Origin of the sequence: Enterovirga rhinocerotis (genome assembly GCF_004363955.1) — a bacterium.
GTDB lineage: Bacteria > Pseudomonadota > Alphaproteobacteria > Rhizobiales > Beijerinckiaceae > Enterovirga > Enterovirga rhinocerotis.
Window position 1 is genome coordinate 1,297,361 of sequence record NZ_SNZR01000011.1, and the last position, 108,525, is coordinate 1,405,885.

Consider the following 108,525-nt stretch of genomic DNA (forward strand, 5'->3'; position numbering starts at 1 on the left):
TGGCGGCGAGGTAGAAGATGGAATTGTCGAGCGGGAAGCTCTCGGGCGTGACGACGCGGAAGAAATAGGCCCAGAGCCCGCCGGCAAGGCCGGCATAGAAGGACGAGATGGCAAAGCTCGTGAGCTTCGTGCGCAGCAGCGGGATGCCGAGCACCTCCGCCGAGATGTCGCGGTCGCGGACGGCGATGAAGGCGCGGCCGATCCGGGTGCGGAGGAGGTTCGCGGCGCCGAGCACCATCAGCATCGTGACCGGCATGATGAGCCAGTAGAGGCTGAAGGGCTGGTCGATCGCGATGCCGAAGAGGCGGGCGGGCGGCATCGAGAGGCCCCGTGCCTCGCCCGTCAGCGTCCAGTGCGAGAACAGGAAATGCAGGATCACGGAGGCGGCGATCGTCGCGATGGCGAGGTAGAGCCCCTTCACCCGCAGGCTCGGGATGCCGACGAGGATGCCGATCGCTGCGGCGAGCCCCGCGCCGATCAGGAGGTTCAGGGCGAAGGGCGTGCCGAGCCTGATCTCGAGCACGGCGACCGTGTAGGCGCCGACGCTCATGAAGGCCGCCTGGCCGAGGCTCACGAGGCCGGTATAGCCCGTGAGGAGGTTGAGACCCGTCGCGCTCGCGACGTTGATGGCGCAGAGGCAGGCGAGGAACAGCCAGTAGGGGCTCGCGACGAAGGGGAAGACGACCGCCGCGACGAGGAGGGCGACGAGGAGCCCGCGCTGGAGCGCGGTATCGAAGAGCGCCTCGTCGGCGGCATAGCTCGTCTTGAGCGTCCCGATCCGCATGGGTCAGAGCCTCTCGATCTCGTGCGTGCCGAAGAGCCCGTAGGGCCGCACCATCAGGAGGAGGAGCAGGAGCGTGAAGGTCACGACCAGCTTGTACTCCCCGCCGAGGAAGGCGCCGGCGAGCGCCTCGACGAGGCCGATGAGGAGGCCGCCCACCAGCGCCCCGGCGATGGAATCGAGCCCGCCGATGATGACGACCACGAGGACCGAGAGGCCGAACACGCCCATGGTCGGCGAGATGCCGCCGATGGCGCCGACGAGGACGCCGGCTCCGGCGGCCGTGGCGCAGGCGAGGATCCAGGCCGCTGAGAAGACGCGCGGCACGTCGATGCCGACCGAATAGGCCGCGCCCTGGTCCCCGGCCGTCGCCTTCAGCGCGACGCCACTCCGCGAGAAGCGGAACAGCGCGAGGAAGGCCGCGATGACGACAGCGGCGGCGACGAAGCCGACCGCGACCTTCGGCGCGAGATAGGCATCGCCGATGAAGACGGGCGTCGCGGGCATGAATTCGGGCAGGCGGAGGGGATCGGCGCCCCAGCCGAGCTGCACGAGCCCGACGAGGATCGAGCCGAGCCCGATCGTGACCATGAACACCGAGATCGGGCTCTCGCCGAGCATCGGGCGGATGAGGCTCCGCTCGACCAGCCAGCCGAGCAGCCCTCCCGTGACGACGGCGAGGACGAGGGCGGCGATGGCCGGAAGGCCGAGCCCCGCCGCGAAGCCGAGGAAGGCATAGCCGCCGAGCATCAGGATCTCGCCGATGGCGAGGTTCACCACCCGCGTCGCCTTGTAGATCAGGACGAAGGCCACGCCCGTCAGGGCGTAGAGCGCGCCCGATCCGATCCCGGCGAGCATCACCTCGGCCAGGAAGAGGGCGTCCATCAGGCGGCATCCGCGCGGATGCGCCGGGCGATCTCGCCGACGTCGCCCGCGCCGAGATAGGCCGCGATCACGGCCTCGTCCGACTGCACGGCCCGGGGCTCGCCCGAGGCGATGACCTGGCCGAAATTCAGCACGACGACATGGTCCGAGATGTCCATCACCATGCCCATGTCGTGCTCGACCATCAGGATCGTCGTGCCCCATTCCTCCTTCACGTCGAGGATGAAGCGGGCCATGTCCTCCGTCTCCTCGCGGTTCATCCCCGCGACGGGCTCGTCGAGCATGAGAATGCGCGGCCGCATCGCGAGGGCGCGCGCGAGTTCGACCCGCTTCTGGAGCCCGTAGGCGAGCGTGCCGACCGCCGCGTGCCGGATGTGCTGGATCTCGAGGAAGTCGATGATGCGCTCCTCGACCTCCGCCCGCAGCTCCATCTCCTCGCGCCGGGCGCGGCCCCAATAGACGAGCGCGTCGAGGAGGTTGGTCCGCATATGGGCGTGGCGGCCGAGCTTGATGTTGTCGAGCACCGTCATGCCGCGGAACAGGGCGATGTTCTGGAAGGTGCGCGCGAGGCCGCGGGCGGCGCGTTCCGGGGCGGCGACACCGTCGAGGGTCTCGCCCGCGAAGCGAATGGTGCCGGCCTGCGGGCGGTAGAAGCCCGAGATGGTGTTGAAGAGGGAGGTCTTGCCGGCGCCGTTCGGCCCGATCACGGCCGTGATCGATCCCTCGGGAACCGAGAACGAGACCTGGGAGAGCGCCTTGACGCCACCGAAGCGCAGCTCGACACGCTCGACCTCGAGGATCGGATCGCGGCCGGCGAGCCGCATCTCAGCGCCTCCCGACGAGCTGCTGGCGCTTCGCCGGGAACGTCTCCCGTTGCCGGCCGGGCCGGGTCGGGAGATCGTTCGCAAGCGAAGCCGGCATCGCGGCTTCGGCCAAAGCGTCATCCTCCGTCGGACGACCGTTGATCGGCCGTCTCAACCCGCCATTCGCAAGGTTACTTCAAAGTAGACGTGGTTCTCCGCCCGAAGGCAAGGGACCGTCTTCTTCGACCAAAGGCTAAGCTCGGCCGGAATGGCGGGGACGATTGCCCCGGCCGGCCTGCCCTCACGCGCCGGAGAACAGCGTGCGGTTCCGGCCGCCCGCCTTCGCTTCGTAGAGCGCCCGGTCGGCGGCCGACATCAGATCCTCGAGCGGGGCCGCGCCGAGGGGCGCGCAGGTCGCGCCGATGCTGAGGGTGATGGGGATGCGTCGGCCGTCCTCCAGCGCGACGGGGTGTTCCTCGACCGTCCGGCGGATACGTTCGGCGATCCGCGATGCTTGTGCCCGCGCGCAATGCGGCAGGAAGACCGCGAATTCCTCGCCTCCGAGGCGGCCGATGAAATCCTGGTTCCTGACGGCCTTGCCGATCCGCCCCGCGATCGCCGCCAGGACCTTGTCGCCGACCGGATGTCCGTAGCCGTCGTTGATCGACTTGAAGTGATCGATGTCGAGCATCAGGAGGCCGAAGCTTCCCTTCGTCCGAGCGCCCGGCGCCAGGCTCCGGTTCGCCCGTTCCAGGAAGGCGCGCCGGGTCAGCGCTCCCGTCAGCTGGTCCTCGGTCGCGATCCGCTCGAACTCCTGCGCCAGCGCCTCGCGCTCCTCCGCGAGGAGGTAGGCGTCGTGGACGTCGGTGCTCGTGCCGAACCAGCGCGTGATCGTTCCGTCTTCATCGCGGATGGGGAGCGCCATGACGCGCAGCCAGCGATATTCCCCCGAGGAATGGCGGAAGCGATAGTCGATGTCGTAGGACTCGCCGGTTTCGAGCGCATTGGACCAGACTGCGGACACCACCTCCCAGTGGTCCGGATCGACGAGCTCCTTCCAGGTCTCCTCGACGATGTCCGCGGGCTCGATGCCGGTGAACTCGCTCCAGCGCGCCGAGAAATAATCGTGCCGGCCTTCGGCGTCGCAGCTCCAGACGATCTGCGGGAGGGCCTCGGTCAGCGTCTGGAACTGGAACCGGCTTTCGGCGAGGGCCGAGGCGGTCTCCATCTGGCCCGTCACCTCGACCACGACGCCGAGGAGGCGGCCGACAGTCCCGTCCTCGGCAAGGACCGGCTTGGCGGACGTGATGACCCAGCGAAGTTCGCCGCTGTCGTCGAGAAGCCGGTACCGGCTGCGATAGGGCACGCCCGACGCGATGGCCTCGGCGAGGGCCGCCCTGACCCGTCCCTGGTCGTCGGGATGGATGGCGCCGAGGAACCGGCCGACATCGACCCCCTCCGCGCAGGCCTCGACCGGCAGGCCGTACATGCGTGCGACCTGGGCATCCGCCGTGCTGGTCCGGGTGGGGACGTCGAGCGTCCAGATGCCGACCATGCCCGAGCCCTCGAGTGCGAGCTGGAGGCGCTGCTCGGATTCGGACAATTCGCGGATGCGACCGACGAGCGTGGTGACGTTGCTCGCCGTGCCGAGGACCGCCGCAACCCCGCCGTCTCGGTCGCAGACCGGCGTGAAGTCGAGGTTGAACCAATGCGTGCGCTCCTGCCCCCGCCTCGCGAGCCTGATCGGCCGCTTCTGGAAGCTGAGCGACGTGCCGCGCCGCGCCTGTTCCAGGACGGCGGCGTAGAAGGGCGCGATATCCGGCAGCAGGTCGAGGACCGAGCGGCCGTTCACCGGTCCGGCATTCTCGGCGAACAGGTTCTGGGCGGCCTCGTTCGCGAACAGGACGCCGCGCGGCCCCATCATCAAGGCCATCGGGGCGGAGGAGCACGAGACCAGCCGCGCCACGACGGCGATGGCCTGGTCCCAATCGTCGAAATCCGGCAGCCCGGACGAGCGCCAATCCACACTCGCCTGCCGCCCGAGCCAAAGCTCGCCGGCCCGGATCGTCGACGTTGAATCAGGCGCGGCGTCGAACTCGCTCATGATCCGCCTTTCGGTGGCCGAGCCGAGACCCCGCCACGTCCCCTACGCCCCGGAGACTCCTTCCGACGACCTACGGCGCGCGCAGAACCTGACACGGCACGCCGGCGAGGCGGCAGCATGGCTGCCACGCCGGCAAAGCGTGTTCCCGAAAGCGTTAAAACTTAGCTCCGCCGATCCGGGGCACAGCCGCCACGCGGAGCGCCGCGGTGCCGCATCGCCGACCGAGCTGCCACCGGCGCCCATCGGCCGTGCGGTCGCCTCCGCCGCGAAGGGGCGTCCTCAGTAGTGGAGGGACATGCCGAGCTGGGCCGATTTCGGCGGGGCGAACTTCGTCAGGTCGATCCCGTCGACGGCGGCCCGGTATTCCTCGACGCTCGGCGTGCGCCCGAGGATCGCGGAGAGCACGACGACGGGGGTCGAGGCCAGCAGCGACTCGCCCTTCTTCTCGGCGGTGTCCTCGACGACGCGTCCCTGGAACAGGCGGGTCGAGGTCGCGAGGACGGTGTCGCCCTTCTCGGCCTTCTCCTGGTTGCCCATGCACAGGTTGCAGCCGGGCCGCTCGAGATAGAGGATGTTCTCGTATTCGGTCCGCGCCGCGCTCTTCGGCTTCAGGTCGTCGAACTCGAAGCCCGAATAGCGCTGGAGGATCTCCCAGTCGCCCTCGGCCTTGAGCTCGTCGATGATGTTGTAGGTCGGCGCGGCGACCACCAGCGGCGCCTTGAACTCGACCTTGCCCTCGGTCTTCTCGATGTTCTTGAGCATCTGGGCGACGATCTTCATGTCGCCCTTGTGCACCATGCAGGAGCCGACGAAGCCGAGATCGACCTTCTTCTCGCCGCGGTAGTAGGAGACCGGGCGGATCGTGTCGTGGGTGTAGCGCTTCGAGACGTCCGCGTTGTTGACGTCGGGATCGGCGATCATCGGCTCGTCGATCACGTCGAGATCGACCTCGACCTCGGCGAAGTACTTCGCGTTGGCGTCGGGCGCGAGCGCGGGCTTCTCGCCCGAGCGGATCTCGGCGATGCGCTGGTCGGCCTTGGCGATCAGGCCGCGCAGCGTGCCGGCGGCATTCTCCATGCCCTTGTCGATCATGATCTGGATGCGCGACTTCGCGATCTCGAGCGACGAGATCAGCGTGTCGTCCTGCGAGATGCAGATCGACGCCTTGGCCTTCATCTCGGCCGTCCAGTCGGTGAAGGTGAAGGCCTGGTCGGCGAGCAGGGTGCCGAGATGCACCTCGATGATGCGGCCCTGGAAGACGTTGTCGCCGCATTGCTTGAGCATCTGCGCCTGCGTGGCGTGCACGACGTCGCGGAAGTCCATGTAGGGCTTCATCGCGCCCTTGAACGTCACCTTGACCGATTGCGGGATCGGCATCGTCGCCTCGCCCGTCGCCAGCGCCAGGGCTACCGTGCCGGAATCCGCGCCGAAGGCGACGCCCTTCGACATGCGGGTGTGGCTGTCGCCGCCGATGATGATGGCCCAATCGTCCACGGTGATGTCGTTCAGCACCTTGTGGATGACGTCCGTCATCGCGTGATAGACGCCCTTCGGGTCGCGCGCCGTGATCAGGCCGAACGTGTTCATGAAGCTCATCAGCTTCGGGATGTTCGCCTGGGCCTTCTTGTCCCAGACCGAGGCCGTGTGGCAGCCCGACTGGTAGGCGCCGTCGACCAGCGGCGAGATGACGGTCGCCGCCATCGCCTCGAGCTCCTGCGCGGTCATGAGGCCGGTCGTGTCCTGCGAGCCGACGATATTGACCTTCACGCGGACGTCCGAGCCCGCATGCAGCACCTTGCCGGGCGTCACGCCTACCGCGTTGCGGTTGAAGATCTTCTCGACCGCCGTGAGGCCCTGGCCCTCGATCGCGATCTCCTTGTTCGGCGCGAAGACGGGGGTCGGCTCGACGCCGAGCGTCTGCGCGGCGAAGGTCTGGAGCTTCTTGCCGAAGACGATGGCGTAGGAGGAGCCCGCCTTCATGAACTCCATCTTCTGGGGCGTGAAGGCGGCTGCGATGTCGACCAGCTCCTCGCCGGTCTCGCTGCGGAGCTTCTTCGCCTTGGCGTCGATCCTGAGGACCGTCCCGGTCTCGACCGAGTATTTCTGTTCGAGGACGGCGTTGCCGTCGTTGTTGAGGATCGGCTTGCCGTCCTCGTCGAGCTTCTTCACCCAGTTCTTGAGGTTCAGCCCGATGCCGCCGGTCACGTCGACCGTGGTCGCGAAGATCGGCGAGATGCCGTTCGTGCCCGCGACGATCGGCGCGTAATTGACGAAGGGCACGTAGGGGCTCGCCGGCTTGCCGGTCCAGAGCGCGACGTTGTTGACGCCCGACATGCGCGAGGAGCCGACGCCCATCGTGCCCTTCTCGGCGATCATCATGACGCGCTTGTCGGGATGCTGCTGCTGCAGCGCGACGATCTCCTGCTGGGCCTGCGGCGAGATCATGCACTGGCCGTGCAGCTCGCGGTCCGAGCGCGAATGCGCCTGGTTGCCGGGCGAGAGGAGGTCCGTCGAGATGTCGCCTTCGGCGGCGACGAAGGTCACGACCTTGATCTCGTCCTCGACGTCGGGAAGCTTGGTGAAGAACTCGGCCTTGGCGTAGCTCTCGAGCACGTCCTTCGCGACCGCGTTGCCGGCCGCGAAGGCGTCGCGCAGCCGGAACATGTCGGCGTCGTAGAGGAAGACCTGCGTCTTGAGGACGTCGCCGGCCTGCGCCGCGAGCGCGGCATCGGCGCCGAGGGCGATGTCGAGCAGCACGCGGACCGAGGGGCCGCCCTTCATGTGCGACAGAAGCTCGAGCGCGAAGGCCGGGGTGATCTCCGGAACGACGCTCTCGCCGAGGACGATCTGCTTCAGGAAGGCCGCCTTGATGCCCGCGGCGCTCGTCGTGCCCGGAAGCGTGTTGTAGATGAAGAACTTGAGGGCGTCGGGCCGGTATTCGCTCCCGGCATCCCGGATCAGCTCGATGATCTCGCCGACGAGCGCGCCGTCGTCGATTGGCTTGGGAGCGAGCCCTTGCGTCTTCCGGCTTTCGATCTCGGTCAGATAGTCCTGGTAGAGGCTCATCACGGTTCCGACGTAAACATGAGGCGGCTCAGACAGATGCGTTGAAGCACCCTCGAGGCCATTGCGGTCGGAGTAGGGCAATGGAAGCCTACATTCAAGCGGCTCCGATGTAGCGCGGAGAGAGGGCCGAGGCACGGCGCGGGCGCGCCTATCCCCCGCTGCCCTTCAGCATCCCGAAAAGGCCGCGGAGCTGCTTCCTTCCGGCCCGCCCAGGCGGCCGCTCCCAGCCTTCCTCCTTGGCCCAGCGGGCCACCGTCACGCGATGCGCGCCGACCCGCGCCCCGATCAGCGAGGTCGGCAGCCGCGTCAGTTCCCAGAGCTGCCGCGCCTCGCGCCGCGCCTCGGGCGCATAGGGCCGCCCGCGCCGGTCGCCCTCCGTCTGGAGCGCGCCGCCACGCCGCGCCGCGGCGAAGCGCGTCGAGCCCGGCCGTTCCGGCGGCCGCGACCAGCCGTGGCGGTGCATCCAGACCGAGACCTGGGCCTGCGAGACGCCGACCTGCCGCGCGATCGCCGCCTGCGGCAGGAGCGTCGTCGTCACGAGCCGGCGCACGGCGCCGACCGCATCCGCCGCGTAGGGCAATCCGCGCCCGCGCCGATACCGCGCGGGCCGCGCGCCCTCCGGCTGACGTCCGGCCTCCGGCCGCTGCCACCGGTGCCGCTTGCGCCACCGGCACAGCGTCGCGGTCGACACCCCCGTCCGCGCCGCGATCTCCTTGAACGTCAACTGCTTGCCGTCCGGCCCCGTCCCCTCCAGCAGCGCCCGTGCCTCGGCCACCACGTCCGGCACGATCGGATGCCCTCCGCCACGCCGCCCTTCGAGCGTCATCCGAGCGGGGAGGGGACGCCGCCACCCGTGCCGCGTCTTGAGTTTCGAGAGGGTGGAGCGGGGAATGCCGACCCGCGCCGCGATCACGCGCAGGGGGAGGGTGGTCTCTTCGACGAGGGTGCGGGCCTGAGCCTCGGCGAAAGGTCGCCTAGGATCCGCGGGATGAACAAGCGAAAGGGATGGCGCATCGTCCGTCATGACGATAGGAATAAATACCGAGACCGCTGAAATCAAGCCCCACGTCGTCATGGCGAGCGCATCGAAGCAGCCCGAAGGCGCACCGAGGCTGGCGCCTTCGGTGCCCGTTCCAGCCGTGCCCGGTCGGTCGACCAGCGTCCGGATCCGGCGAGGTCAGCATCCGCGTCCGTTGCCGGCGCTGCCGCGCGCCGGCCAGTCGTCCGACGTGTCGCCGGAGCCTCCTCGTGGAACCCGCCTGAGGTTCCGGATCGTCATCGCAGGCGCATCACTGCTGCACGGTGATGTCGGCTTCCTTGATGATGGTCGCATACGTCGCGATGTAGCGATCGATCACCTTCTCGAATTCCGCCCCCGGCCTGGCGAGGATGGTGTAGCCGAGATCCCCAAGAAGCTTGCGCACGTCGGGGCGCGCGAGAGCGTCGAGCCAAGCCTTTTCGAGCGTGTCCCGCACGGGCTGCGGCACGTCTCTCCGGACGACGATCCCGAACCAGCTATCCGAGAGCACCTCGGGGACGCCGACTTCCGCGAAGGTCTGCACATTGGGCAGTTCCGGCGCCCGTTGAGCAGCGGAGACGGCGATCGCGTTCAGCCGCTTCTCGGCGACGAACTGGATGATGTCCGGCAGGTTGCTGAGCGCGAAATCGATCCGCCCGGACGTCAGATCGAGCAGCAGCTGGGAGGTGCCGTTATAGGGTGCGTGAACGGCCGCCCCGCCGACCAGCCGGACGAGATGCTCGCTTCCAAGGTGAGGCGAGGTTCCGATGCCCGGGCTGCCAAAGGTCATCTGGCGCCCCTTGTCCTTCAGCCGCTGGACGAACTCCTCCCAGGTCTTCGGACCGTCGGGCGGCGTGACCAGGACGTGGGGCACGATGGCGATCTGGACCAGCGGCGCAAAGGCGCGTGGCCATGTGCCGGTCCGTCCGGGCCGCAGCGTGACGTTGGCCGCGAAGCTGTTGGCGATCATGAACATCGTCTGGCCGTCGGCCGGCGACTTCAGGACCTCGTTACCGGCGATCACCGTCGCGGCGCCGGCGATGTTCTCGACGATCAAGGGTTGGCCGAGGGAACTCTCCAGGCTCGCCTGAACCGCCCGCGCGATCGGGTCCATGGACGTTCCGGCGGCGAAGGGGATGATCTGCCTGACGGGTCTGCTCGGCTTCCAGCCCGGTTGTGCGAGCACAGCCGTGGGGGCTGCCAAAGCCCCAAGGAGCAGACTCCGTCGATCTAGCATCCTACCGATCCTTCAATGCTGTTTGCTGGACATTGTCGAGCGTGTTCGCAACTCATCCACCTCCGCCGGGCAGGCATTGCCCTGCGGGCAACGCTGCTCCGTCGAGGCTTGGTCTCTGGTTCAGGCGGCGGGATCGATCACGATCTCCCGCGCGAGACCCCTCATATCCATCTCGTAGTCGAGCACGGCGAGGGGCGGGCGAGCGAACTCCCACGTCACGTCGGCCGGGCCGGTGACGAGGTCCGCCAGAACGTCCGACAGGAGCGGATGGATATCGTGGACGGTGTAGACGTGGGCGCCCGTGACATCGCCCCATCCGTGGCCGAGGGCCGAGAGACGGCGGTGCATCTCGCCCATCACCCACTCCGCCTTCTCCCGCATTCCCGAGGGAGAGACGTCGCCCGGCCGAACCGCGCCCGCGGCATAGCCGGCGCCGCCCTCGGGGGCCTCACCGCTTCCCGCGACGACGAAGCCCGGACGCGTGGCCGTGTCCGGCACGGTGTATGTGAACGCGTGGAGCGAGACGCCCTCGGGCTTGCCGATCTCGGGGCAGACATTGGTTCGAGCGACCGGGTTCGTCTCGTCCTGGAAGACGCCCCATTTCTGAAGCTGCGCCGCATAGACGCGATTGAAGGCCTCGAAACCGGCCTCCGTGAAGGCTTCCGGAGAGCGCAACTCGCAGGCACAGAAGGCGGTGGCCTCCCGGCCTTGCGCCGCGAGATGGCGTTCGATCACCCCGAAGCCCTGTTCGAGCGCGACCGGGCGAAGCAGTCGGGCTCTCTCGAGCCGGAAACCCGGTTCGGCCGCGACACCTCCGGAGTACTGGAAAACCGCCGGGATGAAGCGGAAGCTGCGATCCTGGCTCACGCGTGTCGAATACATCTGCCCTCGCTGAGGAAGCCCTAAGCTGAACGTCTGTCGACACCGTAAGCGGGTCGATCCGGCACGAGCCATATCTTCGGACACAAAGGATCGTTGCCAAATCGGCAACGGAATGTGACTTGCTTGTCGTCCGGATGGCCTCGATGTCCTTGACGCGCTATCGATACTTCGCTGCCGTGGCCGATCTCGGGTCGATCCGGGAAGCCGCCGACGCTCTGCGCGTCGCGCCCTCCGTCGTCAGTCGGCAGATCGCTGCCTTGGAGGTTGAGTACGGAGCCGAGCTGTTCGAGCGTCAGGCGCGCGGGATGAGGATCACGCCGTCCGGCGGCGCCGTTCTCGAGGCGGCACGGGCGATCCTGGCCTCGGTTCAGGGCGCCCAGCTTGCCATCGAGGACTTGAACGGCATCCGGCGCGGCCATGTGAGGGCCTGGGCCGTCGAGGGGATGATCGATGATTTCCTCTACCCGGCTCTGGCGGAGTTCTCGGCCGCCTACCCGGAAGTGACCCTCGAAGTGATGATCGCGAGCTCCGATCAACTCGTGCAGCGCCTGCTGGACGACGAGGCGGACGTGGCGGTCGCGTTCAATCCGCCGGATCACCGCAATCTCGTATCGATGGCGGAGATCGCCGATCCGATCGTCGTCGCGGCCCATCCGGAGGATCGTTTCGCCGGGCGGCTATCGGCCAGTCTCGCCGAGCTCTCTCAGGCTCGGTTCGCGCTTCCGGATCGGATGTTCGGCATCCGTCATCTGATCGACGATGTCGCCGACGAAAGCGGCATCAAGCTCCGCCCGGCATTCGTCACGAATTCGATCGCGTCCCTGCGGGCCTTCGCGCGCGCCGGGCTCGGCATCAGCGTCCTGACGAAGTTCGCAACCCAGCAGGACGTCGCCGACGGCCGGCTCGTCGCCATCCCGATGGCCGAAAGACAGTTGCGGATGGCGTGCAACAAGGTCTGCGTGCGCGGCAATCGACGCCTGCCCCCGGCGGTGCGAGCCCTGGCGACGCATCTGGCTCGAACGGCTCGCTCCCTTCCGCGACCCGCGAAACGGCGACGCTAGAGCCGATCCCGACGCCCTACCCACCGCTCCACCCCCATGCTAAAGCGCCGCGCATTCGCAGATCGCCGGTCGTCGTGAAGCAGCTCCGCTGTTGCGTGGCCGGTTCGATGGGGTCGTCATGAGCGCCGCCGAAAGCTATCGCCTGTCCAATTCCTTCTTCGCCGCCTCGCTGGCGGAGGCCGATCCCGAGATCGCCGCGTCGATCGAGGCCGAGCTCGGTCGCCAGCGCGACGAGATCGAGCTGATCGCGTCCGAGAACATCGTCTCCCGCGCCGTGCTCGAGGCGCAGGGCTCGGTGATGACCAACAAATATGCCGAGGGCTATCCGGGCCGGCGCTATTACGGCGGCTGCCAGTTCGTCGACATCGCCGAGAGCCTCGCCATCGAGCGCGCCTGCCGCCTGTTCGATTGCGGCTTCGCGAACGTCCAGCCGAATTCGGGCTCCCAGGCCAACCAGGCCGTGTTCATGGCCCTCATGCAGCCGGGCGACACCTTCATGGGGCTCGACCTCGCCTGCGGCGGGCACCTGACGCACGGCGCCCGCGCCAACATGTCGGGCAAGTGGTTCAACGTCGTCTCCTACATGGTCGACCGCGAGACGGGTCTCGTCGACATGGACGAGGTCGAGCGCCTCGCGAAGGAGCACAAGCCGAAGGTGATCGTCGCCGGCGGCTCGGCCTATTCACGGCACTGGGATTTCGAGCGCTTCCGGGCGATCTGCGACGAGGTCGGCGCCTATTTCATGGTCGACATCGCCCATTTCGCGGGCCTCGTGGCCGGCGGGGCGCATCCCTCGCCGTTCCCGCACGCCCATGTCGCCACGACGACGACGCACAAGACGCTGCGCGGGCCGCGCGGCGGCATGATCCTCACGAACGACGAGGCGCTCGCGAAGAAGTTCAACTCGGCCGTCTTCCCGGGGCTGCAGGGCGGGCCGCTCATGCACGTCATCGCCGCGAAGGCCGTGTCCTTCGGCGAGGCCCTGCGGCCGGATTTCAAGCTCTACGCCCAGGCCGTGGTCGAGAACGCGAAGGCGCTCGCCGAGACGCTGCGCGCCGGCGGCCTCGCCATCGTGGCGGGCGGCACCGACAACCACCTCATGCTCGTCGACCTCCGCCCGAAGGGCCTGACAGGCAAAGCCGCCGAAGCAACTCTAGGTTGTGCGCACCTCACCTGCAATAAGAACGGAATCCCCTATGATCCTGAAAAGCCCATGGTAACGTCGGGTATCAGGCTGGGGACGCCGGCCGCAACCTCACGTGGGTTCGGCGTCGCGGAATTCAAGGCGGTCGGCGAACTGATCGTCGAGGTGCTCGACGGACTGAAGGCGAACGGGGAGGGCGGCAACGGCGCCGTCGAGGCCGCGGTCGCGCAGAAGGTCGGCGAGATGACGCGGCGCTTTCCCATCTATCGGTGACAGGCGGCGGGCGAGCGTCCCGCCGCATGCGACACGGACCCGGCCATGCGCTGCCCCTTCTGCGGCAACCCTGACACCCAAGTGCGTGAGACGAGAACCTCCGAGGACGGCGTGGCCGTCCGCCGGCGGCGCTCATGCCCGGATTGCAGCGGGCGGTTCACCACCTTCGAGCGGGTCCAGCTGCGCGAACTGACCGTCGTCAAGCGATCCGGCCGCAAGGTGCTGTTCGACCGCGACAAGCTCGGCCGCTCGATCGAGGTGGCGCTGAGGAAGCGCGCGGTCGAACCCGAGCGGGTCGAGCGGCTCATCAACGGCCTCGTCCGACAGCTCGAAAGCTCCGGCGAGGCCGAGATCGCGAGCGAGACCATCGGCGACCTGGTCATGGAGGCCCTGAAGGGGCTCGACCACGTCGCCTATGTGCGCTTCGCGAGCGTCTACAAGGACTTCCGGACCCCGCGCGATTTCGCGGAGCTTCTCCATTCGCTCGTGGAGCCCGGGACGTGAGCCGGGACGAGGTCAGCCCAGCCGACCGGCGGCTCATGGGGCTCGCGATCGCCCTCGGTCGCCGCAACAACGGGCGCACCTGGCCGAATCCATCCGTCGGCGCGGTCCTGGTCGATCCGGCGACGAACCGCATCCTCGCCGAGGCCGCGACGCAGCCGGGCGGGCGCCCCCACGCCGAGGCCGTCGCCATCGGTCAGGCAGGGGACCTCGCGCGAGGCGCGACCCTGTACGTCTCGCTGGAGCCCTGCGCCCATCACGGCCGCACACCGCCCTGTGCCGATGCGATCGTCGCAGCCGGGATCGGCCGGGTCGTGGTCTCGATGGACGATCCCGACCCCCGCGTGGCGGGGCGTGGCCATGCGCGGATCGCGGCGGCCGGAATCGCGCTGACGAGGGGGGTCATGGTGGACGAGGCCCTGCGGGCTCATCGCGGCCACTTCACCCGAATCCGCGAGGGCCGCCCGGCTGTCACGTTGAAACTCGCCCGCACCTCCGACGGCTATGCTGCTCGGCTTCCCGGCGAGGACCGCCTGATGATCTCTGGCGAAGGGGCCGGGCATGCCGTGCATCTGGTGCGCGCCCATGCGGATGCGATCCTCGTCGGCGTCGATACGATCCTGGCCGACGACCCACGACTCGACGTCCGGCTGCCGGGTCTCGCGGATCGGTCGCCGCTTCGGGTCGTGTTCGACACCCAGTTGCGGCTGCCGCTCTCATCCCGTCTCGTCGCGACCGCCGGAACCCTTCGGACATGGGTCGTGTGTGGGGAGGACGCTGATCAAGCGGCGGAGCGTGTTCTCGTCGCGGAAGGGCTCGACGTCATCCGGAGCCCTCTCGATTCGGGGGGGCGGCTCGATCTTCGCGCCGCGATGGCGCTGCTCGGCGCGCGGGGCCTCACGCGGGTCTTCAGTGAGGGCGGACCGACCCTCGCGGACGCGATGGCAAGGGACGGACTGATCGACGACCTCTATATCGGCACCGCGTCCGTTCCCCTCGGGCAGCCCGGCCGCCCGGCGATCGGCCCGAACCTGCGCTCATCGCTCGACCGCGACTTCCGCTTCGTGGAAAGCTGGCGCATCGAGCAGGATCTGGTCGAGCATTTCGAAAGGCGTCCATGTTCACCGGCCTTGTGAGCGATATCGGAACGGTCTCTCTCCTGGAGGGTGAGGAGCGTCTGCGTCGGTTTCGCATCGTGTCCGGGTATGATCCCGCGACCATTGCGCTTGGCGCGTCCATCGCATGCGGCGGACCGTGTCTGACCGTGACGGCGTCCGGCCCCAGCGAAAGCGGGGCATGGTTCGAGGTCGATGTCGGGGCCGAGACGATCGCGCGGACGACGGCGGGCAGGTGGAGTGAAGGCACCCGGCTCAATCTCGAGCGCTCGCTGAAGATGGGTGACGAACTCGGCGGCCACCTCGTGACCGGCCATGTCGACGGCGTCGCCACGATCAGGGCACGCGAAGAGGTGACGGGCAGCGAATGGGGCAGGACGGTTCGGTACCGCCTGGAGGCACCCGCTTCTCTTGCGCGGTTCATCGCCGAGAAGGGATCGGTCGCGCTCGATGGGACCTCGCTGACGGTAAACGAGGTCGCGGGCGCCGAGTTCTCGGTCCTCATCATCCCGCACACCTTGTCCGTGACGACCTGGGCCGAGCGGGATGTGGGCGACGCGGTCAATCTGGAGGTCGATCTGATGGCGCGCTACGCCGCGCGCCTCGCCGAAGCGCCGCGCGGGTGAGGTCCGTTTCGCCCGAAGGGACGTGATCGCTCGGACCGGTCGATGCCGAGCCATGGCTGGCCTGCGTGGCCGCCGCCTTGCGAAGCCCTGCTCCGCTCGGTACTGACCCGCTCTCTCGGAGTTGTTGCGTCGACAAGAACAGGTCGATGCCTCTTCGTGGCAGCAGCACGGCCGCAGGGCCGCAAGATGGGCGTTCGGGCTTAAACCTCACGATGGTCGCAATACTCAAAACAGCGCGCCCGCGGGCGGGACTTCCGACGGGGACGCGCGCACTCATCGTCGAGGCTCGTTACTACGAGGAGATCGCCGATGAGCTGCTCTCGGGCGCCAAGGGGGCGTTGAGCGCGGCCGACGTCCCGTTCGATGTTCTCACCGTCGATGGCGCTCTTGAGATTCCGACCACGATCGCGATGGGCATCGATGCCGCCGAAGCGGCCGGCCGGCCCTACGCGCTCGCTGTCGCGCTCGGCTGCGTGATCCGCGGCGAGACCGGCCATTATGACATCGTTGCGGGCGAAAGCTCCCGGGGCCTGATGGATCTGTCGATCGCCAAGCGCTTCCCGATCGGCAACGGCATCCTCACGGTCGAGAACGAAGCCCAGGCCTGGGCGCGTGCGCGCGTGGCCGATATGAACAAGGGCGGGGGCGCTGCCGAGGCTGCCCTGTCGATCCTGCACGCCGTCCGACTCATCGGGGAGGCGGGCCGTGGCTAAGCCGGCCGAGCGGAGCGCGGCGCGTCTCGCCGCCGTCCAGGCGCTCTACCAGATGGACGTCTCGGGGAAGGGGGTCATGGATGCCATGGCCGAGTTCGAGGCGTTCTGGATCGGCCGTGAGGTCGAAGGCGTCGAGTTCAAGCAAGCGGAGAATTCGTTCTTCCGCGCCCTCCTCGCCGGCGTCGTCGAGCAGCAGCGCGCGATCGACCCGCTCGTAGATCGTGCCCTGTCCGCCGGCTGGCCGCTGACGCGCGTCGAGGCGGTCCTGCGGGCGATCCTCCGCGCGGGAGCCTACGAACTCGCCTTCCTCAAGGATGTGCCGGCCAAGGTCGTCATATCGGAATACGTTGATGTGGCGCACGGGTTCTACGGTGAGGACGAGCCGGGTCTGGTGAACGGCGTTCTCGATGCGATCGCGCGCGAGGTTCGCCCGGGCGAGTTGGGCGATCGGCCGGGTCGTTCGCGGCCGAGCAGAACGCGCGGCTAGCGGCGATGGCGCGCGCGTCCGAGGACGATCTGATCGCGCGCCATTTCGCGCCGCTCGCCGGGAAGGGCGGGCTGGGTCTTCGCGACGACGCTGCCGAATACGCGCCGACACCCGGTCACGACCTCGTCCTGACCGCGGATGCTCTGGTCGCCGGTGTTCACTTCCTGCCGGACGACCCGCCCCGGAGCATCGGCGTCAAGGCGCTCGGCGTGAATCTGTCCGATCTCGCCGCCAAGGGAGCGACGCCGGTCGGCTTTCTCCTCGCGCTCGCCCTGCCGGATAGCTGGACGGAAGAGTGGCTGGCGGCCTTCTGCGAGGGGCTCGGAGCGATCTCGTCATCCGCGGGCTGTGCGCTCCTCGGGGGGGATACGGTCCGTGCGGCGGGGCCGCTGACGCTGTCGATCACGGCGCTCGGGGAGGTTCCCGCCGGTCGGATGGTGAGAAGGACGACGGCCCGTCCCGGCGATCTCATCTGCGTGACCGGGAGCATCGGCGACGCGGTGCTGGGGCTCGCCCTTCTCGGAAGCGAGCAGCCTGTATGGCGGAGCGGCCTCGCGACACGCGATGCCGGGTTCCTCATCGATCGTTATCGCGAGCCGCAGCCGCGCGGCGGCCTGGCTGAAGCACTCCGCGATCTCGCAAACGCAGCGATGGACGTGTCGGACGGCCTTGCGGGCGATGTCTCGAAGATGCTTCGGGCCAGCGGCGTCGGGGGCGTGATCGATCTCGATCGCGTGCCTTGGTCGGGAGCCGCGGCGGCCGTCCTCGCACAGGCGCCGGAATTCCGCGACCGCCTCGTTGCCGGCGGCGACGATTACGAGATTCTCTTCACGCTGCCCGAGACGGGACTCCCGGCGATGCGGCAGCGCTCGGCTGAGGCCGGTATTCCGATCACGGTGATCGGGCGCGTGATGGACGGTGATAGCGCGATCACGTTTCGGGACGGCGGCCTCGAGCATCGACTCGGCCAGACGTCCTACCAGCACTTCCGGTAGGTTCGAGATGGCCACGACCACGCCTCCGTCCGCGACAGGAGGACCTTCGAGCTGGCGTCATCAGGCCGCCGTCCTCGCGGTGGCCCAGGCGCTCGGTGGGGCGAATCCCTCGATCGTCGTCGCGCTCGGCGGCCTGGTGGGCGCGCGCCTCGCGCCCGATCAGACCTATGCGACCCTTCCCGTCAGCATGCTCCAGTTCGGGATCGCTCTGGGGACGCTGCCCGCGGCATATCTGATGAACCGTCTCGGGCGCCGGGGCGGATACCTGATCGGCGGTGCCGTCGGGGTGCTCGCGGGTGCAGTGGCTGCGACCGGGATCTCGGTCGGTTCGTTCCTAATCTTCTGCCTCGGCACGCTCATGGCCGGCCTCTATTCGTCCTATGTGCAGAGCTACCGGTTCGCGGCTGCCGACGATGCCTCCCCGGCCGATCGGCCCCGCGCCATCTCGTGGGTGATGACGGGAGGCATCCTGGCCGGAATCATCGGGCCGCAAACAGTCATCTGGACAAGCGACCTCATCCCCGAAGCCCCTTTCGCCGGCGGATTTCTCGGCCAGGCGGCCCTGGCGCTCATCTCGATCCTCGTGATCTCGCAGCTTCGCTCCCGCCGGCCTGCACCGGTGCAAGCGACCGCCACGCGGCGGGGCCGCCCTCTGATGCAGATCGTGCGGCAGCGTCGTTTCGTGCTGTCGGTCATCGCCGGGCTCGTGAGCTACGGTCTGATGAGCTTCGTGATGACCGCCGCCCCTCTGGCGATGGTGATGGAATGCGGGCTGTCTGTGAGTTCGGCGACGCTCGGCATCCAGTGGCACATCCTGGCGATGTTCGGGCCGAGCCTCCTGACCGGCAGGCTGATCGCCCGTTTCGGCAAGGTGCAGATCACCGTCGTCGGGCTGCTCCTGATCGCTGCCTCCGCGGTGGTCGGTTTGATGGGCCGTGACGTGGCGCATTTCTGGGCTGCGCTCATCCTCGTCGGCCTGGGCTGGAATCTCGGCTTCATCGGCGCGACGTCGCTCGTGACCGATTGCTACGAGCCGGAGGAGCGCGCCAAGGTCCAGGCCGCAAACGACTTTCTCGTCTTCGGCACGGTCGCCATCGCGTCCTTCGCCTCAGGCACCCTGCAGATGACCGGGGGCTGGGCGATGGTGAACTGGCTGGTTTTCCCGTTCGTCGCCGTCGCACTCGTGGCCCTGATGCTGCCCGACCGGTCCGGACGCCTTCGTCCTAGCTGAGCATAGCTGCGCGAACGCGCGACGGCGCAATTGCGAAACGAGCAAAAGTTTGGCAGGTTTTCCGGACATCCCGCGAGCACCGTGAAACGGGCCGCGACCGTGTGTGGCAATGCACACGGCCCGAGGTTCGACGCGTCCACGCTCATCCCGCCAGCCAAGGGTATGTGATGACCGCACTCCTCCTCATTATTTTCGGGGGCGCTCTGTCGATCGCCTACGGTCTTTGGGCCATCAACGACGTCATGAAGCGCGACGCCGGGACGGCCCGGATGCGCGAGATCGCAAGTGCGGTGGCGGAAGGGGCGCAGGCCTATCTGAAGCGCCAGTACCTGACGATCGGCGTGGTCGGGGTGGTGCTGTTCGCCCTGTTATGGTGGCTCCTCGGCATGCTCGTGGCACTCGGCTTCGCCGTCGGTGCCATCCTCTCGGGCGTCGCCGGCTTCATCGGCATGAACGTGTCGGTGAGGGCGAACGTGCGGACGGCCCAGGCCGCTGCCAAGTCGCTCGCCGATGGTCTCGACGTCGCCTTCAAATCGGGCGCCGTGACCGGGATGCTCGTCGCAGGCCTCGCCCTCCTCGGTGTGACGATCTACTACGCGGTCCTGACCCGTGGCCTCGGCCACGCGCCGTCGAGCCGGGTCGTCATCGACTCGCTCGTGGCTCTCGGTTTCGGCGCCTCGCTGATCTCGATCTTCGCCCGCCTCGGCGGCGGCATCTTCACGAAGGGCGCCGATGTCGGCGCGGACCTCGTGGGCAAGGTCGAAGCCGGCATCCCCGAGGATGATCCGCGCAACCCCGCGACCATCGCCGACAATGTGGGCGACAATGTCGGCGACTGCGCCGGCATGGCCGCCGACCTCTTCGAGACCTACGCGGTGACGATCGTCGCGACGATGGTGCTCGCGGCGATCTTCTTCGCCGGCTCGCCCTGGCTCGAGACGATGATGATCTATCCGCTCGCCATCGGCGCGGCCTGTATCGTCACCTCGATCATCGGCACCTTCGCCGTGAAGCTCGGCCAGAACGGCTCGATCATGGGCGCCCTCTACAAGGGCTTCATCGCTGCGGGCGTGCTGTCCATCGCCGCGATCGCCATCGTGAACCTCCTCGTGTTCGGCGGGTTCAGTCAGAGCTTCACGACCGTCCAGGGCGTGACCTTCACCTCGGGCCAGCTCTTCGGCTGCGCCCTCGCGGGCCTCGCGGTGACCGCCCTCATCGTGGTCATCACCGAGTACTACACAGGCACGGGCAAGCGGCCCGTGGTGTCGATCGCCCAGGCTTCCGTGACGGGCCACGGAACCAACGTCATCCAGGGCCTCGCGGTCTCCTTGGAATCGACGGCGCTGCCGACGATCGTGATCGTCGCCGGCATCATCGTCTCCTACGGCCTCGCCGGCCTGTTCGGCATCGCCATCGCGACGACCGCCATGCTCGCGCTCGCCGGCGTCGTCGTTGCACTCGACGCCTTCGGACCCGTCACCGACAACGCGGGCGGGATCGCGGAAATGGCCGGCATGCCTGCGGACGTGCGCAAGTCGACCGACGCGCTGGACGCGGTCGGCAACACCACGAAGGCGGTGACGAAGGGTTACGCGATCGGCTCGGCCGGTCTCGGCGCGCTCGTCCTGTTCGCGGCCTATACCTCGGACCTGAACTTCTTCATCGCCGAGGCCAACAAGGCCGGATCGACCTCCTTCCAGTACTTCAAGGGTGTGACGGTCGATTTCTCGCTCTCGAACCCCTACGTCGTCGTCGGCCTTCTCCTGGGCGGCCTCATCCCCTTCCTGTTCGGCGGCATGAGCATGACCGCGGTCGGGAAGGCGGCGGGCTCGGTCGTCGAGGAGGTCCGCCGGCAGTTCCGCGAGAAGCCGGGCATCATGGAGGGCACCGATCGTCCCGATTACGGGCGTGCCGTCGACATGCTGACGCGGTCCGCGATCAAGCAGATGGTGATCCCCTCGCTCCTGCCCGTCCTCGCGCCGGTCGTGATCTTCTTCGTGATCAACGCCATCGCCGGCCGGAACCAGGCCTTCGCGGCGGTGGGCGCGATGCTGCTGGGCGTCATCGTCACGGGCATCTTCGTCGCGATCTCGATGACCTCGGGCGGCGGCGCCTGGGACAACGCCAAGAAGTCCTTCGAGGACGGCTTCGTCGACAAGGACGGCGTGCGGCATCTGAAGGGCTCGGAAGCCCACAAGGCGTCCGTCACGGGCGATACCGTCGGCGATCCCTATAAGGACACGGCTGGTCCGGCGGTGAACCCCGCCATCAAGATCACGAACATCATCGCCTTGCTGCTCCTGGCCATCCTGGCCCACAGCTGAGGCGGTCGGCGCCGAAACCAAAAAAGCCCGCCGGGTCCGACCCGGCGGGCTTTTTCGTTGGTGACGGCGGCGGCGTTGCCGCCCCACCCGAGCCGCGGGCGGCCCGACCGGCCTATTCGGCAATCGGGCCGCAATCCGCGAAAGTCAGTTCCACTTTCCGAGGCCTCGGAAGAGCTGAGCGACGAAGTTCGCCTCCTGGCCGCCCGATTCGGTCTTGCGCGAGATGAAGTCGAACACGACGCCGTCCTGCAGGCCGTAGAGAGCGACGCGCTCTACGCGCATGCCCTGATTGAAATACACCGCCATGACGCGCTGGTCGGTGACGCTCTCGCCCATGAATTGCAGCCGACGGGTTGCGGTCTGGCTGATGTAGTACCAGCTCCTGTTGCCGACCGTGGACACCGTGGAGGGAGTGCCGAGAATCCGCAGGACGTCCTCGGCGCTCGTTCCAGGCTTGACCTGGGCGACGGCGCGCTCGTCGATGACGTAGCCTCTGTGGAGATCCTCGCCGATCATGCACCCGCTGACGGATAGGCCGATGAGCGCCGCAGCGGCCAGTCGGGCGAACGAAGGGAAGCCTTGCGACATCGAGATCCTCTTGAAGTCGGCCTAGAGCCTTGTTCGGACGAGCGAGGTGCCGTAGCGGCGCCTTATGGCTTTGACAAGGCGGCCGGCCTCGGTCGCCGGAGGGCATTGCGGATGTTGAGTTTCCTGCGGCGGTCATCCCGGGAGAGGGTGGTCGATCGCTTTCATGCCGCCGTGGTCGACGCGTCGCGCGATCCGCGGCTCTTCGGCGATGGCGGCTTTCCGGACACCATCGAAGGCCGGTTCGAATCGTTGGTGCTGCACGTGATGCTGGTCCTGCGGCGGCTGCGGAACCTCCCCGCGCCGGCCGGCGACATGGCCCAGGACCTCGTCGATACGGTGTTCGCCCATCTCGAGATCGCCCTTCGCGAATCGGGCGTCGGAGACATGGGCGTCCCGAAGCGGATGAAGAAGCTCGGCCGCGCCTTCTACGATCGGACGGCAAAGTACGAGGCTGCGCTCGAGGCCCGCGATCCGGCGTCGTTGGCCGCCGAACTGGCGAAGCGCCTCGGCGGCGAGGCGGCGACGTATGCCGGGCTCGCGGAATATTGCCTCGCGTCGGAGACCACGCTCGCGAGCCGCGATCTCGATGGGCTGCTGAAGAGCGTCGACTTTTCCGTTCCGTCCTTGTCCGGGGGTATGTCGTGACCGACAACGCGTTCGGGCCGCTGTCGCGGCCCTTCCCGCTCCATCGCGTCACGCCGGGTGGGGTCGAGGCGCCCGTCGAGGCGACGGCGGCGGAGAATCAGGCGCTGGCCGTCGACCTCGATCTTCCGGCCATTCACCGGCTCGAGGCCCGCTATCGGCTCACGGGGCGTTCCGATCGCGTTGAGGTGACGGGTCGCCTGCGGGCGTCGATCGAGCAGATCTGCGTCGTGACGCTCGAACCGTTTCCCGTGGAGATCGACGAAGAGGTCGAGATCGCTTTCGCGACGCCGGACCCGCGCCGGAAGCGCGAGGATGCGGCCGAGGTCGAATTGTCGGCCGACGAGGACCTTCCCGACGAACTCGTCGGAGAGCATATCGATCTGGGGCGAATCACGGCCGAATTCCTGGCACTGGGGCTCGATCCCTATCCACGTCGGCCGGGAGCGGCTTTCGACACGCCGGACGAGCCCGTCGCCGAGGGTCCCTTCTCGCGCTTGGCCGAGCTTCGCCCGAAGCAGGATGACCGTTGAGAGCCATTCCATTAAAGAGGCTCGCGTGAAGGATCCGGCTCCTTCGGCTCACCAGAACAGGGTTCCGTTTTCCGCATGACCAATCAGGTCCGCATCTCGCTCGACGCCATGGGCGGCGATGCCGGTCCGAGTGTCACAGTCCCCGGTGCGGCGCTTGCACTCGAACGGCATCCCGGGTTGCGCTTCCTGATGGTCGGCAACGAGTCGGTTCTGAAACCGCTCGTGGCGCAGCATCCGGCGCTCGCAGCGGCCACGGACATCCGCCACGCCGAGCTCACCGTCGCGATGGACGAGAAGCCCAGCCAGGCCCTGCGGAGCGGCCGTTGGAAGTCCTCGATGTGGATGGCGATCCAGGCCGTCCGCGACGGCGAGGCCGATGCCTGCGTCTCGGCCGGCAACACGGGCGCGCTGATGGCGATGTCCAAGGTTTGCCTCAAGACGATGACGGGGATCGAGCGGCCAGCCATCGCCGCGATCTGGCCGACGACGCGCGGGGAATCCGTGGTGCTCGACGTCGGCGCGACGATCGGGGCGGACGCCGCCCACCTCGTCGACATGGCGGTGATGGGCGCCGCGATGGCCAGGATCGTCTTCGATCTCGACAAGGCGTCGGTCGGGCTTCTCAACGTCGGCACCGAGGAGGTGAAGGGCGTCGAGATCGTGCGGGAGGCCAGCCGGATCCTGCGCGAGCAGGAGATTCCCGGCCTCGCCTATCACGGCTTCGTCGAGGGCGACGATCTCGGTCGCGGGACGGTCGACGTGGTCGTGACGGAGGGATTCACGGGCAATATCGCCCTCAAGACGGCCGAGGGGACCGCCAGGCAGATCGCCGAGTATCTGCGCGCTGCGATGAACCGGACGCTGATGGCGAAGATCGGCTACCTGTTCGCGCGCCAAGCCTTCAACGCTCTTCGCGACAAGCTCGATCCGCGCAAGGTCAATGGCGGGGTGTTCCTCGGCCTCGAAGGCATCGTCGTGAAAAGCCATGGCGGAACCGATGCCATCGGCTTTGCGAGCGCCGTGGACATGGCGCGGGACATGGCTCAGCACCATCTGATGCAGACGATCCGGGATATGCTCGACGAGACCTCGGTCGTAGTGAATTCGTGAGACCGACCTTGTCAGACCAGGCACACAAGACACGACGCTCCATCGTACGCGGCTGCGGCTCCTATCTGCCCGAACGGATCGTGGCGAACCGGGACCTCGAGGAGATCGTCGAGACGTCCGATCCCTGGATCGTCCAACGCACCGGCATCCGCGAGCGGCGGATCGCCGGCCCTGAGGAGACGACCTCGTTCCTTGGCCTCAAGGCTGCGCAGGCGGCGCTCGCCGATGCGGGGCTCGAGGGCAACGACATCGACCTGATCGTCTGCGCGACCTCGACTCCGGACTTCACCTTCCCCGCGACCGCGACCCAGATCCAGATGGGGATCGGCATGGAGCACGGCGCGGCGTTCGATATCCAGGCCGTCTGCACGGGCTTCGTGTACGGCGTCTCGACGGCCGACAAGTTCCTCCAATCGGGGTCGCACAAGCGTGCCCTAGTCATCGGAGCCGAGACCTTTTCGCGGATCATCGACTGGACCGACCGGGGAACCTGCGTCCTGTTCGGCGACGGTGCCGGCGCGATCGTACTCGAGGCTTCGGACGACGAGGAGCCCGGCCCACGGGGAAGGGGTGTCCTCACGACGAAGCTCCGGTCGGATGGCCGCCATCGCGAGAAGCTGTATGTCGATGGCGGGCCGGGCTCGACGAAGACCACGGGGCACCTGCGCATGCAGGGTCAGGACGTCTTCAAATTCGCGGTCAGCAAGGTGATCGACGTCGTCACCGATGCCTTCGAGGAGGCGGGTGTCGGACCCGACGATCTCGACTGGTTCGTTCCGCATCAGGCGAACCGGCGGATCATCGAGGCCTCCGCCGACAAGCTCGGCATCGCGCGCGAGAAGGTCGTGATCACGGTCGACCGGCACGGCAACACGTCGGCCGCCTCCATCCCGCTCGCGCTTGACGCCGCCAAGCGCGACGGCCGGCTCAAGGAAGGCGATCTCGTCATGCTGGAAGCCATCGGCGGTGGCTTCACCTGGGGCAGCGCGCTCGTCCGCTGGTAGTGGGCGAGGAGCAATCCGACTGAGGTCGCAATCGGTTAGGGTTGACCACCCGGAAGCGACCGAATAGCTCTCCAGGCTTCGCGGGCGTACGATCGCTATCCGATCGAAAAGGGGGGCCGGGCATGGCGGGGCGCACGGTCACGCGGGCCGATTTGAGCGAAGCCGTTTATCAGAAGCTGGGGCTTTCGAGGACGGAATCGGCCGCTCTTGTCGAACGTGTGCTGGACGAGATCTGCGATGGGCTGGCACGCGGCGAATCCGTCAAGCTGTCCTCGTTCGGATCGTTCGTCGTTCGGAACAAGGGTCAGCGCATCGGCCGAAACCCCAAGACGGGTGTTGAGGTGCCGATCGAGCCGCGGCGCGTGCTCGTGTTCAAGCCGTCGAACGTCCTGAAAGCGCGGATCAACGGCGATTCCGAGCCCGATTCCGACAATTGAGGGCGCTTGCGCTTCCGATGAACAAGGCGCCGGATGCCTTCCGCACCATCAGCGAGGTCGCCGAGGACCTCGACATCCCGCAGCACGTGCTGCGCTTTTGGGAAACGCGCTTCTCCTCGATCCGGCCGCTGAAGCGAGGCGGCGGGCGCCGCTATTATCGGCCCGACGACGTGGACCTGCTGCGCGGGATCCGTGAACTACTGTACGGGCACGGCTACACGATCAAGGGCGTGCAGCGCATCCTCAAGGAGGACGGTCCGCGGGCGGTCCAGTCGGTCGGACGGGGCGGGGCACTTCCGGCCGCGCGTCCGGAGCCCGACGATGCCGACGAGTTCGAGCCCGAGGCGCCGGCGCAGCACGGCCTGCCGCTTGGGCCGGCGGATGTCGCGGTCGAGGACGAGATGCCGCCCTATCGCCCCGAGCCGCCTCCGGCCTTCCTCCGCCCGTACCTGGAGCCGGCCCCGGCTCTCTCGGAGGAGCAGACCGGGCGGCTGAGATCCGTCCTCGGCGAGTTGCAGGAGTGCCAGAGGATCCTGGAAGCGATCAAGCGGGGGTAGGGCGCGCTAAACCGGCGCCCGCCCGCTTCCCCGCACCATGCTCTGGCGGGCGCCTCGTCGCTGCCGCGCGTCAGCCTCCGCGGATCTCGGACATCGTCCTGTCGGGGGTGAGTGCTTCCTGATCGGTGAAGCAGTGAAGGATGGCCGGCTTCCCCGAGGCCAGGGCGCGCTCGAAGGCCGGTCCGAATTCCGCGTTCGTCCGCACCGTTTCGCCGTGACCGCCGAAGGCCACCGCATAGGCGGCAAAGTCGGGGTTCCTGAGACGCGTGCCGGAGATGCGGTTGGGATAGTCCCGCTCCTGGTGCATCCGGATCGTGCCGAACATCGAGTTGTCGAGCACGACGATGATGGCCGGGATGTCGTACTGGACCGCGGTCGCGAATTCCTGCCCGTTCATCATGAAATCGCCGTCGCCTGCGAAGCAGACGACCGTCCGGTCCGGATGGACGCGTTTCGCCATGATCGCCGCCGGCGGACCGTATCCCATCGAGCCCGAGGTCGGGGCGAGGTTGCGGCGCGTGCCGTCGAGCGGAATGAAGCGGTGGACCCAGACGGCGAAATTGCCGGCGCCGTTCGTGACGATCGCGTCCTTGGGCAGCTTCTCACGCAGCCAGATCATGGCGGCGCTGGTCTGGAAGTCGCCCGGCATGTCGCGCGCCTTGCCGATGCGATCGAGGTAGTCCGATCGGGCTTCGGCGCTGCGCTGCTTCCAGGCGATCTCGCCCGGCGGTCGAAGGCGCTCGAGAGAGGCCGCAAACGCGGCGGGCGATGCCTCGATGGCGAGCGCCGGCTGGTAGACGCGTCCGAGTTCGGCGGCGTCGGGGAAGACATGGACGACGCGCTGCTTCGGGACCGGGATGTCGAGCAGGGTGTAGGACGAGGACGGCATCTCCGACATCCGCGCCCCGACGAGCAGGAGGAGATCCGCTTCCTTGACCCGTGCCGTCATCTTGGGGCCGGGATTGATGCCGACCTCGCCGGCATAGTTCGGATGATCGGCGGGGAAGAGGTGGGCCCGGCGGAACGAGGTCGCGACCGGCAGGTCGAAACGCTCCGCAAATCGAACCATCGCGGCGCGCGCGTCGTCGCTCCAGCGCGACCCGCCGAGGATGACCAGCGGCCGCTGCGCCTCGCCTAGCAAGGTTTCGAGCCTGTCCATGTCGGACGGAGCCGGCCAGGGCTCGACCGGCTCGACACGCGGCGCGTCGGTCACCTCCGCCGTGTCCGTCAGCATGTCCTCGGGGAGGGCGACCACGACCGGGCCCGGCCGTCCTTGCATCGCGACCCGGAAGGCCCGCGCCACGATCTCCGGGATCCGCTCGACCTGGTCGATCTCCGTCGCCCATTTCGCCAGCGTGCCGAAGACGGCGCGGTAATCGACCTCCTGGAAGGCCTCGCGTTCGCGCATGGATCGGTCGACCTGGCCGACGAACACGATCATCGGGGTCGAATCCTGCTTGGCGATGTGGATGCCCGGGCTCGCATTGGTCGCGCCGGGTCCCCGGGTGACGAAGCAGATGCCGGGACGTCCCGTCAGCTTGCCCTCGGCCTCGGCCATCATCGCCGCGCCGCCCTCGTTTCGGCAGACGAGCACGTCGATGGATGCATCGTGGAGGGCGTCCAGCACCGCGAGATAGCTTTCGCCGGGAACGCAGGTGGCGCGCTCCACGCCTTGCGCGATCAGCGCGTCAACCAGGATTTGTCCGCCCGTTCGCGGCTTGCCCAAGCCCATCGCTTCCTCTCCCACGACACCGTCAACTCGTGGAGGAGCCGATCGGAGCGCGATTTTCCTATCGCCACGCTCCGGGCTTGGCCAGCGCGAACGCCCTCTCGAACGTCGGGATCGACGTCAGGCGCCAGGTCCTGCCCCGCCAGCGCCGGGGCCGCCGAAATTGCCGTCGGCATTGGGGGTGTTCCAGCGGGTGATCGGAACGACCGGGGCCTGGCGTACCGGTGCACGCTCGACATGCCGTGGCGCCGGGCGGGCCGCACGGTGCGCCTCGGACCCGCGCGTGTCGTAGCGGTGGTGCCGGGTGGTCTGGGCTTCCACGGGCACCGCTGCCAAGGCTACGATACCGGCTAGCAGTGCGAGTGACGTCTTGCGCATGGCTCTCTCTCCTTTGATGCAGGATATCGGAACGCCATCGGTCCGCTGCGAGACCTGTCGGCCGAGCGGGCGTGCGGTTTCGCACGACGCCAGGCGATGCCGGTGGCGTAGCACGCAAGCCGATACACGCGGCAGCAATTTTGCTAGCGATCGTGGCTGTTCCAGTCAGGCCTGCATCATCCTTCGGCTGCGGGGCCTAGCGGTCCCGAGGGAGCCCCGATGTCCGATCTCAATGACCGCGCCCTTCGCCTCGCCCAGGACATCGTGCGGCTCGACAGCCGCAGCTTCGTGTCCAACATCGGGGTCGCGGACCGCATCGAGCAGGAGTTGAGCGGCTTCGAGATCGAGCGGCTCGACTACACGGACGATTCCGGTGTCGTGAAGCGCGCCCTCGTGGCCCGGAGGGGAGGGCCGGGCGGCATCGCCTTTTCCGGCCATATGGACACCGTGCCGGAGACCGGCTGGTCCGACGATCCCTGGAGTGGCCGGATCGAAAACGGACATCTGCATGGCCTCGGCGCCGTCGACATGAAGGGCCAGACGGCGGCTGCGGTCGTGGCGGCTGTCGGATTGCCGGAGAGCGTGCCTGTCGCGCTGCTTCTGACGACGGACGAGGAGACGACCAAGGGCGGCGCACGGGCCATCGCCGAACGCTCGGAACTCGCGAAAGGCACGCGCGCCATCCTCGTCGTCGAGCCGACCGACATGGCACCGATGCGGGGCCACCGCGCTCACATCCAGTTCACGGCGATCGCAAGCGGCATCCAGGCTCATTCCGCCACCGGACGCGGTCGCAACGCGAACTGGGACCTCGTGCCGTTCCTGGCGGAGATGCGGGAGATCCATCACCGGCTCCTGTCGGATCCGTCCCTCCAGGATGCCGCCTATGACCCGGTCTTCAGCGACTTCAATCTCATCATCGACAACCACGGAGCGGCGGTGAACGTCACGGTCCCGCGTGCCACCGCGACGATCAAGTTCCGCTACAGCGCCAAGATCGATCCGGATCCGATCGCCAAGGCGGTGCGGGCCGCCGCGGAGACGGCTGGCCTCGCGCTTTCCGAATCGTGGGAAGGGCGACCGCCCGAATTGCCGCAGGGCCACCCCTTCGTCCGCCTCTGCGCGGAGGCGACCGGCGCCTCGCCGAATGTCGCGCCCTACGGAACGGACGCCGCCGAACTCCAGGCCATCGCGCCGTGCGTCCTCCTCGGCCCGGGCGACATCGCCTTCGCCCACAAGCCCCAGGAGAAGGTGTCGATCGCCGCACTTGAGGCCGCCATCCCCGTCTTCCAGCGCATCGCGGCACGCGTGGCCGCCGGCGAGGCTTGATCGATGGCCGCCGACATGACCGAGAAGCAGAAGATGCTCGCCGGCGAACTCTATCGTCCCGGCGATCACGAGATCCAGGCCGATCAGGCGGCGACCAAGGCATGGCTCGTCCGCTACAACGCCGCCCTCGCGGCCAGCGCGGCGGAGCGCCGCGTTCTCCTGCGCGAGCGGTTCGCGGCGGTGGGGGAGGGCGCCGTGATCCGGCCGCCGTTCCATTGCGATTTCGGCTTCAACATCAGCCTCGGCGCAGGGGCCTTCCTGAACTTCGACTGCGTCATCCTCGACGTCGTGACCGTCGAGATCGGTGACGGCGCCCAGATCGGGCCGGCTGTCCAGATCTATACCGCCGACCATCCTCGGGACCTCGAGACCCGCAGATCGGGCGTCGAGTTCGGACGGCCGGTCCGGATCGGCGCGGATGCTTGGATCGGCGGCGGGTCGATCATCCTGCCGGGCGTGACGGTCGGGGAGGGGGCCGTCGTCGGTGCCGGCTCGGTCGTCACGCGCGATGTCCCGCCCGGAGCGACGGTCGCGGGGAATCCTGCCCGGCTGATCCGCAAGGAGTAGGGCGCCCGCATGCGGTCGCTGAGCCGCAACGTCAGGGTTGCCGCCATGTCGCGAGTGTGACAAGAGGCGCGCACCGCGGCGCGGCGCCCGGATGCGTTCGTTCGGGCGCATGCGGATGGCGTCTTCGGCGGGCGTGGCGGAACTGGTAGACGCGCTGGATTTAGGTTCCAGTGACGAGAGTCGTGGGGGTTCGAGCCCCTCCGCCCGCACCAACGCCACGCTCCCGTACCCGCTTCATGGATTTGCCGACAGGCATAGAGAGTTCGACGAGGAAGGTCATGCAGGTCACAGAAACGAGGTCGGAGGGGCTCCGCCGCGAGTTCAAGGTCACGCTGCCGGCGTCCGAACTCGAGGAGCGGCTCACCGGGGAACTCGCGACGCTGAAGGATCGCGTCCGGATCAACGGCTTCCGGCCGGGCAAGGTGCCGCTGGCGCACCTTCGCAAGCTCTATGGCCGCTCGGTCATGGCCGAGGTCGTCCAGAACGCCGTCAACGAGGCCAACCGGAAGATCGTCGACGAGAACGGCCTCAAGCTGGCTCTCGAGCCCAAGATCGACATGGCCGGCGGCCAGGAAGAGGTCGAGAAGGCGCTCGAGGCGAAGGGCGATCTCGATTTCACCGTCGCGCTTGAGGTGCTTCCGGAATTCGAGCTCGCCGATCTCGGCGATGTCAGCATCACGAAGAAGGTCGCCGAGGTCTCGGACGAGGATCTCGAGACGGCGATCACGCGGATGGCGGAGCAGAATCGCAGCTTTGCCGAGAAGGACGGCGAGGCGGCGAACGGCGATCGCGTGACGGTCGACTTCCTCGGACGGATCGACGACGTCGCCTTCGAGGGCGGCACGGCGAGCGACATCGAGGTGGATCTCGGATCGGGAACGTTCATCCCCGGCTTCGAAGAGCAGCTCCTCGGTGCGAAAGCCGGCGAGGAGCGGAAGGTCAATGTGACCTTCCCCGAGAATTACGGGTCCGAGAACCTCGCCGGGAAGGCCGCCGAGTTCGACGTCACCGTGAAGGCCGTGTCGGCTCCGAAGGAGGTCGTCATCGACGACGAGCTCGCCAAGGGCTTCGGCATGGAAGACCTCGGCAAGCTCAAGGAGGCGGTGAAATCGGCGATCGGCCGCGATTTCGAGGCTCAGTCCCGTCGCAAGCTGAAGCGCGAGCTGCTCGACGCGCTCGACACCAAATACGCATTCCCGCTTCCGGAAGGGCTCGTCGAGCAGGAGTTCGGCGCGGTGTGGAATCAGGTCACGGGCGAGCTCGAGGCCAACAAGCGCACCTTCGCCGACGAGGACACGACCGAGGAAGCGGCCCGCGCGGAATACCGCAAGATCGCCGAGCGGCGCGTGCGTCTCGGCCTCGTCCTTGCGCAGGTGGGGGAGAAGGCCGATATCAAGGTCACGGACGAGGAGGTCAATCAGGCCCTCGTCGAGCGGGTGCGTCAGTACCCGGGCCAGGAGAGGCAGGTCTGGGAATTCTACCAGAAGAACCCGAACGCGAAGGCCGAGCTGCGGGCGCCCATCTTCGAGGAGAAGACGGTCGACCACATTCTCGATCAGGTGAAGGTCGTGGAAGAGACGATCTCGCGCGAGGAGCTCTTCCGGGACGACGAGGACGCAAAGGACGAAGCCAAGGCTTCGACCGAAGCGCAGGCACAGTGACGCGGAGGAGGGCCGCAGAAGCCCTCCGTCTCCGCTCGACGGCGAGATGAGGGCAATGCGGGATCCAGTCGACGTTTTCAACAATACGCTCGTGCCGATGGTGGTCGAGCAGTCGAATCGGGGCGAGCGCGCCTTCGATATCTATTCTCGGCTGCTGCGCGAGCGCATCATCTTCCTGACCGGGCCGGTCGAGGACTACTCGGCCTCGCTCATCGTGGCGCAGCTGCTGTTCCTGGAAGCGGAAAACCCGAAGAAGGAGATTTCCTTCTACATCAACTCGCCCGGCGGCGTGGTGACTTCGGGTCTGTCGATCTACGACACGATGCAGTTCATCCGCTGCCCCGTCGCGACGCTCTGCGTCGGGCAGGCGGCGTCGATGGGCTCGCTTCTGCTCTGCGCCGGCGAGAAGGGGCACCGTTTCGCCCTGTCGAACGCCCGGATCATGGTCCACCAGCCGTCCGGCGGCTACCAGGGCCAGGCGACGGACATCCTGATCCATGCGCGCGAGATCGAGGCGCTGAAAAAGCGGCTGAACGAGATCTACGTCCAGCATACGGGTCAGGAATATGAGCGCATCCACACTGCGCTCGAGCGGGACAACTTCATGACCGCTGAAGCCGCGAAGTCCTTCGGGCTCGTGGACGAAGTGCTCGTGAAGCGTCCCGAGGCCGGTGCGGCGGCGACGGCCTGATCGTTGCGCCGAAGGCCGTATACGCGCGTCGAAATGACCAGCGGCGACGGTCTCGGCGCACTATTGATCGCCCGCCCCGGGCGTGTTTGCATCGTGGCGGGCTTGTGCAGCGCGTCGCAAGACCTGCGGGAGGGCGCGACGGCGGGATGGTGATCTTTTGTTTAGATCGCCATCCGTAACCTGAAATGTGATTCGGCGGGGCTGCGTGCTCCCCGCCCCCGGACTGGAGACGGTAATGAGCAAGGCCGGCGGCAACGACTCGAAGAGCACGCTCTATTGCTCCTTCTGCGGCAAGAGCCAGCACGAGGTCCGCAAGTTGATCGCGGGCCCGACGGTGTTCATCTGCGATGAATGCGTCGAGCTCTGCATGGACATCATCCGCGAGGAATCGAAGTCCTCGCTGGTGAAGTCGCGGGACGGGGTCCCGACCCCGAAGGAGATCCGCCACGTCCTGGACGATTACGTCATCGGCCAGGAACACGCGAAGAAGGTGCTCTCCGTCGCGGTCCACAACCATTACAAGCGCCTCGCCCACGCGACGAAGCACACGGATGTCGAGCTGGCGAAGTCCAACATCCTGCTGATCGGCCCTACGGGTTCCGGCAAGACCCTGCTCGCGCAGACGCTCGCCCGCATCCTCGACGTGCCCTTCACGATGGCGGATGCGACGACGCTGACCGAGGCCGGCTATGTCGGCGAGGATGTCGAGAACATCATCCTCAAGCTGCTTCAGGCCTCCGACTACAACGTCGAGCGGGCGCAGCGCGGCATCGTCTATATCGACGAGATCGACAAGATCAGCCGCAAGTCCGACAATCCGTCGATCACCCGTGACGTCTCGGGCGAGGGCGTTCAGCAGGCCCTCCTCAAGATCATGGAAGGCACGGTCGCGTCGGTGCCGCCCCAGGGCGGACGCAAGCACCCGCAGCAGGAGTTCCTGCAGGTCGACACGACCAACATCCTGTTCATCTGCGGTGGCGCCTTCGCGGGGCTCGAGCGGATCATCTCCGGGCGCGGCAAGGGAACCTCGATCGGCTTCGGTGCCAGCGTGTCGTCTCCCGACGACCGCCGGACGGGCGAGATCTTCCGCGAGGTGGAGCCGGAGGATCTGCTGAAGTTCGGCCTGATCCCCGAATTCGTCGGCCGTCTGCCGGTCCTGGCGACGCTCGAAGACCTCGACGAGACCGCGCTCAAGCGGATCCTGCAGGAGCCGAAGAACGCGCTGGTCAAGCAGTATCAGCGCCTGTTCGAGATGGAGGATGTCCAGCTCACCTTCCAGGACGAGGCGCTTGGGCTCGTCGCCAGGAAGGCGATCGAGCGGAAGACCGGCGCGCGCGGCCTTCGGTCCATCCTGGAAGGGATCCTCCTCGACACGATGTACGACCTTCCCGGCCTCGATTCGGTCGAGCAGGTCGTGATCGGGCCCGAGGTGATCGACGGCAAGACGAAGCCGCTCTTCATCCACGGAGACCGTGGCCAGGAGCCGGCGAAGGAAAGCGCCTGACGCGACGAAGCAGTCCTTCTCCCGCTTCGGGAGAAGGACCATGCGCGAGCGCTGGTCCTTGAAGCTGCGAAAGCCGCGGGATAGCTGGCGAGCATGTGCGCGGCGGCTCCCTACCTCCTCCTGATCCTGTTCGTCGTCACGTTCCTCGCCCTGTTGGCGGCGTACGTGACGCGTGCGGTCGACAAGGCTCGCGCGGCCTGCAGCAGGACCTACGACATCTCGGTCTTCATCGGACGCGAAACGAGCCGGGATGCGGTGCTGGCGGACCGCTTCGTCAACCATGCCGGGATCGACGCGCGCGACATCGACCGGATCCTCCGCTGCCGCCGGCAGGTCCGGCGGGTCGGGCTCGGCATCTTCCTTCTGACGGGCCTGGTCTTCCTTGCGGTCGGCGAGGCCCTGCCGGCGGTGTGCTCGTGAGCGGCGCTGGTGCGCGGGAGCACCTATGCGCCACCGACGTGGCCCTGCGGCATCTCCTTTCTTGAAAGCGCCGCGATGGCGGGCCACCTTAACCCGGCGCGAGGATTGCACGCTCATGATCGAGGTGCGTGAGTCGCGCGCCGGACGCGACCGCCCGGGCACCGCCCGAGCGGCCGAGCGCGCCGGCCGTCCATCCGCTCTCCTGCTCGCATGAGGGGCTGGGCGGATGCCGTGATGAGGAACCTTTGATGTCAGAGAACAAGACGCGTCAGCCCGTCCAGCCCGGTTCGGTCGACACCTATCCGGTGCTGCCCCTCCGTGACATCGTCGTCTTCCCGCACATGATCGTGCCGCTCTTCGTGGGCCGCGAGAAGTCGATCCGTGCGCTGGAGGAAGTGGTCAAGGCCGATCGTCACATCCTGCTCGCGACGCAGATCAACGCGACGGACGACGATCCGGCGACGGATGCCATCTATGAGGTGGGCACGCTGGCCTCGGTCCTTCAGCTTCTGAAGCTGCCCGACGGCACCGTGAAGGTGCTGGTCGAGGGCGCAACGCGCGCCAAGGTCCGCCGCTACACCCGCTCGGACGAGTTCTACGAGGCCGAGGTTCAGGCGCTCGAGGACGAGGCCGGCGACAAGGTCGAGGCGGAAGCGCTCGCCCGCTCGGTGGTGTCCGAGTTCGAGAATTACGTGAAGCTCAACAAGAAGGTCTCGCCCGAGGTCGTCGCGGCCGTGACGCAGATCGAGGATTCGGCGAAGCTCGCCGACCAGATCGCCTCGCATCTCGCCGTCAAGATCTCGGACAAGCAGGACGTTCTCGCGACGCCGACCGTCACCGGCCGGCTGGAGAAGGTCCTCGGCCTGATGGAGAGCGAGATCTCCGTGCTTCAGGTGGAGAAGCGCATCCGCACGCGCGTCAAGCGCCAGATGGAGAAGACCCAGCGCGAATACTACCTGAACGAGCAGATGAAGGCCATCCAGAAGGAGCTCGGCGACGGCGAGGAAGGCCGCGACGAGCTGGCCGAGCTCGAGGAGAAGATCGAGAAGACCAAGCTCTCGAAGGAAGCGCGGGACAAGGCGCGGGCCGAGGTCAAGAAGCTTCGGCAGATGTCCCCGATGTCCGCCGAGGCGACGGTCGTCCGCAACTACCTCGATTGGCTGCTCGGTATTCCGTGGGGCAAGCGCTCGAAGATCAAGAAGGATCTTCTCGGTGCCCAGGCCGTGCTCGATGCCGACCATTTCGGCCTCGACAAGGTCAAGGAGCGGATCGTCGAGTACCTGGCCGTGCAGCAGCGCGCGAACAAGCTCACCGGTCCGATCCTGTGCCTCGTCGGCCCTCCGGGCGTCGGCAAGACCTCGCTCGGGAAGTCGATCGCACGGTCGACGGGGCGCGAGTTCGTGCGGATGTCGCTCGGCGGCGTGCGTGACGAGGCCGAGATCCGGGGCCACCGGCGGACCTATATCGGCTCGCTGCCCGGCAAGATCATCCAGTCGATGCGCAAGGCCAAGACGTCGAACCCTCTCATCCTGCTCGACGAGATCGACAAGATGGGCATGGACTTCCGAGGCGATCCCTCGGCGGCCCTGCTGGAGGTGCTCGACCCCGAGCAGAACGCGACCTTCAACGATCACTACCTCGAGGTCGATTACGACCTCTCGGACGTGATGTTCGTGACGACGGCGAATACGCTGAACATCCCGCCGGCCCTTCTGGACCGGATGGAGGTGATCCGCATCGCCGGGTACACGGAGGAGGAGAAGGCCGAGATCGCCCGGCGCCACCTGATCCCGAACGCCCTCAAGAAGCACGGGCTCAAGGTCGGTGAATGGTCGATCACGGATGCGGGCCTGCTCGAGCTGGTTCGGCGCTACACCCGCGAGGCGGGCGTGCGTAACCTCGAGCGCGAGCTCGCGAACCTGATCCGGAAGGCGGTCAAGGAGATCATCATCACCAAGGTCAAGTCGGTCGAGGTGACGGATCAGAACCTCGCCGGCTTCCTTGGGGTGCCGAAGTTCCGCTACGGCGAGATCGAGGCCGAGGATCAGATCGGTGTGGTGACGGGTCTCGCGTGGACCGAGGTCGGCGGCGAGCTGCTGACGATCGAGAGCGTCATGATGCCCGGCAAGGGCAAGATGACGGTCACGGGCAACCTCAAGGACGTGATGAAGGAATCGATCTCGGCGGCGTCGTCCTACGTGCGCTCGCGGTCGATCGATTTCGGCATCGAGCCCCCGCGGTTCGAGAAGCGCGACATCCACGTCCACGTTCCGGAAGGGGCGACCCCGAAGGACGGCCCGTCGGCCGGCATCGCCATGGCGACGTCGATCGTCTCGGTCTTCACCGGCATCCCGGTTCGGCGCGATATCGCCATGACGGGCGAGGTCACGCTCCGGGGGCGGGTGCTGCCGATCGGCGGCCTGAAGGAGAAGCTGCTCGCGGCGCTTCGGGGCGGGATCAAGAAGGTCCTGATCCCCGAGGAGAACGCCAAGGATCTCGCTGAGATTCCGGACAGCGTGAAGAACGGTCTCGAGATCGTCCCCGTGGCCCGGATGGGCCAGGTGCTGCAGCATGCGCTGGTTCGCATGCCCGAGCCGATCACGTGGGAGGAGCCCGTGGCCCCTCTGCCGGCGAAGGGCGAGGACCGCTCAACCGTCGCCGCGCACTGATCCCAGGACCGGCCTGAACGGGCCGCTCCCAAGCGATAGAAGGCCCCGAGGAGAGATCCTCGGGGCCTTCGTCGTGTCGGAGGGTGGCATGGCGAGGCTGGGGCAGGGCTTCGAGAGCCTCAGGCCCCGCGCGTCGTGCGTGGGCGATGGTGGCGGCGCGGGGGGCCGGTTCGGGTTCCCGTGGCGTCCTTAGGCCGCCCCGAGGCGCTCCAGGCCGCCCATATACGGCCGCAGGGCCGCCGGCACGACGACGCTTCCGTCGGGCTGCTGGTAGTTCTCGAGGACCGCGATCAGCGCCCGGCCGACCGCGACGCCCGAGCCGTTCAAAGTGTGGACGTGGCGTGGACCCTTGGCTTCCTTCGGCCGGTAGCGCGCATCCATCCGCCTCGCCTGGAAATCGCCGCAGACCGAGCACGAGGAAATCTCGCGGAACGTGCCTTGTCCCGGCATCCAGACCTCGATGTCGTAGGTCTTCTGAGACGCGAAGCCCATATCGCCGGTGCAAAGGGTCATGACGCGGTAGGGCAGTTCGAGCTTCTGCAGCACCGCCTCCGCGCAGGCGAGCATGCGCTCGTGTTCCTCGGCAGACTTCTCCGGCGCCGTGATCGAGACAAGCTCGCATTTCGTGAACTGGTGCTGCCGCAGCATGCCCCGGGTATCCCGGCCGGCCGCGCCGGCCTCGGCGCGGAAACATGGCGTGAGCGCAGCGAAGCGGAGCGGTAGCTCGTCCTCGGACAGGATGGATTCGCGAACGAGGTTGGTCAGCGGGACCTCGGCGGTGGGGATGAGCCACTTGTGCAGCTCGAGCCCGAGATACTGCAGCGCGCTCCGCTCCTCGCTCGTCTCCGGATAGACGATCGCCCTGAACTGGTCGTCGCGAAACTTCGGCAGCTGCGCCGTGCCGAACATGACGTCGTCCCGCACCAGCAGCGGCGGGCTGGCTTCGATGTAGCCGTGTTCGTTCGTATGCAGGTCGATCATGAACTGGCCGAGCGCACGTTCGAGCCGTGCGAGCTGGCCGCGCAGGACGACGAAGCGCGAACCCGAAAGCTTGGCCGCGATCTCGAAATCCATGGCGGTGCCGTTGCCGACCCTCCAGGCCTCCCCGATCTCGAAATGCTCCTTGGCATCGGCGATCGGGACGGGCTTGCCCCAGTCATGCCGCAGGACGTTTCCCGTTTCGTCCTGGCCGAGCGGGACATCCGCCGCCGGAATGTTCGGGATTTCGGCGAGGGCCGTCCGAAGCGCCTCGTCGGCGGCCTTTTCGGCCTTCTCCAGGTCCGGCGCGTCCTCCTTGAGCCGGGCGACCTCCGCCATCAGCGCCTGGGCGCGCGCCTCGTCCTTCGCCTTCTTGGCGGCGCCGATCTCCTTCGACAGGGCGTTCCGCCGCTCCTGCGCGTCCTGGGCCGCCGAAACGGATGCCTTGCGGCGATCATCCAGGTCCAGAAGATGTGCCGCGAGCGGTTCCAGGCCGCGGGACGCCAATCCGGCATCGAAGGCGGCGGGGTTCTCGCGGATCAGGCGGATGTCATGCATGATGGTCTCGGCCGGATGCGGCTCAGCGAACGAAACCGGCGGACCTCCCCGCCGGGCCGGCCTTCATAGGCCCGCCCGGGCGCCATGGCCACCATCGTCGCACCCGCGACCGCCCGATTGGATGGAAGATCCCGCGATCGGTGCCCATATGAGCGCCTGTCGCCTTATCGCCCGGAGCCCAGCCGTGAGCATCCTCGACTATTTCCGCCCCAACACTCCGCCGGACGCGGAGGCCGGCGAGCGTCCCCTGCGTTCGGAATCGGGCTTCGATCTCACGCCGCCCGACGCCGATGAGCGCCGTCGTCTCGAAGCCGATCTCTCGGCCGAAGAGCGCCGGGTCCTGCTCCAGCACGGCACGGAGGCCCCGTTCTGCGGCGGTCTCCTCGGCAACAAGGAGGATGGCGTCTATTGCTGCCGCGAATGCGGGCTGCCGCTCTTCCGCGCGCAGACGAAGTTCGAAAGCGGCACGGGCTGGCCGAGCTTCTACGCCCCGATCGACGAGGCGCACGTCCTGGCCGTCAAGGACACGAGCTACGGTATGGTTCGTGTCGAAACCCGCTGCGCCCGCTGCGACAGCCATCAGGGCCACGTCTTCCCCGACGGCCCCCCGCCGACGCGGCTGCGCTACTGCATCAATTCCGTCTCGCTGGAATTCGTGGCCGACGGGGAGGCGCTGCGCGACCCTCTCGGTCGAGCGGATCAGACCGCGCTGCTCTCGGGCTCGATCTGAAAGGCAACAAAAAAGCGGCCGAAAGCCGCTTTTTTCACTCCGATGTCCGGCTGACGATCACCGGACGGTCATCGGCTCGAGAGAAGCCTCCTTGCCGGCAGCCGCCGATTCCGGCCCCTCGGCCGTCGTGACCGGAGGCGCCATCTTCTGGATGCGCTCGCGCTCCGACTTCGACACAAGGCGTGACTTGCTGAGGGCCGTGAAGTCCTCGCGGGTCTGAGGCTTGGCGCCGCCGTTATAGACCATCACGCCGGTCTTCAGGACGATGATGTCGCCACGGCGCAAGGTCGGATCTTCGAGATACCAGTTCGGCTGCTTGACCGGGTCGATCGGCTTCTGAGCGACGGGCTTGGCGCGCTCGCGGGGCACCCGAGCCGCCCGTTCCCGCTTCCTCGGATTGACCCGCACGCCCAGCGGCGCACCGTCGCCATAGCCCGGAGCCGGCGCCACATGGCGCGGCTGCATGCCTCCGAAGAGGAAGTCGAACAGGCCGGCCTGCGCCCCACCCGTGAAGGCGAGGCTCGCCGCCGCTGTCGTTGCCGCCAGAAGGATCGGCCGGAGGAAATTGCTGGGTTTCACGTCCTGTCCTGCCCCTCGCTGAACCCGCTCGATAACGCCGGTCGTCACGCCGAGTTCCGCCGCCTTCCTCCGAATCGGAAGCACTGTCACGCGCTCGATTCGGGCACGCTTAATGCGGCTGCTTCGGACGCGTCGAAATGGTCGAGATGGGCGCAAGACAATCGTAGGGAATGCACGCACGGATTCGACAGCCGCACTTGCGGACTTTGTCGACCGACGAGAATGTCCGGCAGGGTAAGATCACCACCTGCCACCGCGACGGCTCGCGTCGAACGGTGTCCAGCGTTGTGATGATGGCGCGGGCGACGGGACTCGAACCCGCGACCTCCGGCGTGACAGGCCGGCACTCTAACCGACTGAGCTACGCCCGCTTTCCTCCCGCCCGAAGGCGAGGGCTGCCGTGTAGGTTTCGCCGGCCGGCCTGTCAAGCGACGTCGTGACGTTGGACGAAACAATTCCCAGCGCCGCCCCCGCCTGTGGATAAAAAAATGAGCCGAAAAACCGGCCACGGAATGCCGATCCCGGCGCTACGCCATCGGCCTCATGGGTCCGCTGTCTCTGCCCGAAGCGGCTCCCGCCGCATCCCTCCGCCTCAGACTCGAAACGAAGTGCGGGCCAACCCGGCCCGGAGGGCGTATTCGTCATCCAGAACGCGGAAAGCGGCCACGTGCGGGCGCGGTGTCGCCCACCACGTGCGGTGGCAGCCCCGCTGGGGCCTTGAGGCGCTTCGTCAGAAGACGCTATTGTGCACGCCGCTTCGTGACAACTCAGGGACGCGCATCGTGCTCATCACACAGCTTCGGCGGAACGAGTTGTTGAAGCTTCTGCCGAACCACGGCGAAGTTGCGGAGATCGGGGTGTTCCAAGGGGTGTTCTCGCGCCTCATCCTAGACGCGGCAAATCCCGCGAAGCTGCACCTGATCGATCCCTGGTCGAGCGCTCAGGGCTGTGTCCGCTCCGACGGCTTTCAGATGCCGGACGCCTACGACCGGGTCACGCGAGACCTCGCAAAAGAGATCGAAAGCGGCCAGGTCGTCCTGCATCGCGAATTTTCGACAAAGGTCGTCGGATCGTTTCTTGATCAGGCATTCGACTGGATCTATGTTGATGCCATGCACGACTATGATAACGTGCTGGCCGATCTCAGGGCCTTCAAGGCGAAGGTCAAGCAAGACGGATTTATTTTAGGCCACGACTTCTCGAATCACGACGCCGCTCGTCGATATAAGTTTGGCGTCGTCAAGGCTGTTCGGCAATTCTGCCAGGAGGAGGGGTTCCAGATCGTTCTGATGACGATGGAGACGCATCCGACCTATCTCCTGGCGAGGTCTGACAACACGACCACGTTGCCGGTCGTCCTGAGCTCTCTGTTCGACAATCCGGTGCATCGGCGCGCGCTCCCGATCGATATCGATCCTGCCCTCCTCGATCGCTACGAGCAGGCGCCCGTGACGCATGGCGACGGGCGCAAGAGCCAGATGATCTGCTTCCGGCCGCAGCCCATCCCTCACGAGACACTTTGAGAGGATCGGCGCACCGGATCGTCGCCAGCGGGATCGAACCGCCGCCTCTCTCGGGCTGAACGACAGCGCGCATTGCGCCGCATGCTGCCAAGCGGGGGCGAGAGGGCTCGTTTCAGTCGGTCAGCCGGCGTGTTCGCGTCGCACGATGGCGCAGGATCGCCATTGTTCATCGACGAGGGGCCGGGATGCCTCCGTCGGGTCAGTGGTCCCCGGCCTTCTCCATCTCTTCTTCCGTCCGTCCTTTGCGCCAATAGGAGAGGACGAAGTGCTGATCCGTCTTCAGGCCTCGGTCTGCGCGCAGATGGGATCGGATCGAGCGGAAGGTATCGAACTCCCCGGCTGCCCACGCGAAGACGGTCGAGCCGTCTTCGGGAAACGCGACCTCTCGCACCGCGTCGGCCAGGAGCGTCGTCGTGCCGGCCGCCGCGTCGCCGCGATGCAGCCAGCGGATCTCGATCGCGGCGTCCGTCGTGAACGATTGCTCTTCGCCGGTATCCGCGACCTCGATCAGCGCCACTCCGCGCGCGGAGGCGGGCAGGCTTTCGACGATCCGCCCGATCGCCGGCAGGGCCGTTTCGTCGCCCGCGAGCAGGTACCAATCGGCGGGCCGCACGCCGAGGCCGCCTGGCCCGATCATGCCGATGACGTCGCCCGGCTTCGCAGCGGCTGCGAAGCGCGAGCCGGGGCCGCCATCCGCGTGCAGATAGAAGTCGATCCAGCAGAGCGACTGGGCGAGATCGACCTTCCGGACGGTGTATTTTCGCAGGATCGGCAGCGTCGCGCCCTCCGGCCAGACGATGCGTCCGTTCCCGTCCACCAGCGGCAGGGGCAAATCTTCCGTGCCGTCAGCCGGGAATGCGAGCCGCATATGCAGATTGGTGTCGTTCGCGAACCGCGCGAGGTTGTCGCCCGAGAAGGTGATGCGGCGCATGTGCGGGGTGATGGTCTCGACCCCGAGGACTGTCAGCACGCAAAGCTTCGGCAGGCGTGTCAGCCCCGCGACGTCGCCTGACCAGCGGATGTCGAGCTCGCGCCCGCAGACATAGGACAGGCTGCCGCTGAGTTCGAGCTTGATTCCGTTGAGGGCGGCCGCGTCGGGGGCCTCGATCTCCATGAGCACGCGATCGGGCGACACCGTCAGCCGCGCCTCGCCGAACGAGAAGCGGCCCCGATAGGTGTCGCCGTCCCGAGTGACCTCCACGTCATGGCGGGCCATCAATTCGACGAGGCCGGAGACGTGGCGGGGCGCGTCGGACAGCGCGATGGTCGTGTCCGATGTCAGAAGGGTCATCCGGGCTTCCCTGAGCGTGTTTCGAGGCGAGGGCGATGCCCGGCGAGAGCATCGGGCATGATCTGAAGACGCCCGCGCGAGCAGCGCTCGATGCGAGCCTCGACGCCGTAGACCTCGGCCAGCATCGTCGGCGTGATCGCGATCTCGGGCGGCGCGTCGGTGTGGAGCCGCCCGTCGCGCAGGACGACGATCCTGTCCGCCCATTGGGCCGCGAGCTGGAGGTCGTGAAGGACGACGATCACGATCCTGCCCTCGTCCGCGAGGCTCCGGATGGTGTCCATCACGTGCAACTGATGGCGAAGGTCGAGGGCGCTTGTCGGCTCGTCGAGCAGGAGCAGCGCCGGCCCTCCGGCGAGGGCCTGGGCGAGGCTCGCCATCTGCCGCTGTCCGCCGGAGAGCCGGTCGAGCGTCTCCAGGGCGAGGTGGGTGATGCCGAGACGCTCCAGCACCGAGGCCGCGCGCAGATGCACCTGTCGCGTCGTTCCCGCGAAGGGCCCGACCCTGAGGGCTCCGACGACGCCCTCGATCACGCTGAGGCCGATGCCGGCCGGCAGGCGCTGCGGCATGAAGCCGATCCGGGCGGCACGGATCTCAGGCAGGGCGTCGAGAAGGTCGTCTTCGCCGAGACGCGCGCGTCCCTGCGCGGACATGAGGCCTGCAAGCACCCGCAGCAGAGTCGATTTGCCGGCCCCGTTCGGTCCGACGATCGCGACGACCGAGCGCGGCTCGATCCCGGCGATGCTCAGCCGGTCGAGAACCGGCCGGCCTCCATAGCCCGCCGACAAGTTCTCGATGGCGAGTGCCCGACCGACCGGCGTCGTCACGGGCGTGCAGCCTGGCGCGAGAGAAGCAGGAAGAAGACCGGCAGCCCGACGAGCGAGGTGACGATGCCGACGGGCAGCAGCAGCCCCGGCACCAGGGATTTGCTGGCGATGGAAGCCGCCGACATCATGACGGCCCCCGTCAGCGCGCTCGCCGGAAGCAGAAAGCGGTGATCCTCGCCGATCAGCATGCGCGCGATATGCGGGCCGACGAGACCCACGAAGCCGATCGTGCCGGTGAAGGCGACCGCCGTCGCGGCCAGGAGACTGACGCGCAGCAGCGAGAAGAAGCGCAGCCTCCCGACATCGATGCCGTAGCTGCGCGCCCGCTCCTCGCCGAGGCGCAAGGCGGTAAGGCGCCATGACGCCGAGAGCGAGAAGGGCAGCACGCAGCCGACGACGGCGGCGAGGATCGCGATCGAGGTCCAATCGGCCCGTGCCAGCGAGCCCATGCCCCAGAAGACGAGCTGCTGGAGCGCGTCGGCGGAGGCGACGAACTGCACGAGGGCGAGCAGCGCCTGGAAGGTGAAGACGAGGGCGATGCCGAACAGGACCAGCATCGCGGGACCGCCCCGGCTGCGGCGTGTCAGAGCCTGAAGCAACAGGACGGATCCGAGGGCGAAGACGAACGCATTCCCCGTCACGAGCAGGCCCGGCGGCAGGAAGGGGAGACCGATGCCGAGGATGATGACGAGCGCAGCGCCGAGCGAAGCGGCGGCGGACACGCCGAGCGTGAACGGGCTCGCCAGGGGGTTGTCGAGGATGGTCTGCATCTCGGCTCCCGCCAGAGAGAGGGCCGTGCCGACGAGCAGCGCCATTACGGCCGCTGGCAGGCGCACCTGCCAGACGATGACCGAACTCGCCTCGTCGATGCCGGCCGCTCCGACGAGGGCGCCCGCGACCTGGCCGAGCGACAGGCGGGCGGGTCCGGTGCTCATGTCGAGCAGCAGCGCGATGCCGGCGAGAGCGGCGAGGGCGACCGTCACGAGAAGCCGGCGCCGGACCAGCCGCTCGTAGGAGGAGAGCATGCGGAGGCTCTCCTCCGAGACCTCCACAGGTGGGGTGGGGCTCATCGGCCGGGCGCCTTCCCCTTGAGGTCGATTGTGAAGGTCCCCGTCATCTGGAAGCCGAGGAAGCGCTCCCCGAGGAGGCGCAGCGTCGCGTCCGGATCGAGATCGGCGAAGAGGTCGGGTGCGATCCATTGGGCGACCGCTTCGATCGCGACGATGTTGAGGCCGGAGGTCGTCAGGGCATGCGCGATGCCGTGCACGCGGCCGGCCTTCACGGCCGGCAATCCGGCCAGGGTCGGCCGAGAGGCGATCCGGGCGAGGCTGTCCCGCGCCTCCGCCGGGCCCACGCCCGTCCCGAGGACGAGACCGCCGCGCGCCGCCATATAGGCGCCCCCCGTCGCGATGAAGACCTCGGGCTTGCGCTGGATGACATATTCCGTGCTCAGCGTCCCGGCCATGCCCGGGATCACCGGCGCCCCGATGTTGTCGCCGCCGGCAAGGCTGACGAAATCGCCGATTCCCTCTCCTCGTCCGGGCGACGTGCAACAGGTTCCGGGGCCTGCATGAGCCTCGAGTAGAACGGGAACGCGGCGCGCATCCCCCCTCGCGGCCACACGGTCCCGGATGCGGGAGACGCGCTCCCGGAAGAAGGTCGAGAAGGCTTCCGCCTCCGCCTCGCGTCCGATCAGCCGGCCGAAGGCGACGAGCCCCAACTCGCCGTCGAGCTGGCGCAGCGTCGGCGCGAGGCCGAGAATGGCGACGGGGATGCGCGCCGCCCGCAACTGCTCGATGGCCGGCTCGGACGCGCGGAACTCCGTTCCGAGGACGACCAGATCGGGCTTGAGGGCGATGATCAGTTCCACGGGCACCGCGCCGGGCTTGATGATGCCGAGCGGTCTGATGTCGGCGAGGCGGCTGTCGTGGCGCTGCATCAGGGCCAAGGTCGCGTCGTCGAGGCGCGATCGGCTCCAGCCTGCGATACGCTCGGCCGGGGCCGGATCGATCAGGCTGAAGGCGATGAGGTCGAGCGCGTCCGACAGGACGATGCGCTTTGCGGGCTGGGCGAGAACGACGGAACGACCGACGGAGTCGGTCGCTCTGATGTCGGCGTGGGCGGCCGAAAGGCCGCCCAGCAGGAACAGGACGGCTCCGAGAGGCCGGATGGCAGGGATCACCAGCGATATCTCATCGTCGCGAGGATGGTGCGGCCCTCGCCGTAGGCGCAGGAACCGAAGCCGTTGCAGGCCGCGACATAGTCCTTGTCGAACAGGTTGCGGGCGTTCACGGCGAGGGACAGGCCCTTCAGCTTCGGGCTGACATAGCCGAAATCGTAGCTGACCATCGCGTCGACGAGGGTGAAGCCAGGGACCTTGGAGGGGGTGTAAACGTACCCGGGCAGGTTCCACATATTGCTGTCCGTGCCGAACGTATCCCCGATGTAACGGACACCTGCGCCGACGGCGAAGCCCGCCAGCGGACCCTGCTTCATCTGATAATGCGCCCAGACCGAGGCCATGTGGCGCGGCACCGCCACTGGCCGCTTGCCTTGATAGTAGAAGTACTCCTTCGGCCGGCCGGTGATCTCAACGCCGTTGTCGCTCTTGGTAAACTCCATGTCGGTGAAGGTGTAGGTCCCGATCAGGTCGAGCCCGTCCACGAGGCTCGCCTTGCCTTCGATCTCGATTCCACGGGAGCGGACCTCGCCGTTCTGGATGCTGAGAAGCGGATTTGCCGGATCGGTAGACAGCACGTTCTGCTTGGTCAGATTGAACGCGGAGACCGTCAGAAGAGCATTCCAGCCAGTAGGTTGATATTTGAACCCGGCTTCGATCTGCTCTCCAGTGGTAGCCTTGAATGCCGTGCCAAAGCGATCCGCCCCCGTAACCGGCTCGAACGAGGTCGAATAGCTGGCATAGGGCGCGAAGCCGTTCTCGAAGAGATAAAGCAAGCCGACGCGGCCGGTGAAGGCTTCGTCCTGGTTGGCGGTCGAGGCCGGGTTGAATGAGCCGTTCGGAAGGAGCCCGACCGGCAGCGTGGTGTTCAGCTGGCTGCTGCTGACCCGCGCGAAGTCCTGGCGTCCGCTCAGCCAGAGGCGGAAATTGCCGAACTCGATCTGATCCTGGACGTAGAGGCCGAGCTGCCGCAACTGATCGCGGCGGCGGATCGTCAGGTTCGGACGCATGAAAGGCTGGCCATAGACGGGCGCATAGAGATCGATCGGCCCGATCTGGCCGAAACCGAACCGCCACAGCGAGTCCATGTACTGGTAGTCGAGCCCGGCCAGCAGCGTATGCTTGAGAGGACCGGTCGAGAACTTCGCCTGCAGCTGGTTGTCGAGAGAGAAGCTGTCGGCGTCGTGCAGATGCTGCCCGGTGTTGCGGTTCAGAAGGCGGTTGTTCCCCTGGAGAGACGCGAAGTCGACGCCCCGGAAGTCGTTCGTCAGGTTGCCGTAACGAAAGCCCTGACGAAAGGTCAGGACATCGTTGAAGCGATGCTCGAACTGGTAGCCGATCGCCTTCTCGGTGCGGTTATAGAGGTTCCATTGCGGATCGCCCTGGAAGCGGTTGGTCGGCAATCGGCCGTAGCCGCTCGGCAGCACCGTTCCGACGACGGGGAGGAAGCCCGAATCCACCGCCTTCGGATCGCGCTGGTAGATGCCCATCACCGTCAGCTTCGTGTCGGGGGAGGGCGCGAATGTGAAGGAGGGCGCGATCAGGAGGCGCTGCTCCTCCTGATAGTCGATCTGGGAATCGGCCATGCGGCCGAGCCCGACGACGCGATAGAGGAAGCGCGGATCGCTCGCGACCGGGCCGGTCACGTCGAAGCCGCTCTCGATGTAGTTGTGCGTGCCGCCGCGCACGAAGATCTCGCCGCTCGGCGTCTCCTGCGGCTTCTTGCTGACGAGGTTGATGAACCCGCCGGGGTTCGCCTGTCCGTACAGGACCGAGGACGGCCCCTTGAACACCTCGACACGCTCGACCATCCAGGGGTCGATCTGCACCGCCGTGCGCGACGGGAAATGCCATTTCAGGCCGTCGAGATAGCTCGCGTAGTTCGCGGCGGCCGAGAAACCGCCGAAGCCGCGGATGAAGACGGGATCGAAGCGGCGGCTTTGGAGTCCGGCCTGCCCCGTCATCACGCCTGCGGTGTATTGCAGGCTCTCCCCGACCGTCGTGGCGGCCTGTTCGTTCATCTGGTCGCGCGTGATGACCGAGATCGATTGCGGCGTCTCGAGGATCGACGCATCCGTCTTCGAGCCGGTCGCCGACCGGGTCGCGACATAACCCTGGACGGGTCCGTACGCGCTTTCAGGCGCCTGTTGCGAGGCAGGCGCCGAGACGGGAGCGGAGGCGGCGGGCAGCGAGCGCACCGGACGTGAGGCCTGCCGTGCGGCGGCGCGCCGGGCAGGGCGCCGGGTTGCCTGCTGGCTGGCGGCGGCCGCGGGGCGCGCCGGTGCCGCGCGCGACGACGGCGGCTCCACATTCACGGGCGGGAGCGCCGACTGCGCGAAGCTCGTGGCCGTGAGGGCCGCGGTCATGGCAGCGACACTGACGGCGCAGAGGCCGAAGCTGCTGATCGAATGTCTCGTCGTACCGCCCATCATGGATCCCCGCACCGGCCTTCGGTCTCCTCCGAAGCCCGCAAGGGATGTATCGCGAGAGCCGCCTTTCGGCCCAGACAGAGATATTTGTTGAAGCGGCGACGATGTTTGTGCAGATCATGTCGGATGACGTTTCTTTGAAACGTTGCCGCTCGACAACAGTTCCTCTTCTTTAGAACAATTATAAGCCATTCGACTGTATGGGTATTGATCTTGGCGCCTGACCAAACGACGATATCGCCGGTCTCGACACAGGGTGGCGACGAGGTGCGCGCCGGAGCCCGCCGCTCGCTATCGGCTTCGGCCGCCAGCGGCCCAGCGAGCGGGAGGATCTTGCCGAGCCGGGCAGGGCAGGGTGTCTCCGGATGCGTTCGTGTGCCTCGCCTGAGGGAGGGCCTGACGCTCCACCTGAGCGACATCGAACATCTGGAGGAGGCAAGGACCGACTCGGTGATGCCTCCGGGCTTCGGCATCTATCTCTTCTTCGACGACAGCGTGGGGCTGGAGGCATCGGTCGGCGGTTTTCCGCTGCCGGTCGGACGCCATCGTCTGTCGGACGAGCGGCCTCTGGGCTTTACGCTTTGCCGGCGGGAGCCCGCAGCCTTCGTTCGGCGAGCGACGCCGGGAACGCGGGTGCGGCACGTGATCATTTCGCTGTCGCTCGAGTGGCTCGACCAGACCTTCGGGCACCACAACGTCGCTCTCCCGCGCGCGAGCCAGGAGCATCTGGCGATTTCGCGCTGGTTTCCGTCGCGGCGGCTCGCCCAGACCGCGCTGGAACTGCTGGATCCCGACTCGGAGGGAAACGCGGCGATCGCGCGCCTGCGGGACGAGACCGTCGCGCTGGAAGCCGTCACCGAGATGCTGGCGACGGTCAGGCCGCCGGCGGCACGGGGCGAAGGCCAGAGGACGGACATGCTGCTGCTCAACAGGGCGCGCGACCTGATCGAGGACCGCCTCGGTGCCGAGTTCTCGTTCCAGGAACTCGCAAGCGAGGCCGGGGTCGGCATCGCGACGCTCCGGCGCCTGTTCCGCGATGCCTATGGCTGCACGATCTACGAATACGTTCGCATCCGGCGGCTCGAAATGGCGCGTCTTCTCCTGGAGGACGGCAAGCCGGTCGCGACCGCGGCCGCCCTGGCCGGCTATACCAGCTCGGCGAATTTCGCGACGGCCTTCCGGCGCCGCTTCGGCATCACGCCAAGCCGTGCACGCGAAAGCGTTTGGTAGCCTTTTTAGGAGCCCTCTTCGGACGCCGGTGGCGTCTGGCCAGCGATCTGCTCACTGCGACCACGGCTCCGTTCTGAGCCGGTCGGCCAGCATCGCGCCCAGTTCCGACGCACGTCTCGGACCGAGCGTGTAGAGAGGTCCGGGGCGCCCGAAGATCAGGAATTCGTGGCCATGCCAGCGAGTGCGTTTGACCTCGTCTTGGTCGAAGCCGGAGCAGCCCGTGGCCTTCTCGAAGAAGCGGATCGGTTCCTTGCTGTGACAGAAAACCAGCCGAGGCCGGATAGCGAGGAACAGGAACTCGATGATGGAGACCTCGCGGTCGGCTCGCGTAAGGTCTTTGGCCTTCTTCGTCGGGTGCGCATAGAGATTGGTTTCAAGGCAGGGCGCAATCTGAGCGCTGATTGCCTCGATCACAGGGCGGTTGCCTCGACGCCTGCGGGTGCGGTCGTAGTCCTGGCGAAATAGCGCGAGCTTGAACCCGCTTTCGTCAGACCAGTACTTCCTGAAGCTACAATCGAGGCGGGTGGCTGCGTTGAGGCCGACGATGAAAGATCGGCACTCAAGCGGCGATCCATCGCAGACGAATGGTCGCGCGCGATCATCCGGGAGGAGCCGCATTAACTGCGCATAAAACTCCGACAATGCGACCGGCTGCATCTGTACGCGCTGGATCGAGGAACAATCACCTGCATCAAACAATGCGGCCAGCGGCCTGTCCATGCGATCGCATGACGATGGCCGAATCGTGCCGAGCCCGCAACCGTGCCCACGGGGTCCGCAAGGGGACCCTCAGGGTCGGGGATAGCGGGCCCAGCCCTCTCGTTCTTCGCGTCGGTCCTTGACGTCATGGTGGGCGGTGACGGGATCGAACCGCCGACCCTCTCGGTGTAAACGAGATGCTCTACCGGCTGAGCTAACCGCCCGTGGCGTCGCCATAGCACCTTCCGCCGGCCGGAGAAATCCGATGTGCGGCAGGTTTGGCGAGGTCCGCCGAGGAGGGCTCTGAATCGCAGGGGACCTGCGACCGACCGAGCGGTCCGGAAGCGACCAAGCGTGATCCGCCCTCGCCACCCGCCGCAATCCGCGCGGGGGATGCTCGGCCGTGGTTCCGGCTCGCATGCGATGGAACGCTGCGACGCGAACGGCTCATCGAGGGCGAGAGATCGACTGACGGCAGACGACCGCAACCGAGCGGGGGGGGCGAGGAAGAGGTAGTTCCCGATCGCGCCGCATCGCTGCACGGCATCTGCCCGTGTGGGACAGCCGGCGTCGTGGGAGGCTGCGCAAATAAAAACGGAAGCGACTTCAGGTGGGGCGGTTCATGCTGGGAGCGGTGCTGTACCGCAGGCTCCGTGCCCCTAGAGTCGCTTCCGCTTCATGTTCGTCGCTGTGCCGCTCGGACCTGAGCCGAAACAATCTCAGGCCTGTCTAGGCGGCCTCATGCTGAGGTGGATCCATGCTAAATCCTCCTTTTCTCGCCATCTATTTTGACGCTCACTCCGTCTGCTCGTGATCGGAGTTCGTCATCTGATGGCCAGTAACGAAAGACTGCGCCTCCTTTTCCGGGTCGTCAACTCTTTTATTCGCTGCAGTCGCGAAGCGCACCTGCGAGGGGTTGCGGTCGCCGCCACGGCGCGCTCTTCTGGCCGCAACGACAGCGCCGGAAGGCGAGCGGGAGGACAGGATGCTATCAGGAGCGGAGGCGGCGTCGGCCGTCGGCGGGATCAAGGTCGCGACATTCGACGGTCCCGGCGCGAAGCCCGTCCTGAGGACCGTCCCCTGGCCGAAGGTGCCGAAGAAGGCCGCGCTCCTGAAGATCGGCGCCTGCGGCGTCTGCGGAACCGATCAGCACATCCTGAAGGGCCATTGGCCAAAACCGCTGCCCTGGCCCTTCACTCTCGGGCATGAGATCGGCGCCGTGATCGTCGAGAAGGGCGATGAGCTGAAAGAGGATTTCATGGGCAAGCCGCTCGAGGTCGGCTCCCGTGTGATGATTCCGCCGCTGATGCCCTGCGGCAGCTGCTATTACTGCGTCCATTATCCGGAGACGGCGAACAAGTGCCTGACTCCGGTCTATTACGGCCGCTATCTCGGGTTCGAGAAGGCGCCGCATCTCTGGGGCGGCTGGGCCGAGCACGTCTATGTCGATCTCGACATGCTGCCGGGCACGAAGATCTACAAGCTGCCCGACGACATGCCGCTGCGGCTCGGCGCGCTGTCCGAGCCGATGACCTCCTGCATCCGTGCCTTCAACCGCGCGACGCGGGCCGGCGGGTTCCGCTGGGGCGACACGGTCGTGATCCAGGGCTCGGGCCCCATCGGGATCCTCGCCGTCGCCGCGGCGCAGGAGATGGGAGCGGGAAGGGTGATCTGCGTCGGCGCGCCGGAGGAGCCGCGCCTCAAGCTCGCCCGAAGGTTCGGTGCCGAGGCGACCGTCAATCTCGACGAGTTCAAGACGCCGGAGGCACGCATCGCGCGGGTCCGCGAGATCGTGGGCGGGTTCGGGGCGGACCTCGTGATGGATTGCTCAGGCCATCCGACCGCCGGCCCGGAGGGGATCGAGTTCCTGCGCGACGGCGGCACCTATGTCGAGATGGGCCAGTTCACCGATGCCGGGTCCATCCAGACCAACTGGCACCGCATCTGCACGAAGGACCTCAACGTCCTCGGCTCCTGGGGCTTCACCGGCAACGACCTGCCGCTCGGCGTCGACATGCTCTACCGGACACGCGACCGGTATCCGTATTACGACATGCAGACGCTCTATCCGCTGACCGAGGCGGGGATCGCCGAAGCGGTCGCCGACGCGATGGCCATGCGGACGGTCAAGTCGACGATCGTGCCGTTTCCGGAACTCGCGGATTAGGCGCGGGAGGCGGCGGCGCGGCCATGGCCGTCCCGTCGCCCGACGCGGCGGCCGGCACCGGCTCCGGCAGGTCGTCCGGAACCGTTTGCGGACGGGGAGCGGGCACTCGGCCGTCCACCGGTGCCGTTGCGACCGGGGGAGGAGGAGCCTGGTTCTCCCGCCGGATGACCGGCCGTTTCTCCTCGACGGCGTAGCCGCGGGCGATCCGCCATTGCCAGAAGCAGAGGATGGGCATCACGACGAGTTCCATCGTCAGCGCGCCCAGCATGTAGAAGGACGGCAGGCCCGCGAGCGTCATCCCGAAGAAGCGTGCGAGGCCGCCGATGAAGACCATGAGCGTCAAGAGCCGGAAGCGCGGCCCGGTCGATTCGATCGAGGGGATGGTCGACCAGCACAGGAGGCCGACCGCGAGGTGCAGCCCGGACAGATAGCGGTAGTGGCTGTCGCCGGAGGTGCCGAGCCGCTCTCCCGTCAGAGCCGGGCCGAACAGGACCCCATATAGGCCCGCCGCGACCGGAATGAGCGCCGCCGCCCCGATGGCCTGCTGGAGCAGCCGCCGTCGTCGCTCGAGCTTCGCAAGGACCCGCGGATCCTCCTCCGCGGGGCCATCCACCATGACTGTCTCGCCCGTCACTCGTCCGTCCCGCTCAGGCCGCGTTGCCCTTCATCCGCGTGTTGCACCTACTCCAGAATTGCGGCCATTTGAGCCCACCCGTCGCATTCTTCGACTTGGCGTCGCGCCACTCGCCCGCGCATTTGCGCATCCGCTCGCGGGCAGCCAGCTGGCCTGCCGTCGGCTCGCGCTTGGGCCGCGCGGCGCGGGGCGCTCGCGGGGCGGGGGCAGAGGTGCCAGGGGACGCGCCAGGCGACGCGCCGGTCTGGGCGGAGGCGGGGAGGGGCGTCGCCAGGATCAATCCGAGCGCCGACGCCGCGGCGAGAAGAACAGAACGCATCGAGAACCTCCGTTCATGCCCGGTCCGCGGGCAGCACAACCTTGCAGGGAGTGCAGCGCGACGCAACGGTTGTACGCTTTCGCAGGCCTCGACATTTGTCTTAAATCCGGACACTGGCTCTGCCGACTTTCAGGAGGACTTCGTGGCTGCCCTGCCCGAGAACCCGATCGAGCTCTATTACTGGCCGACGCCGAACGGCTGGAAGATCTCCATCATGCTCGAGGAATGCGGGCTGCCCTACACCGTCAAAAGCGTGAATATCGGCAAGGGCGATCAGTTCTCTCGCGAGTTCCTCGCCATCTCGCCCAACGCCAAGATGCCGGCGATCGTCGACCCGGCGGGTCCGGACGGCGCCCCGATCTCGGTCTTCGAATCCGGCGCGATCCTGCAATATCTCGGGCGGAAGGCCGGCAAGTTCTACCCGGAGGAGGAGCGCGCGCGGGTCGAGGTCGAGCAATGGCTGTTCTGGCAGATGGCCGGCCTTGGGCCGATCGCTGGCCAGACGCACCATTTCCGGATCTATGCTCCCGAGCCCATCCCCTACGCGGTCGACCGCTTCACCAACGAGACGAACCGGCTCTACGGGGTCCTGGACAAGCGGCTGTCGGACCGCGACTTCCTGGCCGGCGATTATTCGATCGCCGACATGGCGACCTATCCCTGGGCGAAGATGTGGCAGCGGCAGGGGCAGGACATCGCCCAGTTTCCGCATGTGCAGCGCTGGCTGGAGGCGATCTCGGCGCGGCCCGCCGTGCAGCGCGGCGTCGCCGTCAATGCCGCGGATCGGAAGCTCAACGACATGACCGACCCGGCCGTGCGCTCGGTCCTCTTCGGGCAGCGCGCGCGCTGACGCTCAGTCCCGGCCAGAGGGAAGGTGGCCCGCGATGTCGCCGCTCCGGCGCCAGGTCTCCGAGCCGCAGATCAGCCCGCCGAGCACGCAGCCGCCGACCTCGAGTTCACCGCCCTTCGGCGTCAGCGTCGTGCGGTAGGTCCTGCCGTTCTCGGGATTGTACATCGAGGCCTGCCATCCGCCTTTGCCGTCCGGGCGGATGTCGCGCGACAGATCGAGCCCGACGATTGCGCGCTGGCGCAGCTTCGGGTCGGGGTTCTGGTCGTCCACTCCTCCGCCCTTGGCCCACAGGATGGTGGCGCAGAGCGCCCGGCCGCAGGACGCGATCCTGATCTTCGAGTCCCGTTCCTCGGTCATCCAGACCCCTGACGGGCCGTCCGCCGCCGAAGCAGCCGTTCCCGCCATTCCCGCGAATGCGATCGCGATCGCCCCGAACTGGCGCATCGTCCTCTCCCCGCTGAACTCCGATCGGCGCGAGCCTCGCGGGCGAACGTGCAGGAATGATGGCGGCGCCGCGTCCGGTTCGAGACGGAGCCAGGCTGGCGGGAGCCTTGAGGGTGGCGCGGTGCGCCGCTATAGAGCCGCACCTCTCATAGGAACCGGATTTACATGGCCCGCGAACAGACCTTCTCCATCCTCAAGCCCGACGCGACGCGGCGCAACATCACGGGCGAGGTGAACGCCGTCATCGAGAAGGCGGGCCTGCGCATCGTCGCCCAGAAGCGCATCCTGATGAGCCGCAAGGAAGCCGAGACCTTCTACGGCGTCCACAAGGAGCGGCCGTTCTTCGGCGAACTCGTCGAGTTCATGACCTCCGGCCCCGTCGTCGTCCAGGTCCTCGAAGGCGAGAACGCCATCGCGACCTACCGTGAGGTGATGGGCGCGACGAACCCGGCCAACGCCGCCGAGGGCACGATCCGCAAGCTCTTCGCCGAGTCGGTCGGCGAGAACACCGCCCATGGCTCGGATTCGGCCGAGAACGCCAAGATCGAGATCGCGCAGTTCTTCTCGGGCAACGAGATCGTCGGCTGACGCCGTTCGTCACGCTGCACGTTTCGAAAATCGAAGGCCGCCGGCTCGCTCAGCCGGCGGCCTTCGCATGTCGGGACCCGTCTTCCCCGAGCCAGGCGCTCGCCGCCTTGCGTCCGGCTTGGTGCAGGTCCGTGAGGAACGAGCGGTCGAGATCGGCGGCACTGCGGCGGCTGAGGTCCGGATACCAATCCTCCGCGCTGACGTGGTCGATCGTCAGAGCCTGGATCCGCCGGGCGGCCTCCGACCGCACCGTCTCCTCGGCGCTGAGACGCTGAAGCGCTGAAATCGCTTCCAGCTCGTGCTGCAGCGCGGCGTTGAAGGTGATCTGACTGATGCGCTTGACGATGCCGGGCGAGGTCGTGGGGCGGTCGTCGCCGCTGGTCGGCACGATCTGAACGAGGAGAATCCGGCTGGATTTAGCCGCCTCGACCAGAGGCAGCAGCGGCGGATTGGCCGCGTAGCCGCCGTCCCAGTAGCTCTCGCCATCGATCGTCACGGCCTGGTGCAGCATGGGCAGGCAGGCCGAGGCGAGGACGACGTCGACCGAGACCTCGTCCTCGCGGAAGATGCGCGACGAGCCGTCGGCGACGCGGGTCGCCGAGATCAGGAGGCGTGTCGTCGGCTCCGCCCTGAGCGCGTCGAAATCGACGTGGGCGAGGAGCAGCTCCCTCAACGGATTGAGGTTGAAGGGATTGAGCTGATACGGCGACAGGAGGCGGGTCGACAGGTCCAGGGCGAGGCCGCTGCGCGAGGAGGCCCGAAAGAAGCTCGACGCCGCGTCACGCCCGAGCGCCGTCCAGAACCGCTCGAGGGCCTCTCGCGCGCCCTCCCGGCCGCCGACCCGCAGGCCGTGAGCCACCAGGACGCCGTTGACCGCGCCCGCGCTCGCGCCGCTGACGGCGTCGAAATCGATCGCCGGCTCTTCGAGAATCCGGTCGAGCATGCCCCAGGTGAAGGCGCCGAAAGCGCCCCCGCCCTGAAGCGCCAGGGAAAGTCGGGTTGAGGTCGGAAGGGACGTGGCTCGCGCCGCCGTCGCCCGCCTGAGCAGGTTCGAGATCACCGATCGGATTTGTGCACTGCAACAAATGCTTTCAACCCCTCCCGGGAGACGCAACGTCGCACACAGGCAACGCCCCGCGAGGCCTTGACCTCGCGCCGCGTTCGCTGGAAGCGGATGCACCATGCCGAAATCGACGACGACAGCGGACAAGCCTTCCGGCGGCCTCATCGTAGCGCTGGACGTTCCCACCATCCGGGACGCCGAACGATTGGCCGAGAGGCTCGGGGACTTGCGACCCGTCTTCAAGATCGGCCACCAGCTCGCCTATACCGGCGGCCTCGCCCTCGCCGAGAAGCTGATCCGTGCCGGCCAGGAGGTGTTTCTCGACCTCAAGCTGCACGACATCCCGAGGACGGTCGAAGAAGGCGTGCGCTCGCTCGCCGGGTTCGGGGCGACCTTCCTGACCGTCCATGCCTATCCGCAGACCATGCGTGCGGCCATCGCGGGGCGCGGGGAATCCGGGCTGAAGCTTCTCGCCGTCACCGTGCTCACGTCGATGGACGAGGAGGATGCGAAAGCCGCCGGCTACGCCAAGGGTGTCGCCACTCTCGTCGACGAGCGGGCCGCCGATGGCGACGCGGCCGGCATCGACGGCCTCGTCTGCTCGCCGATGGAGGTCGCCTCTCTGCGCAAGCTGGTGGGGCAGCGCCGGAGCCTCGTCGTTCCCGGCACAAGACCGGCCGGAGCCGCGGCGGGGGACCAGAAGCGGGTCCGTACGCCGGCCGAGGCGATGCGCGACGGCGCCGATTATCTCGTGATGGGCCGGCCGATCACCGGGGCCGCCGATCCCGTCGCGGCGGCGCGGGCGATCCTGGCCGAAATGCAAGCGGAGCGGACATGACCCAGGGCCTGAGCTTTCCCGATCCCAAGACCATGGCCGAGATGACGGCCCGGATGCTGTTCGAGGTGGAGGCCGTCCGCTTCTACGAAGGCGGCAAGCCCTTCATCTTCACATCCGGCTGGGCGAGCCCGGTCTATATCGATTGCCGCCGGCTGATCTCCTTTCCGCGCGTGCGGCAGACCCTGATCGATTTCGGCGCCGCGACGACATTGCGCAACGCGGGCTTCGAGCAGTTCGACGTCGTGGCCGGCGGCGAGACGGCCGGCATCCCCTTCGCGGCCTGGATGGCCGACCGGCTGATGCTGCCGATGCAGTATATCCGCAAGAAGCCCAAGGGGTTCGGCCGCAACGCCCAGATCGAGGGCCATGTCGTCGAGGGGCAGCGCACGCTCCTCGTCGAGGACCTGACGACGGACGGACGCAGCAAGGTCGTCTTCGCCAAGGCGCTGCGCGAGGCGGGAGCCCAGGTCGAGCACATCTTCGTCGTGTTCTACTATTCGATCTTCAAGGAGTCGCAGGGCATCCTCGACGATATGGGGGTCAAGCTGCACCACCTCGCGACCTGGTGGGACGTGCTGGAAGCGGCGAAGGCCGGCGGCAGGTTCGACGCGCCGGTTCTGAAGGAGGTGGAATCCTTCCTCCACGATCCCGCCGGCTGGTCGAAGGCGAATGGCGGCATCGAGAAGGCGCCGGGTTGATCGACACGCTCTACCGCCTCGCGCGGCCGCTGATCTTCCGGCTCGATCCGGAGCGCGCGCACAGGCTCGCCATCCGCGCTCTCGCCACGGGGCTGGCAGGCTCGGGGCGGGCATCGGACGACGCGATCCTGCGCTCGACGCTGTGGGGTCGGGAGATCGCGAACCCGATCGGGCTCGCCGCCGGCTTCGACAAGCATGCGGAGGCGATCGGGGGCTGCCTCGCGCTCGGCTTCGGCTTCGTGGAGATCGGGACGGTCACGCCGAGGCCCCAGCCGGGCAACGCCAAGCCGCGCCTGTTCCGGCTGACCGAGGACGAGGCCGTCATCAACCGCGCGGGCTTCAACAGCGAGGGGCTCGACGCCTATCGCCGCCGCTTCGCAAAGCGCCCGACCGGACAGGGGCTCGTCGGGGCGAATGTCGGCAAGAACAAGGACACCGCCGACGAGGTGTCCGACTTCGTGGCCGGGATCGAGGCCACGGCGGCGCTCGCCGATTATCTCGTGATAAACGTGTCCTCGCCGAACACGCCGGGCCTGCGCGACCTCCAGAGCCGCCTCTCGATGGAGCGCCTGATCCGCGCCTGCCAGGAGGCGCGGCAGCGCGCCGTGTCCGACGGGACGAGCCTGCCGCCGCTCCTCGTGAAGATCGCCCCCGACCTCGACGAGGCGGGCCTCGCGGATGCCGCGGAGGTGGCTCTTGCGACGGGGCTCGACGGCCTGATCATGGGCAACACCACGATCTCGCGACCTGCCTCCCTCATAAACTCCCACAGGACGGAGACGGGCGGCCTCTCGGGCAAGCCGCTCCGCGATCTCGCGGCCGAACGGCTCGCCACCCTGTACCGCCTGACGGGAGGGCGCATACCGCTGATCGGGGCCGGCGGCATCGCCTCGGGTGCCGATGCCTATGCCCGGATCCGGGCGGGCGCCTCGGTCGTCCAGCTCTACTCGGCGCTCGTCTACGAAGGTCCGGGCCTGCCGGCCCGCATCAAGCGGGACCTCGCGGCGCTCCTCCGGAGAGACGGTTTCGGCGCGCTCTCGGACGCGATCGGCGCGGATCACCGCTGAGAGCCGGCGGTAAACGACAGACGACCCCCGACCAAAGACGGTTTTGCCTCGTCCCGAACGCCGTGCTCTGTTGATGACAGAGCCGCGTGCCAGCGGCCGGACATGTCTGGGAGGACCTGGGATGGCTCGTTTGGTCGTTGCCGCCTTGGCGGCCGGATCCCTCTTCGCGTCTGTGCTTCCCGCCTTTGCGCAGCAGAGCATCACCGTCTGGTTCAGCAAAGGCTTCTACCGGTCCGAGGACGAGGCGCTCTGGGCCGCGATCAAGAAATTCGAGACGAAGACAGGGATCAAGGTCGAGCTCTCGCAATACGCGATCCAGGACATGATCCCGAAGACCGTGGCGGCGCTCGATTCCGGCGCGCCCCCGGATGTCGGCTATGCCGATACCTACAACAATCAGGCGGCCGGCAAATGGGCCTCCGAAGGGAAGCTCGAGGACCTGACGGACATCCTGAAGCCGATGATGTCCCGCTTCGCCCCGAGCACGGTCGAGCACACCTTCCTCTCCAACGAGCAGACGAAGAAGAAGGCCTATTACGGCTTCCCCATGAAGCAGCAGTCTCTGCACGTGCAGATCTGGGGCGACATGCTCGAGCGGGCCGGCTTCAAGCCGTCCGACATTCCGAAGGATTGGAAGGGCTACTGGTCCTTCTGGTGCGAGAAGGTCCAGCCGGCCTATCGCAAGGCGTCCGGCACGCGGGCCTACGGCATCGGCGCACCGATGGGCGTCGAATCGACCGACAGCTTCCAGTCCTTCTACGCCTTCCTGGACGCCTATGACGCGAAGCTCGTCGACAGCGAGGGCAAACTGCTGGTCGACGATCCGAAGACGCGGCAGGGCGTCGTCAACGCCCTCCGGGACTACACGGAGGTCTATACGAAGGGCTGCACCCCGCCGTCCTCGACGACCTGGAAGGACCCCGACAACAACGTCGCCTTCCACAACCGCACGACCGTGATGACGCATAACTTCACGATCTCGATCGCGGCCAAGTGGTACGAGGATTCGGTCAATCCGAGCCTGACCCAGGAACAGCGCGACGCGGCCAAGAAGGCCTATGAAGAGACGATCATCACCGCCTCGTTCCCGAACCGGCCGGACGGCAAGCCGATGACATATCGTGCCGACGTCAAGCATGGGGTCGTCTTCGCCCAGGCCAAGAACAAGGCCGGCGCGAAGGAGTTCGTGAAGTTCATCATGGAGGAGGAGAACCTCCGGCCCTATATCGAGGGCGCGCTCGGACGCTGGTTCCCGGTGACGAAGGAAAGCCAGGAAAGCCCGTTCTGGCAGGCCGACAAGCACCGCAAGGCGGTCTACAACCAGTTCAAGTCCGGCACCGAGCCGTTCGACTACGTGAAGAACTTCAAGTTCACGATCCTCAACAACGAGAACGTCTTCGCCAAGGCCATGAACAGGGTCGTCAGCGAGAAGGTGCCCGTGGAGAAGGCGGCCGACGAGATGCTGGCGCGGATCAAGCAGGTCGCCGGTCAATAGAGGTCGGCGCGGTCGCCCCTAAGGGGCGACCCTCGAACAAGGGAGAGCCGGGGATGACGGCATCGGCGCTCGCGGCGGAGGACGGCGTATCTGCGCCTGCGAAACCTCCCGGCCGGCTCTCCTCATGGCAGGTATGGGGGGCGATCCTGATCGCACCCTACCTGCTCGTCTTCCTGCTCTTCGTCGTCTACCCGGTCGGCTACGGGCTCTGGCTTGCGCGCCACCCGGTCAGCTACGTGCACCTCTTCGAAGATCCGATCTTCAAGGGCACGGTCGTCAACACGTTGATCTTCCTGATCGTGGGGATCAACCTGAAGATGTTCCTGGCGCTGCTGCTCTCCGGGTTCTTCATGAACCAGCGCGTCTGGATCCGCTGGCTGTCGGTTCTCTTCATCCTCCCCTGGGCGGTGCCGTCCATCCCGACGATCCTGTCGGTCCGCTTCATGCTGAACCCCGAATGGGGCGTCGTGAACCAGCTCATCTTCAAGCTGACCGCCGAGGACGGCCCCAACTGGCTCAACGACCCGCGCCTCGCGCTGACCTTCGCGATCGCCGTCCACATCTGGAAGTCGCTGCCGTTCTGGACGCTGATCCTGCTCGCCGGGCGGCTTGCGATCTCGAACGACCTCTACGAGGCCGCTTCGGTCGATGGGGCGTCCTCCGTGCAGAAGTTCACCTACATCACCTGGCCGTCCATGCGGACGCTCTACGTGACCTGCACGATCCTCTCGATGATCTGGACGCTGGGAGACTTCAACAGCGTCTACCTACTCACGGGCGGGGGACCCGCGGACCTGACCCACGTCCTCGCGACACTCGGCATCCGCTATCTGCGGCTCGATCAGGTCGATCTCTCGATGGCCGCCGTCGTCTGCGCCATGCCGCTCGTCCTGCCGCTCGTCTGGTACCTGATGGGGAGGCTGTCGAAATGAGTGCGACGATGGCCGCCGCCAAGACCCCAGGCCGAGCTTCTTCCGACGCGGAGCCGCCGCGGAACTGGTTTCGGGAGATCGGCACCGACGCCAAGCTCCTCCTGATCGGCATCCCGGTCGCGATCTGGACGCTTCTGCCGATCTATCACCTGTTCCTGTTCGCGATCTCGCCGAAGCAGGACGCGTTTTCAGGCCAGCTCTTCCCCACCAATCCGACGCTGAACAACTTCAGGATCGTGTTCGGCGAGAAGCACTACTTCCTCTCGCATTTCTGGCAGCAGCTCTGGAACTCGACCCTCATCGCGGCGGCGACGGGTATCCTGACGCTCCTGATCGCCACCTCGGCGGCCTTCGCGATCAGTCGCCTGAAGGTGAGGGGAGGGCGGACGGTGATGAACCTCGCCCTCTTCACCTATTTCATCCCGGCGGCCTTCCTCGCCGTCCCGATGTACAAGACGATGGGGGCCTACGGGCTCCTCAACTCGCACTGGGCGCTGATCCTCGCGATGGTCACGATCGCGAGCCCCTATGCGATCTGGGTGCTGAAACAGGCGTCCGACAAGCTGCCCTACGAACTCGACGAGGCCGCGGTGATGGACGGGGCGTCGCCGCTCCAGCTCTTCCGCCTGGTCTACATCCCGCTGATGCTGCCTTCGCTCGTCGCCGTCGGCATCTACGCGGTGCTGCTGGCGTGGAACGAGTACCTTTTCGCCTTCCTGCTCCTGTCCGGGGACCGACAGGTGACGCTGCCCGTGGCGCTCGGCAACTTCCTCGCGGCCGATGACAGCCCCTGGGAACTGCTGATGGCGACCGGGCTCATCTATGCGCTCCCGCCCGCCGCGATCTACTACGTCTTCAAGCGCTACATGGTGGGCGGCTTGACGGCAGGCGCCGTCAAGAGCTGAGCCGGGGAGGGCAGTCCGCGCGAGCCCCGCCCGACGAGAGCGTCGGCGGGCTGGGCCTGCAGCCTATCCGCGGACAGTACTGCTCAGTCGTCGAAGGGATTGCGCTCGACGAGTTCGTTCGTCGGCGGGATGCCGTAGGGATCGCGCGGCTGGACCTGTTCGCGCACCCGCACGCGCGTGGGGCCTTGGGTCGGGCCGCCGGGCTGGGCCGCCGCAGCGACCGCTACGCCGAGGCGCTGCGCGAGCGTGATCGCGCGGCCTTCGCTGAAGCGCGCGTTGCAGAAGCTATGCTGCGGCTCACGCGCGTAGCCGCGGCAGGTGGTCTCGCGCTCCGAGGAGAACGCGGCCTGCTCGGCCACGATCGGGCGGACCCCTTCGGGGCGCGCCCGCTGGACGAGGACCTTGTAGTTCTCCCGCGCGGCCTTGTCGGCGCTGGCACGGATCGATTCGTATTCCCGAGCCCGGCCGAGGAGCTGGTTCGGCTCCGGCCCCCAGAGGCCGCTGGCATCGGCCTGGCACTGGGCCGCCTGGAACAGGCAGCTCTCGCCGGCTCCCTTCACCAGAACCGATTCGTCCAGGATATCGAGCGTCAGCGAGCAGCCGGCCTCATCGATCGAGAAGCGCTGGAGGCCCTCGCCCCGGCCCTGCGACACCAGCGGAACGCCGTCCGATCCGCCGAGCGCCACCGAGCAGGTCTCCACCGACTGGGCGGACCGGCGGCCGACCAGCGTGATCCGAGCGCGCAGATCGGACCGTCCGCCCACCCGCTCGATCCGGAGCGAGCCCGAAGAACCGTTCTGTTTCAGCTCCTTGCCGAGAAGTGCTTCCTCGGACGGCACACGCAGCGAGACGGGCCGTGCCTGGATGGGAGCGGGGCGCGCGCGCGGCGGCTCGCCCGCTCCGAAACCGTCCGGCCCAGGGGCCACAGGCGCAGGCTGCGGAGCGACCGGTCGGCTCGGCGCTATTCCGAACAGGCGTTCGAAGAAGTTCTGCGCCTGCGCCGCCGGCGCGAAAGCAGCGGAAGCGGCGGTGAGGAGAAGAAAGAGGCGAAGACGTCTCATGATCCCTGGCATGCCGCCACTCTGCGCCAAAACTGCGGCCAAACCTCGGCTTCTCGCGGCACGCCCTTTTAGCGCGGTATTCGATTCACGTCGTGATCTTGCCGCAACACCGGCGCGATCCCCGCGCATCGTTGCGGGACAGCCGTGTTTCGCGAGGACACGAGCCGAGCGTCCGGGGGACGTCGTCCGCCCCTGGGGATGCCGCCGCCACAGGGGAATGGACAGGGATCGAGCGGGGAGCGTCGCTGGCATGTGGATCGCGCTCTGAGAGGCAGAGGTCCGGCGATTGTCTCATTTTGGGGCGGCCGGGCGAACGGACGCGGTCTCGAAATGTCGGTTTTCCATTCGGTCGAACCGAACGTTGGTGTGCGGCGCTCGCGCAGCATCGACTTCTTCCGCTACGCCTTCCCGGCGCTGGCGCTCGCCGTCTCGGCCGCCGCGGTGCTCCTTGCCGCAGCCGGCTCCTGGCTGATCTGGCGCCTCGTGCCGGGCGCGCTCTTCGGATCGGCGGAGCTGCATCTGCGGCTCGGCATCGGGGCGGCGGTTCTCGTGACCCTCTTCACGGTTCTGAGGGACGAACACCGGCTGACGTTCTATCTCGCCGACGAACACAAGGTGTCCAAGACCGCCCGCGTCTGGAACATGGCGTTCATCGTCCTGTTCATCATGGCCTTCCTGACGAGACGCGCGGACGAGCTCTCGCGCGGCATCGTCGTCATCTTCTACTTCTCCGGCTTCCTGTCCCTGTGGGCGGCACGCCGGGCGATGTCGCGGCTCCTGCAGATCGCGAGCAAGTTCAAGATGGTCGCCACGCAGCGGCTGCTCGTGGTCGGCACCGAGGTCGCGATCGGCACGTTCCTGCGCCGGCACCAGCCCTGGAATCTCGGTTTCGAGGTCGTCGGAACCATCTCGCTCGACGGGCGGCCGAAAGGTTCGGACGGCGCGCCGTCCCGCGAATTCATGCAGGCCATCGAGCGGGCGAGGGCGCTCAACGTTGACGACGTCTACATCGCCGTCCCGTGGTCGAACGTCGAGCTGATCGATCTCTGCGTCGAAGCCTTCCTGAACACGCCGACGACGATCCACCTGGCGCCCGAGCGCGTCCTCAACCGCTTCGATCAGGTCTCGATCTCGCGCGTCGGCGCCATGGCGAGCCTCGAGCTGACGCGGCCGATGTCGGCGCCCGCCGTCGCGCTGAAGCGTGCGTTCGATCTCGTCCTGGCGATCGCCGGCCTCGTGGTCCTCGCGCCGTTCTTCGCGGTCGTCGCGCTCGCCATCAAGCTCGACAGTCCCGGCCCGGTCTTCTTCTTTCAGACCCGCTACGGCTTCAATCATCGCCGGTTCCGGATCGTGAAGTTCCGCACGATGTCCACCTTCAGCGACGACGCCCACGTTCCGCAGGCGCGCGCGAACGATCCCCGGATCACGCGGATCGGCGCATGGCTCCGCCGGACCAATATCGACGAGCTGCCCCAGCTTCTGAACGTCGTGGCGGGCCAGATGTCGCTCGTCGGTCCCCGGCCCCATGCGGTCCCGCATAACCGGGAATACGAGCGGCGCATCGCCCGCTACGCGCGCCGTCACAACGTGCGGCCGGGCATCACGGGCTGGGCTCAGGTCAACGGCCTGCGCGGGGAGACCGACACCGAGGACAAGATGCGGCGGCGCGTCGAGTACGATCTCTACTACATCGACAACTGGTCGCCGATGCTCGATCTGCGCATCCTGTTCCGCACGATCTTCTCCGCCAAGGCGTACCGGAACGCGCGTTGACGGACCTCGTCAGGGCCTCGGGAATGGGCGGCTGAGATAGGGCGAGCCGGCCACGCCGAACCGCCAGGGCCGATCCATCGCCTTGGTGATGCCGATCCTCGCGCCGTCCCGGACCATCCGCCGGGACGCCTCCCCGCAGAGCAGCCGAAAGGGCGGCGCATCGAGTGCCACCCCGTCGAGCCGGCGGGTTACGCCGAGCGCCTGCGACAGCCTCCCCGGCCCCGAACAGAGCAGCTTGTCCGACTGGAGCCCCCGTCGCTCGCGCATCGCGCCGATGCCGTGCGTCGGCTCGAGCGCACGGATCAGCACGGCGGCTCCGTGGCCCTCCTCCCGGCAGACGAGGTTGAGGCACCAGTGAATGCCGTAGGAGAGATAGACGTAGGCATGGCCGGGCGGGCCGAACATCGCCGCGTTCCGCGCCGTCGGGCCGGAGAAGCTGTGCGACGCCGGATCCTCGCGGTCATAGGCTTCGGTCTCGACGATCTCGCCGCCAGCTCCGTCGACGAGCAGCGTGACCCCGATCAGAGCGCGGGCCACCGTCACGACGTCCCGGTCGAAGAACGCGGGTCCGAGCGGCGTCACGACCGTGCCTCCGTGACGAGCTTCGTCCAGAACGCGTCTCCGTGGCGGCCGGCGCCTTTCGCGGAGCGGATGATCCGGATCGCGATCGGAATGGGGAGAGGGGCATCCTTCGCGGGAACCAGCACGCCCTCGGCAAGGTCCGCCGCGACGAGGCTTTCCGGCAGCCAGGCGAGGCCGCGACCATCGCGCGCCATCGACCGGAGCGTCGCGGCGAGATGCGAGGTGAAGTTCGGCTTCCGCGCGCCGGACATCCCGAGCGCGGACAGGATCCGGCCGAGGCCCGAGCCTGCGCCGTAGCCGAGGACCGACGCTGCGGGATCGAGCGCGGAGAACAGCGCCTCGCCCTCGGCGGATGGAGCGCAGACGAGCCGCAACCGATCCTCTCCGATCCGCACGGATGTGAAGCCGGGCTCGGCGAGGCCTGTCGGTGCCGCGTCGTGATGGTGGCAGATCAGGAACTCGACGCGGCCGGCCTGCATCAGCCGTTCGCAGGCATCGAGCCCGTCCGAGACGAGGCGGATCGGGACGGCCGGCAGATGGCGCTCGACGCTGCGCAGCCAGGTTGGAAAGACGCTGAAGGAGAGGGCGTGCGTGGCCGCGAAGCGTAGGCTCGCAGCCGCGGCGATGCCTGCCTCCTCGCGGGCGTCGTCGAGACGCCGCACGATGTCGGCGAGCAGCGGCCGGATCCGCCGACCCGCCTCCGTCAAGGCGATCGGCTGCGATCCGCGTTCGAACAGGGGCGCGCCGGCCCAATCCTCCAGCGCCCGAATGCGGCGGCTGAAGGCGGGCTGCGTCACGTGGCGGGCCTCGGCCGCACGGGAGAAATTGCCGGCTTCGGCCAGCGCCTCGAAATCGCGGAGCCAGGCGAGATCCATCACCGCATCCCATGCAAGATCGGCATCGCCCGATCGCGGATCGGCATTGGCCAGGGCCGCGCGGCTTCTGGCATAGGAAGCACGCAGCAGAAGGGGAGCGCCATGCGCATCGTCGAAATCCGTGAGGTCACGAAGCCGATCTCGTCGCCCATCCGCAATGCCTATATCGACTTCACCAAGATGACGTCGAGCCTCGTGGCGGTGGTGACGGACCAGGTGCGGGACGGTCGCCGCGTCGTCGGCTACGGCTTCAACTCGAACGGACGCTACGGCCAGGGCGGACTGATCCGCGAGCGCTTCGCCGGCCGCATCCTCGAGGCCGATCCCGCTACCCTGCTCGATGCGAGCGGCGACAACATCGATCCGGACAAGGTCTGGGCGGCGGCCATGACCAACGAGAAGCCGGGCGGCCACGGCGAGCGGTCGGTCGCCGTCGGCACCATCGACATGGCGGTCTGGGACGCGGTCGCCAAGATCGCCGGCAAGCCCCTGTTCCGGCTTCTCGCGGAGCGCAAGGGGCGCGAGGCCGATCCGAGGGTCTTCGTGTACGCGGCGGGCGGCTACTATTATCCCGGCAAGGACAATTCCGCGCTCCGCGCCGAGATGCGCAGCTATCTCGACCGCGGCTACACCGTCGTGAAGATGAAGATCGGCGGCGCCTCGCTCGACGAGGACCGGGCGAGGATCGAGGCGGTGCTTGCCGAGATCGACGGCGAAGCCCAACTCGCCGTCGACGCGAACGGTCGCTTCGATCTCGAGACCGCCATCGCCTACGCCAAGATGCTCCGGGACTACCCCCTCTTCTGGTACGAGGAGGCGGGCGATCCGCTCGACTACGCCCTCCAGGCGGCGCTTGCCGAGTTCTATCCGGGACCGATGGCGACGGGCGAGAACCTGTTCTCGCACCAGGATGCGCGAAATCTCCTGCGCTACGGCGGCATGCGCCCGGATCGCGACTGGCTGCAATTCGACTGCGCGCTCTCCTACGGCCTCTGCGAGTACATGCGGACGCTGGACGCGCTGGAGGTCGCCGGCTGGTCGCCCTCGCGCTGCATCCCCCATGGCGGCCACCAGATGTCGCTCAACATCGCGGCCGGCCTCGGTCTCGGCGGCAACGAGAGCTACCCCGATCTCTTCCAGCCCTACGGAGGCTTCCCGGACGGCGTGAAGGTCGAAGACGGGCACATCGTGATGCCCGACATTCCGGGCATCGGCTTCGAGGGCAAGGCCGACCTCATTTCGGAGATGCGCGCGCTCGCGGAATGAGTCATGCTCGGGGGATGACGACCATCCCCCGCATCGCCGCCTACGCCGACGAGCTCACTGCCATCCGGCGCGACTTCCACGCCCACCCCGAAATCGGGTTCGAGGAGGTTCGGACCTCCGGCATCGTCGCCGAGAAGCTCGCGAGCTGGGGCGTCGAGGTCCATCGCGGGATCGGCAGGACGGGCGTCGTCGGCATCATCGACGGCAAGCGCCCCGGGCCGAGCGTCGGCCTCCGCGCCGACATGGACGCTCTGCCGATCCTCGAATCGGCCGATGTCCCGTGGCGGTCGACCAAGCCCGGCACCATGCATGCCTGCGGCCATGACGGGCACACGACGATGCTGCTCGGCGCCGCCCGGTATCTCGCCGAGACCCGCGATTTTCCGGGCCGCGCCGTCTGCATCTTCCAGCCGGCCGAGGAGGGGCTCGGCGGCGCGCGGGCCATGCTCGCCGACAAGCTGTTCGAGCGCTTCCCGTGCGACGAGATCTACGGGCTCCACAACACGCCCGCCGGCCCGCGCCACGAGGTTTCGGTTCGGGCCGGCCCGACCATGGCGGCGGCCGACTTCTTCGACATCCACATCAAGGGCCGCGGCTCGCATGGCGCGCTGCCGCAGCAGGCCAACGATCCGACCATGATCGCCGTGACGATCGCGCAGGCGATGCAGACGATCGTCTCGCGCAACGTCGATCCGCTGCGCGCCGCCGTGGTCTCGATCACGCAGATCCATGCCGGCGCGGCCTATAACGTCGTGCCCGAGACGGCGCATCTCGCGGGGACCGTGCGGTGTTTCGATCCGGACGTCCGCATCCTCGTGCGGCGGCGTGTCGAGGAACTCGCGCGCGGCATCGCCGCCGGGTTCGGCGCCACGGTCGAAGTCGATTATCGCGACGTCTTCAGCGTCACGATGAACGGCGAGGTCCAGACGGACGCGGTGGCGGAGATCGCGCGGGAGATCGTCGGCCCCGACCTCACCCGCATCGCCGAGGAGCCCATGATGGGATCCGAAGACTTCGCCGACATGCTCCACCGGGTGCCGGGAGCCTATTTCTTTCTCGGCATGGCGCCCGGCGCCTCGCTCCACAACTCGGCCTACACCTTCGACGACGCGATCCTGCCGGTCGGAGCCTCGATGCTGGCACGGCTCGCCGAGCGCCGGACGGCGGCACTCGCCAACGCGGGGTGAGGGCGGCCGTTACGGAGTCGCCTCGGCGAAGGCGACCTTGATCGGGACGAGCCCCGAAGCCGTCTTCACCACCGCGTCCGGCGCGCGCTCCGGCATGTCTCCGTCCCGCGTCTTCTTGACGTAGAAGCGGTTGCCGCCGGTCGCGGCGACGTAATGCATGTTGGGGTATCGGTAGGTCCGGCCGGCGATGTGGAAATGCAGCGCACCGCCGATGCCCTTGTGGCGTTTCCCGGCGAGGAGTGCATCCGCGACCCTCTCGATCCGCTCCTGGTCGGAGGCCCTCATCGGCTTCGTCAGGACGCCCTGCGCGAATTGCTTCGGCTGCCCGACCACGCCGCAGACGCTTGCGGGATAGCTGGCATTGTCGAGCCGGTTCATGACGACCGTGCCGACCGCGAGCAGCCCCTCGTCGCTCGAGCGGTTGGCTTCGAAATACATCGCGCGCGTCAGGCAGTCCCGGTCGGCGGATGTCGGCGTCGCGACGACCTTGGCGTTCGGCTTCACCTCGGCCGTGTCGATGCCGGTCAGCATGCAGCCACCGAGGCTGGAAGCCAGAAGGCCTGTCGCCAGCCATCCGCAGCCCCGCCGGGCGTATCCGTTCCGCATCGCGTCCCTCATGGTCGGCGGACCGGGCGCATCGGACGCAACGCAGGCCCCTTCCGCATCCGGCCGCGCATCGCACGTCCGATTCTCGAGGCTGAGCCAACGAGGCTTCAGCCGGGCGATTCAACGATCGCAATCCGGCGTCGCTTCATGGCCGTTTCGTGGCAGATCGACGACAGCGCCGACGGAATGCCGGCGCTGGTCAGCGCGAAGCCGGCGGGTGTGGCCTCACTGCCATACCTTCGGCCGTGCTCGGCGAGAGCCGCCAGGAACGCGTCCCCGTAGCGGACGAGCTTGCGGTCGCCGACACCTTGCACCGCCCGCAACTCGCCCTGGCTCTTCGGGCGCCGCTTCGCCATCTCGATGAGCGTGCTGTCGGGGAAGATCATGAAGGCCGCGACACCCTCGTCCCGCGCGAGTTCCATGCGCACCTTGCGCAGGGCTTCGAAGAGGCGCGCCTCCTCCTCGTCGAGACCGGCGAGCCGGGAGCTTCGCTCCTCCCCGCCGCGGCGACGGCGCCCCTCGGGCGAACGTGCGGGAAGGGGGCGGAGCTCGATCCGCTCGCGCCCGAACAGGATGTCCTCGCCCTTCTGCGTCAGGGCGAAGCCGCCGAATTCCTCGCTCGCCTCGGCGAGTGCCCCGGCTGCGAAGAGCTGACGGATCGTCGCCTGCCAGGCCCGCTTGTCGCGATCCCGGCCGACCCCGAAAGTCTTCAGCGCCTCGTGACCGTGGCGCAGAATCGCCTCCGTGCTCTCGCCGGTCAGGAGCGAGGCGAGGTGGGTCGCGCCGAAACGTTGGCCGGTCCGCGCCACCGCGGACAACGCCTTCTGCGCCTCGACCGTCGCGTCGACCGCCTTGTCCGTCGATTCGCAGAGGTCGCAGCGGCCGCAGGGCTCGGATGCTTCCCCGAAATAGGCGAGCAGCGATTGTCGGCGGCAGGTCGCGACCTCGCAGAGGTCGAGCATGGCCGCGAGCCGGCGCTCCTCGATCCGCCGCCGCTCCGGGCCGACCTCCTTCTCGGCGATCTGCCGACGCCGCAGAACCATGTCGTCGAGGCCGTAGAGCGTGAGCGTATCGGCGGGCAGGCCGTCACGGCCGGCGCGGCCGATCTCCTGATAATAGCTCTCGATGCCGCCGGGCATGTCGGCATGCACGACATAGCGCAGGTCGGGCTTGTTGATCCCCATGCCGAAGGCGACGGTCGCGACCATCACGAGCCCGTCCTCCTGGAGGAACTGGTCCTGCCGGCGGCTCCTCAACGTGGAATCGAGACCCGCGTGATAGGCGAGCGCGGGCAGGCCGGCCCGCTCGAACCGCTCCGCGAGGCGCTCGGTGCCGGCGCGCGAGGCCGTATAGACGATGCCGCTCTGCCCGCGCCGCTCGCGCAGGAAGGCCTCGATCCGAGCGGCGGGCCTGTCCTTCGGCTCGAATCGGAGGGACAGGTTCGGCCGGTCGAAGCTGTGCACGACCGTATGAGGCGGCCTCGGAAACAGCTCGCGCTGGATGTCGGACCGGGTCGCGGCATCCGCGGTCGCCGTGAAGGCCAGGACCTGAATCTCGCCGAGCGTCTCGCGGATCCGCGGCAATTGCCGGTATTCCGGCCGGAAATCGTGCCCCCATTGCGAGATGCAATGGGCCTCGTCGACGACGAGACGGCGCATTCCGAGGCGGCGCAGCCGATCCGGCAGCGATCCGGCGGCCAGCCGCTCGGGAGAGACGAAGAGCAGCGACGCCTCGCCCGATTCGAGCGCGGACCACGCCTCGCGCCGCTCGGCATCGCCCTCGGAGGAATTGAGCGACACCGCCTTGATGCCGAGGCCGACGAGTTGCCGCACCTGGTCGCGCATCAGCGCGATCAGGGGGGAGACGACGACCGTCAGGCCCCGATCCACGATGGCCGGAAGCTGGAAGCACATCGACTTGCCGCTGCCGGTCGGCATGACGGCGAAGACGTCTTCCCCCGCGAGAACGGCCGAGACGATCTCCTCCTGACCGGGGCGGAAATCGTCGTAGCCGAAGACCTCCTTCAGCGTCCGACGCGCCACCGCGACCGGCGTCTCCTGCGCAGGGGCATCAAACAAGGCGTCGAGCTTGGCGGTCCGGCTGGGCATGATGCTGATTACGGTCTCGGTGAATGGAGTTGAAGCGCCGGCGCGGTCCGGCTCTCCGATCCCGTCCTCGGCGCTCACCTGACCGTGACGGTCCCCTTCATCCCGGCCTCGTAATGGCCCGGCAGCAGACAGGCGTATTCGAAGGTCCCCGCCTTGGTGAAACGCCAGACGAGACCGTGCGATTCGCCCGGAGCCAGACGCTTCGCATTGGGATCGTCATGCGCCATGTCGGGGCTCTCGGCCATCATCGCCTTGTGCCGCGCATTGCCCTCGATGCTGTCGAGCACGAATTCGTGATCCACCTTGCCCGGATTGGTGAGGACGAATCGGACCTGCTCGCCGCGCCGCACGGTCAGGCTGGCCGGGAAGAAGGCCATCGAGCCGTCCGCCTGCTCCTTCATCGTCACCGGGACGATGCGCGCACGCCCTTTGGCATCGCCGGGCTCGCCGGCCGCGAAGGCGCTGTGAGCATGGCGGTGATGGTGGCCCGGGCCGGCGGCGGCCTGGTTCGCGGCCAGGGCCAGCAGGCCTGCCAGCAGGATCGTCGTCTTCATGGAGAAACCCTCCCTCGATGAAGGGCCTCGATGCGGCCTTCCGACGTGGGAGGGTCAAGAGGGCATCGACGCGGGTGCTACTCGACGCGGGTGCTACTCGACGGTGATCGTGCCCTTCATGCCGGCCTCGTACTGCCCCGGCAGCAGGGATCCGAACTCGAACTGGCCCGGCTTCGTGAAGCGCCAGAGCAAGTCGCCCGTCGTCGCCGGCGCGACGGTCGTGCCGTTCGCCATCTTGCCGGAGACACCCTGAGCGCGTGCCCGGGCATTCTCCTCGACCGATCCGATCACGAATTGATGCTCGAGCTGGCCGAGATTCGGCAGCTGGAATTTCACCTGCTGGCCGAGCTTCACCGTGATCTGGTCGGGCGCGAACAGCATCCGCCCGTCATAGGTCTCCTGCATGGTCACGGTCAGGAGGATCGCCGGCTCCCGAGGTGTCCCCGGCTGGCCGGCCGCGAAATCCTGCTGGGCCGGACGCGGGGCTTTCCGCGCTCCGCTCTGGGCGAGGGCCGGTGACGCCGCGATGGTGCAGGCGACAAGCGCGGCGGAGACGATCGTTCTGAGCATGGTTCCGCTTCAGCGAGCCTTCGAGAGAAGTGTCAGACGTCGAGGTTGGCGACGGAGAGGGCGTTTTCCTGAATGAACTCGCGCCGCGGTTCGACGACGTCGCCCATCAGTTTCACGAACAGGTCGCCGGCATCCTCCGAATCCCGGACCCTGACCTGAAGGAGCGAGCGCACGTCGCGATCGAGGGTCGTCTCCCAGAGCTGCTGAGCCGTCATCTCGCCGAGACCCTTGTAGCGCTGGAGCTGGATGCCCCGCCGGCCGTGCCCCGTCACGGCCTCGAACAGAGAGAGGGGTCCGGCGACGGGAAACTGCTGGTCCTTGCGGATGAGGACGGCCGGGCCACCATAGATCTGTGCCAGAGCCTCGTGACGGTCGTGCAACCTCTTCGCCTCCTGCGAGGCGACGAGAAGCTGGTCGAGATGCGCGGCCTGGGTCACGCCGCGCACGGTCCGGACCAGCACGTAGCCGCCCTCGAGAGCTTCACCGCCCCAGCCGCGCTCGGTGTCGTCCGCGAGCGCATCGAGCCGCTCCGCAAGGGCGGCGGCGGTCTGCCCGGCGCGGTCCGGATCGTTGGCGACGTCCTCCGAGAGAGCGCCTGCGACGGCGGCCTGCTCGATGATGACGCGGTCGTAGCGGGAATGCAGCGAGGACAGGATCTGGCGGATCACCCGTGCCTCGTCGATCAGCGTCCGGAGCTGAGGGCCGGAGAACTCGGTGCCGTTCTCGAGCCGCAGCACGACGCCGTCGGAACCCGCCTCGATCAGGTAGTCCTCGAGCGCGCGCTCGTCCTTCAGATAGACCGCGCTCTTGCCTCGGCTCGCTTTGTAGAGCGGCGGCTGGGCGATGTAGAGGTGGCCGCGCTCGATCAGCTCCGGCATCTGCCGGAAGAAGAAGGTCAGGAGCAGCGTCCGGATATGGGCGCCGTCGACATCCGCATCGGTCATGATGATGATGCGGTGGTAACGCAGCTTGTCGGGATTGAAGGCGTTCGGGCCGTCGCCCCGGCCGATCCCGGTGCCGAGCGCCGTGATGAGCGTGCCGATCTGTTCGGACGACAGCATGCGCTCGAACTGCACCCGCTCGACGTTCAGGATCTTGCCGCGGAGCGGCAGGACGGCCTGGAACGAGCGGTCGCGGCCCTGCTTGGCCGAGCCGCCGGCGGAATCACCCTCGACCAGCAGCAATTCGGACTTGGCCGGATCGCGCTCGGAGCAATCGGCGAGCTTGCCGGGGAGGGAGGCGATGCCGAGCGGGTCCTTCCGCACGGTCTCGCGCGCCTTACGCGCGGCCTCGCGAGCCCGCGCCGACTGAACGACCTTCGCGACGACCTTCTGCGCCTCGGCGGGGTGCTCCTCGAGCCAGGCCGACAGGCCCTCGTTGAGGATGCTCTCGACCACGGGGCGGACTTCAGACGAGACCAGACGATCCTTGGTCTGCGAGGAGAATTTCGGATCCGGCACCTTCACCGAGACGATGGCGGTCAGCCCCTCGCGGCAATCGTCGCCCGTCAGCGTCACCTTCTCCTTCTTGGTGAGGCCGGACGAATCCGCGTAGCCGTTCACCTGCCGGGTGAGGGCGCTCCGGAAGCCGGTGAGGTGGGATCCGCCATCGCGCTGGGGGATGTTGTTCGTGAAGCAGAGGACCGATTCGTAGAACGAATCGTTCCACCAGAGCGCGACCTCCGCCGAGATCCCGTCCTTCTCGGCGCGCACGACGACCGGCTTCTCGAGCAGGGGCGTCTTCGAGCGGTCGAGATAGCGCACGAAGGCCTCGACGCCGCCTTCGTAGGACAGCTCCTCGCGCTTGACGTCGCCGTGCCGGCTGTCGGTCAGGACGATCCGGACGCCGGAATTCAGGAAGGCGAGTTCGCGTAGTCGCTTCTCCAGCGTCTGGTAGTCGAACTCGACGATGCTGAAGGTCGCGGGGGAGGGGAGGAAGGTCACTTCCGTCCCGCGCCGCCCCTCGGACGGTCCCACGACTTCCAGCGGCGCGACGCTGTTGCCGTTGCGGAATTCGATGAAGTGCTCGCGGCCCTCGCGCCAGATCCGGAGCCTCAGGAAATCCGACAGCGCGTTGACGACCGACACACCGACGCCGTGCAAACCGCCGGACACCTTGTAGGCGTTGCCACTCTCGGCGGTGTTCTCGAACTTCCCGCCCGCATGGAGCTGGGTCATGATGACCTCGGCCGCCGAGATGCCCTCCTCGGCATGGATGCCGGTCGGGATGCCGCGGCCGTTATCCGAGACGGTGCAGGAACCATCGGGGTTCAGCGTGATGCCGACTTCGGTCGCATGGCCGGCCAGGGCCTCGTCGATCGCGTTGTCGACGACCTCGTAGACCATGTGATGGAGGCCCGAGCCGTCGTCGGTGTCGCCGATATACATGCCCGGCCGCTTGCGGACCGCGTCGAGGCCCTTCAGCACCTTGATCGAATCGGCGCCGTACGCGTCCGGCGTGAACTCTGCCATTCGTGATTCCTGACCTATTGGCCGATCGCAGGCCGGCGCTCGCGCGCGGGCGATCGAATCTCATACGCTTCTTTACCCCCCGGCCCTACGGATTTCACCATGAGCCTCGGGCCGCGCCTGTGGGCCGCGGGCACCGCGTCGCGCGTCGGCGTGCAGGGCCGGGTTAAGCGGCCGTCGTCAGGCAGGATCAGAGCGTCGACACCACGACGCCAAGACCGAATATCGTCGTGAAGAAAATGACGAGACCGGCAAGTCTCCCGATCGGGAGCGTCTGAGCTCGACGTTCCATATAAAACGCATCGTGACGCAACGCGCTCGATCCTGTGAAAATGTGGTGATCGTGGCTTCCTAAGGGCGTTATCCACACTTGTCCACAGCGAAGAGCCTGACCTCCTCTTTCGCGGGTGAGTTGCGACCTTTCCCTGTTCGATGCCGGCGACCTGCCTCATGGCGCGACGACGACGCGGGCGCCGCCATGCCGACGTGTCAGCTGAAAGAGCGTGCGGGCATTGCCGGTCGCGAGCCTGACGCAGCCGTGGCTCGCCGGACGCCCCAGCATGCCGACCGCTCCCGTGCCGTGGATGGCATATCCGCCGCGGAAGAAGAGGGCATACGGCATCGGAGACATTCCGTATTTCCGCGAATGCCACATCCGCTCCATGCGCTGGACGCGATAGGAGCCCACCGGCGTCACGTATCCGCGCCGGGCCGTCGAGACGGGCCAGCGATAGGCGAGCGCGCCGTCGACATAGACCTGCATGCGCTGGCTGGAGTTGCTGATCCTGGCGACCACCGACGCCTCGGCGGCGGCCGTCGACAGCAACAGAAGGGAGAGGGCGAGGGGAAGGCGGGGCATGGACGCGCTCACGACCGGATTCGCCGCCCGGCGGCGAAACCGCTGCTGTTCCGCATCCCGCGCCAGGGTCGTCCCGCGACCTCGATCTGTAAAGCGATCCGCCCCGTCCTCGTCAGGCACGGTTAAAAACCCTGAGCGAAACCCATTGACGCCCCGGCCGCCGCCGCTTACACGACCGGCCTCGCCTCACGGCGGGCCCAGGTGGCGGAATTGGTAGACGCGCTGGTTTCAGGTACCAGTGGTGCAAGCCGTGGAGGTTCGAGTCCTCTCCTGGGCACCATCACCTCTCATTAGAGGCTGATGTTGCTAAGTTTTTCACGATGACTCCCGCACCTTGGTCAAGGGTGCGGGCAAAACAGGCGCCGATCGGGCGAGCCTCGCGTTGTCCGCGGTCCGCACGTAGGTGGCGCTTTCGCGGCTTCCTTGAGCCCATCCGAACAGCGCGTTGAGCTGCGCTTCGGTCGCGCCGGCCTCGGCAGCGCGGCGGGCTCCCGCCTTGCGGAGGCCATGTGCGGAGCCCGGGACGCCCGCTTTCTTGCAGACCTTCTTGAACCAGGTCCCGAAGCTTTCCTTCGACCCGAAGGGCGCGCCACGCTCGGTGACGAGGAACGCCAGATCTCCGGTCGGCGCCGCCGCGATCGAGACGGCGAGGGGGTGGAGAATCGGTCGCGTGACGACGGCGCCGGTCTTCTCCGTCCGAATCGAGAATTCGTCTCCGCGCACGTGCTGACGGCCGAGGCGCACCGCGTCGCCCCGCCGCAGGCCCGTGTAGAGGAGCAGATCGAAGGCCAGACGCTGACGTGAGCCGAGCGGCCATCGCTTCTCGAAGCGCGCTACCTCGTCTTCCGTCCAGGCGTGAAAACCGACATCGTCATGCTCGCCGGTGAGCAGCTTGATGTCGCTCGTCGGATTGACCGTGACGTGCCTGCGCGCCACGGCCCAACCGAAGAGACCGCGCATCGCCTTCAGGAAGTTGTTGGCCGCATGCGGCCGGTCCTTTCGCGCATCCCGGCCCGCCAGGACCGAGGCATGGTTGACGGCCTTGAGCGACTTCGTGCCGCTCTTCGCTTCGACCTGCCGATAGACCGCATGGCGCTGCTTGCGCGTCGCCGGGCTGAGGTCCGACCACTCGGCGCTCTCGACATAACGGGCGATCAGCCAGGACAGGGTGCCAGCGGCCGGCGCCCCGGGCTTCGTCACGGCCTTGCCGGCGAGGCCCGCGCGATAGGCGTCCCAGAAGGCTTCGGTGCCGTACTCATCCGGAAGCCGAATGCGGCGGCCGCGGCCGCCATCGGTGCGGACATACCAGACGACACGTTCGTGTCGCGTGACCTCGCGCAAGAGATGGGGCGGCCGCGTGCGGGGCATGGAGCCGATCATAGGGGGATGATCGTCTCCGAGTCAGCCTCCGCCTCGACGTCACGTCGCTCGCCCTCGGCTGACCGGCTCACCGTCCCGCTGGTCTCGACCACGACGCCGTCTCGGGTGACGACGATGCGCAGGATCGGCAGGCCGGCCGCCTGCGCCGCGCGGATCGTGCGGGCGATGTCGGCCTGCGTCACGGGGGCGGGGCGGGCGCCCATCACAGCGCTCCCGTAGCGGCCGGCGCGGCCGCGTCCCATTCCCGGTCCTGGGCTTCTCGACGGGTCCGACGTGCGGCCTCGGCCGCGGCCTGTTCGCGCGCGAGGCGCCATTTCTCGACCCGGCGCACGGCCGTCGGGCCGGGGACAAACCAGCGCCAGTTCGCCGCCGGCTTCGCCTTCGGGAAGTCGCGGCGGAATGCGCGATACTCTGCCCACGGGCGGCCGGGGCAGAAGCTGATGAGGGCACCACCATTGACCGTTTCGATCTCGACGAGGCTCACGACGCCGTCTTCCTCGGCCGGCGCGAGAAGTCGGAGGACGGAAAATCCTTGATCGCCAGCATCTCACCGGGATCGAGCGCGCCCTCGGCGCCGACCTGGGTGAGCCAGAAGAGATCGTCGCCACCGGTGAGCGGGCTGCCCGGGCGCCGGCACGCCAGGCCGTCGCGCAGCAGCCCCAGCCAGGCCTCGTGATCGGGGCCGGACCCGACGACGTAATGGTTGCGCCAGGATCGCTTGTCGGCATGCGGCAGGCCGAGGGCGTGGCGCGCCAGCTCACGCTCGTGGGCGGAGAGGTCGCGTGCCATCACTCGGGCTCCTTGGCGGGCGTCTTGCGGGAGGCGAGGCCGCCGTTGCGACCGGCGGCCTTGGCGAGATCGCGGTCGCGCGAGAAGGCGCGGTTCTCGGCGCGGACGGCGAGGCCGCCCTTGCGGGCCAGGGCCGCACGCCGCTCGGGCGAGAGAGAGGCGAAGCCGCGGCGGCTAGACATGCCGGCCTCCTTTAGCCGGACGGCGACGATCGCTGCGGAAGCCGAGGCGGTCGAGGCCGGCCTCGGTCACGATCGGGCGGGAGCGCCGGACAGCGAGCAGGCCACGCTTGCAGAGCAGGGCGACCTGCTGCGGTCGGATGCGGTTGCCTCTCGCGATCGCGGCAAGAGCGGCGTCGAGCGATATCGTCATGACCTCTCCTTTTGGGCTTGGGCACGCGCGGCATTCAGCTCGGCCATGGCACCGGCCGAGCCGCCGACGTCGGGATGGTGGATGGCCGCGAGGCGGCGGAAAACGGCCTCCACCTCATGGAGAGAGGCAGCGGGCGAGACCCCAAGGACCTCGTGCCACGGCCGGCCGCCCGGCGGCGGCAGCGCGGCGAAGCCGGCGAAGGCCCGCTCCATCATGATGCCGCCGCCATGGCGCTCGAGCTGGCGCATCGCCGCGATCGCGAGCGTCAGGGAGCGCATGTTCTCTTCGGCCCGGACGTAGCGATCGCAGGCCATTACGTAGGGGCGCCCGTTGCGGCGCATGTACAGAGCGACGCCCTCGTCGATCGGGCGGCCCTTCGCCGCCGTCGGATCGCCGCCGGCCGTGAGGCGAAAATTGGTCGAGAGCACCGTCTCCCAGGAGCGGGAGCCGAGGCGGGAGGCTTCCTCCATGAGCGCATTCCGGGCCGCCGCGAAGGTCCAGAGCTTGCGGTCGGAACGCTTGAAGCGATGGCGGCCGTCGATGCGATCGGACGCCAGCGTGCGGGGCCAGCCCTGCGGCCAAGCGAGCGGGTAGCCCGTCGTCACAGGGTCAGCTCCAATTGGCGGGGGCGAGGCGACCGGCTGGCGGCTGCGATCGCCGCGCGGCTGGCGGCCTCGCTCGGCGAGAAACAGGGCTCGCCGGCCCACCAGAAGACGTCGAGCGGGCGGGCGTGGCCGGTCGGGCGAATGCGCCGGCGCTCGAGTCGCGGATCGGTCTCGCTCACATGCACCGTGATCGAGCCGCCAGCCTCGGTGCGCAGGTGGTCGACGAAGCGCCAGCGGGCGCGCAGGATCCGCGGCGTCCGGGTCACAGCGGCAAGCCCAGCTGGATCGGCATGCCGGCGAGACGGCGCAGGGCCGTTCGGAGATCCGGCTGCTCCTCGTCGTCGACGGCCCAGATCACCGCGTGACCCGCGCCGGCGCGATCGATGGTGATGCGGCTCAGACGCGGATACTCGCGATAGGCGTCGACGATCTGTCGAGTTCCATCCGGCAGCCGCCGGCGCGCCTTGCGCTGAATCACACAACCGCGAAGGTCGACCGCCGGCCGGCTCACAGCATCCTCCCCGCGCCGGCGCCGCCGATCGCGCGGGCGATGTCGCCGGCGGCCTTTTCCAGGGGCTTCACGTCCAGCGCGCGCATCATCGCATTCAGGGCGACGAGCTGGGCGAGGATGGCTCTCAGCAGCTCGATCTCGAGGGCCGGTGGCTCGTCTTGCCTCTCCGCCGGCTGCAGCTCGTCGCGGATGGTCGCAAGCGCGCCGGCCGCCTCGCCGAGGGCGAAGACAATCGGGAGGTTGCGGGCGCGGAGCGGCTCGGGCCCGAGTTGCTCGGCGAGGGCCGCCGCTTCGGCTGCGTCGAGCTCGACGATCAGCGTCGGCCGGCGGTAGGAGCCGAGGCCCTTGTTGACGTCTCCAAGCCGGTGGACATGGCCGCGAAAGGTACGGGACAGCGACATCAGCGGCGCTCCAGAGGACCGAACAGAGGGGGCGGGAGGGGCGGCGCCTTGGGCGCGCGCGGATAGGACAGCCCGGCCTCGCGGATCATCGCGTGCTGCTGCAAAGCGAGCACCGCGAGGGTGACGGTCTCGCGCGTCGAGACGCGGACCGCATTGCGGGACGGATCGCGCAGAATGCGCTCGGCCGCGTCGAGCACGTCTTCGAGGAGGAGGAGGCGCGCCCCGCTCATGCGCTTGGCTCCGGCTCAAGCCGGACTTCTTCGACAGGGCGACTTCCCGTCGCCAGTTCTCGCTCGACCCGTTCGGCGTGGTTCGCGATGCTCGCCATGAGTAGCTTCGCCGGCAACCCGCCGTCTCCAACCCCGGAGGCCATGGCGACGACCTCGAACGCGGTTGCCTTGCAGAACGCGAGGATAGTCTCGGTTGGCGCCGTCGATCGATCGAGTTCCCGTGCGACGGCGATCCCTCGCGCTTCGCGCATCGCGATCGATAGCCGAGCGAAGATTCCGAGCGGTCCCGGGGCGTTCATCGATTCCCTGTCGGGAGAGCACACCATCATTGCCCGAACCTTGTCCTCGTTGGGGGTCAGGCTCGGCCGGCCCGGCACCCGGTCGAGGCGGCGCTCGATATCGTCGGCGATGGCGCGGGCGAGATCGGGTGCGGCATTGCCGTGCTGGTAGCTGCGGAGGGCGTGCATGGCCCCGAGCAGGAGGTCGCGATCGGCGGGGCTCATGCCGGCGCTCCGAGCTTGGCCTCGACGAGCGCGACGACGTCGCCGACGGTGCTGCTGTCGTCGAAGGCGTCGACGTCGATGGCGTGGTCGTCGAGCTCGAACTCGTCCTCGAGGAGGATACCGATCTCGATGAGGTCGACGCTGTCGGCGCCGAGATCGTCGACGAGGCTCGCATCGTCGCGCAGGGTGTGGCGATCGACACCCAGGACCTCGTCCAGGATGCGGTGGATCGTGGCCTTGCGATGGAGCACGGCGCTCGCGTCCGGCGCCAGGCTCATGCCGCCACCTGCAACTGGGCGCAGGCGGCGCCGGTGCGTTGGGCGCGGCGGCGGCGAACCTCGGCGAGGGCCTCATCGAGCCCGGCCGCGACGATGGCGGCGCGGATGCCGCCCTCGATCAGAACCAGGATGCAGGCGCGCTCATCGGCCGGGTCGGCCAGAGAGGCGTCGAGTCGATCGGCGAGAGGGTCGGTGAAGCGGTCAGAACAACGAATCTGAGACATGGGCCGTCTCCGTGGACGGCTCAAAGTTGCGCCTCATGTAACAACTAGTCAAGCTGTTTTTACACGTAGCGTAACCCCGATTATTGGCGAGCGCGATCGGCCCCAGAACGCTTGTTTTTGGAAGCCTCCCTAGCGATGTCGAAGTTGCGTGGGGCGCTCGTTCGACGACGGTGCCCCCTTGCCAGCCTCAAAGTAAAAAAAGGCCGTCACGGCGATCAGAAGAGCTGTGATGATGATGGTCCCGCACACCGTGAACAGGACAGTCAGGAGCAGATTGCGGGCCGCCTTGGCCGGCTTCACGATTACCGCATCGCCGGCGGCTCCTACGCCTCGAGACACCGCCAAGGCGGGCCTCACGACGACGTGATCGACCAGGCTGGCCCCGGCCTGCCCGGCTGCGGACGCGGCGCCACCGACAAAATCGACCGCCGCGCCCGCTCCCGCAACAACGCCTTTCGTCGCGGAGGCCGAGGATGCAGCGGCCAGATCCGCGGCGGATAGAACCGCGTTGCCCGCGAAGCGCCCGCCCGCTTGAGCGGCGTCCACAGCGACGGCGGCTCCGGTCGTCACGCCGACCTTCGCCGCCTTGGCGTATTCGGTCACTTGGTCGAATGCACCCCCGGCAAGCCGCGCGCCCTGATCGGCGAAGGTCCCGACTTTCCCAAGCCCTTGCGACGCCAGGTCGGTCGCACTCGCGAGCCCCTGCCGAATCGTGACAGGAACTGCGTCAAGCAGGCTCCCCGCCGGCTCGGCCGACGCGTGGAAGGCGGGGATTTCGGGCTGGATGGGAACCGCCTGGACGAAGGACGTCGATTCCTCGGCGAGCACGATCTCGACGGCGTCGAGATCTAGAACGGGTGCCTCGGCGGCCTCGACCGGCGCCACAGCAGAAGCGCGAAGCCGGCGGAAGCGCCTCAGCACGATCAGGCGTCCGTGCCAGTCTTCAGGATGATCCGGGCCATGTCCGTGATCTGCCTCTTCTCCAGCGGCTGCGCCTGCTTCCACAGCTCCCACAGCGCCTCGGTATCGCTCAGCGGAGGCATCAGCAGATTTGCGGGCTCGGTTCCGAACAGCTTGGCGAGCGCCTCCAGCATCCGCTGACCATAAGGCTGATCTCCGGTCTCTAGGCGCGAGATCGTGGCCTTCGAAACGCTCAGCTCTTCAGCGACCTGCTCTTGCGAGTACCCGCGATGGACTCGCCACTCGCGGATGTAATGGCGCTTGGAACTTGGTTTGAAGGGCCGGCCCATGCGGATGAAGTTACACCGCACGTAACGTGGCGTCGTCGCCGCCACGCGCAATAACGCTTGACTCTATTGTTACACGACGTGCAACTACTCGAGTCATGACCCATCCGCTGCGCCGATTCCGGAAGAGCGAAAACCTCACGATCGAACAGATCGCGGGGCGTGCTGGGCTGTCGAAGGCGACCGTCTCACGGATCGAGCGGGACCTCCAAAAGACCACGGAGGCGACGATCCGCCGGCTCATCCAGGCTAGCGAAGGAAAGCTGACGGCGAACGACTTCATCGCCACCTCCGAGGCCGCCGAATGACGGGCACCGTGCTCCTTCTCCTCGGCGCTTGGATGGCCGGCATGGCCTGCGGCCTGGCGCTCGGCCGGCTTCTGGCCCCACGGCCCCGCGGCACGCCGATCGCCCGCGATCCGAGCGAGGACGACGCGGATCTCGCGCTCGGCGAGGTCGTCCTGGTCTCGGTGCCGTCCGGCGATGCCGCGCGTGTCGATGTGGCGCTTGCCGCCCGTCGCCGCCCGAACCGGACGCCGCTCCTCGACGGCCTGCGGCAGCCGATGGCGGCCGGATCGTGAGCGAGCTGCGCTCCCTGTCGCTCGAGGCGGCGATCGTCGGCGCCGTCGCGCTGCAAACGGCCGGCCGCCTGATCTCGGCCCGGCCCTCCCTGCCGTCGCTGCCCGCCCTCCCGGCCATGCCGGCCTTTCCGGCGCTGCATCTGCCTTCCTTCCGGCTGCGCCCGAGCGGTCTCTGGATCCCGGCGGCACCGGCCATCCTCTCCTCCCCATCGCCGTCCGAATCCGGCGCGGGCGCGAGCCGGGTCCGGACGCAGGCCTGGAAAAATCTCGTCGACCAGGACGGCCTGGTCGCGTTCCTGCGCGCCCGGCACCCGACCAAGACGGCCGCGCATGTGGCCGCGGCGACGGGTGAGCCGCTGGAGACGGTGCGCAAATGGCTGCGGCACGAGACCCGGCCCGGCATGCGGGCCCTGCTCGTCCTCGTCTGCGTCTACGAGCTGCCGCTGGTCGAGGCGTGCCTGCGCCGCCACCCCGACTGGATCGTCCGCGCCCGGGAGGATGCCGGCCGCCACGTCCTCGCCGCCGAGCTGCGCGCCTTCTGGCCGCGGATCGAGGCGGCGCTCGGCGAGGCGCAGCGATGAGCCTCGTGCGCTGCCTCCTCGAAGCCGTCGCCCGCCTGCCGGGCTCGCTGCGCGCGGCGATGGCGCGCGCCCTGCGGAGGGAAGCCTAGATGGACATGCGCACGCCCGGCGCGACCAGCATGGCCGACATCGTCGAATCCGGCGTCGCCGCCGAGGAACTCAAGGCCTTCGTCGAGCGCATCGAGCGGCTCGAGGAGGAGAAGGCCGCCATCGCCGACGACATCAAGGAGGTCTTCTCCGAGATGAAGGGCCGCGGCTTCGACACCAAGGTCACGAAGAAGATCCTGCGGATCCGGAAACAGGACCACGAAGAGCGGCAGGAGGAGGAGGCGATCCTGGATCTCTACATGCAGGCGCTGGGGATGACATGAGCGAGTTGACCTTCTCCCCGGAGCAACTGGCGCTCGATCCGCTCGAACTGAAGATCCGCCCCTTCGGCCGCGACGGCTGGTCGATCGCGCGCAAGACGGCGCCCGTGCCGATGTCCGCCGTCGACATCGTCCGCCTCTTCGATACGGCCGGCGCGGCCCATGATTGGCTCGCCGCCCTCGGTGCCGCCCGGGATGTGCGACGATGCGCATGACGAAGCCCGTCATTCGCCTCGGCCGGCGCTACCGCCAGGATCTCGGCGACCTCAGCGGCCTCGCCGCCTCGATCCGCGCCCGCGGCCTCATCCAGCCGATCGTCATCGCGCCGGACGGCACGCTGCTCGCCGGCCGCCGGCGCCTCGAGGCCTGGCGCCTCGCCTTCGGGCTCGACGCGCAGCCGCCGGTCCGCGTCGTCGAGGGGCTCGACGCCGTCGCGGCCGAGTTCGACGAGAACGTCCACCGGCTCGCGCTCAAGCCCTCGGAACAGGTGGCGCTGATGCGCGACCTGACGCCGGCGATCGCCGCCGCCGCGCGCGAGCGCCAAAAGACCCTCGGCCGCAGCCACGGCTCGCCGACCGTGTCGACCCCTTCGGAGTCATTTACGCCGAAGGGGTCCCTGCAAGAGCCGCCGCGCGGCCGGACGCGGGACATCGTCGCCGGCCTCCTCGGCGTCTCGGCCGCGAAGCTGGCCCGGGCCGCGCAGGTGGTGGCGGCGGCCGAGGCCGAGCCGGAGCGGTTCGGCCGGCTGCAACGGGACATGGACCGGACCGGGAAGGTCGACGGTCCCTTCCGGCGCCTCGTCGTCATGCGCCAGGCGGCCGAGATCCGCGCCGAGCCGCCGCCGCTGCCCTCGCGCGGGCCCTATCGCGTGATCGCGGCCGATCCGCCCTGGCCGTTCGACGCCGATCGCGAGGACCCGTCCGACCGGGGCACGCACCCCTATCCGCAGATGTCCTACGAGGCGATCGAGGCGTTCATGCGGAACGCGATCGGGGCTATCGGCCACCGGGATCTCGCTGTCTGGTTCTGGACGACGAACCATCACATGGGCCGGGCCTATCTCATCCTCGCCGCGCTCGGCCTCGAGGTGAAGACGGTCCTCACCTGGGGGAAGGACAAGATCGGCCGCGGCCAGTACCTGCGCGAGCAGACCGAGCATTGTCTCGTCGCGGTGCGCGGAAAGCCCCTCTTCCAGCTCTCGGCCGAGTCGACGCTGATGATGGCGCCCCGCCGCGCCCATAGCGAGAAGCCCGCGGCCTTCTACGAGCTGGTCGAGCGCGTCTGCCCGGCGCCCCGCTACGCCTGTCTCTTCTCGCATCTGCAGGCCCCCCGCGAGCGCTGGGATCAGCACTCGACGGAGAACGATGCGGAAGCCCGCGCCACCCTGCGGGAGGCGGTGGCGTGACGTCGCTGGGCATCCCTCCGAATCCCGACCTGGGATCCTGACCGATGGGCTTTCGGGCGATCCTCCGATGGACGCTCTGGAGCCCACCTCTCACCGGAAATGAGAACGAATCGGCATCGCCGCGTCCTGTGATCCAGGCTTCGGCGCCGAGTCATCCCTGCCGCACGGACGGGCATCGTCTCCCGCCGGCGCGCGGGCCTCCGTGAGAGAGTGGGACCCGCCGGCGCGCCAACGCCGACGGGCCCCGGGCCCAGCCGCCTATCCCCGCGCGTCCGCCTTTCGGCGGCGTCCATCGCTTGGGTTTCGGGACCGACCCGATTCCCTCAATGAGCCTTTGCGTGCCCGGCGAATAGCCATGCTCGCGAAGGCCGCGCGCCGGCGCCTGGCCCTTCACCCCTTCACGATCACAGCCGGCCGTCGCGTCTCGCCGCGCACGGTCTTCCGATTCCGCGAACCCGCCAGGGCGGGCGCGCGGCGCGCCGGCACGCCCGCCCGGAAAGCCACCGCTTTCCGGAACGGCGTCCTGTTGCCCGGCGCCATCATGGATTCAGGGGTTCAGACGCAGGAGCAGCGGCTCTCGGACGAGGGCTGCGCTCGCCAGCGCTATTACTTTGAGCAGGCCGTTCAGGCCGCGCGATCGGGGCCTTGGGACAGCCTGAAAGGCGTCCGAGGCGGCGTGTGGGCCCGGTTCTCGGAGGGGAAGCTCACCGAAGGCCAGGTGGGCTATCTCGTCGAGATCCTGGAGGCGCGGCTCAAACCGGCCGAGAAGCCGCCCGCGAAGGCGCGGAATCCCGACAGTTTCGTCGGCTCGCGGCCGATCACGCCCGAGAGCCTCGAGCGCCGGCGGCGACTGTCCCGCGAAACCTTCGTCCATCCGCAGGATTCCGAGGAACTGACGAACGGCGAGGCGGCCGTCCTCTCCATCGTGCTCGAGGAGGTGATGAAACTCGGCCGCTGCCTTCTGCCCGTTGGCAAGATCGCGGCGCTCGCGGGCGTGTCCCGCCGCTGGGCCCAGCACGCGCTGCGCAAGCTCGAATCCCTTCTCTATCTCTGCGTCCAGATCCGCCCGGGCGATCGGCGCCGGCACGAGACCAGCGTCGTCACGCTCCATCCCTCCCGCGGTGCCCTGCGGGGCCGCCTCGAGGCTGTGAAGAAGTGGTGGAGAGGGCGCGGCGGCCTTCAGGGCATAGGGCGAAGTTTAGTTCGCACCACGCGCCTGAAGACACATGAGCGGCATCCCGCTTCGCGGGATAACACTGTTGAAAGGGCGCCTTCGGCGCCGATGAGGCTCGGCGGGAGGAGCACCGCAAGGCCCGTGCCGACCTGACGACGGCCGAACGGCACGCATTCACGGGGTTTCGGGGCGCTTTTGGGGGGCGGGGACACCGCTCCGAGGCGGAGCCGTGGCCGGAAATGCATAAAATGCATGGCCCGACGCGAATTCGGCTCCATATTGCAGGGGCATCATGCCCGACCGCATCAGGTCTTTAGACGACGTCTGCGAGGTCCTCGCCGAGCTGTTCCGAGGCCATGGCGCCTTCGTGTCGACACCGGGCGAGGTCGAGAGCCAGGTGAACTGGCGGCGGCGCTTCCTGATGCACGATCTCCCGGCTTGGCGCGCCCTCGTGCTGCGCGCCCAGGCCGAGGCCGGCGGCTTCTCGGCCGCCGGCCGGGCCCGAGGCCTCGGCTGGACGCGGAGCCGCTTCGAACGCGCTTGGCGCCGCGGCGCGGCGGCGATCGTCGAGGGGATCGCGCGCGAGCGCGTCAACGCGGCCGCGATCGATGCCGGGCTCGCGGCCGAGGACCGGCTCGAGGCCGCCGGACGGCTGGTGAAGGTGGCAATCCAAGACGCCCCGTCGTGCCGAACTGCCGTGGCTCCGTCTGAACGGCTGGCATCGCGTCCGCGGCTATGGGCCGATCAGTAGTTTACCCGCCAACCCAGCAATGGTGACGGCAACAACCATAAGCCAAGATGGCGCCTTCCACACCACCAGGGCGACGAAGCCAATCACGGCGATGGCAAAGTCGATTGGTGACAAAACTGCGCTTGTCCAGACGGGATTATAGAACGCCGCTCCGAGGATCCCAACCACGGCAGCGTTGGTGCCTTTCAGTCCCGCTTGAGCCCAGGATTGATGCCGCAAGGCATTCCAGAATGGAATGGCGCCGGCGAGCAGAAGGAAGCCAGGCACGAAGATCACGATCAGACAGATCATCGCTCCGATCAGACCGTTCGGCTCCGGCGTCATGGCGAACCCGAGATAGGACGCGAAGGTAAACAGTGGCCCGGGGACCGCTTGTGCTGCGCCATATCCGGCGAGAAAATCGTTGGTGCTGACCCAACCCGTCCTGACAACCTCGGTTTCCAGCAGCGGGAGCACAACGTGACCACCACCAAAGACTAGGGCCCCTGACCGGTAGAACACGTCAATCAATTTCAAGGGCTGCCATCCAGATGGCCCAGCGAGCAGCGGAAGCCCGAACAGCAGGCCAAAAAAGAGTATGAGGCACGTCACGCCCACACGCTTGGTAATATTGAACGCGAGTTGGACGGGTTGTTGAGCGGTATCGGTTCGGCAAAACCAAAATCCTGCGATTGTACCAAATGCGATAGCGAGTATCTGGCCCAGAGCGGTTGGCGCCAAGACTGCGATCAAGATCGCAAAGAGCGCAATTGCAGCGCGTGGTCGATCGGGGGTCAGGCTCTTGGCCATGCCCCAAATAGCCTGAGCTACGATGGCAACGGCTACCAGCTTAAGTCCGTGAATCAGGCCCTGGCCGACAGGTCCATCGAACAGGCCGGCGAGTGACGCAAAAGCGATCAGCAGGATCGCCGATGGCATTGTGAATGCCAGCCAAGCTGCAGCCGCCCCTAGAGGCCCAGCGCGCAGAAAGCCGAGTGCAAAACCGACTTGCGAAGATGCTGGACCGGGCAAAAATTGGCACAGGGCGACCAGGTCAGCATATCCCTGTTCGTTGACCCATCTCCTGCGAACGACCAGCTCTTCGCGAAAGTAACCAAGGTGGGCGATGGGGCCACCGAATGACGTCAACCCAAGTTTTAGGAAGGCAAAAAATACTTCTGCAGGCGTGCCGTAGGACGTTCTTGTGTTATTGGTTGCTTTATGGGCCACATCAGGGATAGTCATGTTCGCGTGCCTTGCCGCTCCGTTTTTCGTCGAATACTAGGTTGTCGTAACATCTTCATGGCAATCCTACGCCTAGATCCAGACGCGAGGAAAGCCACGCGTTGTATGTAGCGACGGCCTGCAATCCACGGGCATTAGATGCGAAGCCGACAGTCCGCTTGCCGCCCGGAGACGAAGTTCAAACGTATCGCGACCGGCAGCCAGAACTTGACAGCGGAACAAGCGGCAAGGTGCTGATTCTCGCAGAGCAGCGGGGATCGCTTCGTCGTCATGGGTAAACGGAAAGCCAAGGTTAGTCTCGCACCCATTCGCGGCCTCGTCCCGATCGCGATGCCCGGCCAGGACGGCCCGACGCCGGAGCGGCTGGCGAAGCTGCCAGGCGTCACCATCATCCAGCGCAACAGCGGACATAAGATCGTGGCCCGGGACCCGGCAGTGCGCTCCCCCGTGGGCGCGGACGGGATCGTGCGTGTCACGCAGAGCTCTCTCGACCGCCTCGCCGTCCAAGGGCGGCTCGATCCGGACGTCTATCGGAACGCGAAGCTCTTCGAGACCGGCGATCAGCTGCGGCAGCATTGGTATCTCGCCGGGCTCGATGCCGGGCCGGGCTCGATCGACCTCGAGCGCTCGGGCGGGGGCAGCGGCCACCCGGCCTGGATGACGCCCTCGACCGAGAGCGCGGCCTATCACCGTCACCGCTTCCGGGCCGCCCGGGACGGGATGGAGCGCGGCCATTGGCAGATCCTTTTCGGGATCTGCTGCGGCGAGGCGACGCTCGAGGCGGCCGGGCGCGAGGCGGGTTTCGCCAATCGCGGCGCGGCCGCGGCCGTGGCCATCGACCGCCTGCGGCGCGGGCTCGAGCTGCTCGCCATCGCCTGGGGCATCCTGCCGCCGAAGCCGGCGAACGACGACGTCGTCAACCCGGCCGCGCAGGTGCGCGCCCGCGTGGTCGAGGGCGACGAGGTCGACCGGATCGTCGACCGGCTTGTGATCGCGAACGCGGCCGAGCGGGTGCGGGAGGCGGGCTAGGCGGCGCCGGCGTCCTCTCGGGGAAAAAGGTAGCGCTCGACCCAGGCCAGCGCCTCGTCCCGATCCTCATCGCGCTCGGTGGTGCAGATCACGCGGGCGCGCTCCCTCAGGGTGATGCGTGCGCCCCGAAATGTGCGAACGGCGCCGGCGAAGGCGGCCCGCCCCGTCTGGAGATCGAACGAGACCGCGATCAGGCGTAGATGTTTGTCCTCGGGGCTCCAGAGGTCGATGCGGTACGGATTGAACCGCTCCTTCTCCCGGCTCAGATCCCAGCTGTCGACCATGTGGCCCTCCGGCTAATGAGAACAGACGCGGAACATCATGCATCCGGCCCGCGCGCGCAATGTCGGGTCCGGTTGACGACGTCGGCGCTGGACCTGTAAGAGCGGCCCCGATGAGAACTTGCGTCCGGAGCCGAATCGGTGTCCGGGCGTTTTCGTGTCCGGAGGGCGCCGCGTGAAGACAGCGACCTACCCGTCCGGCATCGTCGGGCTTCCCTTTCCGAGCGAGACCGGCCGGCCCTGCCGCGACGTCGTGCTCGAGCTGCTCTCGCCGGGTGACGTCGTCACGCTGCGGCGCGACCCGGAGAACACGCACGATCCGGATGCCATCGCGGTCTATGCCTATGACGGGCGCGAGCATCGCCATTGCGGCTTCGTGCCGGCCCGGCATACGGGCTGGATCGGCGAGCAGCTGGATGCCGGCCGCGGCCTCGAGGCGACGGTCGGCGACTTCCTCTACGAGGGACGCACCCTGAAGGGCGTCGACCTCGAGATCACCCTCGATCGCGCGCCCGCTGTTGCGGGTTCGCGCCGAACCATGCCCGGCTGATGTCCCCGGCGGCGGCGAGCGAGATCGAGGCCATCGCCGCCTCGCTCGCCCGCATGCCGCTCGCCGACCGGCGCCGGCCGGACTTGCCGCACGAGATCCGCTCCGACCTCGTCCAGCGCCTGCGCCAGGTGCTGCGGAGCGAGGGCAAACGCCCCGCGCTGCCGCCCTTGCCGGGCCGGCGCTTCCCCACACGATAAGATTTGCGGCCTCGACCGAGGCGGCGAAGATTATCGGCCCCGACCGCGGATGTAACGGCGGGGCAACCCCATTCACCTAGGCCTCCGGGCCGGAACCGCGCAGCCGGGACCGGAGCCCCCGGAGGCCGACATAAGAGCCGTCTTTCCTTCCCGGGCTGCGCCGGTGCGGAGAGATATCGCCCCGTGCTCGATGCATCGGCGGGGTGGGAGGCGTGCAGGATGCATCCGCCGCCGGCCGCCCAGAGATCCGCGCGCCGGCGGACAGTTTCGGCCTTCGGGCCAACCGAGGTGGCGCCCTCATTCGGTGGAGGTCGGAAGCGGGTGGCAGCGCCATGCTTCCGGAAATGCACGGCGCGCCGTGCCGCAGGTTCGAATCCTGCCGCCTATCGTCTTCGATCGAGCGCCCGGGGCAGACACCCTCGCGAGCTGCGCGTTATCCTCGGCCCGACGCGGCCTCGATCGAACCCTTCACGACGTGCCTCGCCTGGACGGATGCGACGCGCTAGGATGATCCCGCTCTCGAAAAGAGGCGGGAGCCCGGGGTGCTGGACACACCTCGAGCGCGAGGAGCAAGCCTCGCATGACCTCGGCCGGCCGGTCACTCGGCCATTCCCGCCACCGCGCACGCGGCTGGGCGGTCCTGCCACGGATCATGCGAGAGACCAATCCTAAGCCGGCAGCAAGGCCGGCCGTGCAGCAACGCGCGCGTCCCGGAGACCTCTGGGCGCTCGGACCTCATCGGATCGTGTGCGGCGACGCCACCGATCCACGTCATGTCGGCCTGGCGCTGGGCGGCGCCAGGCCGAACCTCATGGTGACGGACCCGCCCTATGGCGTGAGCTACGATCCGGCCTGGCGCGAGTGGAGCCTCGGCAAGGCCGGGGTCTCGTTGGGCACCGTCGCGAACGACAACCGTGCGGATTGGCGCGAGGCCTGGGCTCTGTTCCCGGGCGACGTCGCTTATGTCTGGCACGGCGCCCTGTTCGGCAGCGTGACGCAGGATGCCCTGCGCGCCGCCGGCTTCCTCGTCCGAAGCCAGATCATCTGGCGCAAACAGCACTTCGCGATCTCACGCGGTGCCTATCACTGGATGCACGAGCCCTGCTGGTATGCGGTGCGGCGAGGCCGGACCGCATACTGGACCGGCGACCGGAAGCAGCGCACCGTCTGGGACATCGCCAACGCCACGGGCTGGCGCTCCATCGATGACGGCCGCACGGGTCACGCGACCCAGAAGCCGCTCGAATGCATGCGCCGGCCGATGCGCAACCACAGCCGGCCCGGCGACCTAGTCTATGATCCCTTCCTCGGTTCGGGCTCGACGCTCATCGCGGCCGAGGAGCTGGGCCGCATCTGCCTCGGCCTCGAGCTGATGCCGGCCTACGTCGACCTGGTGCTCGACCGCTGGGAGCGGTTCACGGGCCGGACGGCCGAGCGGATCGGAGCGTTTGCCGAGGCGGCTTAGGCCTTGTCGTCGATCCAGGGCAAGCCGAGCAGCTCGGAGTAGAGCCGCTCGTCCAGGTCAGGGCCGTTGTAACGGGACACGGGCTGGTGCTCGTCGCCGGTCGCAAACACGACGACATCGTCGTCGCCAATCTCGCGCTTCGCGCGGGCATCCCAACGGTGATGGATCATGTGCGGGCGTCCAAACACCCGCACCGCGGCCCAGAACCGATCGTCGCGAAAGCCGACGAAGTGAACGCAGCGCATGGTCGAACCGGCCTCGCGAGCGGCGCGATATTCGCCTATTCCGAGCTTTCACGAAAGCTCGGAACGGGCCCTTTTTGGGCCTCCTTCCCCTCTGTGATCGGCGATCGGAGCGCATAGGAGGGCCAGCATGGCAGGCTCGGCCCGCGCTGCTCGAAAACTGGCCCGGGCCAAGAGCCGGCAGGCCAGCCTCCAGGCCTCATCCAGAAGGGCCGTCGGCTATTGCCGGGTCTCGACGGAAGAACAGGCCGCGCATGGTTTCGGCCTCGAGATCCAAGAATCAGCAATCCGCGCCTTCGCGGTGAGCCAGGGTTACGAGATGCTCGAGGTCCTCGCGGATCGCGGGATCTCCGGCGCGACGCTGCCGGCCGAACGCCAGGCGTTCGGGCGCATCCTCGAGATGGCGAGGGAGGGCGGCTTCGTCCTCCTCGTCTGGAAGTTCGACCGCCTGGCGCGCAACCTGCGCCACGCGATCACGACGGTGCATGACGAGCTGCTGGCCCGCGATATCGAGCTGCGGTCCGTCACCGAGGCGGCCATCGACACGGGCTCGCCGATGGGCCGCATGATCTTCGCCATCTTCGCGGGCATGGCCGAGGGCGAGCGCGAGACGATCACGCTGCGCACGAAGTCGGGACGGATCGCCAAGGGGCGCAAGGGCGGCCTCGCCTGCGGATCGGCCCCGCTCGGCTATCGCCGGCGCGAGGACGGCACACTCCAGGTGGTCGAGGGCGAGGCCCGGCTCATCCGGCTGATCTTCGCGTTGCGCGAGGACGGCCTTCTGTTGCGCCAGATCGCGGATCGGTTGAACGCCGACGGGCATCGGGGGCTACGGGGCGGCCTCTGGCGCCCGGGCACCGTCCAGTACGTGCTGGAGAACGAGAAGTATCGGGGCGCGTTGGAATGGGTCTTCGAGGGCGCCGATGGCGCCATCGAGCATGTCCATGTGCCGGGGGCTGTGGAGGCGATCGTATGCCGATAGCCCCGGCACGACATCGCCCCGCAGGCGTCAAGGCGCCCGCCGAGCGGCGGCGAGAGCAGCGTAAGGCCCATGATCGCAAGCGGGGTCGGGAGCAGCCCTGGCGGGCGCTCTACAAGGACCCTCGCTGGCAACAGGCTCGCGAGGTCCAGTTCGCGAAGCAGCCGCTCTGTGAGCGCTGCCTTCGGGTCGGCCGCATCACCGCGGCCTGCGTCGTGAACCATCGCACCGCGCATCGGGGCGACGAGGTCCTGTTCTTCGATCCTTCAAATCACGAATCCACCTGCAAGCGTTGTCACGATCGCACCATCCAACGCGAGGAGCGCGCGGCTATGCGTTCGGTCTTGGCAAGTGGCCTCGTCTAGTCACGCTCTACGGTCTGGTTGAGATGAAGATAATCCGGATTGTAGTCCGCGAAGCGCCGAAGTTCGTCCCAATCACTGACAATGATATCTCGCTTGTCGGTTTGGACAATTCCGTCCATCCTGAGTTGTTGGAACGAGCGATTGACGTGTACTGCGCTTAGCCCGAGGACGTCGCCGAGTTCTGACTGGGTCAGCGGCAGCCTGAAACGATCAGCTTGAGCTAGACCGACCTGCGTTAGCCGGTCCTTGAGTTCACAGAAGAGATGCGCCAAGCGCTCAGGTGCGCTGAGAGCGCCCATTCCCATGATCCAGGCGCGATGTATTGCGGCGTCAACGAGCGTCATGAACCACAAGACGCGGGTTAAATGGGGGAAGTCATCCGATAGCTTCTTGAGATTTTCATGAGGAAACATCACGACTTTGCAGGCGGTGAGCGTTTCCACGCCGTCGTCTAGTTTCTTGAGCAGGAACGAGTGCAAGTCCGCGAAGTCGCCAGGAACGTGGATCGCAGTGATTTGGCGCCGCCCGTCCTCAAGCGTCTTTTGCCGAAGCGCGAACCCCTCGACAATCAACGTACTCTCCGATGAGACGTTGCCTTCCGCGACGAGCTCGTGCTTGGCAGGGATTTCGCGACGCCTGGATGCAGCGTCGAGCAATGCGCGCCGCTCGTGCTCACTCAATGCACCGTGGCGCTCGATCCGCTTAAACAATGCCCCCGGCATCAGACTGCCTTCCAACCACCTGGCACGTCGATCGTCACGGAGGCGATCGTCCGCGCCAGCTCAATACCACTGTGGTCGCGGATTATCACGGTCACGCGCTCAATGACGCCCGCCTGGGCGGCATCGCTCATCAGCCCTATCGCCGCCCTTGCAGCCTCGTGGGTCGCCGTCCTGAGGTCTGGGTACTCGAGCCCATCTCCCACTTCGAGGTGTGTCCCATCTACGCTCTCGAAGAAGTATACCGGCATACCGCGGAAAATGGCTAAGCCTTGCCAACGGTTTCCGTCTTTCGCCGTACACCCTGCGATCGACGCGCATCGACTTCGATAATCGCGGCTCGGTCGTGACCGGGGGGGGGGCCGAAAAGTCTGGGGGCGGTGCGTCTGGGGACCGGCCATCTAGGTTTCTTTTCACGCGTGCAGAATGGAGGAAAAAAGTTGGCCCTCCGTCCGACGCGTCATCGCCCCGTCAATGCGGGCCCGGCGACCTCCATCACGATCGTCTGCGGCCCGCCTGGCGCGGGGAAGAGCAGCTACGTCGAGCGGCACCGCCGCCACGCAGATCTCGTCGTCGACGTCGACGCGCTCTACCACGCGCTGACGCTGGACGAGGGCCGCTGGAAGCCGGAGGCGATCCGTCCCTTCGTGCTCGCGGCACGGGACGCGGTCCTCGCCCGCCTCGAGCGCGCTCAGGCCGAGCTGCGTGCGGCGTGGATCATCACCTGCGGCGAGAACCTCACGCTGCGCCAGCAGCTGCGCGATCGGCTCGGCGCCCGCGTCGTGATCCTCCCGACGCCAGCCGCCGAATGCATCGCGCGGATGCGCCGCCAAGGCCGTCCGCCGGATCACATCCGCGAGATGGTGTCGGTTTGCGAGCGCTGGCACCGGGGCTTCGTCGTCCTGCCGGGCGAAGAGATCGTCGACTGATGGCGGGTCGCAAGCCGAAGCCCGATCACCTGAAGCTGATCACGGGGACGGCGCAGGCCTGTCGCATGAACCCGTCGGCGCCGGAGGGCTCGAAGGCGCCGCCGGTCGCGCCCGACTGGCTGTCCGAACGCGCGGCCGAGATCTTCGAGGGCCTCGTCGAGATCCTCGGCGAGATGGGTCTCGCCTCAGGCTCCGACACCGCGATGCTGGCGATGCTGGCCTCGCGCATCGAGGAGGTCGAGATCTGCACGGCCGTGATCGAGGATGCCGGCCGCGTGTACGTTTCGAAGGCCGAGACCACGACGGGCGAGGACGGCACGCTCGTCGTCAAGCAGATGGTGCGAGCCCGTCCCGAGGTGTCGATGCGCAACGAAGCGCTGCGACACGTCCAGTCCCTCCTGGCCGAATTCGGCCTCTCGCCGGCGGCACGCTCGCGCGTCTCGGCCGCCGGGAAGAAGGAAGAGGACGAGTTCGCCGACTTCTGAGGGCGCCCGCATGCTTGGACCGTTCAAGCATGTGGCCGTCGGCACGGATTGGGCCCGCCGCGTCGTCGCCGGCGAAATCCCGCAATGCAAATGGATCCGGCTTCAGTGCCAGAGCCATCTCGACGGCCTGGCTCGCCAGGAAGATCCGGACTACTCCTTCTATTTCGACGAGCGGGCCGCGACGCGCCCCTGCCGCTTCGTCGAACGGATGCCGCACACGAAGGGGAAATGGGCGCGGAAGGCCGAGCGGCTCCGCCTCGAGCCGTGGCAGTGCTTCAAGACGATCGTCCTCTTCGGCTGGAAGCGGAAGAAGGACGGCCTGCGCCGGTACCGCAAGGCGCTCATCCTCGAGCCGCGCAAGAACGCCAAATCCACTTGGGCGGCCGCGATCGGCCTCTACATGCTGGTCGCGGATGGCGAGCACGGCGCCGAGGTCTATTCGGGGGCGACGAGCGAAAAGCAGGCCTGGGAAGTCTTCAAGCCCGCCAAGCTCATGGCGCAGAAGCTACCGGCCCTGCGGCGCAAGTTCGGCCTCAGCCTCAACGCGAAGAACATGCATGTTCTTCACAACGGCTCGAAATTCGAAACGCTGATCGGCCGGCCCGGCGACGGATCCTCGCCCTCCTGCTCGATCCATGACGAGTATCACGAGCATCCGACCGACGCGCAGGTCGATGCCATGGAAACCGGGATGGGGGCGCGCGAGCAGCCCCTCCTGCTGATCATCACGACGGCCGGGTCGAACCTCGCGGGCCCCTGCTACGCCGCACAGGTCGAGGCGCAGAAGGTGCTGCAGGGCGTTATCGAGAACGACGAGCTGTTCGCGCTCATCTTCACGGTCGATCCCGACGTCGATTGGACGACGGAGCTGGCGCTCCGGATGGCCAACCCGAATTACGACGTCTCGGTCTCGGCCGAGTTCCTGCAGGCCCGCCAGCGCGATGCGATCAACAACGCGCGCAAGGTCGGGATCTTCAAGACGAAGCATCTCAACGTCTGGGTCCAGGCGGCGACGGCCTATTTTAACGTTCAGCGCTGGGTCGAGAGCCTCGAGGAGAAGCTCACCCTCGCCGACTTCCGGGGACAGCCCTGCCGGCTCGGTCTCGACCTCGCCTCGAAGGTCGATATCGCCGCGCTCGAGATCGTCTTCGACCTCTCCGCTTGCGATCCGACGCCAATCGTCGAGAGGCTGCAGGCGAACGGCCGGCGCTATGCGCGCTTCGGGCGCTACTATCTGCCCGAGAAGACGGTCGAGCTGGGGGAAAACGAGCATTACCACGGCTGGGTCCGCGACAAGTGGATCACGCCGACCGACGGCGACATGACCGACTATTTCCAGATCCTCGACGACATCGTCGGGGTCGAGGGAGAGGACGGCCAGCGCACGGGCGGCCTGATCCGCGATCACACGGTCGAGGAGGTCGCCTTCGATCCTTCGCAGGCGACGATGTTCGTCACGGCCCTCGGCCGCGAGAACGTCACCTGCGTCGAGGTCGGTCAGACGGTCCTCAATTTCTCGGAGCCGCTGAAGGAGATGGAGGGCCTCGTCCGGTCCCGCGCCATCGCCCATAACGGCGATCCGGTCATGACCTGGATGCTCTCGAACGTCGTCGTGAGGCCGGACCTCACCAAGGACAACGTCTATCCGCGCAAAGAGCGGCCGGAAAACAAGATCGACGGCGTCGTCGCGCACATCATGGCGCTCGGTCGGCACATGGCCGCGCCCGACGATGGCTTCGGCGGCATCCTGATATTGTGAGGTGCGGATGACGCACGGCATCCCGTCGATCCCATTGGCCCGGCCGATCGACGGCGCAGCCGCGCCTGCGCCGCGGGCCGCTGGCCAGTCGGTCTTCATCGACAGCCTGACCGATGGCCGCCTCGAGGAGTTCCTGCGCGGCGGAGCCGCGACCGCCTCGGGCATCGCCGTGTCGGCCGAGGCCGCGCTCAGCGTCGCAACGGCCCATCGCTGCGTCACGCTCATCACCGGTGCCGTTGCGTCGATGCCGATCGACCTGAAGCGTCGCGCCGGCAAGCTGCGCCTCGATGCCGACGATCATCCGCTCTGGCGGGTCCTGCGGAAGCGCCCGAACCCGTGGCAGACCCCCTCGCAGTTCAAGCGCTACATGCAGGCCTGCGTTCTGCTTCGGAAGGGCGGCTTCGCGCGCATCGTCCGGTCCGGCCGCAAGATCACCGCGCTGATCCCGCTCCATCCCGATCGTGTCGTGGAGGTCCGGCAGCTCCCCGACCTCACGCTCGCCTTCGATTATCTCCGGCCCGACGGCGGCCGGGTGACGATCCCGCAGAAGGACATGTTCTATCTCTGCGGCCTGTCGCTCGACGGCGTCCGCAGCATGTCCGTGCTCGCCTATGCGCGCGAGACGGTGGGCGAAAGCCTGGCGCTCGCCGCCCATGCGCGGAACCTGTTCCGGAACGGCACCGCGATCGGCGGCGTCCTCTCGTCGGACAAGAGGCTCACGCCGGAGCAGCGGGACAGCTTGCGCGAGGAGCTGGAGAGCTTCCGCGGCGCCTCGAACACCGGCAAGAACCTCATCCTGCAGGATGGGCTGAAATACGATCGCCTCGGCCTCACGTTGCAGGACGCGCAGTTCATCCAGAGCCGCGAGCTGTCGCAGCTCGAGGTGTGCATGTTCTTCGGCACCCCGCCGCACATGGTCGGCCTGACGACGAAGACGACGTCATGGGGCTCCGGGATCGAACAACAGAGCCAGGGCTTCGTCACGTACACCCTGCAGGACTGGCTGACGATGTGGGACGAGGCGATCGCCCGGGACCTCGTCGACGACGCCGAGCCCCAGCTCTACGCCCGGCACAACACGAACGCGCTCGTGAGGGGCGACATCAAGACCCGCTTCGCCGCCTATGCCGTCGGCCGCCAATGGGGCTGGCTCAGCGCGAACGACGTCCTCGAGAAGGAGGACGAGAACCCGATCGAGGGCGGGGACACCTATCTCAGCCCGTCGAACATGCAGGACGCCGTGGCGGCCGCCGATGCGACGTCGAAGCTGCTCGCCGGCGATGCCGCCTCCAAACCCGAGGACCAGCCCGATGGGGACAAGTAAGATGCGCCTCCCGCGCGTCATGGCGGCCGCGCGCCCGGGCGCGATCGCGCTGCCCTCGCGGCGCGACGTCGCCGCCTATTCGAACCCGGCCGTCCTCGACCGCTGGAACGCCGGCATCCGAGCGGCCGCGAGCGGCGAGAACGTCATCACGATCTACGACGTGATCGGCGAGGATTACTGGTCGGGCGGCGGCGTCACGGTGAACCGGATCGACGCGGCTCTTCGCCGGATCGGCGACCAGGCCGTCGAGGTGCACATCAACAGTCCCGGCGGGGACATGTTCGAAGGCATCGCCATCTTCAACCGGCTTCTGCAGCACCCGGCGCCGGTCGGGGTGAAGGTGATGGGCCTCGCCGCGTCGGCCGCCTCGATCATCGCGATGGCGGGCAACACGATTGCCATGGGGCCGGCGAGCTTCCTGATGATCCACAATTGCTGGGTCATCGCCGCCGGCGACCGCAACGACATGGCTGAGACGGCCGCCTATCTCGCGCCCTTCGACGACGCCATGGCCGCGCTCTATGCAGGCCGCTCCGGCGCCGACAAGACGACGGTCGCGGGCTGGATGGACGCCGAGACGTTCATGTCTGCCGAGCAGGCGATCGAGAACGGCTTCGCGGATTCTCTTCTCACGGCCGACGAAATGGAGGTCGACGAGGGCGCCCGCGAGCAGGCCTCGGCCCATAACGCCGTTCGCAAGGCCGAACTCGGCCTCTGCCGGTCGATGTCGCGCAGCGAGGCGCGGAGCCTCCTTTCGAAGATCAAGGGCACGCCTGGCGCTGCCCCGGACGCCGGCGGCGGCGCTCCGAAGACCGCCACGCCCGGCGCTGGCGACCTCTCCTGGCTCGGCGCCGCCGCCGATCTCACGCGGGCCCTCGGGGCGTAGGCGCCCTTCCCGCATTCATCCCAGAAAGGTTCCTCCATGGGCAGGTTCTTCATCGTGCTGGGGCTCGTCGCCCTGGCCTCTCTCACCGTGTCCGACGCCTATGCCATGGGCGACGTCGTCCGCGCGGCCGCGTCCGTTCCGGTCGTCGCGCCCATCGCGCTCGCCGCCCTCACGGCCGTGCAGATGCCGCGCTCGATCCTCAGCATGCCGCGGGCCGAGGGCGATCCGGCGAAGGTGCTGGCCAATCTCACGAAGGCCTTCGAGGACTTCAAGGCCGAGAACGAAACCAAGCTGAACGCGAAGGCCGACGTCGTCACCGACGAGAAGGTCGAGCGCATCAACACGGCCGTCACCGAGCTGCAGGCCTCCCTCGATTCCATGGCGACCCGCCTTGCCTCGGCCGAACTCGGCGGCGGCGGCAGCGAGGGCCCGGTCTCGGCCGAGGTGCGCGCGTATCGCGGACACTTCGCGTCCTATTTCCGCCAGGGCGACGGCGAGCGCGAGGTCAAGGCCTACAACGTCAAGGCGGCCGCCCGCACCGGCTCGAACCCGGATGGAGGCTATCTCGTCAGCGATGAGATCGAGACGACGATCGGGCGCGTGCTCGGCAAGGTCTCGGCCATGCGCCAGCTCGCGAGCGTCCGCACGATCGGCGGCGGCAGCTACAAGAAGATGCACGGCGTCGGTGGGGCGACCTCCGGATGGGTCGGCGAAACCGGAGGCCGGCCCGAGACGGCCACGCCGAAGCTCGCCGAGCTGTCGTTCCCGACCATGGAACTCTACGCCATGCCGGCGGCGACCCAGACGTTGCTGGACGATGCGGTCGTCGATATCGGCGCCTGGCTCGGGGACGAGGTCTCGCTCACCTTCGCCGAGCAGGAAGGCGCCGCCTTCATCCTCGGAGACGGCGTCAGCCGGCCGCGCGGCCTTCTGACGGTTCCGACGGTGGCCGACGCCAATTGGGGCTGGGGCAAGGTCGGTTTCGTCGCCTCGGGCGCCGCCGCCGGCTTCGACGGCGATGCGCCTGCCGACGCGCTCATCGACCTCGTGCAGGCCGTGCGGGGCGGCTACCGCCAGAACGCCGGCTTCCTGATGAACCGGAAGACGGTCGCGACGATCCGCAAGTTCAAGGATGGCCAGGGCAACTACCTCTGGCAGCCCTCGATCCAGGTCGGAGACCCTTCGACGGTGCTGGGATACGGCATCACCGACGACGACAACATGCCCGACGTCGGGGCGGGGGCCTTCCCGATCGCCTTCGGCGATTTCCGCCGCGGCTATCTCATCGTCGACCGGGCCGGGGTGCGCGTCCTGCGCGATCCCTACACCGCCAAGCCCTACGTCCTCTTCTACACCACCAAGCGCGTCGGCGGCGGCGTCCAGGACTACGAGGCGATCAAGCTCTTCAAGATCTCCGCCTGACGCGGGGATCGCCGATCGGGGCGCGGCCGCGGCCGCGCCCTTCCCCTGTCCGCCGGCACGGCGCCGAGAGCGGCCAGGTCCTCTCGACACAAGGATAGGCTCCCATGCGGGACGCAATCAGCGACATGCTCGTGAAGCGGGTGCTCAGCCCCGTCAGCGTGGCGGACAACACGGCCCTCGTCGGCCAGGTCATCGACCGGCAGGGCTTCGACAGCCTCGCCTACCTTATCGCGACCGGCGCGATCGCCGACGCGGACGCGACTTTCTCCGTCCTTCTGGAGGAGAGCGACGCGGCCAACATGGCGGGCGCCACGGCCGTTCCCGACATCGATATGAACAGCCAGGATCCCGCTCTCGCTCCGGAGGCGGCCGCCGGCTTCACCTTCGCCAGCGACGATCAGGTTCGCAAGCTCGGCTATGTCGGCAACAAGCGGTACACGCGGCTGACGATCACGCCGGCGAGCAACGCCTCGGCTGCGCTCGTCTCGGCGATCGCCGTGCTCGGCCGGCCGGATCGCGCGCCGGTCGAGCAGCCGGCGAGCTGATCGGCATCGCGCAATGATCTACGTCCGCTCGACGCCGCCGGCGCTGCTGCCGGTGACGCTGGCGCTGTTCAAGCAGCAGCTGCGGCTCGAGGCGGACGAGAGCTTCGAGGATCTGCTCCTCCAGAGCTATCTCGAGGCTGCCGTGGCGCATCTCGACGGGCGCGACGGGATCCTCGGGCGCTGCCTCGTCGACCAGGTCTGGACGGCCTATGCCGAGGGCCCCGTCCGGCTGCCCTGCGGCCGGGCCGGGTTCCGGCTCGAGCTGGGGCCGGTCAGGTCGGACCTCACCGTCTCCGTCCGCTATTGGGCGGCGGGGGAATATCAGGACGTCGATCCGGGTCATTACCGGGTCGAACAGGAGCGCCTCGAGGAGGCGAGCGTCGTGCTCGCGCCAGGCGCGTCGTGGCCCGCCGCCGAGCCTGTCCGGAACGCCTGGCGCATCGACTTCGTCGCTGGCTTCGGCGCGGCCGCGGCCGCTGTACCGGCACCGCTCCAGGCCGCCATCCTCCTCCTTGCGACCGATCTCGCCAACGACCGCTCGGGCAAGACGCTCGCGAGCCTCGTCACGAACCCGACCGTCGATCGCCTGATCGCGCCGTACAGGAAGGTGGCCGTCTGATGCCGAAACCCCGCATCGTCCTCGCGCCCGCCCATGGCGGCGAGAACGCGCCGCGCGCCCTCTTCGTCGACGGCGTCATGATCCCGGGCGTGCGCGCCCTCATCGCCGAGGCCGGCGGCGACGTTCTCGTCGTCATCGACCGGGCGCAGGTCGGCGTCGATCCGGCCCTCGCCGATTTCGACGACGTCGTCGTCACCGCGATGCCGATCGGGCCGGCCCGCACCGTCTGATGCAGCCCGGCCGGCTGAACACGCGCGTCGCGATCTCGCAGCGCGCGATCGTCGACGGGATGCGCCAGGGCGACCCCGCTCCGGCCTTCTCCTGCTGGGGCCGTTGGGCCGCCGGTGGCGCGCGCACGCTCGAGGAGGCCGGCTCGCGCACCGATGCCGTCGCTGGCGTGCTGACGGTGAACGACACGCCACGCAATCGCACCATCGCCCTCGACGATCGCGTCGCCTTCCGCGGCGCGGATCTCGTCGTGGCCTCGGCGCCGATCCCGGACGGGACAGGCTTCCTCGCCATCCAGCTCTCGCGCCAGGTCGGCGCCACATGACGCGAGGCGCGCCGCGATGAACCTGTTCGACCTCGCCCGGCTCGCCTATTCGGCGACCGTCTCGTCGACGGCCGTGGTCGACCAGCTCGGCCGGATGGCGGTCAAGCTCGTCCTGTCCAGCAGCGCCGTCGACGTCGAGACGGCCCGGCGCCTGGTCGATGCGATGAAGGATGACGCTCCGCAGCGCACCGGCGCGCTGCGCGAGGGCATCACCTCCCGCACCGAGGGCAACCAGACCATCGTCGAGGCCTCGGCTGAACGGGACGCATGGGACTACGCGCCGTTCGTGGAGAGCGGGACCGAGTTCATGTCGGCCGAGCCGTTCTTCTACGACAACGCCGACCGCATCCTCGGCGAGCGCGCCGAGCGCATGGACGACGTGGCCGGGAGCCTCTGATGCCGATGGTCGCTGCCATCCTCGCCCTTCGCGATGCCGTGAAGGCGACGGCGCTCGCCGACGTCTCCCTCGCAGCCGAGATCGGCCCGCGCTTCTTCGACCGCCCGCCGGACGCGAAGGACAAGCCGACCTTCCCGTACGTCTTCGTCGGGCCGAAGAAGATCGATCGCCACGAGCTGTGCGACGATCCAGCCCGGCCCGCGCGGATGCGCCTCTACGTGGCGACCCGCGATTTCCAGAGCGACGAGGCCTGGACGCTCGCGCAACTCCTCGCCGACGCCCTGGACGGCGCCAGCCCCGATCTCGCCGCCCCGTGGGGCCTGACCGAGATCCGCGTCGTGACCGCAGGCGACGCCGCCGAGGCCGGCCAGCCGCGCCAGGTCTTCCTCGACATCACGACCGTCATCTTCCGGGCCGGATAGGCCCCAAACGCGGGACCCTCACCATGGCACAGATCAAGCCGCTTAGCGGCCGCAACCTCGAAGTGCGCCGCAAGAACGGCGCCGCATGGGACCTCGTCTGCGTGGCCTCGACGAAGCGGCTGCAGAAGACGAACGAATTCGATGACGCCTCGGTCATCGACTGCGACAACCCGCAGGCCGTGCCGGTGCGCCGCTCGGTCAAGAAGATGACGGCCTGGACGATCAACATCTCCGGGACCACGGGCGGCTCGCAGATGATCACGCTGGACGCCGATTGCGACAGCGAGACGCCGATCACCTATCGCTTCGTGAAGGTCGCGTCGCTCGCCGATGGCGGCGGCCATTGGGAGGGCGACGTCTGGTTCGAGAACCTCGAATTCTCGACCGAGGAGAATGGCATCGTGAAGTTCACGGGCCAGCTCCGCGGCGAGGGCCCGCTCGACTGGACGCCGGTCACGCCGTGAGCGAGACCATCGACACCTCCCGCACCGCGATCGACTGGCCTTTCGGCGGGAAGACGCGGCGCTTCCAGCTGCGGCTCGGCGAGATCTCCGAGCTGGAGCGCCTCAGCCGGGCCGGCATCGGCGAGATCATGTTGCGCCTCGCCGGGCACCGCTTCTACGCGGCCGACGTGTGGGAGACCATCCGGCTCGGCCTTGAGGGCGGCGGCATGCACGACGCGCTCGCGACGGCGCTGGTCGAACGGTACCACACGCGCCCGATCGCCGATTACCTCGACCTCGCGGGCAAGATCCTGTCGGCCGCCGTGACGGGCGTCGAGGCGGCCGAGCCGGGAAAAGAGGAGGCGGCGACGAGCCCGGAAACCTCGCCGCCTTCTACCGATCCGGGGGAATGGCCGGCCTGAGGCCGGAGGAGGTCCGGCGCATGACCGTGCCGGAATTCGCGGCCTTCATGCAGGGCTTCGCAGCCTTCCACGGCGCCGACGAGACGCCCGAGGCCCCTTCGGCCGACGCCTGGCAGCAAGCGCTCCAGCGCGACGCGCTCGGCCGCGACGCGGCCTGATCGTCATCATCGCGGCCGGCCGCCTCGGAGGCCGCCATAGGGATCGGGGGTGAGCATGGCGATCAACGCCCCCATCATGATCCGCTTCGGCACCGAGACCGGTGCGGCCAAGGCGGGGATGCAGGATCTCGCGGCCTCGGTCGCGGCGAATGTCGTGAAGATCTCCAGCGCCTTCGACGGCGCGAAGAAGGCCTTCAACCCTTCGGATGCGCGCCAGGACGCGCTCGAGGGCGTGCTCAAGAAGAACCTCGCCGCCTTCCGCGACCTGGCGCAGCAGACGGGCGGCTACGGGGCGGCCTTCGGCTCGGTCGCTCGGACCGTGATCGCCGACAGCACCTCGATCAGCGCGGCCACGCTGAAGGCCGCGAACGATCACAATTTCGCGCTGTCCGCCATGGGGCTCGCGGCCCTGAATGCCGGGCGCCAGACCCGAACCGGCACTGCGGCCATGGACGCGGCCTGGACGGTCGGGACCGCGCCGATCGTGACGAAGGCGGCCTTCCTCAGAACCGAGATCGCGGGGGTGTGGAATACGCTCGCCGCCTCGCCGGCGTTTGCGGCCGGAACGACGGCTGCAGCCGGGCTCGTGGCGTTGATCGCGGTTCTCGGCGCGGTCGACGCGGCCGCGCGCGCCGCGCAGGAGCGTCTCGACGGCGTCATGAAGATCGCCAAGGGCGCCGAGGGCGCCGGCGTCGGCACGTCGTTCTTCCAGCGCTGGCTCGGCGAGGCCAAGAGCCTGCAGATCGAGGCGTCCAAGCTCGAGGCTATGCTCGAGCGTGCGCGCGACGCCGCGACGATGAGGATCGGCGAGGGGGAAAAGGGGCCCTCGTCCTCGATCGGCGACCGACTGACTCAACATGTGCGGGCCGGCAATCTCAGCCAGGGCGATTTCGATCGATACACTGGGGCCGACAGCCAGGAGGCGCGGATCCGCGTCGTCCTCGACCTGATCGATCAGCTTCGCCAGCGGGGTGCGAACCTCGCGGCGCTGGATCTCGCAGGCAAGATGTTCGGTTCGGACTTCGAGGCCAAGCTGCGAAGCGGCGTCGACATGGTCGGCAAGATGCGCGACGCGCTGACCTCCGCCGCTGGGATCACGGCCGACGGCAGCTGGGTCAGAACGCCCGAGCAGATCGAGCAGGCGGAACGTCTGAAGAAGACGCTCGAGGAAACGCAGCGAATCCTCGGCGAGGCGCTGCTCCCGCTCAACCGCGATCTCGCGGCCTACCAGGCGCAGCAGGCCCAGGCGCAGGCCGATTTCAACCAGGCGATCGCGCAGGCCGTCTCCACGGTGATGGGCCTCTACAACTGGTTCGTCAGCATCGGCGACGCCATCACGAAGTTGGGCAACCACCCCTTCTGGAAGAAGATCAGCGACCTCTCCGACAGCCTCGGCCTGTCGAACTATTCCGGCATCGAGAGCGTCGATCCGAACAAGCCGAAATCGACCGGCGTCCCGAAGGATGCCGATGAGGGCGGGCCTCTCAAGGTCACGGTCAACCCGAAGACGGATAGGTCGAAAAGCCTGCCGTCGGGCAGCAAGGGTGGAGGGGGCGGCGCAGCGGCCGAGTCCCTCGACCAGGTCGAGAAGCTCATCCAGCAGCTCGAGAAGGCGAACGCCACCGCCAAGGCCGAGCTGGAGAGCGTCGGCAAGACCAATGTCGAGCGGGCGAAGGCCGTCGAGCTGGCCAAGGCGGAATCAGCCGCGAAGGAGGCGGGCCGTGGCCTCACTGACGAGGAGCGGACCAAGGTCATCGCCCTCGCCGAGGCGCAGCAGACGCTGAAGGACAAGACGCTCGACGCCAAACAGGCCCTGCAGCAGCAGGCCGAGGCGATGCGCTCGCTCGGCCAGATGGGCGTTGACGCGCTCGGCGACATGATCCTCGAGGGCAAGTCCTTCGAGGACACGCTCCAGTCCCTCAGCAAGCAACTCGTGAAGATGCTGCTGCAGGCAGCCCTGATGGGCTCCGGCCCGCTCGCCGGCGTTCTCGGCATGGCCGCGCCCGCGAGCGCCGGCGGGAACGCCGCCGGCGGCCTCCTCGGCATGATCATGGGCGGCTTCCGGGCCAATGGCGGCGAGGTCATGGCCGGCCGCGGCTACACCGTGAACGAGCTCGGACGCGGCGAGGTCTTCGTGCCGGGCTCCAACGGCCGGATTTATCCGATCGGCCAGGGAGCGGGCGGGGGTGGTGGCGGTGATCTCTCCGTCACCATCAACGAGGCGCCAGGCGTCCAGACCTCCGTGAAGCGGAGCGGCAACCACCTGACGATCGACCAGGTCGAGCGGGGGATGGAGAGCCGCATGGCGCGCCGCGCCGCGCAGGGGCGCGGCGATCTCGGCGACGTCTTCAAGACCAACAAGCACGCCTTCAACCGGGGCTGATCGACATGGCGCTTCCGGCTTGGCCGGCCGACCTCCCGGCGCTCGTCGCGCCGCCGGGGTTCGGCACCGATGCGCTCGTGCCGGAGGGAGAGGTGAGCGAATACGAGGGCGGGAACGTCCGCGTGCGCCGGCGCTCGCTCGTCGCGACGATGACGCTGCCCATGCGGCTGCCGCCGCTCTCCCGCGCCGAATTCGTCCAGTTCCTCGACTTCCTGCAGCGCGATCTGAATGCCGGGGTCCGGCGCTTCGTCGCCCCGGTCCGGCTGCCGTCGGGCCTTCTCGGCCTGCGCATCTGTCAGATCGACGGCACGGTCTCCGAAGCCGATCACGGGCCCTATTCCATCGTCAGCTTCTCGGTCCGCGTCTGGGGCCGGGACGCCTATGAGCCCGAGGCCGTCGCGCTCTTCGCCCGGATGTCGTCGGCGCCGTCGCCATCGCGGAAGGCGCTGATCTCGGCGACGATCGCCCGGCTGAAATATGCCGGGCTGTGGGAGAAGATCGGGCTCCTCTGCGTCTTCGCCGCCCATGCCCCGGCGCCGGCGCTCGTCAACTGGCGCCGGCCGACCCTCAACGCCGCCCGGTCGGGCTCGCCGCTTCCGGGCTTCCAGGTCGATCGCGGCTATGCCGGCGACGGGGTCGGCGGCTTCCTGGATCATGGAGCCGGCTATGCGTCGATCCCGGGCGTCGCGCCGGACTCCATCACCGATCTCGTCTGGTCGCTGACGAACCTCGCGAACACGACGGCCTATGATGCCGGCACCGACGGCGCGTCGAACCGTCAGGTCATCATGGGCCGGGTCGCCTCCGGTCTTCTCTCTGTCCGCATGGCGTCGGCCGACCTCATCACGGCGCCGGTCGCCGACAGCCTCGGCCTCTACGGTGCGACCCGATCCGGATCGGCCGTGAGCCTCGTCAGGAACGGCACTGTCATCGGGACGGGCGCCGCGACGACGAACAGCACGCTTCAGGCCGGCAATATCGTCTCGTCGCGGGCGGGACTGAACTACAGCCCGCGCCGGCTCGCCATGCGCATCGTCGGGACGGCGCTCACCCCCGCCGACCACGCGGCGCTCTACGCGATCCTGCGCGGCTACATGGTCGAGATCGGAGCCGTGTCGTGAGCATCGAGGCGGCCTTCGAAGAGATCTATGCCTCCGGCGACGAGGCGGCGACGGTCCTCTACGCGCTCGAGCTGACCCATCCGGGGATCGACGGCGCGGTGCGCTGGGTCATGGGGGTCGGCGAGCCGGTTGATGACGGCGAAGCACTCGTGCCGCTGCCCATCGTGCCCGGTCAGCCGAAGGTCAATCATACCCCCTGCAGCTTCGAGATCA

Annotated in this window: 122 protein-coding genes and 5 tRNA genes (2 of these 127 only partly in view); 73 read left to right on the top strand and 54 right to left on the bottom strand. The window is 67.8% G+C overall.

What is annotated here, in order from left to right:
- The 8 genes from EV668_RS06730 to cnbZ form a co-directional block, all read right to left on the bottom strand.
- Positions 1-784: the 5' portion of a branched-chain amino acid ABC transporter permease gene (locus tag EV668_RS06730; RefSeq protein ID WP_133769023.1), read on the bottom strand. 257 nt of this gene lie to the left of the window's left edge; only the first 784 of its 1,041 coding nucleotides appear in the window; the start codon lies at positions 782-784; its stop codon lies beyond the left edge, outside the window.
- A gap of 3 nt (positions 785-787) precedes the next feature.
- Positions 788-1,666 carry a branched-chain amino acid ABC transporter permease gene (locus tag EV668_RS06735; protein ID WP_133769024.1) on the bottom strand — a complete coding sequence of 293 codons (879 nt, stop codon included), beginning with the start codon at positions 1,664-1,666 and terminating at the stop codon, positions 788-790.
- Positions 1,666-2,490 (bottom strand): ABC transporter ATP-binding protein, encoded by an 825-nt coding sequence (locus tag EV668_RS06740; RefSeq protein ID WP_133769025.1) that lies wholly within the window; start codon positions 2,488-2,490, stop codon positions 1,666-1,668. The genes EV668_RS06735 and EV668_RS06740 overlap by 1 nt, the downstream gene beginning before the upstream one ends.
- A gap of 280 nt (positions 2,491-2,770) precedes the next feature.
- Positions 2,771-4,573, bottom strand: coding sequence for a sensor domain-containing diguanylate cyclase (locus EV668_RS06745; RefSeq protein WP_133769026.1), 1,803 nt, complete (start codon positions 4,571-4,573; stop codon positions 2,771-2,773).
- Positions 4,574-4,852: 279 nt separating this feature from the next.
- A complete protein-coding gene (locus EV668_RS06750) occupies positions 4,853-7,639 on the bottom strand; it encodes a bifunctional aconitate hydratase 2/2-methylisocitrate dehydratase (RefSeq protein ID WP_133769027.1) in 2,787 nt (928 codons plus the stop codon).
- Positions 7,640-7,787: 148 nt separating this feature from the next.
- Positions 7,788-8,426 carry a hypothetical protein gene (locus EV668_RS06755; protein ID WP_133769028.1) on the bottom strand — a complete coding sequence of 213 codons (639 nt, stop codon included), beginning with the start codon at positions 8,424-8,426 and terminating at the stop codon, positions 7,788-7,790.
- 502 nt (positions 8,427-8,928) lie between these two features.
- Complete coding sequence (locus tag EV668_RS06760; RefSeq protein WP_166652366.1) at positions 8,929-9,771, bottom strand: Bug family tripartite tricarboxylate transporter substrate binding protein; 843 nt, start codon at positions 9,769-9,771, stop codon at positions 8,929-8,931.
- Between the two features lie 243 nt (positions 9,772-10,014).
- Entirely contained in the window at positions 10,015-10,776 is a 762-nt protein-coding gene (gene cnbZ / locus EV668_RS06765) for a 2-amino-5-chloromuconate deaminase CnbZ (RefSeq protein ID WP_133769030.1), read from the bottom strand.
- A 143-nt stretch (positions 10,777-10,919) separates the two neighbouring features.
- On the opposite strand from cnbZ, the gene EV668_RS06770 reads away from it, so the two are divergent.
- The 10 genes from EV668_RS06770 to EV668_RS06815 all read left to right on the top strand — a co-directional run bounded on the left by EV668_RS06770 (position 10,920) and on the right by EV668_RS06815 (position 21,246).
- Positions 10,920-11,837 carry a LysR family transcriptional regulator gene (locus tag EV668_RS06770; protein ID WP_166652367.1) on the top strand — a complete coding sequence of 306 codons (918 nt, stop codon included), beginning with the start codon at positions 10,920-10,922 and terminating at the stop codon, positions 11,835-11,837.
- Positions 11,838-11,955: 118 nt separating this feature from the next.
- Entirely contained in the window at positions 11,956-13,254 is a 1,299-nt protein-coding gene (gene glyA / locus EV668_RS06775; protein ID WP_133769032.1) for a serine hydroxymethyltransferase, read from the top strand.
- A 45-nt stretch (positions 13,255-13,299) separates the two neighbouring features.
- Positions 13,300-13,758 carry a transcriptional regulator NrdR gene (gene nrdR, locus EV668_RS06780; RefSeq protein ID WP_133769033.1) on the top strand — a complete coding sequence of 153 codons (459 nt, stop codon included), beginning with the start codon at positions 13,300-13,302 and terminating at the stop codon, positions 13,756-13,758.
- A 35-nt stretch (positions 13,759-13,793) separates the two neighbouring features.
- Positions 13,794-14,891 carry a bifunctional diaminohydroxyphosphoribosylaminopyrimidine deaminase/5-amino-6-(5-phosphoribosylamino)uracil reductase RibD gene (gene ribD / locus EV668_RS06785; RefSeq protein ID WP_133770021.1) on the top strand — a complete coding sequence of 366 codons (1,098 nt, stop codon included), beginning with the start codon at positions 13,794-13,796 and terminating at the stop codon, positions 14,889-14,891.
- Complete coding sequence (locus tag EV668_RS06790; protein WP_133769034.1) at positions 14,873-15,496, top strand: riboflavin synthase; 624 nt, start codon at positions 14,873-14,875, stop codon at positions 15,494-15,496. The genes ribD and EV668_RS06790 overlap by 19 nt, the downstream gene beginning before the upstream one ends.
- A 212-nt stretch (positions 15,497-15,708) precedes the next feature.
- Positions 15,709-16,209, top strand: coding sequence for a 6,7-dimethyl-8-ribityllumazine synthase (gene ribH / locus EV668_RS06795; RefSeq protein WP_133770023.1), 501 nt, complete (start codon positions 15,709-15,711; stop codon positions 16,207-16,209).
- On the top strand, positions 16,202-16,696 hold the full coding sequence (gene nusB / locus EV668_RS06800) for a transcription antitermination factor NusB (RefSeq protein WP_133769035.1): 495 nt from the start codon (positions 16,202-16,204) through the stop codon (positions 16,694-16,696). The genes ribH and nusB overlap by 8 nt, the downstream gene beginning before the upstream one ends.
- 5 nt (positions 16,697-16,701) lie before the next feature.
- Complete coding sequence (gene thiL, locus EV668_RS06805) at positions 16,702-17,691, top strand: thiamine-phosphate kinase (RefSeq protein WP_133769036.1); 990 nt, start codon at positions 16,702-16,704, stop codon at positions 17,689-17,691.
- Between the two features lie 7 nt (positions 17,692-17,698).
- Positions 17,699-18,922: an MFS transporter gene (locus EV668_RS06810; protein ID WP_133769037.1), complete on the top strand. Its 1,224-nt coding sequence runs from the start codon at positions 17,699-17,701 to the stop codon at positions 18,920-18,922.
- A gap of 167 nt (positions 18,923-19,089) precedes the next feature.
- Complete coding sequence (locus EV668_RS06815) at positions 19,090-21,246, top strand: sodium-translocating pyrophosphatase (RefSeq protein WP_133769038.1); 2,157 nt, start codon at positions 19,090-19,092, stop codon at positions 21,244-21,246.
- Positions 21,247-21,390: 144 nt separating this feature from the next.
- On the opposite strand, the gene EV668_RS06820 is transcribed toward EV668_RS06815, so the two are convergent.
- Positions 21,391-21,834, bottom strand: a complete 444-nt coding sequence (locus EV668_RS06820) for an outer membrane protein assembly factor BamE (RefSeq protein ID WP_133769039.1) — start codon at positions 21,832-21,834, stop codon at positions 21,391-21,393.
- A 147-nt stretch (positions 21,835-21,981) separates the two neighbouring features.
- Here EV668_RS06820 and EV668_RS06825 point away from each other — a divergent pair, with 147 nt between their 5' ends.
- The 6 genes from EV668_RS06825 (at position 21,982) to EV668_RS06850 (ending at position 26,117) form a co-directional block, all read left to right on the top strand.
- Positions 21,982-22,479: a ubiquinol-cytochrome C chaperone family protein gene (locus EV668_RS06825; RefSeq protein WP_245512900.1), complete on the top strand. Its 498-nt coding sequence runs from the start codon at positions 21,982-21,984 to the stop codon at positions 22,477-22,479.
- Entirely contained in the window at positions 22,476-23,009 is a 534-nt protein-coding gene (locus EV668_RS06830; RefSeq protein ID WP_133769041.1) for a YceD family protein, read from the top strand. The genes EV668_RS06825 and EV668_RS06830 overlap by 4 nt, the downstream gene beginning before the upstream one ends.
- A 75-nt stretch (positions 23,010-23,084) precedes the next feature.
- Positions 23,085-24,119, top strand: coding sequence for a phosphate acyltransferase PlsX (gene plsX / locus EV668_RS06835; RefSeq protein WP_133769042.1), 1,035 nt, complete (start codon positions 23,085-23,087; stop codon positions 24,117-24,119).
- 8 nt (positions 24,120-24,127) lie between these two features.
- Positions 24,128-25,123, top strand: coding sequence for a beta-ketoacyl-ACP synthase III (locus EV668_RS06840; RefSeq protein WP_245512902.1), 996 nt, complete (start codon positions 24,128-24,130; stop codon positions 25,121-25,123).
- A gap of 122 nt (positions 25,124-25,245) precedes the next feature.
- Positions 25,246-25,560: an integration host factor subunit alpha gene (locus EV668_RS06845; protein ID WP_133769043.1), complete on the top strand. Its 315-nt coding sequence runs from the start codon at positions 25,246-25,248 to the stop codon at positions 25,558-25,560.
- Between the two features lie 17 nt (positions 25,561-25,577).
- Positions 25,578-26,117 carry a MerR family transcriptional regulator gene (locus tag EV668_RS06850; protein WP_133769044.1) on the top strand — a complete coding sequence of 180 codons (540 nt, stop codon included), beginning with the start codon at positions 25,578-25,580 and terminating at the stop codon, positions 26,115-26,117.
- Positions 26,118-26,187: 70 nt separating this feature from the next.
- Here the strand turns inward: EV668_RS06850 and EV668_RS06855 are convergent, their stop codons facing one another.
- Positions 26,188-27,849, bottom strand: a complete 1,662-nt coding sequence (locus EV668_RS06855; RefSeq protein WP_133769045.1) for a thiamine pyrophosphate-binding protein — start codon at positions 27,847-27,849, stop codon at positions 26,188-26,190.
- A gap of 594 nt (positions 27,850-28,443) precedes the next feature.
- Between EV668_RS06855 and EV668_RS06860 the strand changes: the two genes are divergently transcribed.
- The 8 genes from EV668_RS06860 (at position 28,444) to lon (ending at position 37,065) form a co-directional block, all read left to right on the top strand.
- Positions 28,444-29,553: a M20 family metallopeptidase gene (locus EV668_RS06860; protein WP_133769046.1), complete on the top strand. Its 1,110-nt coding sequence runs from the start codon at positions 28,444-28,446 to the stop codon at positions 29,551-29,553.
- 3 nt (positions 29,554-29,556) lie between these two features.
- Positions 29,557-30,120 (top strand): sugar O-acetyltransferase, encoded by a 564-nt coding sequence (locus EV668_RS06865; RefSeq protein ID WP_245512904.1) that lies wholly within the window; start codon positions 29,557-29,559, stop codon positions 30,118-30,120.
- Between the two features lie 127 nt (positions 30,121-30,247).
- Positions 30,248-30,332, top strand: a tRNA-Leu gene (locus EV668_RS06870).
- Between the two features lie 66 nt (positions 30,333-30,398).
- The gene (gene tig, locus EV668_RS06875; protein WP_133769047.1) at positions 30,399-31,781 is read left to right on the top strand and encodes a trigger factor; all 1,383 of its coding nucleotides are present in this window, start codon (positions 30,399-30,401) and stop codon (positions 31,779-31,781) included.
- A gap of 55 nt (positions 31,782-31,836) precedes the next feature.
- Positions 31,837-32,472 carry an ATP-dependent Clp protease proteolytic subunit gene (locus EV668_RS06880; protein ID WP_133769048.1) on the top strand — a complete coding sequence of 212 codons (636 nt, stop codon included), beginning with the start codon at positions 31,837-31,839 and terminating at the stop codon, positions 32,470-32,472.
- A 235-nt stretch (positions 32,473-32,707) separates the two neighbouring features.
- On the top strand, positions 32,708-33,976 hold the full coding sequence (clpX, locus tag EV668_RS06885) for an ATP-dependent Clp protease ATP-binding subunit ClpX (RefSeq protein WP_133769049.1): 1,269 nt from the start codon (positions 32,708-32,710) through the stop codon (positions 33,974-33,976).
- Between the two features lie 93 nt (positions 33,977-34,069).
- On the top strand, positions 34,070-34,396 hold the full coding sequence (locus EV668_RS06890; RefSeq protein WP_133769050.1) for a hypothetical protein: 327 nt from the start codon (positions 34,070-34,072) through the stop codon (positions 34,394-34,396).
- A 248-nt stretch (positions 34,397-34,644) separates the two neighbouring features.
- Entirely contained in the window at positions 34,645-37,065 is a 2,421-nt protein-coding gene (gene lon / locus EV668_RS06895; protein ID WP_133769051.1) for an endopeptidase La, read from the top strand.
- A gap of 189 nt (positions 37,066-37,254) precedes the next feature.
- Here the strand turns inward: lon and serS are convergent, their stop codons facing one another.
- Positions 37,255-38,601, bottom strand: a complete 1,347-nt coding sequence (serS, locus tag EV668_RS06900; protein ID WP_133769052.1) for a serine--tRNA ligase — start codon at positions 38,599-38,601, stop codon at positions 37,255-37,257.
- Between the two features lie 247 nt (positions 38,602-38,848).
- Between serS and msrB the strand changes: the two genes are divergently transcribed.
- The gene (gene msrB / locus EV668_RS06905) at positions 38,849-39,331 is read left to right on the top strand and encodes a peptide-methionine (R)-S-oxide reductase MsrB (protein ID WP_245513068.1); all 483 of its coding nucleotides are present in this window, start codon (positions 38,849-38,851) and stop codon (positions 39,329-39,331) included.
- 57 nt (positions 39,332-39,388) lie between these two features.
- Here msrB and EV668_RS06910 read toward each other — a convergent pair whose 3' ends face one another.
- Both EV668_RS06910 and EV668_RS06915 read right to left on the bottom strand, forming a co-directional pair.
- Positions 39,389-39,910 (bottom strand): hypothetical protein, encoded by a 522-nt coding sequence (locus tag EV668_RS06910; protein ID WP_133769054.1) that lies wholly within the window; start codon positions 39,908-39,910, stop codon positions 39,389-39,391.
- A gap of 294 nt (positions 39,911-40,204) precedes the next feature.
- Positions 40,205-40,281, bottom strand: a tRNA-Asp gene (locus tag EV668_RS06915).
- 411 nt (positions 40,282-40,692) lie between these two features.
- Between EV668_RS06915 and EV668_RS06920 the strand changes: the two genes are divergently transcribed.
- Positions 40,693-41,433, top strand: a complete 741-nt coding sequence (locus tag EV668_RS06920; protein ID WP_166652368.1) for a class I SAM-dependent methyltransferase — start codon at positions 40,693-40,695, stop codon at positions 41,431-41,433.
- Positions 41,434-41,632: 199 nt separating this feature from the next.
- Here the strand turns inward: EV668_RS06920 and EV668_RS06925 are convergent, their stop codons facing one another.
- The 5 genes from EV668_RS06925 to EV668_RS06945 are packed head-to-tail and all read right to left on the bottom strand — an operon-like array spanning position 41,633 to position 48,171.
- Positions 41,633-42,724: a siderophore-interacting protein gene (locus tag EV668_RS06925; protein ID WP_133769056.1), complete on the bottom strand. Its 1,092-nt coding sequence runs from the start codon at positions 42,722-42,724 to the stop codon at positions 41,633-41,635.
- Positions 42,721-43,548, bottom strand: a complete 828-nt coding sequence (locus EV668_RS06930) for an ABC transporter ATP-binding protein (RefSeq protein ID WP_133769057.1) — start codon at positions 43,546-43,548, stop codon at positions 42,721-42,723. The genes EV668_RS06925 and EV668_RS06930 overlap by 4 nt, the downstream gene beginning before the upstream one ends.
- Positions 43,545-44,618: a FecCD family ABC transporter permease gene (locus tag EV668_RS06935; RefSeq protein ID WP_133769058.1), complete on the bottom strand. Its 1,074-nt coding sequence runs from the start codon at positions 44,616-44,618 to the stop codon at positions 43,545-43,547. The genes EV668_RS06930 and EV668_RS06935 overlap by 4 nt, the downstream gene beginning before the upstream one ends.
- Positions 44,615-45,730, bottom strand: coding sequence for an ABC transporter substrate-binding protein (locus EV668_RS06940; protein WP_133769059.1), 1,116 nt, complete (start codon positions 45,728-45,730; stop codon positions 44,615-44,617). Before EV668_RS06940 ends, EV668_RS06935 begins: the two co-directional genes overlap by 4 nt.
- The gene (locus EV668_RS06945) at positions 45,727-48,171 is read right to left on the bottom strand and encodes a TonB-dependent siderophore receptor (RefSeq protein ID WP_133769060.1); all 2,445 of its coding nucleotides are present in this window, start codon (positions 48,169-48,171) and stop codon (positions 45,727-45,729) included. The genes EV668_RS06940 and EV668_RS06945 overlap by 4 nt, the downstream gene beginning before the upstream one ends.
- Before the next feature lie 360 nt (positions 48,172-48,531).
- On the opposite strand from EV668_RS06945, the gene EV668_RS06950 reads away from it, so the two are divergent.
- On the top strand, positions 48,532-49,386 hold the full coding sequence (locus EV668_RS06950; protein WP_133769061.1) for a helix-turn-helix transcriptional regulator: 855 nt from the start codon (positions 48,532-48,534) through the stop codon (positions 49,384-49,386).
- Between the two features lie 51 nt (positions 49,387-49,437).
- On the opposite strand, the gene EV668_RS06955 is transcribed toward EV668_RS06950, so the two are convergent.
- Both EV668_RS06955 and EV668_RS06960 read right to left on the bottom strand, forming a co-directional pair.
- Positions 49,438-50,106: a hypothetical protein gene (locus EV668_RS06955; RefSeq protein ID WP_133769062.1), complete on the bottom strand. Its 669-nt coding sequence runs from the start codon at positions 50,104-50,106 to the stop codon at positions 49,438-49,440.
- Positions 50,107-50,233: 127 nt separating this feature from the next.
- Positions 50,234-50,309, bottom strand: a tRNA-Val gene (locus tag EV668_RS06960).
- A 761-nt stretch (positions 50,310-51,070) separates the two neighbouring features.
- Here EV668_RS06960 and EV668_RS06965 point away from each other — a divergent pair.
- Positions 51,071-52,252 (top strand): zinc-binding dehydrogenase, encoded by a 1,182-nt coding sequence (locus EV668_RS06965; protein WP_133769063.1) that lies wholly within the window; start codon positions 51,071-51,073, stop codon positions 52,250-52,252.
- On the opposite strand, the gene EV668_RS25660 is transcribed toward EV668_RS06965, so the two are convergent.
- Together EV668_RS25660 and EV668_RS06975 are read right to left on the bottom strand one after the other, a co-directional pair.
- Positions 52,212-52,886: a DUF4345 domain-containing protein gene (locus EV668_RS25660; RefSeq protein ID WP_342636820.1), complete on the bottom strand. Its 675-nt coding sequence runs from the start codon at positions 52,884-52,886 to the stop codon at positions 52,212-52,214. The genes EV668_RS06965 and EV668_RS25660 overlap by 41 nt on opposite strands.
- Positions 52,887-52,899: 13 nt before the next feature.
- Complete coding sequence (locus EV668_RS06975) at positions 52,900-53,205, bottom strand: hypothetical protein (RefSeq protein WP_133769064.1); 306 nt, start codon at positions 53,203-53,205, stop codon at positions 52,900-52,902.
- 142 nt (positions 53,206-53,347) lie between these two features.
- On the opposite strand from EV668_RS06975, the gene EV668_RS06980 reads away from it, so the two are divergent.
- Positions 53,348-54,055 carry a glutathione S-transferase N-terminal domain-containing protein gene (locus EV668_RS06980; protein WP_133769065.1) on the top strand — a complete coding sequence of 236 codons (708 nt, stop codon included), beginning with the start codon at positions 53,348-53,350 and terminating at the stop codon, positions 54,053-54,055.
- A 3-nt stretch (positions 54,056-54,058) separates the two neighbouring features.
- Here the strand turns inward: EV668_RS06980 and EV668_RS06985 are convergent, their stop codons facing one another.
- Entirely contained in the window at positions 54,059-54,499 is a 441-nt protein-coding gene (locus EV668_RS06985; RefSeq protein ID WP_133769066.1) for a DUF2147 domain-containing protein, read from the bottom strand.
- Positions 54,500-54,664: 165 nt separating this feature from the next.
- Here EV668_RS06985 and ndk point away from each other — a divergent pair, with 165 nt between their 5' ends.
- On the top strand, positions 54,665-55,087 hold the full coding sequence (gene ndk, locus EV668_RS06990) for a nucleoside-diphosphate kinase (RefSeq protein ID WP_133769067.1): 423 nt from the start codon (positions 54,665-54,667) through the stop codon (positions 55,085-55,087).
- 49 nt (positions 55,088-55,136) lie between these two features.
- Here ndk and EV668_RS06995 read toward each other — a convergent pair whose 3' ends face one another.
- Positions 55,137-56,135: a patatin-like phospholipase family protein gene (locus EV668_RS06995; protein ID WP_280960099.1), complete on the bottom strand. Its 999-nt coding sequence runs from the start codon at positions 56,133-56,135 to the stop codon at positions 55,137-55,139.
- 133 nt (positions 56,136-56,268) lie between these two features.
- Here EV668_RS06995 and pyrF point away from each other — a divergent pair, with 133 nt between their 5' ends.
- The 6 genes from pyrF (at position 56,269) to EV668_RS07025 (ending at position 62,085) form a co-directional block, all read left to right on the top strand.
- The gene (gene pyrF / locus EV668_RS07000; RefSeq protein ID WP_133769068.1) at positions 56,269-56,988 is read left to right on the top strand and encodes an orotidine-5'-phosphate decarboxylase; all 720 of its coding nucleotides are present in this window, start codon (positions 56,269-56,271) and stop codon (positions 56,986-56,988) included.
- Positions 56,985-57,686 carry an orotate phosphoribosyltransferase gene (locus EV668_RS07005; RefSeq protein WP_208111484.1) on the top strand — a complete coding sequence of 234 codons (702 nt, stop codon included), beginning with the start codon at positions 56,985-56,987 and terminating at the stop codon, positions 57,684-57,686. The genes pyrF and EV668_RS07005 overlap by 4 nt, the downstream gene beginning before the upstream one ends.
- Positions 57,683-58,753 carry a quinone-dependent dihydroorotate dehydrogenase gene (locus EV668_RS07010; RefSeq protein WP_208111485.1) on the top strand — a complete coding sequence of 357 codons (1,071 nt, stop codon included), beginning with the start codon at positions 57,683-57,685 and terminating at the stop codon, positions 58,751-58,753. The genes EV668_RS07005 and EV668_RS07010 overlap by 4 nt, the downstream gene beginning before the upstream one ends.
- Positions 58,754-58,874: 121 nt before the next feature.
- Entirely contained in the window at positions 58,875-60,248 is a 1,374-nt protein-coding gene (locus tag EV668_RS07015) for an ABC transporter substrate-binding protein (RefSeq protein WP_133769069.1), read from the top strand.
- A gap of 53 nt (positions 60,249-60,301) precedes the next feature.
- Positions 60,302-61,180 carry a carbohydrate ABC transporter permease gene (locus tag EV668_RS07020; RefSeq protein ID WP_133769070.1) on the top strand — a complete coding sequence of 293 codons (879 nt, stop codon included), beginning with the start codon at positions 60,302-60,304 and terminating at the stop codon, positions 61,178-61,180.
- The gene (locus EV668_RS07025; protein WP_425359587.1) at positions 61,177-62,085 is read left to right on the top strand and encodes a carbohydrate ABC transporter permease; all 909 of its coding nucleotides are present in this window, start codon (positions 61,177-61,179) and stop codon (positions 62,083-62,085) included. Before EV668_RS07020 ends, EV668_RS07025 begins: the two co-directional genes overlap by 4 nt.
- An 83-nt stretch (positions 62,086-62,168) precedes the next feature.
- On the opposite strand, the gene EV668_RS07030 is transcribed toward EV668_RS07025, so the two are convergent.
- A complete protein-coding gene (locus EV668_RS07030; RefSeq protein ID WP_133769071.1) occupies positions 62,169-63,146 on the bottom strand; it encodes a hypothetical protein in 978 nt (325 codons plus the stop codon).
- A gap of 330 nt (positions 63,147-63,476) precedes the next feature.
- Between EV668_RS07030 and EV668_RS07035 the strand changes: the two genes are divergently transcribed.
- Complete coding sequence (locus tag EV668_RS07035; protein WP_166652369.1) at positions 63,477-64,919, top strand: undecaprenyl-phosphate glucose phosphotransferase; 1,443 nt, start codon at positions 63,477-63,479, stop codon at positions 64,917-64,919.
- A gap of 9 nt (positions 64,920-64,928) precedes the next feature.
- Here EV668_RS07035 and EV668_RS07040 read toward each other — a convergent pair whose 3' ends face one another.
- Positions 64,929-65,501: a DNA-3-methyladenine glycosylase gene (locus EV668_RS07040; protein WP_245512907.1), complete on the bottom strand. Its 573-nt coding sequence runs from the start codon at positions 65,499-65,501 to the stop codon at positions 64,929-64,931.
- Positions 65,498-66,376, bottom strand: coding sequence for a LysR family transcriptional regulator (locus EV668_RS07045; RefSeq protein WP_133769073.1), 879 nt, complete (start codon positions 66,374-66,376; stop codon positions 65,498-65,500). The genes EV668_RS07040 and EV668_RS07045 overlap by 4 nt, the downstream gene beginning before the upstream one ends.
- Positions 66,377-66,478: 102 nt before the next feature.
- On the opposite strand from EV668_RS07045, the gene EV668_RS07050 reads away from it, so the two are divergent.
- On the top strand, positions 66,479-67,642 hold the full coding sequence (locus tag EV668_RS07050) for a mandelate racemase/muconate lactonizing enzyme family protein (RefSeq protein ID WP_133769074.1): 1,164 nt from the start codon (positions 66,479-66,481) through the stop codon (positions 67,640-67,642).
- Between the two features lie 14 nt (positions 67,643-67,656).
- Entirely contained in the window at positions 67,657-68,829 is a 1,173-nt protein-coding gene (locus EV668_RS07055) for a M20 aminoacylase family protein (protein ID WP_133769075.1), read from the top strand.
- Positions 68,830-68,838: 9 nt separating this feature from the next.
- On the opposite strand, the gene EV668_RS07060 is transcribed toward EV668_RS07055, so the two are convergent.
- The 6 genes from EV668_RS07060 to EV668_RS07085 form a co-directional block, all read right to left on the bottom strand.
- Positions 68,839-69,435: a cell wall hydrolase gene (locus EV668_RS07060; protein ID WP_166652370.1), complete on the bottom strand. Its 597-nt coding sequence runs from the start codon at positions 69,433-69,435 to the stop codon at positions 68,839-68,841.
- Positions 69,436-69,542: 107 nt separating this feature from the next.
- A complete protein-coding gene (recQ, locus tag EV668_RS07065; protein WP_133769076.1) occupies positions 69,543-71,543 on the bottom strand; it encodes a DNA helicase RecQ in 2,001 nt (666 codons plus the stop codon).
- Positions 71,544-71,617: 74 nt separating this feature from the next.
- Positions 71,618-72,097, bottom strand: a complete 480-nt coding sequence (locus EV668_RS07070) for a cupredoxin domain-containing protein (protein ID WP_133769077.1) — start codon at positions 72,095-72,097, stop codon at positions 71,618-71,620.
- A gap of 93 nt (positions 72,098-72,190) precedes the next feature.
- Positions 72,191-72,667, bottom strand: coding sequence for a cupredoxin domain-containing protein (locus EV668_RS07075; protein ID WP_133769078.1), 477 nt, complete (start codon positions 72,665-72,667; stop codon positions 72,191-72,193).
- Between the two features lie 32 nt (positions 72,668-72,699).
- Complete coding sequence (gyrB, locus tag EV668_RS07080; RefSeq protein ID WP_133769079.1) at positions 72,700-75,138, bottom strand: DNA topoisomerase (ATP-hydrolyzing) subunit B; 2,439 nt, start codon at positions 75,136-75,138, stop codon at positions 72,700-72,702.
- A 445-nt stretch (positions 75,139-75,583) separates the two neighbouring features.
- Positions 75,584-75,994, bottom strand: a complete 411-nt coding sequence (locus tag EV668_RS07085; protein ID WP_133769080.1) for a L,D-transpeptidase — start codon at positions 75,992-75,994, stop codon at positions 75,584-75,586.
- Between the two features lie 195 nt (positions 75,995-76,189).
- Between EV668_RS07085 and EV668_RS07090 the strand changes: the two genes are divergently transcribed.
- A tRNA-Leu gene (locus EV668_RS07090) sits at positions 76,190-76,274 on the top strand.
- 35 nt (positions 76,275-76,309) lie between these two features.
- Here the strand turns inward: EV668_RS07090 and EV668_RS07095 are convergent.
- The 16 genes from EV668_RS07095 to EV668_RS07165 all read right to left on the bottom strand — a co-directional run bounded on the left by EV668_RS07095 (position 76,310) and on the right by EV668_RS07165 (position 82,582).
- The gene (locus EV668_RS07095) at positions 76,310-77,362 is read right to left on the bottom strand and encodes a tyrosine-type recombinase/integrase (RefSeq protein ID WP_166652371.1); all 1,053 of its coding nucleotides are present in this window, start codon (positions 77,360-77,362) and stop codon (positions 76,310-76,312) included.
- Positions 77,363-77,370: 8 nt separating this feature from the next.
- Positions 77,371-77,577, bottom strand: a complete 207-nt coding sequence (locus tag EV668_RS24705; RefSeq protein ID WP_166652372.1) for a hypothetical protein — start codon at positions 77,575-77,577, stop codon at positions 77,371-77,373.
- Positions 77,577-77,858, bottom strand: coding sequence for a hypothetical protein (locus EV668_RS24710; RefSeq protein ID WP_166652373.1), 282 nt, complete (start codon positions 77,856-77,858; stop codon positions 77,577-77,579). The genes EV668_RS24705 and EV668_RS24710 overlap by 1 nt, the downstream gene beginning before the upstream one ends.
- A complete protein-coding gene (locus tag EV668_RS07105) occupies positions 77,855-78,163 on the bottom strand; it encodes a hypothetical protein (protein WP_133769083.1) in 309 nt (102 codons plus the stop codon). Before EV668_RS07105 ends, EV668_RS24710 begins: the two co-directional genes overlap by 4 nt.
- Positions 78,163-78,345: a KGG domain-containing protein gene (locus tag EV668_RS07110; protein WP_133769084.1), complete on the bottom strand. Its 183-nt coding sequence runs from the start codon at positions 78,343-78,345 to the stop codon at positions 78,163-78,165. Before EV668_RS07110 ends, EV668_RS07105 begins: the two co-directional genes overlap by 1 nt.
- Entirely contained in the window at positions 78,338-78,535 is a 198-nt protein-coding gene (locus EV668_RS07115; protein WP_133769085.1) for a hypothetical protein, read from the bottom strand. Before EV668_RS07115 ends, EV668_RS07110 begins: the two co-directional genes overlap by 8 nt.
- Positions 78,532-79,140, bottom strand: coding sequence for a J domain-containing protein (locus tag EV668_RS07120; RefSeq protein WP_133769086.1), 609 nt, complete (start codon positions 79,138-79,140; stop codon positions 78,532-78,534). The genes EV668_RS07115 and EV668_RS07120 overlap by 4 nt, the downstream gene beginning before the upstream one ends.
- On the bottom strand, positions 79,137-79,406 hold the full coding sequence (locus tag EV668_RS07125) for a hypothetical protein (RefSeq protein WP_133769087.1): 270 nt from the start codon (positions 79,404-79,406) through the stop codon (positions 79,137-79,139). The genes EV668_RS07120 and EV668_RS07125 overlap by 4 nt, the downstream gene beginning before the upstream one ends.
- Positions 79,403-79,651: a hypothetical protein gene (locus EV668_RS07130; RefSeq protein ID WP_133769088.1), complete on the bottom strand. Its 249-nt coding sequence runs from the start codon at positions 79,649-79,651 to the stop codon at positions 79,403-79,405. Before EV668_RS07130 ends, EV668_RS07125 begins: the two co-directional genes overlap by 4 nt.
- Positions 79,648-80,052: a hypothetical protein gene (locus EV668_RS07135; protein ID WP_133769089.1), complete on the bottom strand. Its 405-nt coding sequence runs from the start codon at positions 80,050-80,052 to the stop codon at positions 79,648-79,650. The genes EV668_RS07130 and EV668_RS07135 overlap by 4 nt, the downstream gene beginning before the upstream one ends.
- Positions 80,052-80,282, bottom strand: coding sequence for a hypothetical protein (locus EV668_RS07140; protein WP_133769090.1), 231 nt, complete (start codon positions 80,280-80,282; stop codon positions 80,052-80,054). Before EV668_RS07140 ends, EV668_RS07135 begins: the two co-directional genes overlap by 1 nt.
- Positions 80,279-80,785: a hypothetical protein gene (locus tag EV668_RS07145; RefSeq protein ID WP_133769091.1), complete on the bottom strand. Its 507-nt coding sequence runs from the start codon at positions 80,783-80,785 to the stop codon at positions 80,279-80,281. Before EV668_RS07145 ends, EV668_RS07140 begins: the two co-directional genes overlap by 4 nt.
- Positions 80,782-81,063: an acyl carrier protein gene (locus EV668_RS07150; RefSeq protein WP_133769092.1), complete on the bottom strand. Its 282-nt coding sequence runs from the start codon at positions 81,061-81,063 to the stop codon at positions 80,782-80,784. Before EV668_RS07150 ends, EV668_RS07145 begins: the two co-directional genes overlap by 4 nt.
- Complete coding sequence (locus EV668_RS07155) at positions 81,060-81,287, bottom strand: hypothetical protein (protein ID WP_133769093.1); 228 nt, start codon at positions 81,285-81,287, stop codon at positions 81,060-81,062. Before EV668_RS07155 ends, EV668_RS07150 begins: the two co-directional genes overlap by 4 nt.
- 129 nt (positions 81,288-81,416) lie before the next feature.
- Entirely contained in the window at positions 81,417-82,208 is a 792-nt protein-coding gene (locus EV668_RS07160; protein WP_133769094.1) for a hypothetical protein, read from the bottom strand.
- Positions 82,209-82,210: 2 nt separating this feature from the next.
- A complete protein-coding gene (locus tag EV668_RS07165) occupies positions 82,211-82,582 on the bottom strand; it encodes a helix-turn-helix domain-containing protein (protein WP_133769095.1) in 372 nt (123 codons plus the stop codon).
- 50 nt (positions 82,583-82,632) lie between these two features.
- Between EV668_RS07165 and EV668_RS07170 the strand changes: the two genes are divergently transcribed.
- The 8 genes from EV668_RS07170 (at position 82,633) to EV668_RS07205 (ending at position 87,393) form a co-directional block, all read left to right on the top strand.
- Positions 82,633-82,842: a helix-turn-helix domain-containing protein gene (locus tag EV668_RS07170; RefSeq protein WP_133769096.1), complete on the top strand. Its 210-nt coding sequence runs from the start codon at positions 82,633-82,635 to the stop codon at positions 82,840-82,842.
- The gene (locus EV668_RS07175; RefSeq protein WP_133769097.1) at positions 82,839-83,114 is read left to right on the top strand and encodes a hypothetical protein; all 276 of its coding nucleotides are present in this window, start codon (positions 82,839-82,841) and stop codon (positions 83,112-83,114) included. The genes EV668_RS07170 and EV668_RS07175 overlap by 4 nt, the downstream gene beginning before the upstream one ends.
- Positions 83,111-83,695 carry a hypothetical protein gene (locus EV668_RS07180; protein ID WP_133769098.1) on the top strand — a complete coding sequence of 195 codons (585 nt, stop codon included), beginning with the start codon at positions 83,111-83,113 and terminating at the stop codon, positions 83,693-83,695. Before EV668_RS07175 ends, EV668_RS07180 begins: the two co-directional genes overlap by 4 nt.
- Before the next feature lie 119 nt (positions 83,696-83,814).
- Complete coding sequence (locus EV668_RS07185; protein WP_133770042.1) at positions 83,815-84,066, top strand: DUF2312 domain-containing protein; 252 nt, start codon at positions 83,815-83,817, stop codon at positions 84,064-84,066.
- Positions 84,063-84,278 (top strand): hypothetical protein, encoded by a 216-nt coding sequence (locus tag EV668_RS07190; RefSeq protein WP_133769099.1) that lies wholly within the window; start codon positions 84,063-84,065, stop codon positions 84,276-84,278. The genes EV668_RS07185 and EV668_RS07190 overlap by 4 nt, the downstream gene beginning before the upstream one ends.
- Positions 84,275-85,468 (top strand): MT-A70 family methyltransferase, encoded by a 1,194-nt coding sequence (locus EV668_RS07195; protein WP_208111486.1) that lies wholly within the window; start codon positions 84,275-84,277, stop codon positions 85,466-85,468. Before EV668_RS07190 ends, EV668_RS07195 begins: the two co-directional genes overlap by 4 nt.
- A gap of 355 nt (positions 85,469-85,823) precedes the next feature.
- Entirely contained in the window at positions 85,824-86,795 is a 972-nt protein-coding gene (locus tag EV668_RS07200; RefSeq protein ID WP_133769101.1) for a hypothetical protein, read from the top strand.
- A 139-nt stretch (positions 86,796-86,934) separates the two neighbouring features.
- Positions 86,935-87,393 carry a hypothetical protein gene (locus EV668_RS07205; RefSeq protein ID WP_133769102.1) on the top strand — a complete coding sequence of 153 codons (459 nt, stop codon included), beginning with the start codon at positions 86,935-86,937 and terminating at the stop codon, positions 87,391-87,393.
- On the opposite strand, the gene chrA is transcribed toward EV668_RS07205, so the two are convergent.
- Complete coding sequence (chrA, locus tag EV668_RS07210; protein WP_133769103.1) at positions 87,376-88,617, bottom strand: chromate efflux transporter; 1,242 nt, start codon at positions 88,615-88,617, stop codon at positions 87,376-87,378. The two genes, EV668_RS07205 and chrA, sit on opposite strands and share 18 nt — an antisense overlap.
- 270 nt (positions 88,618-88,887) lie before the next feature.
- On the opposite strand from chrA, the gene EV668_RS07215 reads away from it, so the two are divergent.
- Complete coding sequence (locus EV668_RS07215) at positions 88,888-89,646, top strand: DUF6456 domain-containing protein (protein WP_133769104.1); 759 nt, start codon at positions 88,888-88,890, stop codon at positions 89,644-89,646.
- On the opposite strand, the gene EV668_RS07220 is transcribed toward EV668_RS07215, so the two are convergent.
- Positions 89,643-89,930, bottom strand: a complete 288-nt coding sequence (locus EV668_RS07220; protein ID WP_133769105.1) for a hypothetical protein — start codon at positions 89,928-89,930, stop codon at positions 89,643-89,645. The two genes, EV668_RS07215 and EV668_RS07220, sit on opposite strands and share 4 nt — an antisense overlap.
- A gap of 172 nt (positions 89,931-90,102) precedes the next feature.
- Between EV668_RS07220 and EV668_RS07225 the strand changes: the two genes are divergently transcribed.
- The 4 genes from EV668_RS07225 (at position 90,103) to EV668_RS07235 (ending at position 92,139) form a co-directional block, all read left to right on the top strand.
- Positions 90,103-90,477, top strand: a complete 375-nt coding sequence (locus EV668_RS07225) for an HIRAN domain-containing protein (protein ID WP_166652374.1) — start codon at positions 90,103-90,105, stop codon at positions 90,475-90,477.
- Positions 90,477-90,674 (top strand): hypothetical protein, encoded by a 198-nt coding sequence (locus EV668_RS07230; protein WP_133769107.1) that lies wholly within the window; start codon positions 90,477-90,479, stop codon positions 90,672-90,674. The genes EV668_RS07225 and EV668_RS07230 overlap by 1 nt, the downstream gene beginning before the upstream one ends.
- A gap of 306 nt (positions 90,675-90,980) precedes the next feature.
- Positions 90,981-91,063, top strand: a tRNA-Pro gene (locus EV668_RS24715).
- Between the two features lie 302 nt (positions 91,064-91,365).
- Entirely contained in the window at positions 91,366-92,139 is a 774-nt protein-coding gene (locus EV668_RS07235; RefSeq protein WP_245512909.1) for a DNA-methyltransferase, read from the top strand.
- Here EV668_RS07235 and EV668_RS07240 read toward each other — a convergent pair.
- Positions 92,136-92,384, bottom strand: a complete 249-nt coding sequence (locus EV668_RS07240; RefSeq protein ID WP_133769109.1) for a hypothetical protein — start codon at positions 92,382-92,384, stop codon at positions 92,136-92,138. The two genes, EV668_RS07235 and EV668_RS07240, sit on opposite strands and share 4 nt — an antisense overlap.
- A 127-nt stretch (positions 92,385-92,511) precedes the next feature.
- Between EV668_RS07240 and EV668_RS07245 the strand changes: the two genes are divergently transcribed.
- On the top strand, positions 92,512-93,363 hold the full coding sequence (locus EV668_RS07245) for a recombinase family protein (RefSeq protein ID WP_133769110.1): 852 nt from the start codon (positions 92,512-92,514) through the stop codon (positions 93,361-93,363).
- Positions 93,354-93,725 carry an HNH endonuclease gene (locus tag EV668_RS07250; RefSeq protein ID WP_208111487.1) on the top strand — a complete coding sequence of 124 codons (372 nt, stop codon included), beginning with the start codon at positions 93,354-93,356 and terminating at the stop codon, positions 93,723-93,725. The genes EV668_RS07245 and EV668_RS07250 overlap by 10 nt, the downstream gene beginning before the upstream one ends.
- On the opposite strand, the gene EV668_RS07255 is transcribed toward EV668_RS07250, so the two are convergent.
- Positions 93,722-94,447 (bottom strand): Crp/Fnr family transcriptional regulator, encoded by a 726-nt coding sequence (locus tag EV668_RS07255; RefSeq protein WP_133769111.1) that lies wholly within the window; start codon positions 94,445-94,447, stop codon positions 93,722-93,724. The genes EV668_RS07250 and EV668_RS07255 overlap by 4 nt on opposite strands.
- Positions 94,447-94,845, bottom strand: coding sequence for a DUF6894 family protein (locus tag EV668_RS25730; RefSeq protein WP_425359588.1), 399 nt, complete (start codon positions 94,843-94,845; stop codon positions 94,447-94,449). Before EV668_RS25730 ends, EV668_RS07255 begins: the two co-directional genes overlap by 1 nt.
- 39 nt (positions 94,846-94,884) lie before the next feature.
- Between EV668_RS25730 and EV668_RS07260 the strand changes: the two genes are divergently transcribed.
- The 18 genes from EV668_RS07260 to EV668_RS07340 form a co-directional block, all read left to right on the top strand.
- Complete coding sequence (locus EV668_RS07260) at positions 94,885-95,373, top strand: AAA family ATPase (RefSeq protein ID WP_166652375.1); 489 nt, start codon at positions 94,885-94,887, stop codon at positions 95,371-95,373.
- Positions 95,373-95,858, top strand: a complete 486-nt coding sequence (locus EV668_RS07265) for a phage terminase small subunit P27 family (protein ID WP_166652376.1) — start codon at positions 95,373-95,375, stop codon at positions 95,856-95,858. The genes EV668_RS07260 and EV668_RS07265 overlap by 1 nt, the downstream gene beginning before the upstream one ends.
- A 10-nt stretch (positions 95,859-95,868) precedes the next feature.
- A complete protein-coding gene (locus EV668_RS07270; protein ID WP_133769114.1) occupies positions 95,869-97,617 on the top strand; it encodes a terminase large subunit in 1,749 nt (582 codons plus the stop codon).
- A gap of 7 nt (positions 97,618-97,624) precedes the next feature.
- On the top strand, positions 97,625-98,941 hold the full coding sequence (locus EV668_RS07275; RefSeq protein WP_133769115.1) for a phage portal protein: 1,317 nt from the start codon (positions 97,625-97,627) through the stop codon (positions 98,939-98,941).
- A gap of 1 nt (position 98,942) precedes the next feature.
- Positions 98,943-99,827, top strand: coding sequence for a head maturation protease, ClpP-related (locus EV668_RS07280; protein ID WP_245512911.1), 885 nt, complete (start codon positions 98,943-98,945; stop codon positions 99,825-99,827).
- A 36-nt stretch (positions 99,828-99,863) separates the two neighbouring features.
- Positions 99,864-101,249 (top strand): phage major capsid protein, encoded by a 1,386-nt coding sequence (locus EV668_RS07285; protein WP_245512913.1) that lies wholly within the window; start codon positions 99,864-99,866, stop codon positions 101,247-101,249.
- Positions 101,250-101,353: 104 nt separating this feature from the next.
- Positions 101,354-101,794 carry a hypothetical protein gene (locus tag EV668_RS07290; protein ID WP_133769116.1) on the top strand — a complete coding sequence of 147 codons (441 nt, stop codon included), beginning with the start codon at positions 101,354-101,356 and terminating at the stop codon, positions 101,792-101,794.
- Positions 101,795-101,807: 13 nt separating this feature from the next.
- Entirely contained in the window at positions 101,808-102,413 is a 606-nt protein-coding gene (locus tag EV668_RS07295; RefSeq protein WP_133769117.1) for a head-tail connector protein, read from the top strand.
- Entirely contained in the window at positions 102,413-102,643 is a 231-nt protein-coding gene (locus tag EV668_RS07300) for a hypothetical protein (RefSeq protein ID WP_133769118.1), read from the top strand. The genes EV668_RS07295 and EV668_RS07300 overlap by 1 nt, the downstream gene beginning before the upstream one ends.
- Positions 102,643-102,966 carry a head-tail adaptor protein gene (locus tag EV668_RS07305; protein ID WP_133769119.1) on the top strand — a complete coding sequence of 108 codons (324 nt, stop codon included), beginning with the start codon at positions 102,643-102,645 and terminating at the stop codon, positions 102,964-102,966. The genes EV668_RS07300 and EV668_RS07305 overlap by 1 nt, the downstream gene beginning before the upstream one ends.
- Before the next feature lie 16 nt (positions 102,967-102,982).
- On the top strand, positions 102,983-103,363 hold the full coding sequence (locus EV668_RS07310) for an HK97 gp10 family phage protein (RefSeq protein WP_133769120.1): 381 nt from the start codon (positions 102,983-102,985) through the stop codon (positions 103,361-103,363).
- On the top strand, positions 103,363-103,785 hold the full coding sequence (gene gp17, locus EV668_RS07315; RefSeq protein ID WP_166652377.1) for a tail completion protein gp17: 423 nt from the start codon (positions 103,363-103,365) through the stop codon (positions 103,783-103,785). The genes EV668_RS07310 and gp17 overlap by 1 nt, the downstream gene beginning before the upstream one ends.
- A gap of 23 nt (positions 103,786-103,808) precedes the next feature.
- The gene (locus tag EV668_RS07320; protein ID WP_133769122.1) at positions 103,809-104,249 is read left to right on the top strand and encodes a hypothetical protein; all 441 of its coding nucleotides are present in this window, start codon (positions 103,809-103,811) and stop codon (positions 104,247-104,249) included.
- A complete protein-coding gene (locus tag EV668_RS07325) occupies positions 104,246-104,650 on the top strand; it encodes a gene transfer agent family protein (protein ID WP_133769123.1) in 405 nt (134 codons plus the stop codon). Before EV668_RS07320 ends, EV668_RS07325 begins: the two co-directional genes overlap by 4 nt.
- Complete coding sequence (locus tag EV668_RS24720) at positions 104,638-104,808, top strand: hypothetical protein (RefSeq protein ID WP_166652378.1); 171 nt, start codon at positions 104,638-104,640, stop codon at positions 104,806-104,808. The genes EV668_RS07325 and EV668_RS24720 overlap by 13 nt, the downstream gene beginning before the upstream one ends.
- 55 nt (positions 104,809-104,863) lie before the next feature.
- Positions 104,864-107,191, top strand: coding sequence for a hypothetical protein (locus EV668_RS07330; RefSeq protein ID WP_133769124.1), 2,328 nt, complete (start codon positions 104,864-104,866; stop codon positions 107,189-107,191).
- A 5-nt stretch (positions 107,192-107,196) separates the two neighbouring features.
- Positions 107,197-108,312 carry a hypothetical protein gene (locus tag EV668_RS07335; protein WP_133769125.1) on the top strand — a complete coding sequence of 372 codons (1,116 nt, stop codon included), beginning with the start codon at positions 107,197-107,199 and terminating at the stop codon, positions 108,310-108,312.
- Positions 108,309-108,525 carry the beginning of a DUF1833 family protein gene (locus EV668_RS07340; RefSeq protein ID WP_133769126.1) on the top strand. Its footprint extends 326 nt past the window's final position, so the window shows 217 of its 543 coding nt (coding positions 1-217); the start codon lies at positions 108,309-108,311; its stop codon lies beyond the right edge, outside the window. The genes EV668_RS07335 and EV668_RS07340 overlap by 4 nt, the downstream gene beginning before the upstream one ends.

Excerpts from the sequence above, each read along its gene's own strand:
- EV668_RS06735 (WP_133769024.1), bottom strand. The coding sequence starts at position 1,666 with ATGGACGCCCTCTTCCTGGCCGAGGTGATGCTCGCCGGGATCGGATCG.
- EV668_RS06740 (WP_133769025.1), bottom strand. The coding sequence starts at position 2,490 with ATGCGGCTCGCCGGCCGCGATCCGATCCTCGAGGTCGAGCGTGTCGAG.
- EV668_RS06745 (WP_133769026.1), bottom strand. The coding sequence starts at position 4,573 with ATGAGCGAGTTCGACGCCGCGCCTGATTCAACGTCGACGATCCGGGCC.
- EV668_RS06750 (WP_133769027.1), bottom strand. The coding sequence starts at position 7,639 with ATGAGCCTCTACCAGGACTATCTGACCGAGATCGAAAGCCGGAAGACG.
- EV668_RS06760 (WP_166652366.1), bottom strand. The coding sequence starts at position 9,771 with ATGGACCCGATCGCGCGGGCGGTTCAGGCGAGCCTGGAGAGTTCCCTC.
- cnbZ (WP_133769030.1), bottom strand. The coding sequence starts at position 10,776 with ATGTATTCGACACGCGTGAGCCAGGATCGCAGCTTCCGCTTCATCCCG.
- EV668_RS06770 (WP_166652367.1), top strand. The coding sequence starts at position 10,920 with ATGTCCTTGACGCGCTATCGATACTTCGCTGCCGTGGCCGATCTCGGG.
- glyA (WP_133769032.1), top strand. The coding sequence starts at position 11,956 with ATGAGCGCCGCCGAAAGCTATCGCCTGTCCAATTCCTTCTTCGCCGCC.
- nrdR (WP_133769033.1), top strand. The coding sequence starts at position 13,300 with ATGCGCTGCCCCTTCTGCGGCAACCCTGACACCCAAGTGCGTGAGACG.
- ribD (WP_133770021.1), top strand. The coding sequence starts at position 13,794 with ATGGGGCTCGCGATCGCCCTCGGTCGCCGCAACAACGGGCGCACCTGG.
- EV668_RS06790 (WP_133769034.1), top strand. The coding sequence starts at position 14,873 with ATGTTCACCGGCCTTGTGAGCGATATCGGAACGGTCTCTCTCCTGGAG.
- ribH (WP_133770023.1), top strand. The coding sequence starts at position 15,709 with ATGGTCGCAATACTCAAAACAGCGCGCCCGCGGGCGGGACTTCCGACG.
- thiL (WP_133769036.1), top strand. The coding sequence starts at position 16,702 with ATGGCGCGCGCGTCCGAGGACGATCTGATCGCGCGCCATTTCGCGCCG.
- EV668_RS06810 (WP_133769037.1), top strand. The coding sequence starts at position 17,699 with ATGGCCACGACCACGCCTCCGTCCGCGACAGGAGGACCTTCGAGCTGG.
- EV668_RS06815 (WP_133769038.1), top strand. The coding sequence starts at position 19,090 with ATGACCGCACTCCTCCTCATTATTTTCGGGGGCGCTCTGTCGATCGCC.
- EV668_RS06820 (WP_133769039.1), bottom strand. The coding sequence starts at position 21,834 with ATGTCGCAAGGCTTCCCTTCGTTCGCCCGACTGGCCGCTGCGGCGCTC.
- plsX (WP_133769042.1), top strand. The coding sequence starts at position 23,085 with ATGACCAATCAGGTCCGCATCTCGCTCGACGCCATGGGCGGCGATGCC.
- EV668_RS06845 (WP_133769043.1), top strand. The coding sequence starts at position 25,246 with ATGGCGGGGCGCACGGTCACGCGGGCCGATTTGAGCGAAGCCGTTTAT.
- EV668_RS06850 (WP_133769044.1), top strand. The coding sequence starts at position 25,578 with ATGAACAAGGCGCCGGATGCCTTCCGCACCATCAGCGAGGTCGCCGAG.
- EV668_RS06855 (WP_133769045.1), bottom strand. The coding sequence starts at position 27,849 with ATGGGCTTGGGCAAGCCGCGAACGGGCGGACAAATCCTGGTTGACGCG.
- EV668_RS06860 (WP_133769046.1), top strand. The coding sequence starts at position 28,444 with ATGTCCGATCTCAATGACCGCGCCCTTCGCCTCGCCCAGGACATCGTG.
- EV668_RS06865 (WP_245512904.1), top strand. The coding sequence starts at position 29,557 with ATGGCCGCCGACATGACCGAGAAGCAGAAGATGCTCGCCGGCGAACTC.
- tig (WP_133769047.1), top strand. The coding sequence starts at position 30,399 with ATGCAGGTCACAGAAACGAGGTCGGAGGGGCTCCGCCGCGAGTTCAAG.
- EV668_RS06880 (WP_133769048.1), top strand. The coding sequence starts at position 31,837 with ATGCGGGATCCAGTCGACGTTTTCAACAATACGCTCGTGCCGATGGTG.
- clpX (WP_133769049.1), top strand. The coding sequence starts at position 32,708 with ATGAGCAAGGCCGGCGGCAACGACTCGAAGAGCACGCTCTATTGCTCC.
- EV668_RS06890 (WP_133769050.1), top strand. The coding sequence starts at position 34,070 with ATGTGCGCGGCGGCTCCCTACCTCCTCCTGATCCTGTTCGTCGTCACG.
- lon (WP_133769051.1), top strand. The coding sequence starts at position 34,645 with ATGTCAGAGAACAAGACGCGTCAGCCCGTCCAGCCCGGTTCGGTCGAC.
- serS (WP_133769052.1), bottom strand. The coding sequence starts at position 38,601 with ATGCATGACATCCGCCTGATCCGCGAGAACCCCGCCGCCTTCGATGCC.
- EV668_RS06925 (WP_133769056.1), bottom strand. The coding sequence starts at position 42,724 with ATGACCCTTCTGACATCGGACACGACCATCGCGCTGTCCGACGCGCCC.
- EV668_RS06935 (WP_133769058.1), bottom strand. The coding sequence starts at position 44,618 with ATGAGCCCCACCCCACCTGTGGAGGTCTCGGAGGAGAGCCTCCGCATG.
- EV668_RS06955 (WP_133769062.1), bottom strand. The coding sequence starts at position 50,106 with ATGGACAGGCCGCTGGCCGCATTGTTTGATGCAGGTGATTGTTCCTCG.
- EV668_RS06965 (WP_133769063.1), top strand. The coding sequence starts at position 51,071 with ATGCTATCAGGAGCGGAGGCGGCGTCGGCCGTCGGCGGGATCAAGGTC.
- EV668_RS06975 (WP_133769064.1), bottom strand. The coding sequence starts at position 53,205 with ATGCGTTCTGTTCTTCTCGCCGCGGCGTCGGCGCTCGGATTGATCCTG.
- EV668_RS06985 (WP_133769066.1), bottom strand. The coding sequence starts at position 54,499 with ATGCGCCAGTTCGGGGCGATCGCGATCGCATTCGCGGGAATGGCGGGA.
- ndk (WP_133769067.1), top strand. The coding sequence starts at position 54,665 with ATGGCCCGCGAACAGACCTTCTCCATCCTCAAGCCCGACGCGACGCGG.
- pyrF (WP_133769068.1), top strand. The coding sequence starts at position 56,269 with ATGCCGAAATCGACGACGACAGCGGACAAGCCTTCCGGCGGCCTCATC.
- EV668_RS07005 (WP_208111484.1), top strand. The coding sequence starts at position 56,985 with ATGACCCAGGGCCTGAGCTTTCCCGATCCCAAGACCATGGCCGAGATG.
- EV668_RS07015 (WP_133769069.1), top strand. The coding sequence starts at position 58,875 with ATGGCTCGTTTGGTCGTTGCCGCCTTGGCGGCCGGATCCCTCTTCGCG.
- EV668_RS07020 (WP_133769070.1), top strand. The coding sequence starts at position 60,302 with ATGACGGCATCGGCGCTCGCGGCGGAGGACGGCGTATCTGCGCCTGCG.
- EV668_RS07025 (WP_425359587.1), top strand. The coding sequence starts at position 61,177 with ATGAGTGCGACGATGGCCGCCGCCAAGACCCCAGGCCGAGCTTCTTCC.
- EV668_RS07030 (WP_133769071.1), bottom strand. The coding sequence starts at position 63,146 with ATGAGACGTCTTCGCCTCTTTCTTCTCCTCACCGCCGCTTCCGCTGCT.
- EV668_RS07035 (WP_166652369.1), top strand. The coding sequence starts at position 63,477 with ATGTCGGTTTTCCATTCGGTCGAACCGAACGTTGGTGTGCGGCGCTCG.
- EV668_RS07045 (WP_133769073.1), bottom strand. The coding sequence starts at position 66,376 with ATGGATCTCGCCTGGCTCCGCGATTTCGAGGCGCTGGCCGAAGCCGGC.
- EV668_RS07050 (WP_133769074.1), top strand. The coding sequence starts at position 66,479 with ATGCGCATCGTCGAAATCCGTGAGGTCACGAAGCCGATCTCGTCGCCC.
- EV668_RS07055 (WP_133769075.1), top strand. The coding sequence starts at position 67,657 with ATGACGACCATCCCCCGCATCGCCGCCTACGCCGACGAGCTCACTGCC.
- EV668_RS07060 (WP_166652370.1), bottom strand. The coding sequence starts at position 69,435 with ATGCGGAACGGATACGCCCGGCGGGGCTGCGGATGGCTGGCGACAGGC.
- recQ (WP_133769076.1), bottom strand. The coding sequence starts at position 71,543 with ATGCCCAGCCGGACCGCCAAGCTCGACGCCTTGTTTGATGCCCCTGCG.
- EV668_RS07070 (WP_133769077.1), bottom strand. The coding sequence starts at position 72,097 with ATGAAGACGACGATCCTGCTGGCAGGCCTGCTGGCCCTGGCCGCGAAC.
- EV668_RS07075 (WP_133769078.1), bottom strand. The coding sequence starts at position 72,667 with ATGCTCAGAACGATCGTCTCCGCCGCGCTTGTCGCCTGCACCATCGCG.
- gyrB (WP_133769079.1), bottom strand. The coding sequence starts at position 75,138 with ATGGCAGAGTTCACGCCGGACGCGTACGGCGCCGATTCGATCAAGGTG.
- EV668_RS07085 (WP_133769080.1), bottom strand. The coding sequence starts at position 75,994 with ATGCCCCGCCTTCCCCTCGCCCTCTCCCTTCTGTTGCTGTCGACGGCC.
- EV668_RS07095 (WP_166652371.1), bottom strand. The coding sequence starts at position 77,362 with ATGCCCCGCACGCGGCCGCCCCATCTCTTGCGCGAGGTCACGCGACAC.
- EV668_RS24705 (WP_166652372.1), bottom strand. The coding sequence starts at position 77,577 with ATGGGCGCCCGCCCCGCCCCCGTGACGCAGGCCGACATCGCCCGCACG.
- EV668_RS07105 (WP_133769083.1), bottom strand. The coding sequence starts at position 78,163 with ATGGCACGCGACCTCTCCGCCCACGAGCGTGAGCTGGCGCGCCACGCC.
- EV668_RS07110 (WP_133769084.1), bottom strand. The coding sequence starts at position 78,345 with ATGTCTAGCCGCCGCGGCTTCGCCTCTCTCTCGCCCGAGCGGCGTGCG.
- EV668_RS07115 (WP_133769085.1), bottom strand. The coding sequence starts at position 78,535 with ATGACGATATCGCTCGACGCCGCTCTTGCCGCGATCGCGAGAGGCAAC.
- EV668_RS07135 (WP_133769089.1), bottom strand. The coding sequence starts at position 80,052 with ATGTCGCTGTCCCGTACCTTTCGCGGCCATGTCCACCGGCTTGGAGAC.
- EV668_RS07140 (WP_133769090.1), bottom strand. The coding sequence starts at position 80,282 with ATGAGCGGGGCGCGCCTCCTCCTCCTCGAAGACGTGCTCGACGCGGCC.
- EV668_RS07145 (WP_133769091.1), bottom strand. The coding sequence starts at position 80,785 with ATGAGCCCCGCCGATCGCGACCTCCTGCTCGGGGCCATGCACGCCCTC.
- EV668_RS07150 (WP_133769092.1), bottom strand. The coding sequence starts at position 81,063 with ATGAGCCTGGCGCCGGACGCGAGCGCCGTGCTCCATCGCAAGGCCACG.
- EV668_RS07155 (WP_133769093.1), bottom strand. The coding sequence starts at position 81,287 with ATGTCTCAGATTCGTTGTTCTGACCGCTTCACCGACCCTCTCGCCGAT.
- EV668_RS07170 (WP_133769096.1), top strand. The coding sequence starts at position 82,633 with ATGACCCATCCGCTGCGCCGATTCCGGAAGAGCGAAAACCTCACGATC.
- EV668_RS07175 (WP_133769097.1), top strand. The coding sequence starts at position 82,839 with ATGACGGGCACCGTGCTCCTTCTCCTCGGCGCTTGGATGGCCGGCATG.
- EV668_RS07185 (WP_133770042.1), top strand. The coding sequence starts at position 83,815 with ATGGCCGACATCGTCGAATCCGGCGTCGCCGCCGAGGAACTCAAGGCC.
- EV668_RS07190 (WP_133769099.1), top strand. The coding sequence starts at position 84,063 with ATGAGCGAGTTGACCTTCTCCCCGGAGCAACTGGCGCTCGATCCGCTC.
- EV668_RS07195 (WP_208111486.1), top strand. The coding sequence starts at position 84,275 with ATGACGAAGCCCGTCATTCGCCTCGGCCGGCGCTACCGCCAGGATCTC.
- EV668_RS07200 (WP_133769101.1), top strand. The coding sequence starts at position 85,824 with ATGCTCGCGAAGGCCGCGCGCCGGCGCCTGGCCCTTCACCCCTTCACG.
- EV668_RS07205 (WP_133769102.1), top strand. The coding sequence starts at position 86,935 with ATGCCCGACCGCATCAGGTCTTTAGACGACGTCTGCGAGGTCCTCGCC.
- chrA (WP_133769103.1), bottom strand. The coding sequence starts at position 88,617 with ATGACTATCCCTGATGTGGCCCATAAAGCAACCAATAACACAAGAACG.
- EV668_RS07215 (WP_133769104.1), top strand. The coding sequence starts at position 88,888 with ATGGGTAAACGGAAAGCCAAGGTTAGTCTCGCACCCATTCGCGGCCTC.
- EV668_RS07220 (WP_133769105.1), bottom strand. The coding sequence starts at position 89,930 with ATGGTCGACAGCTGGGATCTGAGCCGGGAGAAGGAGCGGTTCAATCCG.
- EV668_RS07230 (WP_133769107.1), top strand. The coding sequence starts at position 90,477 with ATGTCCCCGGCGGCGGCGAGCGAGATCGAGGCCATCGCCGCCTCGCTC.
- EV668_RS07240 (WP_133769109.1), bottom strand. The coding sequence starts at position 92,384 with ATGCGCTGCGTTCACTTCGTCGGCTTTCGCGACGATCGGTTCTGGGCC.
- EV668_RS07245 (WP_133769110.1), top strand. The coding sequence starts at position 92,512 with ATGGCAGGCTCGGCCCGCGCTGCTCGAAAACTGGCCCGGGCCAAGAGC.
- EV668_RS07250 (WP_208111487.1), top strand. The coding sequence starts at position 93,354 with ATGCCGATAGCCCCGGCACGACATCGCCCCGCAGGCGTCAAGGCGCCC.
- EV668_RS07255 (WP_133769111.1), bottom strand. The coding sequence starts at position 94,447 with ATGCCGGGGGCATTGTTTAAGCGGATCGAGCGCCACGGTGCATTGAGT.
- EV668_RS25730 (WP_425359588.1), bottom strand. The coding sequence starts at position 94,845 with ATGGCCGGTCCCCAGACGCACCGCCCCCAGACTTTTCGGCCCCCCCCC.
- EV668_RS07265 (WP_166652376.1), top strand. The coding sequence starts at position 95,373 with ATGGCGGGTCGCAAGCCGAAGCCCGATCACCTGAAGCTGATCACGGGG.
- EV668_RS07270 (WP_133769114.1), top strand. The coding sequence starts at position 95,869 with ATGCTTGGACCGTTCAAGCATGTGGCCGTCGGCACGGATTGGGCCCGC.
- EV668_RS07275 (WP_133769115.1), top strand. The coding sequence starts at position 97,625 with ATGACGCACGGCATCCCGTCGATCCCATTGGCCCGGCCGATCGACGGC.
- EV668_RS07280 (WP_245512911.1), top strand. The coding sequence starts at position 98,943 with ATGCGCCTCCCGCGCGTCATGGCGGCCGCGCGCCCGGGCGCGATCGCG.
- EV668_RS07285 (WP_245512913.1), top strand. The coding sequence starts at position 99,864 with ATGGGCAGGTTCTTCATCGTGCTGGGGCTCGTCGCCCTGGCCTCTCTC.
- EV668_RS07290 (WP_133769116.1), top strand. The coding sequence starts at position 101,354 with ATGCGGGACGCAATCAGCGACATGCTCGTGAAGCGGGTGCTCAGCCCC.
- EV668_RS07295 (WP_133769117.1), top strand. The coding sequence starts at position 101,808 with ATGATCTACGTCCGCTCGACGCCGCCGGCGCTGCTGCCGGTGACGCTG.
- EV668_RS07300 (WP_133769118.1), top strand. The coding sequence starts at position 102,413 with ATGCCGAAACCCCGCATCGTCCTCGCGCCCGCCCATGGCGGCGAGAAC.
- EV668_RS07305 (WP_133769119.1), top strand. The coding sequence starts at position 102,643 with ATGCAGCCCGGCCGGCTGAACACGCGCGTCGCGATCTCGCAGCGCGCG.
- EV668_RS07310 (WP_133769120.1), top strand. The coding sequence starts at position 102,983 with ATGAACCTGTTCGACCTCGCCCGGCTCGCCTATTCGGCGACCGTCTCG.
- gp17 (WP_166652377.1), top strand. The coding sequence starts at position 103,363 with ATGCCGATGGTCGCTGCCATCCTCGCCCTTCGCGATGCCGTGAAGGCG.
- EV668_RS07320 (WP_133769122.1), top strand. The coding sequence starts at position 103,809 with ATGGCACAGATCAAGCCGCTTAGCGGCCGCAACCTCGAAGTGCGCCGC.
- EV668_RS24720 (WP_166652378.1), top strand. The coding sequence starts at position 104,638 with ATGGCCGGCCTGAGGCCGGAGGAGGTCCGGCGCATGACCGTGCCGGAA.
- EV668_RS07330 (WP_133769124.1), top strand. The coding sequence starts at position 104,864 with ATGGCGATCAACGCCCCCATCATGATCCGCTTCGGCACCGAGACCGGT.
- EV668_RS07335 (WP_133769125.1), top strand. The coding sequence starts at position 107,197 with ATGGCGCTTCCGGCTTGGCCGGCCGACCTCCCGGCGCTCGTCGCGCCG.